Origin of the sequence: Bradyrhizobium sp. WYCCWR 12699, assembly GCF_032144035.1 — a bacterium.
GTDB lineage: Bacteria > Pseudomonadota > Alphaproteobacteria > Rhizobiales > Xanthobacteraceae > Bradyrhizobium.
In genome coordinates this window covers 610,844-701,183 of the sequence record NZ_JAVTJN010000033.1, presented here as the reverse complement: position 1 = coordinate 701,183, position 90,340 = coordinate 610,844, and the positions used below count along the sequence as shown (strand labels likewise).

Genomic DNA, 90,340 nt, shown 5'->3' with positions numbered 1-90,340 from the left:
TGTGAACTGTGCCCCACTCTTCCATGCCACCTCGTAACCACCCGTGATCGCCTCGACTCCCATGAGCGTCCAGGCGATTTGACCTTGCGTAACAGGTGAGCCTTGGTAGCTGAATTCAGGACCAGTACCCCCACCAACTGGATTGAAGAAATAATTGCTTCCAACCTGAACAAGACTCGTCGCGCCAAACGACTCGATCACGGTAGGGACCAATTGACTAATCAGCGCCGCACTCGTCACCGTGCCATCGGCGAACTGGAAGTTTTCCACCCCCGTGATCGTGTCGGTGCCGTCAGGTGACCCCGTGCGTCGATCAGCCAGCGTAAACGTCTGCGTCGTCGAATTATAGGAAACGGCGTAGGTCGCCCGGCTGCCCGAATACACCGCGGTGTCGATGCCCGAGCCGCCGATGATGGTGTCGTTGCCCGCCCCGCCGGTGATCGTGTCGTTGCCGCCGCCGCCGTTCAGCGTGTTGGCGATGGCGTTGCCGACGATGGTGTCGTTGCCGGATCCGCCGATCGCGTTGTCGATGTAGGAGCGCGCGTCTCCGTTGTAGAGATAGGCGTTGTAGACGTTGCCCGAGGCGTAATGGCCGTCGCCGAGATACGCCAATTGCGTCGCCGAGAACACCGACGAGGCACCGGGATTGAGATTGATGCTCAGGTTCGTCGTGTAGTTCGACAGGTCGTAGGTATCGACGCCGCCGCCATCCCATACCGTCTCGTAGATGCGGTTAGCCGAACCGCCGACGCCGCCGCCCGGCGCGAGCTGCCCGACACCGTTGATGAACTCCTGCCCGGTGGTCGGATTCCAGGTGTAGACGGTGCTGCCGCTCTGGGTCGTGTAGTCCGCGCCGTACATCGTCTGCAGCGCGAGGATATCGTTGGCCATGTAGGTCTGCGAATATCCGTACGCCTCGTTGGTGTAGCCGGACGTGGTCGAACCACCGACATAGCTGCGATAGCTCATGACGGTGTATTCGCTGTCGTCATGCGCGCTCGGCACTGCGACGTTGGCGGGGCCGCCGGCCTCCTGGCTGTGCTTGAGGCCGAAGGCATGGCCGAGCTCGTGCAGCGCCGTGGTGAAGTAGTAATTGCCGAGCTTGGCCAGCGAGAAATTGTACTGAGTGCCGAACCAGACGTCGCCGCCGGACGCATAATTGCCGGGATAGTAGGCGTAGGCGGTCGGATTGGCCGCCGGCGACTGCGCGACCATGATGTCGGCGCCGTTCGTGCCCGCGTATTGGATGTCGGCGTTGGTGTAGCTGAGGATCAATCCGACCGCGTAATTGATCGCCGCCTGAACCTGGCTGGGCACCGGGGCAAAGCCCGACGTGGTCGGCTCGCTGCTGCCGCCGCTATAGGGATTGGCGTAGTCGCTCGTCGCATCGGGAAAGCTGTAGGTGATCGTGCCAGACCATTTGGCGCCCGACAGCAGGCCGTCGATCTCGGCGTTGTTGGTGGCACTGACATTAACGGCGGTAGCCAATGGTCTCTCCAGAGCAACGCATCGCGAGCGATTCGGGGCGAAGGCATATGATTCTAGCTTGAGAGTTAAACGTTTGGTTTAAATTGGGCACCGGCGTCCGCGCCCCTTCCATAAGGCTGTGTTAGCCATCAAATCCCGTAGTCATACGGGACGCGCGGGCAAAAGCCTGGTTCCCGGAACACCAGGAATATACAGGGTTTCATGAAACGACGCTCACTGCTGGCCAGCCTGTCTGGCGCCCTGATCGCGCTTTCCGGACTGCCCCATCAACCCTTCGGAGAACTGCCTGTCATGGTGGAGAAGGCCAAGGCGGACGACAGCGGCAAAGCGGCGCGCGCGCCCTCCATGCCGATGGCCCGCGATCCTGCCGTCGCGGTAGCAGAGGAATACGAAGCCGCCCGCCGGAACGGAACGCGGGAGGCCCTCGAACTCTTCATTGCACGCCACAGTGACGATCCCCTGGCCGAGCAGGCGCGAGCCGAATTGAAGCGCCTGTCGCGCTGATCGGGCAGGCACCGCATCAGGCATGGCATTTCGGCAGGCGGGATCGGCGTCGGGCCGGCTTGCCGCGTGACCTTTCGGCACTATGGTAGGCCCCGCAATCTGTCCCGGAGCCTTTCACGATGCCCTTTCCGCATGCCTCGGAAGCCCTGTCGCGCTTCACCGTGCTCGATCTGACCCGCGTCCGCTCCGGGCCGACCTGCGTGCGGCAACTGGCGGACTGGGGGGCGAATGTCGTCAAGATCGACGCGCTGACCGAGGACGCCGGTGGCGAGCAGCCGGGCGGCCCCCGGCGAGGCTCCGACTTTCAGAATTTGCATCGCAACAAGCGGGCCATGACGCTGAACCTGAAGGACGAGCGCGGGCTCGCCGTGTTCAAGCGCCTCGCCGCCAAGGCCGATGTCGTGGTCGAGAATTTCCGGCCCGACGTGAAGAAGAAGCTCGGCATCGATTACGAGAGTCTCGCCGCAATCAACCCACGCATCGTCTATGGCAGCATCTCCGGCTTCGGCCAGGATGGCCCCTATCACAAGCGGCCGGGCTTCGATCAGATCGCGCAAGGCATGGGCGGGTTGATGTCGATCACGGGCGCGCCGGGCCAGGGCCCGATGCGGGTCGGCATTCCCGTCGCCGACCTCACGGCCGGCCTGTTCTGCGCCATGGGCATCCTCACCGCGCTGCTCGAGCGCGAGGTCTCGGGCAAGGGCCAGTGGGTGCAGACGTCACTGCTTCAGGCACAGATCTTCATGCTCGACTTCCAGGCGGCGCGCTGGCTGATGGAGAAGGAGGTCGCCAAGCAGGCCGGCAACAACCACCCGACCAGCATTCCGACCGGCGTCTTCAGGACGTCCGACGGCTATATTAACATCGCCACCACGGGCGGGCGGATCTGGGAGCGTTGCGCGCAGGCGATCGGCGCAGCGGAGCTCTATGCCCATCCCGACTATGCGACCGCGCCTGCCCGCTCCAAGAACCGCGACGCGCTCAACGCCGAGATCGAGAAGCGCACCGTGACGAAGTCGACCGACACCTGGGTCCGCGAGCTCAACGAGGCCGGCGTGCCCTGCGGGCCGATCTATGCCATCGACCAGATGTTCGAGGACGCCCAGGTCAAGCATCTCGGCATCGCCCAGGACGTGCCCAACGAGGAAAACCGTCCTATCCGGCTGGTCGGCCAGCCCGTGACTCTGTCACGCACGCCGAGCAGGATGGTGGCGCGGCCGCCGGAATTCGGCGAGCAGACCGACGAGGTCTTGAAGGAGTTCGGGCTCAGTGCGGACGAGATCGCAGGGCTCAGAGACGCCAAGGTGGTATAGCCCCAGAAAAAGCATTTCTCAGCGGCCCGTTCGCCTTGACGGCTCAAGCTCTCGCTGCTCTTAAAGGGCGAGGTCGAGGAGGACACTTTCGAAGGTAATTTGTGTCGGGTGCTACTTACCGCTACTTGCGTCGATAATATTAACTTTAGAACAAGGGGGACGACGATCTCGCTTTGCTGACGGCGCTGCCGCACCTTCGGAACTCCAACAGCCGTTCGTTGAAACAGGGCGGTTTTGATTCGAAGGCTGTTTTTCACCTCTAAGTCCCCCTTTGCCTCGCGGTCGTTCGAGAACGATTCTCCGGGAACGGATCACAGCCACCTCAAAGGACAATGATGTGATCGAATTATCAAGGCCAGTGTTCCCCGTGCCAAACAACTCCCGGAACCTGCAGATAACCAGATGATTTTGAGTACGCATGCAATCGTCGGTGGCGCGATCGCCAGCCTAATTCCTTTGCACCCGACAGCCGCGGCGATCGCAGGGTTCGCAAGCCATTTCACAATTGATGCAATTCCGCACTGGGACTATCCACTTCGCTCAATTACTCTCGGCAAAGGTGCTAACAATCGCCGCCTGCCCTTCAGCGGCGCGACCCTGATGGATTTTGCAATCATCGGAATTGACGCGTGCGCTGGACTCGGCCTGGCACTTTGGATGTTTGCAATGGAAGGATCGATTTGGACGATAGCGATCGGCGCCTTCACCGCGATGTTGCCAGACGCCTTGCAATTCGCTCACACCCTTTACCCGCGTGGCTTACTTCATGTCCTCCAACGGTTTCATTGGTGGATACACTCTAAGCGCGCGTTGACTGGAATATTTGGCGTCGGTTCACAGCTAGCATTCGCCGGAATGATCGCTGTACTCGCGAGAAGCCTCCATTGAACCCGCAGGCATATAGGGTCGTCTCCAATGAATGCGCAGCCCCAAAATTAGCTTGACCCTTGTCCTGATCACAACCCTTCCGTAGTCTGCCGATCAGATTCAAGGCACGACATACCTAACGAAGTGACCTCATGGGGCTACTGCGAATACTTCTAGCGTTGGCGGTTATTGGTGATCACGCGAGGCCCCCGTTTGATTGGCTTCACTTCACGGCTGGAACCATCGCAGTCGAAATGTTCTTTGTCGTTTCCGGCTTCTATATGCAGATGGTGCTGTCTCAGCGATACACCTCTGCAACCGCCTTCTATGTCAGTCGAGCAATTCGCATATATCCCACCTACTGGATCATTGCAGGTGTCACTTATTTTTCGTTTTGGCCGATCAACGGATTCCGACACATTTCAAATCTCGGATGGCAACCAGCCACCCTGGTATTTGCATCGAACCTCCTGATATTTTTTCAAGACACGTTGCTGTTCCTTGGCGTAGATCATGAGCGACTTTTCTTCACCGCCAATTTTCAATCAGCCTCCAACCTGCCCTCATCGTATCTGATCGTGCGTCCATCGTGGACCTTGGCGCTCGAGCTCTATTTCTACTTGTTCGCACCCTATTTGGCTCGAGTCCGCAATTCTTTCTTGATTACTCTAGCTCTGACCCTCACTGCAGGCAGACTCGCCGCATATCACGCCGGATTGGATCATGATCCATGGTTCTATCGCTTCTTTCCTTTCGAACTTCCACTATTTCTGCTCGGAATGCTAGGCTACCGTCTGTTCGACAGAAATGAGCACCTTCATTTTTTGAGGTCCAAGGTCCTAGCTCTAAGCGCCATCGTTGCGATGATCGTGCTCGGTCGGTACTTTACATTGAGTGTGCCCGCCCAATACAGCTTTATCGCGGCTGCGACATCCGTCCTAGTGGTGCCGATGGCATTTGCGGCCTTCAAGGACGTCAGCATCGATCGATTTGTGGGAGATCTTTCTTATCCAATCTACCTCATTCATTTCCCTATCATCCAATTCGTTAGTAGCACGTATGCAAACGTAGTGGGATTGAGCTTCGCCTTATCGTGCCTCATCGTCATTTGCCTCGATAGACCGTTAGATCGAATTCGCCATCGTCTGACGACGGTATTTCACAAATCGGAATATCGTTAGCGGGCGAGTCCAGAAGATGAGCAACGAAACTCCGCCCGCCGTTTGGCCGATTTCATAAGATGGCATCTGACTAGTCCGGTGCGGCGTAAGCTGTCCTAGAAATCGGATCGTGATCCTCATCAAGACGCGTGAAGCGTTGCGAGACACGTCCTAAAGAGGTGGAAAAATCGAAGCCCGGCACGAGGCCGGGCTTTGCGTCTTCTTTGAGCTTTACTGATTTGGTGCTTGCTTAGTACCTTGCAACCACCGGGCCGCCGAACTGATAGTTGATGCCGGCGCGCAGGATGTGATCGGTGAAGCGCGAGGAAGCACTGGCTGCAATCGTGGGGGACGGCGCCAGCGAGAACGGACCTGACGAGAAGCGGCCGAGATCCATGTAGAGATATTCGAGCTTGGCGCTCCAGTTCTGGTTGATCTTGCCTTCCACACCCGCGCCAACGGTCCAGCCGACGCGCGTATCGGATGTCGAGCTGGTCGAGGCGACCGCGACACCGGCGGGCGTGAAGCCGGCGATGGTGCCGGTGGTCTTGATCTCGCCGAAGGCCACACCACCGGTGCCGTAGAACAGCACCTTCGGCGTCGCCAGGATGCCGACGCGGCCGCGGACCGTGCCGAACCACTGCAGCTTCTGGTCGATCGCCAGCGTGGTGCCGGCAGCAGCGCCGGCAGGCAGGAAGGTCAGGCCGGGAACGCAGGCACCCCCTGCAAGTCCGGCGGGGGCGCAGTTGAAGCCGGCGCGGCCCTTTTCGTCCGACCAGTTCAGGTCGCCCTCGATGCCGAACACCCAGTTGGAGCTCTGCCAGTTGTAGCCTGCCTGGCCACCGGCAACGGCACCGTTCATGTCGAACGAGGCGGAGGTGATGGATCCGGCCGGAGGCACGATCACCGCACCGGTCGCCGTGTTGTTATAGGTGACGTCGGTGCGCGAACGGCCCCAGCTATAGCCGGCATTGCCCCCGATGTAGAACCCGGTCCAGCTCCAGACCGGATCGACCATGACCGGAGCCTTCACATAGGGCTTCGCCGCCAGATCAGCAGCCAGCGCGCCTGTCGCAAACAGCGACATCGCCGCTGCCATTCCAATCACAATCCGCTTCATCGCAAATCCCCTTGGCCACAATCTCGTGACCAAGAAATACGCCACCCCCAGCCCCATGGCTGTGCCGCGCCGGCAACATTCCGAAATAATCAGCTTGGGGTGGTGCCGGGCTGGATCGCCACCACTTCCCGCAAGCTATTGATTTGCAACAACGTTGCGCCGCAGTACTAACGCAATGTCGCCCTGGTCCGCTGCGTCCATCGGACACGGCCGAGCAAGCCGTCGATCACGGGCCAGAACAGCAGCACGATCGCCAACGTCGTGATCGAACCGACCAGGGCGTTCGACCAGAACACCTTCAGCGTCCCGCCGGAGCCGATCATCGACAGGCGGAAGGCATCCTCGGCGCGGTTGCCGAGCACCAGGGCCAGGGTGAACGGTGCCAGCGGAATGCCGATCTTCTTGAAGACGTAGCCGACGACACCGAAGCCGAGCATCAGCCAGATGTCGAACATCGCGTTCTGGATCGCGTAGGCGCCGATCGCGCAGGACACCACGATCATCGGCGCCACGGCGGCGAACGGCACGCGCAGGATCGAGGCGAAGATCGGCACCGTCGTCAGCACCAGCACGAGACCGACGACATTGCCAAGATACATCGAGGCGATCAGGCCCCAGACGAAGTCCTTGTGCTCGACGAACAGCAGCGGCCCCGGGTTGAGCCCCCACACCATCAGCCCGCCGAGCAGGATCGCCGCGGTGCCCGAGCCCGGAATGCCAAGCGCCAGCATCGGCAACAGCGCGGAGGTCCCGGAGGCATGCGCCGCCGTCTCCGGCGCGAACACGCCCTCGATGCGGCCCTTGCCAAAGCTCTCGGGATCCTTGGCGAAACGCTTGGCAAGGTTGTAGCCCATGAAGGAGGCCGCGATCGCGCCGCCCGGCGTAATGCCGAGCCAGCAGCCGATGAAGGAGGAGCGCAGCAGCGTCACCCAGTATTTCGGCAGGTCCTTCCAGACGCTGAGCACGACGCGCAGCGAAATGCTCGCCGCATGTCCGCGCAGCGCCAGCCGCTCCTCCATCGTCAGCAGGATCTCGCTGATTCCGAACAGGCCGATGACGGCGACCAGGAAGTTGATGCCGCGAAGCAGCTCCGGCGAGCCGAAGGTCATGCGCAGATTGCCCGATACCGTATCCATGCCGATGCCGGCGAGCAGCAGCCCCAGCGACATCGAGATGACCGTCTTGTGCTTGGCCTCGCGTCCCAATCCGACAAAGGAGCAGAAGGTAAGCAGATACACCGCGAAGAACTCAGGCGGGCCGAATTTCAACGCGAATGACGAGATCATCGGCGCAAGGAAGGTGATCAGCAGCACCGCGACCAGCGAGCCGATGAAGGAGGAGGTGAACGCCGCGGTCAGCGCCTCCGCCGCCCTGCCCTGCTGCGCCATCGGATAGCCGTCGAACGTGGTCGCGACGGACCAGGCTTCGCCGGGAATGTTGAACAGGATCGAGGTGATCGCACCGCCGAACAGCGCGCCCCAATAGATGCAGGACAGCATCACGATCGCCGAGGTCGGATCCATGGTGAAGGTGAGCGGCAACAGGATCGCGACGCCGTTGGGGCCGCCGAGGCCCGGCAGCACGCCGACGAAGATGCCGAGCACCAGCCCGACCATCATCAACAGGACCGTCTTCCACGTCAGCAGGACGGCAAAACCGTGTAGCAGGAGACCAAAAGCTTCCATCGCGAATTCCGCTAGCGGCCGAAGGCCGCTTCGAGCGGCCCTTTCGGCATGATGACGTCGAAGGCGATGTCGAAGGTGACGAACATGATCGCCGTGAACAGGAAGGCCGTGAGCAGCGACTTCCACAGCGCGATCTTGCCGACGAAGCGCATGAAGCCCGCGATCAGGAGGAAGCTCGCGACATAGAGGCCGAGGAACTGCGTCAGCAGGCAGAACAGCAGCGTCGGCACTAACACCGCCAGCACGCGGCGGCCTTGCGCGCGCGTGACGAAACTTCCGGACGAGGCACGCCGCGCCAGCAGCGCGACGACGAGGCCATAGAGGCTGCCGCCTCCGAGGATGACCGAGAGATAGAACGGGAAATAGCCGGGCTCGGGCCCGGTCGCATCCCAGGACGCGCCGGTGCGCCAATTGTCGGTGCCGAGCGTGACGGCCAGCGCGAGCAGCAGGAGACAGACGACGATCTCGGCCGTGCCGGAGGACACGACGGAGGGCGAGTCGTCTTCAGGCGCGGTCGGATCGTCGACGACGATTTCTAGATCGGTTTGGGACATGAGCTCGGGTGCACGTCTGGGAATTGTTAACCTCTCCCCGTTCTTAGGGGGAGAGGTCGGCGCGAAGCGTCGGGTGAGGGGCTCTCTCCACGGCTAGACTCGTGGAGAACCCTCACCCCCCCTGCCCTCTCCCCTTAAGCACAGGGAGAGGGAGAAGAGAGAGCCAGCTACTTCGCGACGAACCCGGCTTCGGTCATCAGCGATCTGTTCTGCGCGTCATCCTCCTCGAGGAACTGCACCATGTCCTTGCCGGTGAGGAAGATCGGCTTCAGCGCCTGCTTCTCCATGTATTCCTTGTACTCCGCGGTCTGCGTCACCTTGTGGAAGAGATCGACGTAGAACGCCTGCTGCTCGGCCGTGACCTTGCCGGGCAGGAACATCGCCCTCAGCATCAGATATTGCACGTCGACGCCCTCCTCCTTGCAGGTCGGGATGTCGGCCCAGGACTGGGTCTCGGTCACCTTGGTGGTGTAGGAGATGCGCTCCTTGTCGAATACGCAGAGCGGACGCACCTGGCCCGCGCGCCAGACTTCGAGATTTTCGGATGGGTTGTTGACGTTGGCCTCGGTGTGGTTGCCGACCAGCTGGGTCGCGGCCTCGCCGCCGGACTTGTAGGGCAGATAGGAGAACTTCGCGCCGGTCTTCTGCTCGAGGAAGACGGTCAGCACGTGGTCCTCGCGCTTGGAGCCGGTGCCGCCCATCTTGAACGGCGCGCTCGCGGCCTTCGCCGCCGCGACGAACTCCTTCACCGTCTTGGGGCCCGCGCTGTTGTCCCACAGCACGAACTGGTCGAGCGCGACCACCGAAACCGGGGTCAGCTCACGCCAGTTGAACGGGATCTTCGCCGACAGCGGCAGCATATAGATCAGCGAATAGGCGATCAGCACCTTGTTCGGATCGCCCTCGCTGGACTTCATGTACATCAGCGCTTCCGCACCCGAGGCGCCGCCCTTGAGCGAGACGACGACCGGCTGCTTCATCAGATTGTTCTTCTGGATCGCGGCTTGCATCATCCGCGCCATCTGGTCCGAAGCGCCGCCCGCGCCGGCCGCCACCACGATCTCGACCGGCTTTGCCGGCTCCCAGCCGGCAAAGCCCGGCGTACCGCACAGCGCGGCCGTCAGTGCCAGCGCGGCCTTCATTCCATGTCCCACGAGCGTGCTCCCCAAGTTCTTGCCTATGTTCTTGTTCGGATTGGAAATTTTGAAGATGAATTCAGAGCCATTGTGCGGGCGAATGCGACTGAGTTCAAGCCGTCCGACGCCATCCCCGGTATGACTTTGGAATGAGACCAGGCCGCGGAACGAGACAAAGTTGCATAGTCAGGTTAGAAGCCACGGGCCTGGTGAGCCCGGAGAGCAAGACCAGGGGCCTTGATCGGATTCACAATGACCCAGTCTCAGGCCACTTCGGTAAGTCGACTTCTTGATGAGTTGGAGAAGTTGAGAGTTGCGAATTGATGCCGCGCCTACTCTACATCAACGAAAAATTTGGCCATGACGCGACGATCATCCTCGACAGTGGCGACGCCTGTTGGGTCTCCGTTGGCAAGAGGGGCGTCTTGGTGCGTTCGCACGGGCACAGCTTTTGGGGCGGCCTACTGGGAAGCCTGTTCGGCCCGAAGCTTTATCAGGAACGGAATATCTACCAGGCGCTGAACGTTGCCCAAGCTCTCGCGGCGAAGTTTCGGCCGGTTCCACAAATTAAGTGCAAGGACATGATGCTGAGAGCATTCTGCACGGCGGTCTGGCAGTGCTCTTCACCCGAGCTGGTTAAAGCTGTATTGAATGATCCGGCGTTGCTTGCGGCCTAACTTGCTGCGCTTTGCCGGACTCATTTTGCTTCAAGTTCGTCTTGCTATTTTCTGAGTCAACCATATTCCTAAAATATGAATACGCGTAGAAAAGTCATTTTGGACCACGTCCACGAGCGGCGGAGAACGCGGTGGAAGGTGCAGTGGGGAGTTCCTGCCCGAGCTGCTGGGGGAACTGCAAGGGCAGCCGCGCTATCAGGTGACCAGCGACGGGAGATTGCGCGGAAGGCCGCCGAGGCCCGTTGGGCAAGACATTTGCCACAGGCAACACATCAAGGCGTCCTTCGATTTGGGGACATCGAAATCGAAGTTGCTATCCTTGAAGACGGACAGCGTGTGATTACTCAAAGCGGCTTCATGGTGGATCTTGGTCGCATTCGTCCGCCTAAAGGACGTCAATATTACAAGAGCGGCGCCAGTCTTCCTGCTTTTCTAACAGTGCAGAATCTAGTCCCCTTTATTGGCGAAGATCTTGTTACGGCAGCCCATCAGATCGAGTTCCGCACAAAATCGGGCGTCAAGGCGTTCGGGTACACGCCACAATTCCTCTCAGAGGTCTGTAGTATTTTTGCGCGCGCCCAACATGCTGGAGTCCTGAAGGCCGATCAGCAGAAGATTGCCAACCGCGCCCAAATTATCGCCGAGCAGCTGGAACACTCATCCACTATGCGTCTGATAGATGAAGCGACACGTTACCAAGAATGTCGCGAGACACAGACGCGGTGGAATCCTTATCGGTGTGAGGAATGAATATTGGGCTCCTCCACGTGTTCGTTTATGCGGTATCAATCTAGGAGCCGGCTTATCAGCGCCGAGCCAGAGGGTGATTGGGCGAGCTGGAAAGGCGAGGTATTCGCTGCGGTTTAGGGACTACGCATGAGCCTCCTTCAGGGTGCCCTGGTTGTCTTAATGCTGGTCGGCGCTGGTCCAACCGTGTTCGCCAAGGGCGTGCCGCAGGATCCAAGACCTCAATCGCAATGCCTTGTGAATGCCTCTGAATTGCCCCCGGGGACGCCAAAAGTCACGTGCCCAACTCGCAGCTCGCCGGGAAGCTTTTGCGCCTGCCCCAGATTCACGAAGGACGGCGAGGCCGAAGGATACTTCGTTGGGACGGCAAGATAGCCACCCGTCCGCTCGGGCTACTTGCCCTTCCAGACGGGTGCGCGCTTGTTGAGGAAGGCGTCCATGCCCTCGCGGAAATCGTCGCTCATATAGGCCTTGAGGATCAGGTCCTCGCCCTCTTCGCGCGACAGCGTGCGGCGGATGCGGCGCACGGCTTCCTTGGTCGCCTCCAGCGTGAGCGGGGCGTGGCTCGCCACGAGCTTTGCGGTCTCGTCGGCGCGGCGCTGCAAGGTCTCGACATCAGGGACGATCTCGTTGAGCAGGCCGAGCGACAGGGCCTCCTGCGCCTCGACCAGGCGCGCCTTGAATATCAGATCCTTGGTGCGGGCAGGCCCGACCAGCGCGACGACACGGCTGATGTTCGACATCGACAGGCAGTTGCCGAGCGTGCGCGCGATCGGAAAGCCCATCCGCGTCGTCTCGGTGCCGATGCGCAAGTCGCAGCAGGCTGCGATCCCGGCGCCGCCGCCGGTGCAGGCCCCGGCGATAGCCGCGATCACGGGCACGCGGCACTGCTCGAGCGTGCCAAGCACGCGGTCGATGCGCGCCTCGTAGTCGAGTGCGTCCTGTGCGGTCTTGAACGCACGGAACTGGGAAATGTCGGTGCCGGAGGCGAACGCCTTGTCGCCGGCCCCGGTCAGGATCAGCGCCTTGATCGAACGGTCGGCGTTGATCTCAAGGCAGATCTCCGCCATGCGGTCATACATGGCGAAGGTCATGGCGTTGCGCGCCTGGGGGCGGTTGAAGGTGATCCGCGCGATGCCGTCCGTGACAGAGTAGAGCAGGTCTTCGTTCGTCGTCGTCGGTGCGTTCATCGCGCGCTCACTTTCAAGGTTAGTTCAGGCCACCTGAGCCTTGGTCATCGGGACCACGTCGCGTCCCTTCAGGACGTCCATGGCCGCCAGCACGCCGCCGCTCCGGTGCGGAATCTTTGCAAGATCGAGGCCCATCTCGACACCGGCGAGCGTCCCCATCAGCATCAGATCGTTGAAATGGCCGATATGGCCGATGCGGAACACCTTGCCCTTGACCTTGTTCAGGCCGGTCCCGAGCGACATGTCGAAGGCTTCCAGCACGACCTTGCGGAACGCGTCGGCGTCGTGTCCATCTGGCACGCGCACGCCGGTCAGCGCCGGCGAGTGCGCAGCGGGGTCGGAGCACTGCGTCTCCAGGCCCCAGACTTTGACCGCGGCGCGCGTGGCGGCGCTGTGGCGCTTGTGGCGGGACCAGACATTTTCCAGCCCCTCCTCTTCCAGCATCTCGACCGCTTCGCGCAGGCCGTAGAGCAGGTTGGTGGCGGGCGTGTAGGGGAAGGTGCCGAGCTTGTTGAAGGTGATGACTTCCTGCCAGTCCCAGTAGGAGCGCATGCCGGGATTGGCCTTGGCGACAGCGAGCGCCTTTTCCGAGACGGCGTTGAAACCGAGGCCCGGCGGCAGCATCAGGCCCTTCTGCGAGCCGGCGACCGAGACGTCGATACCCCAGGCATCATGTTCGTATTCCATCGATCCGAGGCCGGAGATGGTGTCGACCATCAGCAGCGCCGGATGCTTGACGCGGTCGAGCAGCTTGCGCACCTCCAGCGGCGGCGTCACGCAGCCGGTCGAGGTCTCGTTGTGGACGACGCAGACCGCCTTGATCGCGTGCTGCTTGTCGGCGGTCAGGCGCTTTTCGATCTCGGCGAGGTCGGCGCCATGGCGCCAGTCACTCGGGATGAAATCGACGTCGAGCTTGAACTTGTCGGCAATGCCGCGCCACAGCACGGCGAACTGGCCGGTCTCGCACATCAAAAGCTTGTCGCCGGGCGAGAACACATTGACCATCGCCGCTTCCCAGGCGCCGGTGCCGGACGAGGGGAAGATGATCACGGGCTGCTTGGTCCGGAACACGCGCTGCATCGCGGCAAGGACGGCGAAACCGAGCTCAGCGAACTCCGGACCGCGATGGTCCAGCGTCGGCATGTCCATCGCCCGCAGCACCCGGTCGGGCACATTGGTCGGTCCTGGAATCTGTAGGAAATGCCTTCCAGTATGCACGGTCATCGGCGTCCTTCCCGGTTGTGCCTTGATCTTGATGGCCGCCGAATAGCACCATTTGACCGGCTTGTCCCCTCTCCTAAAGACACCTTCCATGCATAAGCGATGGATCTCCGCCGCCCCCGTCGCCAGGGCGTATGACATCACGGATTTTGGACACCGAAGCCTGCTACTCCCGTCGTGGCCAGGCTTGTCCCGGCCATTTGCCCGGGACAAGCCCGGACATGACTGAAAGTCGTAAAGCGCCCTACTCCGCGGCCACCATCTTTTCGGATGGCCCCCTCCCCGCCGCCTCCGTGAACGGCCGCTCCGGATGCATCAGGAAAGCGGAGAAGCCCCCGAGCAGCAGCAAGCCCATGGACATCGGGAACGGCAGATACCAGTTGCCGGTCACGTCGATCACGAACTCGGCGACCAACGGGGACACGATGGCGGCGAAGGCCGAGCCGGTGTTCATGATTCCCGAGGCGGTCCCGGAATATTTCGGGGCGATGTCCATCGGGATCGACCACATCGGGCCGATCACCAGCTCGGCGCAGAAGAAGCCGGCTGACAGGCACAGCGCCACCACGGTGATGTCGTGGACGAACAGGATCGGCAGCAGCGACCAGAGCGCGCCCGTAAATCCCGCGACCGTGACGCTCAATCGTGCCAAGCGGACATTACCGGTGCGCTCGAGGATTTTGTCCGAGAGCACACCGCCGGCGCTGTCGCCGACCACGCCGGCGAAGAACACGCCCGAGGCGAACAGCGCCGAGTTCTTGATGTCGAGATTGTAGTTGTTCTTGAAGAACAGCGGCAGCCAGTTCAGGTACAGCCACAGGCACCAGCCGTAGCAGAAATAGGTCAGCGTCACCGGCCACATGCGGCCAAAGAGCGGTCCCCAGGGCACGCGCGGCCGTTCGCCGGTCAGGCGCGGCGGCAGCGCCGCGAGCTCCGCCTCGGTGATGGAGGCATGGTCCTTCGGCTCGTTGCGGAAGTACCAGACCCAGATGACGCCCCAGACGAGGCTGACGAGGCCGAGCACCACGAAGGCGCCGCGCCAGGTCAGCCACACGATCAGCAGCGCCACCACCGGCGGCGTCACCGCATTGCCGAGCCGGGCGAAGGAATGCGTGAGCCCTTGCGCAAATCCGCGGCGGCTCGCCGGCGTCCAGTATTGCATCGCGCGCGTCGCGGTCGGGAACGTCGCACCTCGCCGAAGCCGAGCGCGAAGCGGGCAATGAACAGCGCGACGAGGCCGTGCACGAAGCCGGTCATGATAGTGGCGACCGCCCAGATCATGCCGCACCAGAACAATGTCTTGCGCGGCCCGAAACGGTCGCCGACCCAGCCGCCGATCACCTGAAACAGCAGATAGGGATAGGCAAAGGCGGAGAAGACGAGGCCGAGCTGGGTGTTCGAGAGGCCAAGCTCCTTCTGAATTTCGCTCGCCGCCGTGCCGATGTTGACCCGGTCGACATAGGTGATGAAGTACATCGCGCAGAGCATCGCCAGCACGACATGCGTGGCCTTGAACCGAACTCCCATCTCGCCCTCCCTGATCGCTTTTTTTGTGATTTCCAGCCGCGCGTCCGGCGCGGCCTAAGTGCCCACCACTTTCAGATGAGGCGATGCATTGCCCTGCGGGCGCTGCTCCAGAAGCTTCATCGCGACATCGACACCGCCGGAGCGATGCGGCACGCCCGCGACCGACAGGCCCATCTCGACGCCGGTGAGCGCGCCGAGCAGCGTCAGCGCGTTGCATTCGCCGAGATGGCCGATACGGAAGACTTTTCCGGCTACCTTCGACAGGCCGGAGCCGAGCGACATGTTGTAATTGTCGAGCACCACCTTCCGGAACTGGTCGGCGTCGTGGCCGGGCGGCATCAGCACGGCGGTGAGCACCGGCGAGAACTCCGACGGCTCCTGGCAGAGCACCTCGAGACCCCAATGATTGACGGCAGCGCGGGTCGCGGCGGCAAGCCGCTGATGCCGCGCAAACACGTTGTCGAGACCCTCCTCGAGCAGCATCGCGATCGCCTCGCGCAGGCCGTAGAGCAGATTGGTTGCGGGCGTGTAGGGGAAGAAGCCTTTTGCGTTGGGCTTGAGCATCTCCTCCCAGTCGAAATAGGAGCGCGGCATCTTGTTGCTCTTCGTCGCAGCAAGCGCCTTCTGCGAGATCGCATTGAAGCCGAGGCCGGGCGGCAGCATGAAACCCTTCTGCGAGCAGCTGACGCTGACATCGACCTTCCACTCGTCGTGGCGGTAGTCGACCGAGCCGAGCGAGGAAATGGTGTCGACCATCAAGAGCGCCGGATGGCCTGTGCGGTCGATCGCGGCACGGATCTCGGTGATGCGGCTGGTCGCGCCGGTCGAGGTCTCGTTGTGCACGACCATGACGGCCTTGATCGCCCGCGCAGTGTCCTCGGTGAGCCTTGCCTCGATCAATGCGGGATCGGCGCCGCGGCGCCAGTCGCCGGGGACGAAGTCGACCTCGATGCCGAAGCGACCCGCCATCTGGCGCCATAGCGTCGCGAAATGGCCGGTCTCGACCATCAGCACCTTGTCGCCCGGCGACAGCGTGTTGACGATCGCGGCCTCCCAGGCGCCGGTGCCCGAAGAGGGGAAGATCACGACCGGCCCTTTGGTCTGGAAGATCTTCTGGCTGCCTTCGAGCACGATGCGGCCGAGCTCACCGAACTCCGCGCTGCGGTGGTCTATGACCGGCATGTCCATGGCGCGCAGGACGCGCTCGGGGACCGGGCTCGGGCCCGGAATCTGAAGGAAATGGCGTCCCTGATGCATGAAAACCTCCCTGGCGGCGGATCTTCGCCGGCTCTTGAGACTATTTTGCATTCATTTTTTGTCCTTTCAATCGAAGTTTGGTATTCGATTGTGGACGTCGACGCGACCAGACGGGCAAACTATTGTGCTGCAAATGAAATCCACGATTCCCGACACCGGGGTTCCGATCGCGCCGCCCGGCGCAGATGGCGGCGACCGCCGGGAAAACCGTCCCGAGGCCTCGCTCCATGGCGAGATCCTGCTGCGGCTGCGCGACTACGTGGTCGAGGGCAATATCCCGGAAGGAGCCCGCGTTCCCGAGCGGCAACTCTGCGAGATGCTCGGCATCTCCCGCACGCCGCTGCGCGAGGCGCTGAAAGTGCTCGCGGCCGAGGGCCTGATCGAGCTCTTGCCGAACCGCGGCGCACGGGTGCGCCAGCTCAGCCAGCGCGACATCGAGGAGCTATTCGACGTCATGGCAGGACTGGAGAGCCTTGCCGGACGGCTCGCCTGCGAGGCCATTACGGATGCGGAAATCGTCGCGGTCGAGCAATTGCATTACGAGATGTACGGCCACTACCTGCACCGCGACATGCACGGCTATTTCCAGACCAACCAGCGCATCCACGAGAGCATCGTCGCAGCCGCGCGCAACGAGACGCTGAAGACCGCCTACGCCAATTTCGCGGGGAGAATTCGCCGCGTCCGCTACTCCGCCAATTTTGCCCGCAAGCGGCAGCGCTGGGCGGAGGCGATGCGCGAGCACGAGGCCATCCTCGATGCGCTGCGCCGCCGCGCCGCCAGCGAGCTCAGCGACATCCTGTTCCAGCACCTGCGCAACAAGCGGACGGCCGCGATCGAGCATCTGACCGAGCCCCAAGAGGATGCGCCGATGGCGCTTTAAGGGCGGCCGGCTTCCTCATTTTGAATTCATAATATAATCGATCAGGGACGATAATGAATAACTCAGCAAGGCTGAGCATTACTGGATCAGTCCGGGATCAGGGATGACAAACGCCTCCTCACTCGAACGGCGCCTGCGGTCGGAATTGACCGGCGACGTCCTATTCGACCCCTTCAGCCGCGGCCGCTACGCCACCGACGCTTCGTTCTACCAGATCGTGCCTTCGGGGGTGGTGGTGCCCAGGACCATGGAGGAGGCCCTGCGGGCGCTGGCGATTGCCCGCGACGCGGGGCTGAAGGTCACCCCGCGCGGCGGCGGCACCTCGCAATGCGGCCAGACCGTCAATGACGGGCTCGTGGTCGATCTCTCGAAACACCTCACCCGCATCCTGTCGCTCGACGTCGAGGGCCGTACCTGCGTGGTGGAGCCCGGCATCGTGCTCGACGACCTCAACCGGCAACTGAAAAAGCACGGCCTGTGGTTTCCGGTCGACGTTTCCACGGCTTCCCGCGCCACGATCGGCGGCATGGCCGGCAACAATTCCTGCGGCGGCCGCTCGCTTCGCTACGGCACCATGCGCGACAACACGCTGTCGATGGAAGCCTCGCTCGCCGACGGCACGCTGAGCCGTTTTGGCGAGGTCTCGCGCGACCTCTCCGATCTCGATGCGAGCGACAGCGCACGCGCCCTGTTCCGCGACATGCTCGATCTCGGGTCCCGCGAGGCCGAGGAGATCGCGGCGCGCTTTCCGAAGGTGCAGCGCCGGGTCGGCGGCTACAATCTCGATGCGCTCACGCCGCGCAACGCGCGCAACAACATGGCGCATCTTCTGGTCGGCTCCGAGGGCACCCTCGCCTTCACCACCAAGGTCGAGCTGAAGCTGTGGCCTGTGATCCGCAACAAGGCGCTCGGCGTCTGTCATTTCGGCAGTTTCTACGAGGCGATGGACGCGGCTCAGCATCTGGTCAAGCTGAAACCGATCGCGGTCGAGCTGGTCGACCGCACCATGATCGCGCTCGGCCGCGATATCGCGATGTTCAAGCCGATCATCAATGCCGCGATCAAGGGCGATCCGGACGCGGTGCTCGTCGTGGAATTCGCCGAGGAGAACCAGGCCGACAATCTGGCGGGCCTGAAGCAGCTCGGCGAATTGATGGGCGATCTCGGCTTCGGCTGGACCAACGACACGCGCAAATGGGGCGGCGTGGTCGAGATCACCGAGCCCGCGCTGCAGAGCGGCATCGCCGATTTCCGCGCTGCCGGCCTCAACGTCATGATGTCGATGAAGCAGGAGGGCAAGCCGGTCTCCTTCGTCGAGGACTGCGCGGTGCCGCTGCCGCATCTGGCCGACTACACGCAGCGCCTGAACGAGGTGTTTGCCAAGCACGGCACCAGCGGCACCATGTATGCGCACGCCTCCGAGGGCTGCCTGCATGTGCGGCCCGTGCTGAATTTGAAGCTGGAGAAGGACGTCAAGGCGATGCGCGCCATCGCCGAGGAGGCCTTCGCGCTGGTGCGCGAATACAAGGGCTCGCATTCCGGCGAGCATGGCGACGGCCTGGTGCGCTCCGAATTCCACGAGACGATGTTCGGCGAGCGCCTCGTCGCGGACTTCAAGGAAGTGAAGCTGCGCTTCGATCCCGAGGGCGTGCTCAATCCCGGCAAGATCGTCGATGCGCCCAAAATGGACGACCGCTCGCTGTTCCGCTTCAAGCCGGACTATCGCGTCGGTGAGCTCAAGACAAAACTCGACTGGTCGGCGTATCCCGGCGCCGGCGGCGGTTTCCAGGGCGCGGTCGAGATGTGCAACAACAATGGCGCCTGTCGCAAGCTCGAGGGCGGCGTGATGTGCCCGTCCTATCGCGCCACGCGCAACGAGAAGGACGTCACGCGAGGTCGCGCCAACACGCTGCGCCTTGCGATCTCCGGCCAGCTCGGCCCCGATGCGCTGTCTTCCGACGAGATGATGGAGACGCTGAAGCTCTGCGTCTCCTGCAAGGCCTGCCGCCATGAATGCCCTGTTGGCGTCGACATGGCCAAGATGAAGATCGAAGTGCTCGCCGCGCGCGCGGCCTCTCACGGACTGACGCTGCGCGACCGCCTGGTCGGCTATCTCCCGCGCTATGCCGGCCTCGCCGCGCGCTTCGCGCCGCTGGCGAATTTGCGCAACCGCAGCCCGCTGCTACGAAAGCTGTTCGAACGCTTTGCCGGCATCAGCGCGCGCCGGGCACTCCCCGCCTTCCGCAGCGACGTGTTCGTGCCGCCGGCGGACGCGGTCGGGCCGGAGAACGGACGCGAGGTCGTGCTGTTCGCCGACACGTTCAATCGCATCTACGAGCCCGAGAACCTCGACGCGGCGCTGCGCGTGCTCGCAGCCGGCGGCTATCGCGTTCACATGCCGAAGCCGGCCAAGGGCAGCCGCCCGCTGTGCTGCGGCCGCACCTTCCTGTCCGCCGGACTCGTCGATGAAGCCAGGTCCGAGCTCGACCGGCTCGTCGCCGCTTTCGCGCCCTTTGCCGCCCGCGGCGTCGCGATCGTCGGTCTCGAGCCAAGCTGCCTCTTGACGCTGCGTGACGAGCTCGCCTCGCTGCGTAGGGATGATGACGCCAAGGCGGTCGGCGCGCATGCGCTGACCTTCGAGGAATTTTTGGTGCGCGAGGCCGGGGCCGGTCGGGTGCAACTGCCGCTCGGCAGCGTCGCTGACAAGGCCGTGGTGCACGGCCATTGCCATCAAAAATCCTTCGGCGCCTTCAGGCCGGTCGAGCAGGTGCTGCGCCTCGTCCCCGGCCTGGAGGTCGAGACCATCGAGTCGAGCTGCTGCGGCATGGCCGGCGCTTTCGGTTATGGCGCCGACACCTATGATGCCTCGATCGAGATGGCCGAGCTGTCGCTGCTGCCCGCCGTGCGGCGCGCAGGCGAGACGACGCTGGTCGTCGCCGACGGCACCTCCTGCCGCCACCAGATCCACGACGGCACGGGGCGCGAGGCGCTCCACGTCGCGCGCGTGCTGGCGATGAGCCTCGAGCGCGCCGAGCCCAATTCCACTTCCACCACTGCAAAGGAACCCAGCCATGGCTGACCTCACGCTCGAAGTTGCCCGCAAGATCCTCGACGCCGCCCTCGCGAAGGCCGGCGAACTCAAGCTGAAGCCGCTGGTCGTCACCATCCTCGACGCCCGCGGCGTGCTCAAGCTCGCCGCCGCGCAGGACGGCACCAGCCTGATGCGCGCCGAAATCGCCCACGGCAAGGCCTATGGCGCGCTGGCCATGGGCATGGGCTCGCGCGCGCTGTTCCAACGCGCCCAGGAGCAGGCCTATTTCATCGGTGCCGTGAACACGATTGCCAAGGGCGCGCTGGTGCCGGTGCCCGGCGGCGTGCTGATCATGGACGGCGCGACCTTGCTCGGCGCGGTCGGCGTCTCCGGTGACACGTCCGACAATGACGAGGCCTGTGCGCTGGCAGGCATCCAGGCGGCGGGGTTGAAGGCGAACGCGGGTTAGCCCAAACCGATCTTGCTGAATAAGTTTTCTATTTGGTGGGGCACAGCAGTCCTCCGGCAACCAAGTCAGGCACTTTGTGGCCGAGAAGCAGAATCGGGCTTAATCAAGCTTGCGGCCTCAGTAATGGGTTCCACGTCGGCGGAAACGCCGGCTGGGATCGCGGGAGCCCTCACCCGAAGGACCGCTCAGAGAGGGGATCAGCACGCGCGCCAACGCATGTCGCGAGCTCGGGTGTAAGGCATCCGGCCATGCGCGCCATGATTGGCATCTACGAGAAGTCTGGTTGGCATAGGTCGCCGGTAGCACCGCGCAATGCGTGTCCTACCGGCGCTAGTTGATCGGCTAGTGGTCCTGGGGCAACATCAGGGTAGTTGCGGTGGTCGAGCGACGATGTTCGAGACCCTGCTGCAAGCGCTGCCGAAACGCGGCGATCGTCGACCGGGTCGCAGTGCCAAGCAGAAGCACGAGATCTCCGATGTCGTGCACGTCGAGTGCGTTGAGCAGCCGGTCCGCGAGGTAAGCGATATCCGGAGCCGTCGACGAACGCTCCGCGTGCTTTGCAGTCTCGAGACGGTTCTTCACCTCGCTGATGGTCAAGAGCTTGCCGCTGGACACCTCGCTCATGATCTCCGCAACGGTGTCGGCGGGGGCAGACTTTTCAGCGAGCGTATAGCCAGCACGTGCGGGCAGCCGCGCTACCAGAGCCGGCGGATAGGTTTTGGCGAACTCGGCGAGCGACATATAATTCTCCACCGAGCGGAGCTCGAGACCCAACTCGACGTTGCAAAACTCGGTGAATTGCCCGTGGGGCATCCGCTTCTTGATCTCGGCAAGAGTGTCCCCGATTTCGATGAGCTGATGGGTGGTGCGGCGGATCAGGGCACGCACACGCCTGGCGGACGCTTGCAAAAAGGCGGACTCAGACGGCAAAAACGCCGAGTAGTCGAAAGTGTTGCTCATGGCACACACCCCTCGTTGCGCCTACCCGCATCGCGGCAAGCCGCGACAACGCTGCGATGTAGACTGTTGAGATGAGGTACGACGCGCCAGAACAGGTCGGCAGCATCACCGCTTGGCTCGAGCGGGAGCTCAAGGAAATCATGTAGGCGGAATTCTCATTTTGCAAGTATCAAAGGAGACGCGGTGCTTTCAAATCCGAAACTGTTTCGTATCTCCAGACCGCGGGCCGTTGATTTCGCCGGCCTTTTGCCTCCTCGAAAGCGTCGAGTTCTACTCACCGCCTGCCGAATGCAGACTGACCCGGCAACGCCGGAAGTAGCTATTGTCTATCCAGCCTCGCCGACCTTCCCTGCTCGTGACAACCGCAAGGCGACGCCGCACGCCTAGTGTCAGCCGACCGCATTCGAGATGAACGCCTCAGGATAGGGGCGTTTGTAGGTTCAGTCAGAACCGAGCTGCGGAAACGTGATTACCGTGCCCCCTGCTCGCCCGACGATGACGCTATTCGCCCCGAACTTCTTCTAGGTTTACTGCCGCGAAACGCTCGGCCTCAAGCAACGCGGCAATGTCGGCACCGACAAGGCTCCCTCGCTCCATGAGCCGGCGCGCGGCCGCTATGAACCGCAGCTCGAATAATTCTTGGCTTGCTCGACCCCGCGATGCTAGGCGTGGTCCGGCACGTTGTGACGTGTTGGGTCGTGTCCCCGCGAGGGCAGGGCAGGGTAGCCTAGGACCCTCCCTCGCCCAACCTTTTCGAATTCCGCATTTCAACATCACGCGCGGCCTGCCGCGCGAACGACGAAGCAGCAGTGATGTGTCGCAGCGCTGTGCAGCAGCGCGCCAGCTAGGCCGGTTTCGTCAGCAATTTCAGGGGAAGCGGAGCCGCGGTCTGGGGCGGGAGGGTACTCAGCCAGCCAACGCCTCACCGCAAACCACTGAAAGATCAGACAAAATCGGACGACATCGAGCGGTGTGTAGCATCCACGTGCGACATCATCAAGGGCGCCAAATGATCCGCGCCATGAACTACGCAGCCACGATGAAAATCCCGTCAACACACCGAAATCGGCAACACGACGCGGCGTCGGATAGCTGCGCTTGTTGGCGCTCACAATGATCAGGAAGACGCCGTCAGGCCGATAGCGCTGATGATTGGCGCGGCAGCAGGCTCCCGCCCTCGGCGATGGCCTTGACGTCGGCGGAAATGGGGGCAGGAAGCGCGGGGCCCTCGACCCGAAGGACCCCCCTCAGAGAGCGGGACTAGCATGCAAGTGAACGTACACCACGCCGTTGGCTGAAGGGTGTCCGGTCAAGCGACTTGCGAGGCGCGCTACGGCTCGAAGACGGTGCCGCGGAAAGCGGCGGCCTGCGCCGGGGTCAGATGGCCGCGCAGTTCGGCGCGGATCAGCTCAATCACCGCATCAGCCAACCGGCCCTGGCTGGCCAGATGCCACATCGCCCGCCCCACTTCGCCATCGCGAATGCCCTGCTCCCGCACCGAAGCGTCGCGCAGGCGGCGCTTGCCAACGGCGAGCTGACGGCGAGTAGCCGCAAGGCGTTCTTCCGCAATCTCGACCCGGCTGCGCGGCCGCTCAGGCGGCTTGGGATCTGTGTTGACCGCGGCATGGCTGAGCGGGCGGCGGGGGAAGGCAGACATGGAGAGCTCCTTGGCGGGTTACCGGAGCAGCTCATTATCCAGCTGAACCGGTAAATGGGAAGCGCCCGCGTGAGGGATCACTTTGAAGATAATGCCGGCGGCATTTCCCGAACGTGTCGAAGGGAAGGCAGAGCCCGATTGCAGGCCGTGACGACGATGGTGACGATCCTTGGCCGCGGACAGGCCCCTGCCCCCAGGCCGCTCCCGGCGGGCTTCGACGCAAAGGACCAAGCCCCCTTGAAGGGGCTCGACCCTAAGTCCGACGACCCGAGCCGGCGCCCTCCCTCCTGTCGCGTGGTGCGGCCGCTTGGAGCTTGCTGCCGGTGGGCGTAGTTTGCTCGGCATCCAGAAACACGCTTCATCTATACATCGGGTTCGCACATGATCGGTAGCCTCGGCTTCGATATGAGTTTGGTTCAACGGTCGCGAGGCGGCGACGCGCTGTGGCATTCCGCCTACGTGTGTGGCGGCGCGGCGCGCCTGGCCGACGGCTCGGTCGTGGACTTTTCAAAACGAAATGACGTTATCGCCAGTTTCATCGTGAAGCCGGAAGGCACGCCGGCCTGGGCTGCCGACTGTGCGCAACTGTGGAGGCGTGCTGTCGCAACGGAGAAGCGGGCCGATGCGCAGGAAGCTCGACTCTTCGAGCTGACGATCCCGCGCGCCCTGCCACGGAAGCACTGGGTGAAACTCGGTCGACACGTAGCCCGCACTCTTGCCGATCACGGCATGGTGGTACAGGTTGGTATCCACTGTCCGCTTGCATCCGACGACGACATCAATCCGCACATCCACTTCATGGCCACCATGCGCGAGATCGTAGACGGCGAGTTTTCGCGCAAGAAGGCGCGCCAGTGGAACAAGATTTTCCACGGCAATGCCAAAGCTGTCCGTCGCCAGATAGCGGCGATTGTAAACGAATTTTGCCGCAACGCAGGCGTAGACTATCAAGTTGATCCTCGCTCGAATGCAGAGCGCGGTCTGCCGCCGGCTGAAGTCCGGCTGCCGCACTGGCATATCCTCCACTACAAGCGTACAGGGCAAAAGACGCGCGCGATGGAGCAGCGCGATGAGGAACGCGCCGCCCGCGCGGATGTCGCTCGCCTGGAAGCCGAGTGCCGCCAACTGGAGCGCGAACTCGAGGCCGCCCGGGCCGATGCCTCTGCCCAAGAAATTGCCTCGACCGCTCGGCCTCAGGTCGCCCGCGCTCTTCCCCATCTGCGCCCAGCCCGCCAAGATCTGGGCGCGGCATTCAACCGGGAGCCGCTCACGCTGCTCGAATTTCCCGTAGATCGACCGAAAATCCAAGTTGTTCCTGAACTCTCCGACCTCCAAAAGGACCTCCGTGGCCGCCTGGCGCACAATTCCGAACGACTTCGCGCATGTGCGTTGCTGCGCGCGTTCGTCGCAGCCGACAATCCGGACCAGATGCGAAATGTCGATCGTGCGCTCCGGTATTGCCACGGTGCGGTGACCAAGGCGCTCGTGCGACGATTTGCAGTCGCCCCACCCCGCCTTCAGGCAGCAGATGAACTCGACGCGCTCGACTTGATGGAGGCACTGACCGAACTCGATCCCGCCGCATGGTCCGACGTCGAGCTTTCACGGTTCGAGGGCGACCTCGACACCTTAACCATGCCGCTTGGTCTCTTGTGGCAACCCGCGGCAAGCAAGCGATTGCCGGTCCTTGATCGCGGTGCTCACGAGGATCCGACCCTTAGATGAAGAAGATGATTTCAGCTAGGGTAGATTGCGACCGCCCTGCGACCCCTACGAGCGATCTGTTGATCTCGCGACCGTTTCCGACGCATCGATCTCTTTCCCGAGCAAATTCAACTTACCTCGTACCAGCTTCAATGCATCGTTGCCGAGGAGGAAGATGCGTCGGAGGATCGTCGGCTTGCACGATCTTTAGTATTGCGGGCAGCTTTTGCAGGATCGCCTGTAAATCGGCACCGAAGCGTGACTCCTCCAATGTGATGTGAATCAGTGGCTTATCCTGCCGATCGGCGTCGGGACCCCACGCCGATTCACACCGCATCAACGTAGGTGTTTCGAGGCAGGTCAAACCTGCGCCAAGCCTCGGCCTACTCGGTTTGCGAAGCAGCAATGGGTATTCTCCTGATGCTGCAGGTCGGGCCAATCCTTTGAGCTGCATCAATTCGGCTTGCGACGGCGGTGACAACTTTAGAGTAACGGGTTTGACGCGCCGATTTGCCATCAATCCATTTTTATGGCTCTGGTTTGCAAAAAGGCCGGACGAGAGCGGAACAGTTTCGATGGATCCTTGGATGACGCGAAGCGCGCTGATGTTATCGACAGTGGGGCTCTGGCTGAGCTCATGCGCCTATGCGCGCGACGAAGAGCTGCAACATGGCAGGGAGCTTCTGCAAAGAATGTGCGCTCGGTGTCACTCCGTTGGGAGGACCGGCGCAAGTCCTATGGCGCAAGCGCCGCCCTTCCGCAGTTTCAGCGAAACAAAACTTTATGACAGCGACTTTGTGGAACGATTGGAGGAAGGCTACAGCAGCATTCATCCTGCGATGCCGACCTTTCGCTTCAAAAGGGACGACGCAGAAGCTGTACTGAACTACATGAAGTCAATCCAGGAACTACCGAAGTCATACCCGAAGCGATGAGCTGGCAGTCTCCAGACAGGCTTTGGGAGTTACGCCGTAGATCATCAGTGCACCTGCGCCGGTCGCACGCAATGTCAGGATCTGAGAATCGACAGGATCCAAAACCTCGAACGAAACAGCGCCCGCGACCACTTTGTCTGCGGCAGCGCCAAGTGCCTCTCTCGTTGCTTTCAAATATTCTTTCCCGGCGTCGTCATTCTGGTAAAGGATGGCGATCCGTGCGTCGGGCTTTCTCGACCTCAGATAATCAAGATAGATCTTGGCCTCATCTCCGTATGGCGGTTGCCAGGGCAAGGCCATCGTCCACGGGAAATGCTCCGGGTCGTTCCATTTCGACGCAGAGCTGACGACGAAGAGGGTTGGCACCTTCTTGATCGTCAAATGCTTCTGCGTTGCGGAGATATTTGCTGTCGCGGTGTTGGCGAGCATGAAGGACACTTCATCGCTTTCGACGAGCCTGCGAGTCTGCTCGACCGCCTTCGCCGGCGAATAGGCGTCATCAAGACTGATGAATTCGATCTTCCGGCCGTTCACGCCTCCATTGTCGTTGACCATGGCGAAGTAGCCATCGAGAGCCTTGCCGATAGCCCCAACGGCGATGCGGGGCCGCTATAGGGCACAGTATTGCCGATACGGATTTCTGTAGCCGAAGTCCCCGGCCCGTATTTGGCATGGCCCCATGCGGTTGAAAAAAGCGCAGTGCAGGTCAGAACCCCAGCGATCAAACTGATCTTTGTCAAAGTGTGTCCTCCCCGGACCTGTGGTGCCTTGCGGCCCATCGAAAAGGCCCGATCTCGTGGCACTCGACGGGCTCGCTCGATCGGCACTCCGGGAGATGGTCAAAGCAGGATGCCGACTGGCAAACGAGTTTTTTGAAGGGCGCGTTGAGTGAGACTCAAGCCATCAACATGGATGCTCATGCAGTAGATTTAAGGCCGCGAGCAGGCGCGTTGACTGCGCCAATTCACGCTCGCAATATCAAGCATCTTGCCTCATGCAGCGTCGCCACAAGGATCGTTAGAAATGACCATTGTCGTGTCCGTCAAATATGTCCTCAAGCCCGGGAAACGGGACGAGCTCTTGTCCTTTGTGATGGACAATGTTGAAAACACGAGGAAGGAGAACGGAAATCTAGCCTATTCCCACTATCCTTCGCTGGAGAACCCGGACGAGATGTTCGTTTTCGAGATGTGGCAGACGCTGAAGGATCTGGAAAACCACATCAACATGCCGGTCCAAATCTGAGCGCCGCTTCGTTGCCTAAAATGCTGGCCGGCATTGAGATGATCGCAAAGAAAGCTCACTACGACTGGTGACAGCCAGGCTGGCGCGCCTTGATGAGAGCTGACGAACGTCCAGAAACCAACTAGCCAGGTGCGGATTCCGTATAGCTCGAAGCAGTGCGCCCCGTACGCAAGGATGTAACCAAGGGCCTCGCGATCGAGAGGACCGGCCTGAAGTTCAAGAGACGCCCGGCCTTTGGTTCCAGCTTGCGCACTTCCATCAGAAGGCAAGCGATCACCATCGCGACCGGGCCGACAGCGGTGATCACGAATGCGGCTGGCCAACCCCATCTGTCCGCAATCACCTGGGCGACGAGAAGGACAGTCCTACGCCGAGCGAGAAACTCGACGTGTAAAGTGTCACGGCTCGAGACGTATCGCCGGGAGGCAAACTATCCGTCAGCGCCTTCAACCAGGGGCATCGCGTCAACGCCCGGCATCGTCATTGACGGAAAGGTGGTGCACGCGGGCGGTCTACCCAAGCCCGACGAGCTTGCGCACTGGCTGGCACCTTAGGACCGCCCAAACAGTATCTGCTGAACGCACAAAGATCGGACGCAACAAGGCACAAGGGGGCTTCTCAATCGATGAATACGCTCGAAAACTTCGCGACATAGATCGCGCGGGCGCCGTGCAGCGCAGCGCGACCGCAAGGAGTGAGAGATGCCCGCCTCGACGGCTGCGCGAAGCGCGGATCGCGCGAGCCGCCATTCGTTAACGCGAAGTAACCATCTTGCGCGGCGGAGCGGCGGCGAAACTTGCAATTCGGAAAAAGACCACGCCATATAGATCGTGCCGATCGCAATCCCTGCGAAGGCGGCCGTTGCCGGTGCGCTAACACCAAACAACGGCCTAACCACAACCGACTTTGAAGGAGTCGATCATGGCTAAGAGCCACTATAGTCGATTCGCCGTCCCCGTCCCCGTTCTCTGCGTACCCCGGCATTTCGGGCAGCCCAGAGACCATTCCCGTCAAGCCCGCGTACTTCCCGGCCATGCCGGCGATCGCGGCGTCGTCCATGCCCCGCCCTACGTCCTGAAGGATGGCGCGGTCATGTACATCGGCGAGAGCATGGATTGCTCGCGCCGGCTGCGGGATCACGGCGCCACCAACGCGACGCTGCGCAAGAGCGAACTCTTCCCCACCACCACCTCCATCGACTAGCTGGATCGCGAGGCCCTAGGCCGGCGATACCTTGGTGTCCCACGGACCGTCTGTTTCGCATCTGACATCCAAGGCAAGGCCGCGACCGCGTTTGTTACAGGCGGCATCGACCTTCGCCGAGGAACAGAATTCGTGATGGACGGTAGCGCCTCCGCCCCTCTTGCGGGTGGGGCTGCCGTGCGCGTCCAGGTCCGGCACCAGGCTTCTCGATCTCTCAACCGCAACAAGTGAGAGAACCAACATGACGCTTTTTTCTACCAACAGCTCGGTGCAGGCGGCCTGCACCAACGTCCATCGTCCGATGGGCGGCATCGACGGCTTGCGTGAGGTCCACGACGACGTCGGTCGCCTCACCGTGTCCGCCTTCCCGGTCGCGATGGTGAAGGACATGTCGATGGCGCGCGCCGCCGTGCCGGCCTGCTACATCCTGGCCGACCACTGCACGGCCTATATCGGCGAGACCGGCAACGTCGGCCGCCGGCTCACCGACCACTCCCGCGACCAGAGCAAGTCCTTCACGCGGGAGGTCTACGTGGTCTCGGGCTACGAGGCCGCCTGGTTCGACACCACGGCTGCCCTGTATCTGCAGTACCGCTTCACGAAGATCGCCGAGCAGGCGGGCCTGGTCGACATCATGAAGGGCGTCAACCCGCAGGTCCTGGAGTTGCCGTCCCATCGCCGGGCCTCGCTCGACATCTTCGTCGAGCACGCCGAGCGTCTGCTGTTCGACGCCGGCTGCCGTGTTCTGCGCTCGCCCTTCGCCAGCCAGCGCCGCCCGGTCGTCGAGGCCGACGCGGTCGGCGTCGACGACACCGGCCCGATGCAGATCGGCGTGGTGGCGACCCCGCCCGTCGGCAGCGAGCTCGAGCTCGCCTATGGCGATCTCTGGGCGCGCGGCTATCCGACGCCCGACGGCTTCGTGGTGATGGCGGGCTCCGAGGTCCGCAGCACGGTCAACCCGAGCGCGCCGCAGATCGTCGAGACGCGGCGCGACGAATTGATGGATGCGGAGGCGTTGGTGGCGATCCCCAGTGTGCAAGACCGTCGGCGCCTGTGCGTCGCCGTCTGCTTCCCCTCGCCTGCCATCGCGGCGAAGGTCGTGACCGGCGCGCACGTCGACTCCAGCAAGTGGCAGCCGCCGCGCTATCCGCGCCCGATCTTGATCACGGTGTAGGAGTTCACCGTGACTGAGGACACGAAGAAGGTGCCGGAGCGCGAGCTCCGGCACAGCTATCCCGACTATGCCGCCGCCTTCCCGCGCGCGAACGCTCAGAAGCCGATCGCCGCCACCAACATCGACAAAACGGCCTGCGGCATCAAGCGCCCGTCGCATCAGCACTGGCCGCTGAAGGCCGAGGATACGTCGCCCCTGCAGTGGTGGCGGACGTTGCCGTCGGATGCGTTTCGCGACGCCGAGCAACTGCTCCTGCTCGCAACGCTGGAGCGGGTCCGCGTGCTCCGCGGCGGCGACGATCTCACGGCGGCGCTGGGTGGCGACCCAGCCGCAGCCATCGATATGGCATTCTCCCTGATGCCGATCGAGACGTTCACGCTGGAGGTCGATATCGCGATGACAGCACTCGCGCGCTGTGCGATCGAGCGCAAATCGGCCGCTGCCCTCGTCATGGCCCAGATCATCGGGCTGACAAAATTCGACCACGGGCTCGCCATGGATCTGGCCGCCTCCTGGTACGCCCATGGCCGGCGCTATTCGACCGACCCTGGCAAGTTCAGCGAGGCCGGGACGCTACTGCTCGCGGCCATCCTGGAACGGCGGCACGGCGGAGGGGACGCATGAAGACCCGAGTGGTTTCGGGCCTGCACGCCGACGGGTCGCCGATCAACTCGGTCGCTGGCGGTGTCGACGTCGCGCAGGGCGAGCGGCGCTTTCACCTCAATGACCTGACCAGGGATGTCTGCGCGTGAGCAAGAATAAGCCCAGCAAGACCGGCGTCGGCACCGAGCCCGAGCCGGACGCCAAGAACGAGACGGAGGTGAACAGTTCCGCTGGCGATCGCGTGGACGACGTCTTCGACCTGCCCGTCGTCGATGAGGACACCGTCCTGACTGGCGCCGCCGCCGACGCCACCGATCTCGAGGAGAAACTCAAGGACCTGCCCAGGATCTTGCGGATCGCGCTTCTTATCGATCGAAGAAGCGGATATATCCACGATCGCCTCATCGCGGACATCGAAACGTTGTCCCCCGGCTTGGCGCTGACGGCGGCGTTCGCGACCACAGACGATCCGGCCACGGCGCTGGCCCTGGCCAAGGAACTTGATCGGCTTGCGGTCGCCGACGATATGCCGGAGCTCCGCCATATCGCAGACTGTGTCCGCCTGGTCAGCCTCCCGATTCAGAATGATCTGGCGGGTTCTGAAGACTATCGCCGCATCACTCAATCTCTCATGAATGCGCTCGCGAGGCTGCCGACTGACATCGATCCATCGCTCGGCGCCGAGATCGAGAGTTTCTGCATCGGCTGGGCCATGCTTCCCGCGCTGAAGCATCGTCTGCCTCGTTACCGGCACCGTGACCAGACGGCCGCGAACCATGCCAGCTTTCTTGGCGATCAGGCAGCGACCCGTCGCGTCGAGGCCGCCGAGGCGACCATCTGGACCAAGATCGAGGCGAGAGCCGCGAGCCAAAGTGACAAGGCTGAAGACGCCGGTGACCAGCCCGCAGTTCGGGCCCATCAGTCGTCGGCGACGGGACCGAACCAATGCGTGGTCGCGAGCCTGTCCGAGAGGGAGATGAAGGCGCCGCGAGTCAAAGAAGTGCTGGCGCAGTACGATGGCGTAATCAATAAGGCGCTCCCGCTGATCGTGCCGCCGCCGCTCGAGGAGGTCCGCAAGGCACTCCAGTTCGAATTTCCCTACGCGCAAAACGTCATCGACACCGTGCTTGGCGATCTCATCGGTAGGCCAACCGTCCGGCTCGTTCCAACCCTGATCGTCGCCGAACCCGGCGCCGGCAAGACCCTCATCGCCCGCCGCATAGCCGAGCTTCTGCAAGTATTTTGCTGGCGCACCGATTCTGCGCGAACTGACAGTACTGTTTTCGGGGGCACCGACCGCCGCTGGAACTCTGCCGAGCCGTGCCATCCCTTCCTCGCCATCGTACGAGCTGGCCATGCCAATCCGATGATCCTTTTGGACGAGTTGGATAAGGCGGGCGGCCCAGGTTCAGGCACGAGTGTCCCCTCCAACGGAGGAGGGCGGCTCTGGGACTGCTTGTTGGGCCTCGTAGAATCTGAGTCCAGCCAACGCTACCCCGACCCCCTTCTTCAAACGAACGTCAACTGCGCCCACATCAGCTACTTGGCCACCGTCAACAGCGTGGCCGGTCTGCCCAGCCCCTTGCTTGACCGCTTCCGGATCATCCACATGGAGCGGCCCTCGCGCGATCATTTGGAGGCCTTGTTGCCGGCCATTGTCGCCGATCTCGCCCGCGAGCGCGGTCTCGACGCCAAGTGGATTCCCATGCTCGATGGCGTTGAGCATGCCGCCGTTGCCTCGGCGTGGCCAGGCGGCTCCGTCCGGACCTTGCGGCGGCTGGTCGAGGTCATCCTGCGCGATCGCGATGCTCGCGCGACCCGAAATTGATCGAGCGGCCCACCATGTACAAAGCATCAAACACCTCATTCGGTCTCACTTGGAAGCGACCGCAGAATCCTCCAGTCAAGGTTGCGCCCGAGATGCCGATCCCGCATGAGATTGATGTCGAAACCGTGATGGCATGCACGCTTGGGGCCACCGGCAACTACAAGATCCTGCGCCGTCTCGTTGCGCGGCGTGCTCGGCCCAGTGCTCTGGCGACCATGTTGGGTTGATCATCGACTGGGAAACGACGGGCCTCGACACCTCGCGCAACGAAGTGCTGAAGATCGCCGCCGTCAAGTTCGGCTGTACCGACGACCGCGTCCCGACCGTCATCATACCTTCCAGGCATCCAGCAGCCGTCTACACGATCGAGCCCGCCATCACGGACTCAATGGTCGACAGCCACCAACTTGGCCAAATCCCCCGCTTGATCAGTTCCACGATTAACGACGCATCCACGCCTGATGCGATGAGAGGTTGGGCGGTTTCGAGCAAAACCTCGCTCGAAACGATGGGCAGGATGGGCGAACGCAGCTTCTTGCTGTCCTTCTGGTCGGCGACGATGCCTGCGCCACCCCGTAGACGGCGCTCTTCGCGTCCTCATCGATGGGGACTTCGACTACATATTGCTCCAATCGCCATGTCGCATTCGCGCGGAATGGCAGCATCTCAAGATACGGCGCCTTTCGCAGCAGGAGATGCACATCCGCTTCGCCTGAGCGATCAGGGAGAATTCGATCAAGTAGGTGCCGACGAGCCTCCCGAGAACTCGGAGCGCGAAGACGAATTGCTGGCCTTGTCGACGCCGAAGCTGCCAAGTTCGATGACGATCCCCATGGAGCCTTCGCGTCGGATGATGAAGCGGCTTCGTACGCGGCCTAGCGCGCGCGTCGCGCGGCTCCGAACTTCATTGCGACATTGTCGACGCGCTTGGCTCGGCGGCCGCCGACGCGCCGTTCAGGCCGCCGGCCGGTTCGTGTTGCGACGCGAACGGGCACGCGGGCGGCGGACCGGATATCCGCACTCGGGATCCTGCGCGATGAGGAGGGGGTCGACCGCCGACCGCCACTTCGAGATCGCCTTCATGGCGCTCCCGTTGGCGCGCTTTCCACGCCCCTGCCGCACGACTTCGTCTCGCACCCACTTGAAGAAACGCTGCGCTGTCTCGCAGTTTTCCGCGTAGGCGCCGCCCACCACTCCCGCGAAAGTCTCCAACATGATGTATTCGACAACCGCAGGGTCGAAGCTCAGGGCCACCTCGGTCAGCCGCCGCAGAGCGGAGGGACTCATGCGGTCGGCGGACGCGATCAACTTGTCGATGAACGCGCGATGATCGCGACGCCAATCGCGCCACAAGCCATCGTCGTAAGCCTTCGAAAACCGCTTTCTCGGCAACGAGTCCACGTAGATCTGGTCGAGCTCGATGCTGTGGGACAGCCCCTCGAGAAACGTCTTGATATCTGCCGTCGAAAGCGTTTTGGTAGACATATACTCTCTCCTGTTGTATATTCATAAGGCTCCGACACAGACGCCGAAGACCAGGCATCAAGGATAAGGCTTGGGGAGCAAGCAGCTCAAATGCGGTCGGGAAGCTAAGGAACGTTAGCTTCCCAGAGACGAGCTTTTCCACACGTTAATTTTTGGTCTTGATGATCATGCTGTCGGTCCTCGGAAGGACTGTCAATCGGCGGTCAAACGACGTGGCGCATCGTGCGCTTGAGCGTGCGGGTCATGCATTCTGGCAAAAATGCGACCTAATAATTGGAATGACAGCTCGCATGGAAAGCTGCATGACGATCAGCGCGCCGCGCACGCGGAGATCGCGTTGATCGTTTCGCGCGCCTTGCCGAAGGGCCCCGAGACGTTCGATCTCGTCGACAACGTCTAGGCCGCAGAGCGCCATTTGCTATCCTCTGACCTTTGTCTTTGCGCCAGTCGCTCATTGACCTCGACGGCAGGCGACAACCGCGAGAAGGTCAGCGGGCGAAGAATGGAAATAGAGATGGTGTATGCTTACCTGACCGCCCCACGCTTCCGGCACGGCACGACGCGATCGTCGACGATTCTGTTCCGGGATAGGTATTCAACGCGCCCGGATAGCCGGAGCATTCGTTCAATCGAGATCCATCACACGAGATTACGCGAGGGATCGGGCCTTGATGCATTGAGAACGCTTGCCCACAGGAGGAACCTATATGACGACGACAGCTTTGGACAGGATCGATATCAAGATCCTGAACGAACGCAGCAGAACACCAGCTTGACCAACGTAGAGCTCGCATCCTGCTTCAATCTCTCTCCACCCCCTCCCTCTCTCGAGTGCGCACGAGAAGAAATTGGGGGTCATTGACTCTACAATTGCGGCGCTGGACCCGGCAGTTCTCGGTATCGGCGTCTCACTGCCTTTCGACAGGTTAAGCTTGAAAAGCAGGCCCAACCATCCATCGACAGCTTTACGCGCACGATAGATCTCCTGAGTGAGGTGATGGAGTGCTACTTGGGGGATAGCGATTATCTCTTTCGAGTCATGCTCATCGTGAACAAGCTCTCACGTCCCTTCGGTGTTTCCAGCACTCGATCAAGCCTCACGTTGGAGCGACTTCCCACAAGACGGTGCTCCTACCGACGCAAACGGTCCCGTTCAGACCAAGTCGGGCAACTTGGCTTCCAGGCGCACCGAAGACCCGCCAAACCCGATACGCGGGGTCAGAAATGACGGTCTAGATCGTCTGCGGTCACGGTGGCAATCCGCCAACCAACGTACGCCAAGCGCACCGGGAAGCAGCTGATCACGGCTAAAGAGCGTCGCGGGATCGGACAAATCACTCGCTATTCGACTAAATGCCCGTCATTCCGCGGCATAGCGGTGCATTGAACGCCAAGGCGTCCAACTGAAATGATCACCTATTTTCCTGTCCAGACCGGCTTCCGCTTCTCGCTGAACGCCTTCAGTCCTTCCTTGGCGTCCTCGGTCATCGCGAGCAGCGCGATCTGGCTTTCGGTGTAGGCGATGCTCTCGTCGAACGACATCGAGGCGATGGCCCGCATGGCGTACTTTCCGCGGCGGATCGCGGTCGGGGACTTGTCGACGATGCGGCCAATCAGCCAGTCGACCTTGGCGTCGAGCTCGGCCGCGGGCACCACGTAGTTGAGCAGGCCCGCAGCCTGCGCAGCCTTGGCGTCGAACGGCTCGCCCGTCAGCGCCCATTCGTTGACGAGGCGCGGCGGCGCGATGCGCTGGAGCAGGCTCAGCACCTGCATCGGGAACACGCCGACCTTCACCTCCGGCAGACCGAACACGACGTGGTCGGCCGCGACCGCCATGTCGGTCATGCAGAGCAGGCCCATGCCGCCGGCCATGCAGAAGCCGCCGACCCGCGCGATCGCGGGCTTGGTGGCGTTCTGTGACAAACGTAACAGATCGGCATACTCGACATTTGGTTTGGAATGGTCCATCGCGAAAGCGGCGCCGGAATTCTGCAGATCGGCGCCCGCGCAGAACGCCCTGTCGCCCGCGCCCGTCAGCACGATGACGCGGACGTCCTTGTCGTCATGCGCGTCGCGATAGCCCTTGGTGATGCCGGCGATGACCTCGCCATTCAATGCGTTGCGTTTTTCCGGCCGGTTGATGGTAATCCAGAACGCCGGCCCGCGCTTCTCGGTGACGATTGCCGTGGTGTCGGTCATGGTCCGCTCGCTTCCTTGCCTTCTGTTTTGCAGCCATTTGCGGCAGGACGGGCGGCGCGCGCAAGGGCAATCTGCAACGCTGTGTCACCATAGCGTGTTGGCGCAAATTCGCTTGGCGATTGAATTACGGGTGACGGCCGCTATCCTGACCGGAGATTTTGATCACCAATGAGCCATTTCATGCGCGCCGCGATGATGTTGTTGCTGGCAGGACTGCTCGCATCGGGCGCGGGCTCCGCAAGCCGCGCCGCTGATGCCGCGAAACTCGCGCTGGTGATCGGCAATGCGAAATATCCCGACAACGAGTTCGTGCTGAACGACGTCGCCAACGACGCCCAGGACGTCGCTGAAGAATTGAAGCGCGAGGGCTTCGTCGTCGACCGGCAGAGCAATCTCACCGGCGACACCATGCGGCAGGTGCTGGATCGCTTCTATGCCCGCATCGAACGCGGCGCGGTGGCGCTGGTCTTCTTCGACGGCTTTGCCATCCAATCCAACCGGCAGACCTATTTGCTTCCCGTCGACGCGCAGATCTGGACCGAGCCGGACGTGGCGCGCGACGGCTTCAGCCTCGACGCCATGCTCGCCGAGATGAACACGCGCGGCGCCGCGATCAAGATCGCGCTGATCGACGCCTCGCGCCGCAACCCGTTCGAGCGACGCTTCCGCCGCTATTCGGCGGGCCTTGCGCCGGCCATCGCGCCGAGCAATTCGCTCGTGCTCTACTCCGCGGCGCTCGGCGCAGTCGCGGCCGGCGGTAAGACCGATCACGGCCTGTTCGTCGCCGAGCTGCTTCGCGAGATGCGCGCGCCGAACATCAGCGCCGAGCAGGCCCTGACCAACACCAAGAACGGCGTGGTCGCCGCGACCAAGCGGGAACAGGTGCCCTGGCTGTCGTCCTCGCTGACCACGGAATTCTCGTTCGCAGGTTCGGTGCCCCAGCCGTCCGACAACAAGGCCGATCCGACCGCGACGAAGCCCGAGCCTCAGAAACCTGAGCCGCAGAAGCCGGTCTGCGAAGCGCCCCAGGCAGAGCCTCCCCCGAGCGCCGACGATCTCGCCAGGGATCCGGTCATCGCCGATCTCAGTCGCAAGATCGCGGCGAACGCAAATGACATCGTCTCGCGCTACAAGCGCGGCCAGGTCTATGCGATCAAGCGCGCCTACGGGCTCGCCACGCAGGATTTCGACCTCGTGATCCGCAGGAATCCCGGGGATGCCGAGGCGCTCAACAACCGCTGCTGGACGCGCGCCGCAACCGGCGACCTGCAGGGCGCGCTCGGCGACTGCAATCTGGCGCTGCAGATCAATCCCGGATTGAGCGATGCGCTCGACAGCCGCGGGCTCGTCAACCTCAAGCTCGGCCGGACCAACGAGGCGATCAAGGACTACACCGACGCGATCCAGCGCAACCCGCGCTCGTCATCGTCGCTGTTCGGCCGGGGCATCGCCGCCCGCAAGAGCGGCGGTGACGGCGCCACCGATATCGCGCAGGCGAAGTCCATGAACCCGAACATCGCGAAGGAGTTCGCAGGCTACGGCGTCACGGAGTGCGTGCCCTAAACCGTCCCGGCCTTCCTGATCCAGACCTTGTTGTCGTGGAATGCGGCCCCGCCGATCGGCGCGACGGTTTCGGCGCCCGTCAGCATGTTGATGCCGCGGCCGCCGATATGGTTCTTGTTGGGATGAACGGACTCCGCGATCAGCACGCCGCGCCGCACGCCGTCGAACAGCGTCGCGATCAGCGTGGTTTCGCCGCGGGTGTTGCCCAGCGTCACCGCATCGCCGTCGGCAATGTCGAGCGCGGCGGCATCCAGGGGATGGATCATCACGCTCGCCTTGCCTTCGCGTGCCTGCGAGGACGGCGTCTCGTTGAAGGTGGTGTTGAGGAAGCTGCGCGAGGGGCTGGTCGCGAGCCGGAACGGATGAGCCTGATCAATTTGCTCGATCACCGCCCAATGGTCCGGCAAGGACGGCATCTTGTCGACATCGCCCATCGTCACGCCGAACGGCGGATGCGCCCAATCGGCCCTGAAGTGGAATTTCCCGTCGGCATGGGCGAAGCCGTCGAGATAGTGGGATGTGCGGAAGTCCGGTTGCAGGTCGCGCCAGATGTCGGCTTCGAGGCCGCCGATGTCGCCGTGATTGCTCAACTTCAGCGTCGCATCGATCAATTCGCGCGGCGTCATCTCGAAACCCGGGTGCTTTGCGCCAAGCCGCGGCGCGAGCCCCTGCAGGACCTCGTGGTTGGAACGGCATTCGCCGGGCGCATCGATCAGCTTCGGCCCGACCGAGATGTGCTGGTGTCCACCGCCGTAATAGAGGTCGTCATGCTCCATGAACATGGTCGCGGGCAGCACGATGTCGGCCATCTCGGCCGTCTCGGTCATGAACTGCTCGTGCACGGCGACGAACAGATCCTCGCGCGCAAAGCCCTGCCGCACCAGCGCCTGCTCCGGCGCCACCGTCATCGGATTGGTGTTCTGGATCAGCATCGCCTTGACCGGCCCCTTGCCGTGCAAGGCCTCGGCATCGCCGGTGAGGATACGGCCGATCTTCGACTGGTCGAGCGCGCGAATGCCCGGGTCGATGGCGTCGTGGCCCTCGATGATGGATTCGTTGAAATGCCACAGCGCGTAATTGTTGAAGAAGGCGCCGCCGCCTTCATATTGCCAGGCGCCCGTCACCGCGGGAATGCAATTGGCCGCGTGCATCTGGGTGGCACCATTGCGGCTGCGCGTAAAACCGTAGCCAAAGCGGAAGAAGGTGCGCTTGGTCTCGCCCACCGCTTTCGCGAAGGCTTCGATCTCCGCCACCGGCACGCCGCAAATCGCGGACGCCCATTCTGGTGTGCGCGTCTTCAGATGCGCCTCGAGCTCGGCAGGGCAGTCGGTGTATTTGTCCATATAGGCGCGGTCGGCATGGCCGTCGCGGAACAGGACATGCATGACGCCGCAGGCAAACGCGCCGTCGGTGCCGGGCCGCAGGATGATCTTGATGTCAGCCTGCTTCATGGTGTCGTTGTCGTAGATGTCGACCGCCGCGATTCTGGCGCCGCGCTCCTTGCGCGCACGGGAGGCGTGCGTCATCACGTTGACCTGGGTGTTGACGGGATTGGTGCCCCAGATCACGACGAGATCGGACTGCGCCATCTCGCGCGGATCGGCGCCGGCGATCTTGCCGGTGCCAATGGCGAAGCCGATGCGCGCAACGTTGGCACAGATGGTCTGATAGAAGCGCGAATATCTCTTTACGTGCGTGAGGCGGTTGAGCCCGTCGCGCATCACAAGACCCATCGTGCCGGCGTAGTAATAGGGCCAGATCGATTCCGCGCCGAACTCGTGCTCGGCCGCGTTGAAGCGATGCCCGATCTCGTCCAGTGCCTCGTCCCAGGAAATCCGCGCGAACTGGCCGGAGCCTTTCGGACCCGTGCGGCGCATCGGGTACGTCACCCGCTCGGGGTGATGAATGCGCTCGGCGTAGCGGGCGACCTTGGCGCAGACGACGCCGGCCGTGTAGGTCTGCTTTTTCGAACCGCGGACACGGCCGATGCTGCGGCCCTCGACCACCTCGACATCGAGGGCACAGGCCGACGGGCAATCGTGCGGACAGGTCGAATGGCGAATTTCGATTTTGGCGTGCTGGTTCATGACCCAGTTGGTAACACCAAAATACCGGCCAGCCGAGGGCATTTATCCGGCAGCGCCCATGCGATTTGCTCAAGCCGCACGCGCCGGCAGTTCCTGCTGCGACCGCGAAAAGCGGCGCAGCCACACCGAAAACCGCCGGATATTCCCCTCCCGATTGGCCCTGTAAGGCGTCGACAGTTCGCATTCCCCGCCGCTACAGTACCAGGCAACAAGAACGACATCAGGGAGGTGGGCATGGCTGCCCGAAGCTTCATGCTGGCGCTGGCTGCCGGCCTGCTCGCCGTCGTCCCGACTGCCCCCTCATTCGCCCAGGATTATCCCACCCGGGCGGTCCGGATCGTCGTGCCATTCGGCGCCGGCGGGCCGGCTGACGTCGCGGCTCGGCTGATCGGCAATGTGCTGCAGGAAAGCTTCGGCCAGCCCTTCGTGGTCGAGAACCGCACGGGCGCCGGCGGCGTCATCGGCACGATCGAGGCGGCGAAGTCGCCGGCCGACGGCTACACGCTGCTGATGATGTCCAACACCCAGACCGCCAATGAATCGCTGCTGACGCCGGACAAGCGCAAATACGAATTGATGCGCGACCTCGCGCCGATCGCGCCGGTGAACTATTCCGATCTCGTCATCGTGGTGAACCCGCAAGTTCCGGCAAAGACGCTGGCCGAGTTCATCGCACTCGCCAAGGCGCAGCCGGGCAAGCTGAACTACGCCTCCTCCGGGCAGGGCACGCCCTACCATATGGCCGGCGAGCTGTTCAAAGCCATGGCCGGCATCGACGTCGTCCATGTGCCCTATCGCAACAGCGGTGAGGCCCGCAGCGGCGTGATCGGGGGACAGGTTCAGATGATGATCGACGCGGTGCCGGCGATGGCGCCGAACGTCGCCGAGAACCAGGTGCGCGCGCTCGCCACCACGGGCAAGCAACGCTCGGCCGTGCTGCCGAATGTGCCGACCGCGATCGAAGCGGGCGTTCCCGGCTATGAGGCGACGATCTGGCTCGGCCTGATGGCACCGGCGGGCACGCCGAAGCCCATCATCGACAAGCTCAATGCAGCCGTTGCCGCGATGGTGAAGCGGCCGGACATCGTAAAACTCTGGACGGAACAAGGCGCCGTGCCCATGTCGATGACACCCGAGCAGTTCGACAAATTCCTGCGCGGCGACATCGAGAAATGGGCCGACGTGGTCAAGAAATTCGACAAGTCCTGAGGCCGCAGAGCGATCATGCCGACCATTCAATTCCGCCTCAACGGTGCGGCAACGGCCGTCGATGCCGACCCCGACCAGACTCTGCTCGATGTGCTGCGCAGCCGGCTCGGCCTCACCAGTGCGCATTTCGGCTGCGGCGCTGGCGAGTGCGGCGCCTGCGACGTGATGGTAGGAGATCGCGCGATGGCCTCCTGCGACATGCCGTTGTGGTCGGTCGTGGACAAGGATGTCGTCACGGTAGAGGGCCTCGGCACGGCAGAGCAACCGCATCCGCTGCAGCGCGCCTTCATCTCGGAACAGGCGATGCAGTGCGGCTATTGCGTCTCCGGGATCCTCGTCAGCGCAGCGGCGTTGCTGAAGCGAAATCCGTCACCGACGGAGGCCGAGGTCAGAGAAGCACTGGATCGCAATCTGTGCCGGTGCGGATCGCACAACCGCATGGTCCGCGCCGTGCTGCGTGCGGCGGCGGAGATGGCGGCGTCATGAGCATGCCATCCCCTGCCCCGAAACTGCCGGTCAGCCTTGCGGCCAATCCAAAATTATCGTCATGGGTGCGGTTCACCGATGACGGCCGCGTGGCGATCTCGCCCGGCAAGGTCGAGATCGGTCAAGGCATCGTCACGGCGCTGGCGCAGATCGCGGCGGACGAACTCGATGTCGATATCGGCAGGATCGAGATGATCCGCGCCTCGACAGCGAGCAGCCCGAATGAAGGCGTCACCTCGGGCAGTCTGTCGATCCAGCAATCCGGCCGCGCGCTCCGCCATATCTGCGCCGAGGTGCGCCAGCGCTTCCTTCGCGCGGCATCGGAACGTCTCGGTGTGGACGCGTCGCAGCTCGATGTCGATGACGGCACCATCTTGGGACCCGGCAACGTCAGAACGAGCTATTGGGAGCTGGCCGGCGATGTCTCGCTCGACCACAACGCCACCGCCGAGTCGACCGCGAAGAGCATTGCCAAACGCGTTGTCGCCGGACAGTCGGTCCAGCGCATCGACATTCCCGACAAGGTGTTCGCGCGGCCGCGCTTCATCCACGACCTCGCACTGCCGGGACTGGCGCACGGTCGCGTGCTGCGGCCGGAGATGTCGGGCGCCAAATTGGTCGCCCTCGACGAGACCGCCGTGCGCGCGATCCCCGGCCGCGTTGCGATCGTCCGCGACGGCGGCTTTGCCGGCGTGGTCGCCGACACCGAGGCGGCGGCGGAAACGGCGCTCAAGGCCTTGCGCAAGAGCGCGAAATGGTCCGCGGGCGAGCCGCTGCCCGATGAAGACGATCTCGCGGGCTTCCTGAGGAGCCAGCCGGTCGAGACCACCGTCATCGACAGCAGGACGGCGGAACCGGCCCGCAAGCCCCTCCAGACCCTCCGCCGGCAATATACCCGCCCATACATCGCACATGCTTCGATCGCGCCCTCCTGTGCCGTGGCGCAATGGGACGGTGACCGCGTCCACGTCTGGACGCACAGCCAGGGTGTCTACCTGCTCCGCGCCGACCTCGCGATCGTGCTCAAGCTGCCGGCCGAGAGCATCATCGTCGAACACATGGAGGGCGCCGGTTGCTACGGACACAACGCCGCCGATGACGTCGCGCTCGATGCCGTGCTGCTGGCGAAAGCGGCCGGTGGCCGCCCGGTGCGGGTGCAGTGGTCGCGCCACGACGAGATGTCCCACGCGCCGTTTGGTGCGGCCATGGCCATCGACATCGAGGCCGATCTCGACGCCGACAACGAGGTCATCGGCTGGCGCCATGATATCTGGAGCAACGGTCATGCGGCGCGGCCGGGACGCGCGGCGCAGCCGGCACTGCTTGCGGCGAGCGAGATCACAAATCCCTACCCGCGCATGATCTCGACCAACCCGCCGGCGGCCAATGGCGGCGGCGCCGACCGCAACTCCGTTCCGCTCTATGATTTTCCCGGCTGGACGATCACCAGCCACCGGCTGCTGACCATGCCGGTGCGGACCTCGGCGCTGCGGACGCTGGGCGGACAAGGCAACGTCTTCGCCATCGAGTCCCTGCTCGACGAGATCGCCGCCTTGCGTGGCGAAGATCAGATCGCATTTCGCTTGCGGCATCTGCGCGACGAACGGGCGCGCGATGTCGTCAGCGCCGCGGCGCGCCGTGCCGGTTGGAAACCGCAAAAACGGCCCGGCATTGGTCACGGCGTCGGCTTTGCCCGCTACAAGAACATGGGTGCCTATTGCGCGGCGATTGCCGAGATCGAGGGCGCCGACGACATCCGCGTGAAGCGGCTGACGCTTGCCGTCGATGTCGGCGAGGCCGTCAATCCGGACGGCGTCATCAACCAGATCGAGGGTGGCGCAATCCAGGCCACCAGCTGGGTTTTGAAGGAGCGCGTCCGGTTCGACCGGACCCGCATCACCTCGACCTCCTGGACGGACTATCCGATCCTGACCTTCAGCGAGGTCCCGGCGGTGGACGTCGAGGTGATTCAGCGGCCGGAAATCGAGCCGGTCGGCGCCGGCGAAGCCGCGCACGGCCCGGTGACGGCGGCAATCGCCAATGCAGTTTACGATTGTCTCGGCGTGCGCGTGCGCGACCTGCCGATCACGCGCGACAGGATCATTGCAGCCATGGAGCGTGCATCTTGACGACACTGAACATCCTGAGCGGCGGCGCGGCGCAAGGCCTGGTGCGCGGCCTCGCCGAGGCCTTCAAGGCGCAGACCGGGTTCGGCATCGACGGCGAGTTCGGTGCGGTCGGCATCATGGCGGACAAGCTGCGCGCGGGAACGGCTGCCGATCTCGTGATCCTGACACAGGCTCTCCTCGCGAAACTTGCCGAGGAGAAGCTCGTTGTCCCGTCCTCGATCACGGATGTCGGCCGGGTCGAGACCGCCCTGGCAGTCCGCAGCCGCGATCCCAAGGTGACGGTGAGGACCGAAGCCGATTTGCGAGACGTGTTGCGCAGTGCCGACGCGATCTACGTCCCCGACACCAAGGCCTCGACCGCAGGGCAGCACGTTGCAAAAGTGCTGGACCGTTTGGGCATCGCCTATGAGGTCGCCTCGCGCCTCAAGATCTTTCCGAACGGCGCGACGGCGATGCGGGAGCTGGCGAATTCGACTGCGTCGCGGCCGATTGGCTGCACACAGGCGACCGAGATCATCGCGACCGACGGCCTCGTGCTCTCGGGATCGCTGCCGCCGGGATCCGAACTCGTGACGATGTACACCGCCGGCGTGGCCACGCGGGCCGGACATCCGACGGAGGCCGCCGCGCTGATCGCGCTGCTGACTGGCGCAGATCACAGAGAGCTGCGCCAGAGTGCGGGCTTCGTCGGCTAGACGGCCGCCTATTTGTGCAGCTGGGTGAGACCGGTCGGCGGACCGTCGACGGCGGTCCAGCCGCCGTCCACGAACAGCGTGCTGCCGCTGACATAGCTTGCGGCGTCCGAAGCGAGATAGGCGACCGCGGTCGCGACCTCGTCGGCGCTGCTCCAACGGTTGAACACGGTGTGGCCGGCATAGAGATTGTAGATGTCGGGCCGCTGCTTGAACGGACCGGTCAGCGCGGTCTCGGCGATGCTCGGCGCGATGGCGTTGACGCGGACGCCGGCATGGCCGACCTCGGAGGCGAAGCCCTTCACCAGGAGGCCGATCGCCGCCTTGGTCGAGCCGTAGACGCCGAGGCCCGGCTCGATGGTCACGGCGCGCACCGAGGAGCAGGCAATGATGCTGCCGCCCTTCTGCGCCACCATGATGCGGCCGAAGGCCTGGAAGAAAAAGACGGTGCCCTTGACGTTGAGACTCAGGACGCGATCGAGATCCTCCTCGGTGTAGTCGAGGATGGTCTTGCGGATGTTGAGGCCGGGCGTCGTCACGGCGATGTCGAGCCGTGAAAACTTCTGCATCACCGTCTTGGCGAGCGCGTTGACGTCCGCGGCGCTCGCGGCGTCGCAGCTCGCGGCTTCGGCCCAGCCGCCCTTGTCGCGAATGCCGGCGGCGGTTGCCTCTGCGGCGTCAAGCGCGCGATCGGCGCAGACGACACGGGCCCCGAGCCCGGCCAGCGCCTCGGCCGACGATTTGCCGATGCCTGATGCGGCGCCGAGCACCACGGCCGTCTTGCCGGTGAGATCGAAGAGCTTGCGATAGTCCGTCACTGATAGCTTCTCCCTGTAGCTGCTAGCCCTTGTAGCCCATCAGCAGGCGCGGCAGCCACAGCGAGAATGCGGGGACATAGGTCACAAACATCAGAGCTGCGATCAGCGCAGCGTAGAACGGCAGGATGGTGCGCATCACCGCGCCCACCGAGATGCCGCCGATGGCGCAGCCCACGAACTGCGTGGTTCCGACCGGGGGCGTGTTCAGCCCGAGGGCGCAGTTGATCAGCATCAGCATGCCGAACTGCACCGGATCCATGCCCGCCTTCATCGCGATCGGCAGGAAGATCGGCGTGCAGATCAGAATGGTCGCGGCCATGTCCATGAAGGTGCCGAGCACGAACAGGATGACGTTGATCAGCAGGAAGATGATCCAGGGCTGCGAGGACACCTTGCTCATCAGGTCGCCGGCGAAGTCGGCAACTTCATAGAGCCCCATCAGATACTGGAACATGGTGGAGACGCCGATCAGCAACAGCACCACGCCGGTCGTCTTCACAGCCTTCGCCGCGGCCCGCAGAAAGTTCGGCAGCGTCATGGTGCGATAGATGAAGAACGTCAGCAGGATGGTGTAGGTCACCGCCACGGCTGCGGATTCCGTTGCCGTGAAGACGCCCGACAGGATGCCCGCCAGGATGATGCCGACGATCAGCAGGCCCGGCAGCGCGGCCGCGAAGGAGCGGAACACTTCGGCCCAGCCGGGGAATTTGCCGGCGGGATAACCGCGCTTCACCGCGACCGCATAGGCGGCGGTCAGCATGCAAACCATCAGCACGAGCGCCGGCAGGAGGCCTGCGGCGATCAGCGCGCCGATCGAGACCTTGCCGCCGGCGGCGAGAGCATAAATGATCATGTTGTGGCTGGTCGGCATCAAGGCCCCGACCAGCGAGGCATGGGTGGTGACGTTGACGGCGTAGTCGGTGTCGAACCCTTCCTTCTTCATCATGGGGATCATCACCGCGCCCATCGCCGACACGTCCGCCACGGGCGAGCCGGAGACGCCGCCGAACAGCGTGCAGGCGACGACGTTCGACATGCCGAGCCCGCCGCGGATGTGCCCGACGAGATTCTTGGCGAGCTGCACGATCTTGTCGGCGACGCCGCCATGCAGCATCAGCTCACCGCTGAAGACGAAGAACGGGATGGCCAGGAACGAGAAGATGTTCATCCCCGACATCATCTGCTGGAAGATGACGGCGACCGGCAGGCCCTCGTAGAGGATGGTGCAGATCGCCGAGAGGCCGATCGCGAAGGCGACGGGGACGCCGAGGATCAGGAAGCCGAAGAAGGTGGCGCCGAGGATGATCAGTTCCATGAGGGGACGACCTCTTCGCCGCGCAGGAGAGCAATGATGTGTTCGATGGAGAAGGAGACGATCAGGACGCCGGAGGCGATCAGCGGCACGTAGCGGATCACCTCAGGCAGTCCAAGATTGGGGATTTTTACGGTGCCGACCGACGCGCCGAGGATCCAGCCATTATAGGCCATCGCAATACCGAACATGGCGACCAGCACGTGGATCACGATCTCGATCTTCTCGCGCGCATGATCCGGGAGCATCACCAGCAGACTGTCCATGCCGATATGTCCGGCATCGCGCACGCCGACGGCGGCGCCGATCAACGTGACATAGAGGATCAGCACCAGCGCAAGGTTCTCGGTCCAGGTCGGGCTGGAATTGAGCACATAACGCCCGAACACCTGATAGAAAACGATGGTGACGATGACGAGCAGCCCCGTCACGGACAGATACATGCCGAGGCGCGCGACAGGTGCATTGATCCGTGACAGCAAGCCGGTCGACGGGCGTGCGGTGACCGCATCATGCTCGTGATCTGCGACGTGTGGGTCCGTCATCCCGCGTCTCCCCTTGCGAGGGTCCGGCGTCACCCCACGGCGACGCCGGACCCGCCCCGATCTTCTTACTTGGTGTCCTGGATACGCTTGACGAGGCCCTGCAGCTTCTCGTCGCCGGCGAACTTCTGGTACACCGGCTTCATCGCGTCGACGAACTCCTGCTTGTTGGCGATCGTCACGACCTGAACGCCGGCCGCTTCGACGGTCTTGCGGGAGGCCTGCTCACGCTCGTCCCAGAGCTTGCGCATCACGGGCACGGATTCCTTGGCCGCCTTGCGGACCATGGCCTGGTCCTCCTTGCTCAGCGTGTCCCAGACCTTCTTCGACATCACGAGAACCTCGGGCGCGAGGGAGTGCTCGGTGATGTTGTAGAACTTGGCCGCCTCGAAATGGCGGGAAGACTCGTAGGACGGCCAGTTGTTCTCGGCCGCATCGACGAGGCCGGTCTTCAGCGCGGTATAGACCTCGCCATACGGCATCGGCGTCGGGTTGGCCCCCAAGCTCTGGATCATGCCGACCCACAAATCGGATTGCTGGACGCGAATCTTCAGGCCCTTGAGGTCGGCGAGCGATTTGACGGGTGCCTTGACGGTGTAGATGGATCGGGCGCCGCTGTCGTAATAGGCGAGCCCGACCAGGCCCGCAGGCTCCATGGCGGCCAGGATCTCATCGCCGATCGGCCCATCGAGCACGGCGCGCATGTGCTGGGTGTCGCGGAACACGAAGGGCAGACACAGGGCGATGGTCTCGGGCACGAAATTGTTGAGCGGCGATGCGTTGATCCGCATCATGTCGAGCGCGCCGATCTTGAGCTGCTCGATGGTGTCCTTCTCGGAGCCGAGGGCGCCGTTGGGAAACACCTTCACGCCGAGCTTGCCGCCGCTCGCCGTCGCGAGCTGCTTGCCCATGAACTTGACGGCTTCGACCGTCGGATAATCGGCGGGGTGGATGTCGGCGGAGCGGAAATCACGCGCGGTCGCCAGGGGCGCTGAGACCGCCAGTGCAACGGCTGTGATGATACCGGTGAGTGTCTTCATCTGGGCTTCCTCCGGGGTTGATTATGTCGTTGTCGGCAAGTGCTGCGAGCCGCCTTGGGTCGCTCCACCTCAGACGTGAAGTCAAGCGCCAATGTCGTCCCTAGGGCGGGCGGCATTCTCTGTCCAAGCCAAATCCGGCATCGATCGATGCAACACTTGCATCGATCAATTTCCGACGCAATTCGCATTATGGCGGGATGGCTGGCCGGCCGGCGTCGCCGGCACGTGACTTGACGGGTGCAATCGAGGCCCTGCAAGATGGCCGAAACAGCGGTCCATCGCGAAGGAATGTCCATGCCGCGGAAGCTGATCGATATCTCGGTGCCGCTCAGAAACGACGTGACGGCCGATCCGCCGGGCAACAATCCGACCATCCAGTATATCGATCACCAGCAGGGCCTGCCCCGCATGCTGCAGTTCTTCGACGGATTGAAAGCCCAGGATCTGCCGGACGGCCAGGGCTGGGCCGTCGAGCAGGTCTCGCTGTCGACCCACAACGGCACGCATCTCGATGCGCCCTGGCACTTCCACCCGACCATGAACCGCGGCGAACGGTCATGGACGATCGACGAGGTCCCACTGGAATGGTGCTTCCAGCCGGGCGTGAAGCTCGACTTCCGGCATCTGCCCGACGGCTATGTGGCGAGCGCCGACGACGTCGAGAAGGAGCTGAAGCGGATCGGGCACAAACTGTCGCCGCTCGAGATCGTCGTCGTCAACACCAACGCCGGCGCGAAATTCGGCAAGGCAGAATACGTCAATTCCGGCTGCGGCATGGGCTATGAAGCCACCATGTACCTGCTCGAACGCGGCGTGCGGCTGACCGGCACCGACGGCTGGAGCTGGGACGCGCCGTTCGTGTACACCGCGAAGAGATATGCCGAGACGAAGGATGCCGGCCTGATCTGGGAAGGCCACAAGGCGGGACGGCACATCGGCTATTGCCATCTCGAGAAGCTGCACAATCTCGACCAACTGCCCTCGACCGGGTTCAAGGTCTCATGCTTTCCGGTGAAGATCGAACGCGCCTCGGCGGGCTGGACCCGCGCGGTCGCCATCGTCGACGATCAGCTCTGAGGCATCACTCGCCGACGAGGCCGCTCTCGGCGAGTTCACGCAGCGCATCGGTGTCCAGCACGACGATGGCGCCGTGCTCGAGACGAACCCAGTTGCGGCCGGCCCAGGCGCGCAATTGCTTGTTGATGCTCTCCCGCGTCATCCCCACCATCTCGCTGATCTCCTGCTGCGTGATGGCGAGCGTGCCGCTGCCGGAATCGAACTTGCGCTCCTCGGTGAGACCGAGCAGCGCGCTCGCCAGCCGGCCCGGCAGATTCTGGAGGATCACCTGCTCGACCTGTTGGCTGGTCCAGCGCAGACGCGCGCAGAGCAGTTCGATGAACTTCATCGCCAGCGCCGGCTGGCTCTTCACGAACGGCAGAAAGTCCCGGCGATCGATGATGTAGAGCTCGCAATTGGTGTTGGCGGTGGCGTCGGCCGACCTGGGAGCGCCGTCGAGCACCGCGATCTCGCCAAAGATCTCTCCGGGACCGATCAGATTGAGAATGGCGTTCCGGCCATCCGGCGACGAGGAGGAGATCTTCACGGTCCCCGAGATCACCGCGAACAGATTGTTGCCGGGATCGCCCTTGGCGGCGATCGTCGCACCGCGCCTCACGCTGGTGTGCTTGGCGTAGCGGCAGAGTTGATCGAGCGCCTCCGGCTCCAGATCCGCGAAGATCGGATGCTTGCGCAGGACCGATAGTTTGTTGCCCGCCGACTGTCGGGGGTCGCCGGTCTTGTCCTGAGGCACGCCACTGGGCTCCTAAGACTGCGAGGCACTGAGGTTCCTGCGTAGTCAACGTTATCAGGCTTTTCAACCGGAAAGCACGCGCGCGTTTTAGGGCAAATGCCGCGAAAAAGCCGCGGTCTAGCTGGGGCCCGCATCCGAAGGATGCGCCGATGCGTTTTGATCGCTGCAGAGTTGCAGGCAGCGCAGCCGCGCTTGCGTTAACACGCTGGCGAGCAGCCGGGCCGGCCGGACGCGCCTCGGCCTGTTGGCAGGTCTGAGCGGACTACGAGCTCGGGAGCTTCAGCGCTTGGAATTCGGGTCGAGCCGGCCAGAGCTGGTTTGCCGGTCTGCCCAAGCCAGAGCTGCGGCGAATGCGACGAAGATCGCGACGACGACAATGGTCACCAGCAACGCATCAGCGGGCATCATGCTCCTCCCAGAGTGTTCGGGGCATTATTTGCTGCAGCCGGCCGACGTCATTGATCGAGATCAAAAATGGCAGGACGTCCCGGACGGACCGTCAAGCTGCGGCCAGCGCCTCGGCGCGCGCGGGATCGAGCAGGCTGATGCCGCCATGAATGATCTCGATCACGCCGTGACGTTCCAGCTTGGTGAAGGTGCGACTGACGGTTTCGATGGTCAGGCCGAGATAGTCGGCGATGTCCTGACGGCTCATCGGAAGCGGAACCGTGTCGGACAGGCCCCTGCGCGCGACCAGCCGGTCGCGCCAGCCGAGCAGGAAGGTTGCGACCTTCTCGTCGGCCGAGCGGCGGCCGAGCAACACCATATGGTCGCGTGCCTGGCTCAGCTCGCGAATGGCCAGCTCGTTGATTCGCCTGAGCAGGAGCGGCCGGTCTTCGATGAAACGGCCGAAAGGCGCTTTGGCGAACTGGCACACGGTCACCACGCCGATCGCATCGGCGGAAAAATTGTGCCGGCCGGATATGTTCATCCCCAGGAAATCGCCGGGCAAGGCGAAGCCGACGATCTGCCGCCGGCCGTCGGGCAGCAGCTTGTACAGCCGCATGACGCCCTCGAGGACGTTGTAGAACGAGGTCGTGATGTCCTCCTCGGAGAACACGGTCTCGCCCGCGTCAAAATGAACGCGGCGTCCGAGATGCTCGAACTCCCTGAGCTCGGCTGCATCCAGCGACGAACAAACCGCCGCTCCGCGCACGGCGCAATCGGCGCAGAAATGCCCGTTCGGCTCAATCGTGACCACGGAAGGCTTCATCCACCGCTCCTAGCGTCGGTCCAGCTCCGCCCCCCGGCAGAGTCCACCACGCGGCGGCATTTTACTGCACTGCGCCAAAGCCAATTGACTCAGATCAAATTTGGGTGGCATCCCCGTCTTATTCTGCTTCCAGAGTTCGACGGGATTTCTTCCATGCTGCAAGGCGCTTTGCGTCACGGCCTGATTGGGCTGCTTCTGATGACACCTGCGCTGGCGGCCCCGACCGCCGAACAGCGCGGCAAGGCCTTTGCAAGGGCCAATTGCGCGCGCTGCCACGCCATCGACCGCGCCTCGCGCAGCCCGCTCGAGGGCGCGCCCCCGTTGCGCACCCTGCATCGGCGTTACCCGATCGAGAGCCTTGGCGAGGCGCTGGCCGAAGGGATCTACACCGGTCACGCCGACATGCCGGCCTTCGAGCTCAGCCCGGACCAGATCCACGACCTTCTGTCCTACCTGAAGACGCTGGAATAGACGGCGTCACACCGCCTGCACGGTCCAGCCGATCAGCTCCTTGGCGATGCGGGCAAAGGCCGCATCGAAGGCGGCGACCGCAGCGGCCGGCTCGACCTTGTCGAGCTTCTCGCTGGTCTCGACCAGGCGCGAAGCAACCACCTTGCCGTTCTTGTCGACGATCCGCGCCGACAGTCCGATCTCGACCTTCGCCTCGCCCTCCGTGACGATGCGAAAGCGCCGGATGTCGATCAGGAGCTGGTAATCCGCCTGACCGAGGTCGGTGGTGCGTAGCGGGGCGTGGTCGATGTCGTAATTCTCAAAACTGTCGATCAGCCGCGCCTGCACCAATTTCGGAATGCTGTCGGCCCAGAGGAAGTCCGCAAAGCCCGGCCTGTCCCCGACGGGCGCGAACAGCATGCGCTGGGTCTGCAGCATTGCGACCGCGCTCGGCTCGGGGATGGCCAGCGACGCGGAGAGCGTCTTGCCGGCCGGCCCGAGGCTTTGCGGCGTGTGGAGGTCGTAGGTGACTTTCTGCGCGGGAGCGCCGCCCCCGGTCATCTTCTCGAGGCCCGCCAGAATGCCGTCGATCTTGCCGGTGTTGCGCGCGAGCCCGTCGGAGAACATCTTGAGATTGGCAATGGTGTCCTTCAGCGGGCCGGAATTATCCTCGAGCACCGTATCGACCCGCCGCAGCGCATCCCGCGCCGCCTGCGTCATGCTCTGGCCGGCGCCGGCCTCCGCGATCAGGGTCAGCGGCTCGCCGGATTTGGCGACGATCACGCCGCCCTCCAACGTCACCACCGGCACGCCGGTCAGGCCCTGGAATTCGAGGCCGACCTTGGTGTCGGAACGGACCGGCGTGGTGGTCGCAACCGAGATCGTCGCATTGACGAAGCGCGGGTTATCGGTCGCGAGCCCGAGCTGGGTCACCTCACCGACGCGGATGCCGTTGAACAGCACGCCGGCACCGACCAGGAGGCCTGGGACTGGCCCCTGGAATTGCACATGGTAGTTCGTGCGCGGGCCGATGCCGCCGGTGTTGTTCAGCCAGTAGACGAAGCCGAACACCGCAAGGATCGCGGCCAGCACGAAGCTGCCGATCAGCACGTAGGGAGCGCGGGTTTCCATGTCTCATCTCATCTCGTGTTGCAGCATCTGCGAGCGCTTGCCGTGGAAATAAGCGCGCACCCAGGGATGCTCGGATTGCAGCAATTCGCGCATCGGGCCGATCGCCACGATCTTGCCGTCGGCCAGCGCGGCGACGCGGTCGCAGACCGTGGTCAGGCTAGCCAGATCGTGCGTCACCATGAACACGGTCAGCCCCAGGGTCTTTTGCAGCGTCTTGATCAGCGCGTCGAAATCGCCTGCGGCGATCGGATCGAGGCCCGAGGTCGGCTCGTCCAGGAACAGGATCGGCGGATCGAGCGCGAGCGCACGCGCCAGCGCCACGCGCTTGGTCATGCCGCCGGACAGCTCCGCCGGATATTTGTCCGCGTCCTGGGCGCGCAAGCCGACCATTTCAAGCTTGGCGATCGCGATCTCGTCCATCAGCTCCTGCGACAGGACGAGGTTTTCGCGCAAGGGAAACTGGACGTTCTGGCGGACCGTCAGCGAGGAGAACAGCGCGCCCTGCTGGAACAGGATGCCCCAAATCGTGGCTGCGCCTCGACCGTGACCGCCGGTGGGTTGTCCCATGACTTCGATAGTCCCGCCCCGGCGCGGAATCAGGCCAATGATGGTTCGCATCAGGACCGACTTGCCGCCACCGGACGCCCCCACCAGCCCGAGGATCTCGCCGCGGCGGACGTCGAGCGACAGATGGTCGAGCACGGTCTGGCGGCCGAAGCCGACCACGAGGTCGCGGACGCGGATCGCGAACTGGTCTTGCGATGCGTCCATCATCACATTCCGATCGAGGCGAAGAAGATCGCGAACAGGCCGTCGAGCACGATCACCAGGAAGATCGACTTTACCACCGACGTCGTGGTCTGCCGCCCGAGCGACTCCGCGCTGCCCTTGACGCGCAATCCCTCGCTGCAGGCCACGATCCCGATCACCAGCGCCATGAACGGCGCCTTCAGGATGCCCACCTCGAAATGGGTGACGGAGATGGCCTCGTGCAGCCGCGCGATGTAGATCGCCGGGCCCATGTCGCCATAGAACTGCGCGACGAGGCCGCCGCCATAGAGCGCGGCGATCGATCCGATGAAGGTGAGGATGGGCAGCGCGATGACCAGGGCCGCGACGCGCGGCAGGATCAGGACCTCGACGGGATCGAGCCCCATGGTCGAGAGCGCATCGATCTCCTCGCGCATCTTCATCGAGCCGAGCTCGGCGGTATACGCGCTTCCCGACCGGCCGGCGACCATGATGGCGACGATCAGCACGCCGAGCTCACGCAGCACCAGGATGCCGACCATGTCGACAGTGTAGGACTCGGCGCCGAATCTGCGGAAATGGAAGAAGCCCTGCTGCGCGATGATGGCGCCGATCAGGAAGGTGATCAACGCCACGATGGGGATCGCCTGCCACCCGATGCGGTAGAGCTGATAGACCAGCGACGTCAGCCGCAGCGAACCCGGCCGACGCAGCACGCCGATGACGGCCATGAACAACGCGCCGAGCATCTGGAGGAAGATCGTGACGTCTTCACGCGCACTGAGCGTGGACTTGCCGAGATCCCCGAGCCTCGCCACGACCGGATTGGGCACAGCCGTCGGGGCCGGCGGGTGGCGGTTGACCTGCCGCACCTCGTCCATCAGCCCGCTGAACTGATCGGCGACGCCGACGAATTCGGCCGATCGTCCTGACGATGCGGCCCTGCGCGACAATTTCTCCAAGACCCAGGCGCCGAGCGTATCGAGCGCACTGACGCCCGACATGTCCAGGGTGACGACGCGCGATCGATCGACGTCCACTCCGACCGAGTGGGACAAGGTCTCGAGCGTCACCACATTCGCGGCGGTCCAGGGCCCTTCGGGGCGCAAGTTCAGCACGTCGCCGGACGGCGTCGCGAGCAACAGCGGTTCGTGGTTCACACTTCCACCTCATCGGGACAATTGGTCCGCAATTCAGACCGCATTTCTAGGCCAGCATATGGCGGCCGGCTTGACCTGTCTCAAGAGCAGAACAGCACTGCCGATTGACGCAAATCAAGCGCGAAGGCGCGGGCAGGTCCTAGGCTCGCTTTCGTTCAATGGGGATATCAGGTCCATGTTCGACAGTGACAGGATGAGTGAAGAACTGCACGCATTGAAGGTCGACGTCACGCGCTTGCTGAGCACCGCCGGCGAGGAGATGTTCGAGAGCTCGAAAGATCGCGCCGAGGCACTCGCCGATCAGATCAAGGCCGCGCTGACCGAGCTTGGAGAGACCGTCGACGAAGAGCAGGAGCAGCTCCAGGGCCTCATTGCGGACCGTCCGATCACGTCGCTCGCCTCGGCCTTCGCGCTCGGCGTGGTCGTCGGCTTCATGCTGAGGAGACACTAGGTGAATACCGAGAATGTGGTCAAACATTTGCGCGCGCTGTGGCGCACGGACAGGATCATCGCGGACATCAGGCTTCGCCATCTGCTGGTCGGCCTCGGCCTGCGCGCCTTTGCGGCCCTGATCGCGGCATTCGGGCTCCTGATGCTGGAGCTGTCGGCCTATTTCGCGCTGGTCCAGATCTGGAGTGCGATTGCCGCGGCGGCCATCCTCGGCGCCGTCAACTTTGCCATCGCGGCCGCTCTCTTCCTGATCGCCGGCCGCGCTCCGTCAGGCCGTGACATCGAGCTCGCCAGCGAGATCCACGACGCCTCTATCGAAGCCCTTCAGCTCGAGGCGCGCGCGCTCCAGGCCCAGGTGTCCGGCGCGGTGCATCATCCGCTCAGCACGATCGTGCCGGTGCTGGTGCCGCTGATCGCGATCATCGTGAAGAATTTGCGGTCGACGGCCAAGACGGCCGCCAAGTCCTCCGCCGCGGCAAGCTCGGCCGAAGCGCGCTCCTGAAGGGAGCCTCAGAGCTTCAGCTTGACGTCGCAGATGTCAGGCTCAGCCGGATCCGGCTTGACCTCGAAGCCGAGATTTCGGCACATTTCGAGCATCACGGTGTTCTCCTGGAGCACGTCGCCCGATATGACTTTCAGCCCTTCCGACTTGGCGTAGGTGATGATGAGCTGCATCAGCGCCCAGCCGAGCCCCCTGCCCTTGAGATCGGACCGCAGCAGGATCGCATACTCACCGCTCTCGTAGATCGAATCCGAGTGCAGCCGGACCACGCCGACCATCTCGCCGGTGGCCTCGTCGAATGCAATGAAGGCCATCGCGCGCGCATAGTCGAGCTGGGTTAGGCGCGCGATGAACTCGTGGGTGAACTCCTTCATCGGCGCGAAGAACCGCAGGCGAAGGTCGTGTGGCGTGACGTGACGCAGGAATTTATGGATGGTCGGCTCGTCCTCGGGACGCATGGGCCGCACGAAGATGCGCCAATCGTCCTTGAGCTTGAGGCGGCGCTCCCATTGCGAGGGATAGGCACGAACCGCGAAATTGGCCGGGCCGGAGCCGACAAACTTCCGTTGCGGCGAGCCGACCGCGACGCGGGCATCGACCGCGGTCACGCCGGTCTCGTCCGCCAGCAGCGGATTGATGTCGAACTCGTGGATTTCGGGAATGTCGGCGGCCATCTGCGCCAGCTTGACCAGCACCAGGGCCACAGCGTCCTCCTTGACCGCCGGCACGTCACGATAGGCCTTCAGCAACCGCGACACGCGCGTGCGGTCGATCAAATCGCGGGCGAGCTGCAAATCCAGCGGCGGCAGCGCAAGCGCCTTGTCGTTGATGATCTCCACCGCCGTGCCGCCACGGCCGAACACCACGACGGTGCCGAAAGTGGGATCGTCGGCGAGACCCAGGATCAGCTCGCGCGCCTTCGCCTTGACGACCATCGCCTGGACGATGACGCCGCCGATGCGGGCCTCGGGCCGCAGCTTTCTCGCCCGGGCGAGAATATCGGAGGTGGCCGCACGCACGGCCTCCGGCGTCGTCAGATTGAGCACGACGCCGCCGACGTCGGACTTGTGGACGATGTCCCGCGACATGATCTTCAAGACGACGGTCCCGCCCTGTGCGAAGATGTCCTTCGCATAGGTCACCGCCTGCTCGACATCGGCTGCCGCATAGGTCGGCACCATCGCAATGTCATAGGCTTCGAGCAGATGCTTGATCTCGACCGGCTCGAGCCATTGGCGGCCATCCGCGATCGCAGCAGTGACGATCTGCCTCGCCCCTCGCGCGTCCGGAACGAATGTGTCGGGCATCGCGGGGGGAACCTGACTCAGCTCCTCGACCACCTCGCGGTGCCGGACCAGATGCATGAAGCCGCGCACCGCGTCGTCCTCGGTCGGATAATTCGGCATACCGGCACCGGAAAGCGCCTGAATGATGCCCTGATCGGCCCCGACCCAGGAGGCCAGCACCGGCTTCGCCCATCGGCGGTGCTGTTCGCGATATTTGGCGACGAGCTCCGTCACGGTGGCGGCGATCTCGGCTGCCGAGGCGATCGCCGTTTGCACGTTGAGGACCAGGACCGCGTCATTGTCGCGATCAGCCAGCAATACCTCCAGCGCCGCCGCGTAGCGCGCGGCGTCGGCGTCGCCGACGATGTCGACGGGATTCGCACGGGACCAGGTCGGCGGCAGAGCCGCATCGAGCTTCTTGCGCGCCTCCGCCGAGATGGTCGCCGGAATCCCGCCGAGCTCGACCAGTCGGTCGACGGCGAGCACGCCGATGCCGCCACCATTGGTCAGGATGGCGAGGCGCTTTCCGGTTGGCGATTCGACGCGGCCGAGTGTCTCGGCGCAATCGAACAGCTCCCGCAAATCGGAGACCCGCAGCACGCCGGCGCGGCGGAACGCCGCGTCATAGACGGCGTCGGCTCCGGCAAGCGCGCCGGTATGCGTGGCAGCCGCCTTCGCACCCTGCGCCATGCGGCCGGACTTCACCACGACGACGGGCTTCACGCGCGCGGCGGCGCGTGCCGCCGACATGAACTTGCGCGCGTCCTTGATGGACTCGATGTAGAGCAGGATCGCGCGTGTCTTGTGATCCATCGCGAAATAGTCGAGCAGATCGGCAATATCGACGTCCATCTGATCGCCGATCGAGACGATGCCGGAGAAGCCGACGCCGCGCTGCGCCGCCCAGTCGACCATGCCGGCAGCGATCGCGCCCGACTGCGAGATCAGCGCGAGGCTACCCCCTCCCGGCATATGCGCTGCAAAGCTGGCATTCAGGCTGACGCCGGGCATCATGATGCCAAGACAATTCGGTCCAATCAGCCGCATGCCGTATTTGTGGGCCGCCGTGACGGCAGCCTCGTGCAGAGATCCCGGTCCGTGGCCGAGCCCGGCCGAAACGATCAAGGCGCCCGCCGAGCCGCGACGCCCGGCCTGGTCGATGATGCCGGGAATCTCACGCGCCGGCGCGGTGACGACCACGAGCTCGGGCACGAAGTCCAACCCGTCCAGACTTTTCACGGCCGCGATGCCGCCGATTTCGGCATGACGCGGATTGACGAGGCCGAACCGCCCCTTGAATTGGGCCTTGTGGATATTCTCCAGAACGGCGCGTCCCACGGAGACCGGACGGGCGCTCGCGCCGACGAGTGCGACTGAACGCGGCGCCAGCAGATTGCTCAGACGATAGGTTGACATGAAAGCAAATGCGCCCGGTCAGCGACGGTTTCGATGGTTGACGATCAGGACGGAAAAATAGTGAGCCTAGTGCGAGATCATAACCCAGCACGGTGGCTCGCCAATGACGGTCTTTGTCACACCGCCCCAGACGACCTCGTTCAGGCGCGAATGATGATAGGCGCCCATCACGATCGCATCCATCCCGTGGGAATTCACCCAGTTTCCCAGGACCTTGCCGATCGAGCTGCCGCGGCCTTTCGCCGTTTCGAACGAGGCGTGAACGCCGTGTTCCCTCAGATGATCGACCAGAGCCGTTCCGGATTGCACGATCGCGTCGGTCTTGTCATCCGCCACGGTCACCACGCGGACAGAGGCCGCCGCCTGCAGAACCGGCAGCGCGTCGCCGACCGCTCGCGCTGCACGCGCGGAGTGATCCCAGGCGATCATGACGTTCTCGAATTTGGACCGAAGGTTGCCTGCGAGATGTTCCGGACAGAGCAGAAGCGGCCGGCCGGATCCGAACAAGAAGGCTTCGACAATGCTCTCCGTTCGACTGTCGTGCGGCTTCACGGGAAGCAGCGTGAGATCGTGGAAACGGGCATACTCGGCGAAGACCGCCGCGATCTGATCGGCCGGCACCTTGCCCGCTCGGCTCTGGGCGCGAACATTGGCGCTGGATGTCGCATTGGTGAATGCGTTGAGGAGCTGCTGCATGTCGCTCGGCTCGCGCGAGCTGGCGGCCTCCGCGGCCTCGTGATCGCTGAGCAGCATCACCTTCGGCCGCTCGTACACCTCTTCCTCGAGCGCGAGCGCGGTGATCCTGGCGCCGAGATCGGCGGCAACAGTCACGCATTTCTCGATCGCAACCAGGGCCGGCCCACGCGGCTGACCGATAAGCGGCAGAAAGACGTCCTTGATGGGCATCGGGATTCTCCTTGGCCGCCACAATAGGCCGGCTTTGGTCGAGACGCTTGATCCTCGTCAAGCCAAGGGAACCCGGTTCGGTCGGTCGGGAACAGGCGTTGACCGACGTCAAGGACTGGCCACTCGACTATTCTATGGATAGTTCGATGGGAGCGCGGTTCGCCCTGGAGAGACCGATGCGTGCGATGGTGTTGCCGGCCCCACAAACGCGCCTCCAGATGGAGGAGCGGCCTGACCCGATCCCCGGCGAGGGGCAGCTCCGCGTGAAGATCAGCGCCTGCGGGGTATGCCGCACCGATCTTCACCTCGTCGACGCCGAGCTGCCCGACATTCGCTATCCGATCGTGCCCGGTCACGAGATTGTCGGTCGGGTCGATCTCGTGGGCCCGAATGTCACAACGCATACGCCCGGTGACCGCGTCGGCATCCCCTGGCTCGGCTTCACCTGCGGACATTGTCGCTTCTGCAAGGAGGGCAAGGAAAACCTGTGTAACGCACCAGAGTTCACCGGCTACACGCGCGACGGCGGCTACGCGACCCACACCATCGCCGACGCACGCTACGCCTTCCCGCTCGGTGAAGACGGCAACGACGGGGAGATTGCGCCTCTGCTCTGCGCGGGGCTGATCGGCTGGCGCTCACTGGTGCTGGCCGGCTCAGCCGAACGGCTCGGCCTCTATGGTTTCGGCGCGGCCGGCCACATCATTGCGCAAGTCGCGCGCTGGCAGGGACGATCCGTCCATGCGTTCACGCGACGCGGTGACGTCGCTGCGCAAGATCATGCGCGCCGTCTCGGCGCCGTTTGGGCAGGGGCATCAGACGAAGTGCCTGACGAGCCGCTTGACGCCGCCATCATCTTCGCACCATCAGGCGAGCTCGTTCCGGCTGCGCTGCGCGCCGTGCGCAAAGGCGGTCGCGTCGTATGCGCCGGTATCCACATGACCGACATTCCAAGCTTTCCGTACGATCTGCTCTGGCAGGAGCGGCAACTGGTCTCGGTCGCCAATCTCACCCGGCAGGACGGCCTCGATTTTCTCAAGATCGCTCCGCAAGCCGGCGTGCGCACCGAGACGACGGCATTTCCGCTTCATCAGGCCAATGAGGTTCTGACCATGCTGAGAGCCGGTCAGATTCTCGGCGCGGCCGTGCTGACGCCCTGACGGTGCTTTCGGATGCCTGACTCCATGACAGACGAAATGGCGGCCCAGGAGCGGATCTTCCGGACGCTGACCGGCCATCCCGGCGTGACGCGGATCGACACGCACGCAGCCTCGGTGTTCCTCGACGGGACGCGCGCGTTGAAGATCAAGCGCGCCGTCCGGTTTCCCTTCCTCGATTACTCGACGCTCGAGAAGCGCAAGGCGGCATGCGAGGAGGAGATCAGGATCAACCGGCCACTGGCGCCCCAGATCTATCATCGCGTCGTGGCGATCACGGAGGAGCCGGGCGGATCGGTGCAGGTCGGCGGCCCCGGCCGGCCGATCGAGTATGCGGTGGAGATGTCGCGCTTCGACGAGAGCCGGACTCTGGATCATCTGGCGACGGCCGGCCCGCTGGATGCCAAGCTCGCCTCGGCTGCTGCCGACGCGATCGTGGCTTCCCATGGCGCGGCGACTTGCGCCGACGGCGAAGCATGGATCTCGTCCATTCCCGCCTTGATCGACGGCAACAGCCACGGCCTGCAGGCCGGCGGCCATTTCAATGCGGGAGACATCGACAAGCTCAGCCAGGCTTCGCACGAGGCCTTTTTGCGCCTCCGTCCCCTGCTCAAAGAGCGCGGCCGCCAGGGTTTCGTGCGGCGCTGTCATGGCGACCTGCATCTGGCGAACATCGTGCTGATCGACGAGCTGCCCGTGCTGTTCGACGCCATCGAGTTCGACGCGCGGATGGCGACCGTGGACGTGCTCTACGATCTCGCATTCACGCTGATGGACCTGTTGCACCACGATCAGCCACGGGCGGCCAACATCGTCCTGAACCGCTATCTCGCCGCGACGTCCGCCGACAATCTCGACGCGCTCGCGGCGCTGCCGCTGTTCATGTCCATCCGCGCAGCGATCCGCGCCCAGGTCGCCCTGGCGCGGCTAAGGCCACCGCATTCCGATGACGCCGGCATTCTCGACCAGGCACGGCGCTATTTTGATCTTGCCAGGATGCTGATACATCCTGCTGCGCCGCGCCTGATTGCCGTGGCCGGATTGTCAGGCACCGGCAAGACGGTCTTGGCGCAAGCGCTTGCGCCCCTCGTCGCGCCGCCGCCAGGAGCCGTCGTGCTGCGCAGCGACCTCGTCCGAAAGCAGATGTTCGGGGTCGAGGACACCCACCGCCTGCCGCCGTCGGCCTACACGCCGGAGCATGCGGCGCACGTCTATGACACGCTGGTGCAGCTCGCCCGGCGGGTGCTGGCGCAAGGCCATTCGGCTGTTATCGACGGCGTGTTTGCCCGCGAGGACGAACGGGACGCGATCGCCGCACTGGCGCGCGAGCGCAACGTGCCGCTGCACGGCCTGTTTCTGGTCGCAGACCTCGCGACCCGGCAAAAGCGGATCGGAAGCCGGCGGGGCGACGCTTCCGATGCCACTCAAGAGGTTGCCGCGCAGCAGGAGCACTATAATATCGGCCATATCGGTTGGGCGACCATCGATGCATCCGGGACACCAGAGCAGACGCTCCAGACCTGCCGGAACGCGATCGCTGAAGGCAAACAGGGCAATCTGATTGGCGCGGGCAAAGATGGCGCGACCTAGCACGACCTCGACGACCGCTCGCATCACGCCGGCGGCGCGGCGCAATGCCCTGCCCGGCCGCCTCAGCCCCGGCATGGCCTGCGATACGGCGTTCCGAATCATCGCGCGCCGCCACCTCGCTTCCGTCCTCGCCCAGCATGACGGCACTTGCCGCGGCGATCCCGACGCGCTGCATCAGATCCGGATCGCGCTGACGCATCTGCGCACCGCCATCCGCTTCTTCTCGCCGATGGTCGACGACGCCCTGCGGCCACATGTCTGGGCCGAGCTGAAATGGCTGAACGGCCAGCTCGGCATGGTCCGGGACCTCGATGTGGCGATCGAGCGGGTCATCGCCGAAAGCGACGGCGAGCTTTCAGAGGTCGCCGAGCTGCAGCACTGGGACGAAAAGCGCGCCGAGAGCCACCGCCAGCTGGCGCGCGCATTGCAATCCGCGCGCTATCGCCGCCTTGTCGAGCAGACCTCCGCCTGGATCGAGAGCGGGCCCTGGTCGACCCGGCGCAGCAAGGAAGCCATCCGATTACGCCGCTGCACGCTCGCCGAACATGCGACGGAGCGGCTGACCGCGTGGGAGACGACGCTGCTCAAGAAAGCGCGCAAGCTCCGCAAGCTCGACGTCGAGAAACGCCACAAGCTGCGGCTCCTGAACAAGCGGATGACCTATTCGGTCGAGTCGCTGCAGGACCTGTTCGCCGATGAGGCGGCGGCCAAGCAAAAGTCCATCCTCAAGCAATTGCGCAAGGCACAGCGCTCCCTCGGACAATTGAACGACGATGCACGTGGACAAGCGCTGGCGGCATCGCTGAACGGCGCCGGCCTCGAGGCCGGCCGTCGTTTCCTCGACCGCAAGCGGGAGAAGAAATTGTTGCGGAAGGCCTCGACGGCCTACCGCAAACTCGACAAGACCAAGCCATTCCGCTCCTCGGACCTCGGGCCGAATTCCGAGCCGGAGACTTAGGTGTGGACGTAGTCCCCCGGCGCATCGGGCAATCCCGCGGCGTCTCCAATTCCGATCTGCGGCGGATCGCAGGGCGCGCCGGAGCGCGCCGCCAGCCATTCGGCCCATTCCGGCCACCACGATCCTTCAACGCGTGGAGCCAGCTTCAGCCACTCGTCCGCACCGACATAAGGCGCATCGGCAGCCTTGGTCAGCACCTGATAGAAGTGGCCGGGCTCATCGGGAGGCGCGACGACACCGGCATTGTGACCGCCGCTGGTCAACAGGAACGTCACGTCGGCATCGACCTGATAGTGGATCTTGTAGACGGATCGCCACGGCGCCACGTGATCGGCGAGCGTGCCGACTACGAACATCGGCGCGTGAATATCGGACAGCGAAACGCTCCGGCCGCCGACGTGATAACGCCCCTCGGCCAGATCATTGCCGAGGAACAGCTTTCGCAGATATTCCGAATGCATGCGATACGGTAATCGCGTGGCGTCCGCGTTCCAGGCCATCAAATCGTTCAATGGCGCGCCATCGCCCATCAGATAATCGTGCGACAGCCGCGACCAGATCAATTCGTTGGAGCGCAGCAGCTGGAAGGCCCCGGCCATCTGCGTCGTGTCGAGATAGCCGCGCTGCCACATCATGTCTTCGAGAAAGGCGACCTGGCTCTCATTGATGAACAGCGTCAGCTCTCCGGCCTCGGTGAAGTCGGTCTGGGCCGCAAGAAGAGTGACCGTGCCGAGGCGATGATCACCATCGCGCGCCATCGCGGCGGCGGCGATCGACAGTAACGTACCGCCCAGACAATAGCCGAGCGCATGGGTCTTCCGACCCGGCATGATCTTACCCATCACGTCCAGCGCCGCCATGACGCCCAGCCTGCGATAATCGTCGAAGGCGAGATTCCGATCCCTCGCATCCGGATTGCGCCAGGAGATCGCGAATACAGTGAAGCCTTGGCTGGTCAGATATTTGACCAGCGAGTTCTGCGGCGAGAGATCGAGAATGTAGTATTTCATGATCCAGGCCGGCACGATCAGGATCGGTTCGGGCCGGACCTGCGCGGTGGTTGGAGAGTACTGAATCAGCTCGATCAGCTCATTGCGATAGACCACCTTGCCGGGTGAAGCCGCCACCGTCTTGCCGACTATGAACTGCCCGTCATCCGCCAATCTCGAGCTGGTGAGCAGGCGCATCAGATCGCTGCACCAGTTCTGCCAGCCGAAGACGAAATTCTCCCCGCCGCTCTGGAACGCCTTCTCCAGCACCTTCGGATTGGTCGCCGCGAAATTCGAGGGCGCCAGCATATCGAGCATCTGACGCATCGAAAACTCGACGATGGCTTCATTGGCATGCGACACGCCGCGCACGCCAGTCGTGGCATCGTGCCACCACCGCTCGGTGAGCAAGAACCCCTGCGCGAGCAGATTGAACGGCGCGGTCTCCCATTGCGGTCCGCTGAAGCGGCGATCCCGTCCCTGCGGCTGGATCACCGACCAAGGCTTCTGCTCCGGCGATGCCGCATGCGCGGCGGCTTCTGCCAGCCGGCCGGCATCGCGCAGCATGTTGCGGGAAATCTCCATCTGGCGCTGCGGCGCAGCAGCGAGGTGCGTGCTCCAGTCGAGCCAAGCGAGCGACAGGGCCAGCGGCGAAATGCCGCCCGTGAACCGCGCCAGCATCGCGTGAAACGCGCGGTCGAGCGGATATGGCTCCGACGCAGGCAAAGGATCGGCGGCAGCCGGCATTTCCCCATGCTTTTCCGAACTCGCCGTCGAGGCTTCGGGACCAGCAGCGGGATTGACGGGAAGAGCCTGCACAACCGGCTCTTCGGTCCGTGGAAATATCTGCACGACGCTCATGGCTCAATGTTCCCGAAGGGTTCTGTTCGACGTCGGCGGCAGGATATGGCGAGGCCTCCCATACGCGTTGAGCTGCATCAAATCCCGGCGGGGATCACAATTGCTTCATCGGAGCGGGCGGGCTCCTCCCATTGACCTGAGTCAAGCCGCAGCCCGACGCCGGAGCTAGTTTTTGTCCATCGAAATTCGACAAGCCAGCGGAGTTGTCCATGCGCGCCCACCAGATCATGACCCGGTCGGTCATCTCGGTTACCCCTGACACCAGCATCGTCGAGGCGGCGAATATCATGCTGAAGCGGCATGTCAGCGGCCTCACGGTGGTCGACGAGACCGGCAAGCTGGTCGGTGTCGTCTCTGAAGGCGATTTCATCCGCCGCAGTGAGATCGGCACCGGGCGCAAGCGCGGACGCTGGCTGCGATTCATCCTGGGTCCGGGCAAATCCGCCAGCGATTTCGTCCATGAGCACGGCCGCAAGGTCTCGGAAGTGATGACCGACACGCCCGTCACCATCACGGAGGATACGGCGCTTGCGGAGATCGTCGACCTCATGGAGCGGAACAACGTCAAGCGGCTGCCGGTGGTGCGCGGCGACAAGGTCGTCGGCATCGTCTCGCGCGCCAATCTGCTGCAGGCGGTGGCGGGGCTGGCCCGCGAGGTGCCGGATCCGACGGCAGACGACGACCACATCCGTAGCCGCATCATCGAGACCATGGAGAAGAACGAGTGGTGCCCGTTCGGGCTGAACGTGATCGTCCGCGACGGTATCGTTCACCTCAGCGGGGTCATCACCGAAGAGCGCACGCGGCAGGCCGCGATGGTCGCCGCGGAGAACGTCGACGGCGTGAAGAAGGTGCACGACCATCTGTGCTGGGTCGACACCATGTCGGGCATCTATCTGAACTCGCCCGAGGATGACGAGCTCGCCAAGGCAAGCTGACAAGGCAAGCCGAGCCAGCGCGCCTCAGCCCGGAATGACGGCGGTGGCCTCGATCTCGACGCGCGCTGCCTTCTCCACGAGGCGCACCACCTGGACCAGCGCCATCGCTGGGTAATGTGCGCCGAGGATGGCACGGTAGATCTTGCCGAGTTCCTTCAGGTTGGACAGGTACTCGTCCATGTCGACGACGTACCAGGTCAGCCGCACGAGGTGCTCGGGCCGGGCACCAGCCTCATTCAGGATCGCGGCGATGTTGCTCAAGGTCTGATGAACCTGCGCGACAAAGCCGTCGGCGAGACACTCTTCAGCATCCCAGCCGATTACCCCGCCGGTGACGACGATGCGCCCTTCGGCGGCCATGCCATTGGCATAGCCCTTCGGCATCGGCCAGCCCGACGGCTGGAGCACCTGGACCCGCGCAGGGGTTTCATCCTCAGCCGCTGTCGGCAGTACCGCGAGTTGCGGGCCTTTCGGCGTCGTCACAGACAATTCTCCATCCTTCTCATTCCGCCGCGACGCCCGAGGACGTGGCGGCGGCCTGCGCCAGTTGCCGCAGGGCAAAGCGCTTCAGTTTTCCGGTCTCGGTCTTCGGCAGTTGCGCGACGAACTCGATGGCGCGCGGATATTTATACGGCGCGATCTCGCGTTTGACATGCTCCTGCAGCTCGGCCACGAGCTGTGCATCTGGTGTCACGCCGGACGCCGCGACGACATAGGCCTTCACGATCATGCCGCGCGCCTCGTCCGGGGCGCCGACCACGCCGCATTCGGCGACCGCCGGATGCGTGAGCAAGGCCGCCTCGACGTCTGTGCCCGCGATATTGTAGCCGGCCGACACGATCATGTCGTCGGAACGCGACTGGTACCAGAAATAGCCGTCGCTATCCATCAGATAGGTATCGCCGGTGATGTTCCAGCCGTTCTGGACATATTTGCGCTGGCGCTCGTCAGCGAGATAGCGGCAGCCGGTCGGCCCGCGCACCGCGAGCTTGCCCATCGTGCCCGGCGGCACGTCGCGGCCGTCGTCGTCCACGATCTTGGCCTCATAGCCCGGAACGGGCTTGCCCGTCGCACCCGGACGAATTTCATCTTCCGTCGCGCTGATGAAGATGTGCAGCAGCTCGGTCGAGCCGATGCCGTCCATCAACTTGATGCCGGTGGCCTTGAGCCAGGCGTCGAAGGTCGGCTTTGGCAACGTCTCGCCGGCGGAGACGCATTTGCGCAGCGAAGAGATGTCGCGGCCGGCGAGCTTGCCGATCATCGCGCGATACGCCGTGGGCGCGGTGAAACAGACGGTGGTCTTGTATTGCTCGATCGCCGTCAAAATGTCGTCCGGCGTCGTCTTCTCGAGCACGACAAAAGAGGCGCCGATATGCATCGGAAACAGCACGCCGCCGAAGCCGAAGGTGAAGGCGAGCGGCGCCGAACCGACGAAGCGGTCTTTCTGCCCGGCCCGCAAGATGTTGCGCGCATAGCCGTCGCAGACCGCGAGCATGTCGCGATGGAAATGCATGGTGCCCTTGGGATCGCCCGTCGTGCCGGACGTGAAGGCGATCAGGCAGACGTCATCAGAGGCGGTATCGACAGCCTTGAACTCCGCGCTCGCATCGGCAATGAGCGCTTCGAGCGAGTCCGCCGCGCCGTTGCCCCAATAGACAACCCGCTTCAGCTTAGGCGCCGCAGCTTTCGCTCTCTCCATCTCCTCGGCAAGCTTGCCGTCGCATAGTGCGAGCGCGATCTCCGCTTTCTGGATCGGGTACGACAGCTCCTTGGCGCGGAGCAGCGGCATGGTCGCCACCACGATGCCTCCGGCCTTGATGACTGCGAGATAGGTCGCAACCATCATCGGATTGTTGGCGGAGCGCAGCAGCACGCGGCCGCCGGCGACGAGACCAAGCTTGCCGACGAGCACATTGGCGATGCGGTTCACCAGGGCTTGCAGCTCGCGATAGGTATAGCTGACGGAGGGGCTGATGACGCAGGGCGCATCGCCATGGCCCTGCTCGACCCAGCGGTCGAGGAAGTAGCTCACGCAATTCAATCGTGGCGGATAGTTCAGCTCCGGCCGCGTGAAGATGAATTCGGGCCACAGCTCGCGCGGCGGCAGATGCTGCTGCGCAAACTTATCGACATGGGCCGTCGCGGCGTTGCCGTCATGGGAGCCCGTCACTTGAACCTTGGCGGCGTTGGCCATCGCACGCTCCTTTCAGCATGGATTGCACCCGGCAGCACGATCTGGAAAACATTTTAGGCTTAAAACAATTTGGCGCAATAGCGGATTTTGGGCATCCGGTGCTTTTTCCTGCGGCAAAAGGGATTGGGCGGCCAGCCGGCCCCGCCCTTACGGCCGGCGGCGCGCGGCCGATTTTTGCGCCGACGCCTTGGTTTTGGCGAGCAGCCGCATCAATTCGCGCACGTCCTTTGGCGTGAGGTCGGCGAACAGATCGGCGATCCAGGTCTCGTGCTCCGCAGCCATGCGGCGGAACTCGGCGCGACCGAGTTTCGTGAGGCGGATCACCTGGACACGGCGGTCGGTTTCCGAGGTACGACGATCGAGATGCCCGGATTCCACAAGGCGCTCGACGAGCCCGGTGACGTTACCGTTCGACACCATCATGCGCTTGGAGACATCGGACAGGGTCATGCCGTCGGGCGCCTTGTCGAGCTGTGCCATCAGATCGAAACGCGGCAGCGTGACGTCGAACCGCTGCCGCAGACGGCCGCGAACCTCGCCTTCGATCAATGTCGTGCAGGTCAGAAGGCGCAACCACAGCCGAAGCTCGTCGGCGTGGTCTTCCGGCGTTTCGACGGCCTTGGTCTCGGAATCGAGCATCTCGGTGCAGTCACTCTCGGCGGGCATTGGCGCCGGCACGGATTCCCAACGTTTTGAGCTTCAAATAAATCGGAGCCGGCCGCAAGTCCAAAGCTGCAACAATCGACCGCATACGAATTTCTTTAGGCTTCAAGTAATTGGCGCGCTGCTTGCATGCGGCAGTTGGCGTGGCGCACCACGCAAGGTGCGCCGCTTCGGTTTGCTTGCCGCGGACGCCGTCATCAGACTAAGCTTGGATAAGACCAAGCTACAGCATTGGGCGTAAGCGTATTGGGGGAGAGACCATGAAGACGCAATTGACCTTGGCAGGACTGGCGCTGCTGCTCGGACTCGATCCCGCTCTCGCCCAGGAGAAGATCAAGCTGGGTGTGGTGGTGACCCTGTCGGGACCTGCCGCCGCACTGGGTCAGCAAGTTCGCGACGGCTTTGCACTTGCGGTGAAGGATCTCGGCAGCAAGATGGGCGGCCGCGATGTCGAGGTTGTCGTGGTCGACGATGAGCTCAAGCCGGATGCGGCCGTAACGAAGATCAAGGGGCTTCTGGAGCGCGACAAGGTCGACTTCGTGGTCGGCCCGATCTTCTCCAACATCCTGCAGGCGATCCACCGGCCCATCACGGAATCGAAGACCTTTCTGATCAGCCCCAACGCGGGCCCGTCGACCTTTGCCGGCAAGGACTGTAACCCGTTCTTCTATGTGACCTCGTACCAGAACGATCAGGTGCACGAGATCCTCGGCAAGGTCGCGCAGGATCGCGGCTACAAGCGGATGTACCTGATGGTGCCGAACTATCAGGCCGGCAAGGATTCGGTAGCGGGCTTCAAGCTCGACTACAAGGGCGAGATCGTCGAAGAATCCTACATGCCGCTGAACACGCTGGACTTCCAGCCGGAGTTGTCCAAGATCTCCTCGCAGAAGCCCGATGCGTTGTTCACCTTCATGCCGGGCGGCCTCGGCGTCAATCTCGTCAAGCAATACCGGCAGGCCGGCCTCGCCGACAGCATTCCGGTGCTCTCGGCCTTCACGGTGGATGAATCGACCCTGCCGGCGCAGCAGGATGCGGCCGTCGGCATGTTCGGTGGCGCAAACTGGGCGCCCAACCTCGACAATCCCCAGAACAAGAAGTTCGTCGCCGCCTACGAGGCCGCTTACAACATCGTGCCCGGCACCTACGCCTTCCAGGCCTACGATGCTGCGATGCTGATCGACAGTGCGGTCAAGGCCGTGAAGGGCGACCTCTCGAACAAGGATGCCGTGGGAGCCGCACTGAAGAAGGCGGATTTCACCTCGCTGCGCGGTGCCTTCAAGTTCAACACCAACGGCTATCCGATCCAGGACTTTTACCTGACCAAGGTCGCCAAGCGTCCGGACGGCAAGTTCCAGACGGAGATCGTGCAGAAGGTCTTCGAGAATTACGGCGACCGTTACGCCAAGGACTGCAAGGCTGCGAACTGAGCCGAGCGTCGCGTTAAGGGAGGACTTCAATGAGCAGCGAAATCACCGGCATCACGCGGGCCAATGAGGGCATTCAGGGGATTTCCTGGAACATCCTCGGCCAGACCTACGTGCCGAAGAGCAAGACCGAGCATAGTTTCTCATGGCATGCGACCTTGCCGCCCGGCACGTTCGTGCCGCCGCACATCCATCCCGACCAGGATGAGTATCTCTATATGCTGGAGGGCAAGCTCGATTTCGTGCTGGGCAATTCGGAGGCGCAGGCGACCGCCGGCGACCTGATCCGCCTCGGCATGGGCGTGCCGCACGGCATCTTCAACAAGTCGGAGCAGACCGCAAAAGTGCTGTTCTGGGTCTCACCGACCAAAAAACTGTTCGACCTGTTCTGGGGCCTTCACAACATGAAGGAGCAGAAGCCGGAGGACGTGGTGGCAATGGCGGCCGAGTTCAACATCCACTTCCTGCCGCCGCCGCCCGGCGCCGGCTAGCGGCGCGCCTCAGGCGCGCACCGCCGCAAGCCCCGGCACGGCGGCGAAGCCTGCCTTGGTGGCATAGCCGCGCACGATGGCCTCGCGCTGGGAGTAGCTCAGCACGTTGTCGACATTGTCGAAGCCATCAGGCGCGAGCTGCTCGACGGCGTCGATGACGCCTTCGGGGCCGCCGCGCCGGTTGGAACGCACGATATCGGCCGTCATCGGCAGGCGTTTCTTCTCGTATTCGAGCAACGCCTGGCGCGGATGCTCGGCGCGCACCAGCGCGTCGGCAAGGCAGCGCGCGTCGAGGATCGCCTGCGAGGCGCCATTGGAGCCGACCGGATACATGGGATGCGCGGCGTCCCCCAGCAGCGTCACGCGTCCGGACGACCAGTAGGGCAAGGGATCGCGGTCGCAGGTCGGATATTCGTAGAATTCAGGCGTCGCCGAGATCAGGCTCTTCACGTCGATGTAAGGCACCGAGAAGCGCGCGACGTGCGGCATCAGCTCTTCGCGTCGGCCAGGACGCGACCAGTCCTCTTTCCGAGGTGGCGGCACATTGCCCTCGCCTACCTTCACCAGCACGGCCCAATTGGTGAGGCGGCTCGCCGAGCTCGATCCTTCTGCAATCGGATAAATCACCACCTTGGCGTTGAGGCCGCCGGCCACGATCATCGATTTGCCGGTGAGGAATAGCGGCCAGTCGCGCGCGCCGCGCCACAGCATCAGGCCGTTCCAGCACGGCGGGCCTTCGTTCGGGAACAACGTGTCGCGGACGCGGGAATGGATGCCGTCGGCGCCGATCAGGATGTCGCCGCGGGCGGTGTGGACGTGCGCGCCGGCACGATCGAAGAAGTAAGCGGTGACGCCGCCCTCGTCCTGCGTGAAGGCGCCGAGCCGGCAGCCGGTGTGAATGGCGTCCGCTCCAAGCCGCTCCTCGACGGCACGATGGATGACGCTCTGGAGACGGCCACGATGGATCGAGAATTGCGGCACGTCGTGGCCGGCGTCGATGCCGCGGGCTTCGCGCCAGACCTCCTGGCCGTGGCGATTGAGATAATAGAGCTGATCCGTACGGATCGCGACGTCGTCGAGCTTCTGAAGCAAGCCCAATCCGGCGAGCTCCCGCATGGCATGCGGCAGCGTGTTGATGCCGACCCCGAGCTCCCGAATGGAGTCGGCCTGCTCGAAGATCTCACAGTCGAGGCCGCGCGAGCGCAGCATCAATGCCGTGGTGAGACCACCAATGCCGCCACCGACGATAATCGCCTTCATCGCCCTTACTCCACTCGAAACACAGGCAATGGGTTAACGTCGCACGGGCAGTCACTCCGCCGCAAGCGGCTTTGTCGCCTCCGCCTTGAGCTCGGCCCGGGTCTTGGGCTTAGCCTTAATTCGCAGCTCGTCCAGGTCCTGCCGGTCGCGCACGCTGTTGCGGAAAACCTGATCCTTTCCGGGCATATATTGCGGCGGGCAGAACGCGTTCTCTGCCCCGTACCAGGCCGCAGCTTTCATGGTGAAGAACGGATCGACCAGATGCGGCCGGCCGAGCGCCACGAGGTCGGCTCGGCCTGCGGCCAGGATGGTGTTGGCCTGGTCCGCTGTCGTGATGTTGCCGACGCACATCGTGGCCACGCGCGCCTCGTTGCGGACCTGATCCGAGAACGGCGTCTGGAACATACGGCCGTAGACCGGCTGCGCATCCCGCACGGTCTGGCCGGTCGAGACGTCGACGAGATCGACACCCGCCTCGGCAAAGGCGCGCGCGATGGCAACGGCGTCGTCGCCATTGATGCCACCTTCCGCCCAATCGGTCGCGGAGATACGCACCGACATCGGCTTGTGCGATGGCCAGACCGCGCGGAGCGCTTCGAATATCTCAAGCGGGAACCGCAGACGGTTTTCGAGCGAGCCGCCGTACGCGTCGGTCCGGGTGTTGGTCAGCGGCGAAATGAAGCTCGCGAGCAGATAGCCGTGGGCGCAGTGCAGCTCCAGCATGTCGAAGCCGCAGCGCTCGCCGCGCTCGGCCGCCGCAACGAAAGCGTCCCTCACCTCGTTCATGCCGGCGCGGTCGAGCTCGCGCGGCACTTGGCTGTCGGGGAAATAGGGCAGCGGGGAAGCCGACACCACGTCCCAACCGCCTTCGTCCAACGGACGATCCATGCCGTCCCACATCAGCTTGGTCGCACCCTTGCGGCCGGCGTGGCCGAGTTGCAGGCAGATCTTGGCAGCCGAATTGCCGTGGACGAAATCCACGATGCGCCGCCAGGCGGTCTCCTGCTCGTCGTTCCACAGGCCGGCGCAGCCGGGCGTGATGCGGGCCTCGCGGCTGACACAGGTCATCTCCGTGAAGATCAGGCCGGCACCGCCGATCGCACGCGAGCCGTAGTGCACGAGGTGAAAATCGGTCGGCACACCCTCCTTGGCCGAATACATGCACATCGGCGACATCACGGCGCGATTGGCGATCTCCATCTCACGCAGCCGGAACGGCTGGAACAGCGGCACCGTCGGCTTTTGGGTATCGACTTCGAAGCCGCTGTCGCGGACCTGCTTTGCAAAGGACTTTTCGACTTCGGCCACGAAATCCGGCGCGCGAAGCTTGAGATTATCGTAGGTGATCGCCTTCGAGCGCGTCATCACGCCGAAGGCAAACTGCACGGGATCGAAATCCCAGAAGCGGTCGACATGCTCGAACCAGACCAGGGAGACGTCGGCGGCGTGCTGGGTCTTCTCGACCTCCTCGCGGCGGCCGTGCTCGTAGACATCGAGCGCCGCCTTGATGCTGGGAGCCTTCTCCATCGCTTCCGCCAAGGCGATGGCGTCTTCCATCGCGAGCTTGGTGCCGGAGCCGATCGAAAAATGCGCGCTCGCCTTGGCATCGCCGAGCAGCACCATGTTGTCCTTGACCCAGCGCTTGCTGCGGATCATCGGGAAATTGCGCCACATCGAGCGATTGGTGAGCAGCTTGTGCCCATCGAGGAACCAGCCGAAAATCTCGGCCATGCGCGCGGCGGACTGGGTCTCGTCCAGCCCGGTCAGGCCGGCCCGCTCGAAGGTCTCAGGATCGGTCTCAAAAATCCAGGTCGAGTGTCCGACCTCATATTGATAGGCGTGGGCGATGAACGGGCCCCACTCGGTCTCCTGGAAGATGAAGGTGAAGGCGTCGAGCGGTCTGGTCGAGCCCATCCAGGCAAACTTGTTGGAGCGGACGTCGACCTCCGGCTGGAAATGATCGAGGTATTTCTCGCGAAACCGGCTGTTGATGCCGTCGGCGATCAGGACGAGATCGGCATCGGCGAAGCGGGCATCGTCGTCGACGTCCGCCTCGAAATGCAGGGCGACGCCGAGCTCGCGGGCTCGGTCCTGCAAGATCAGAAGCAGCTTACGCCGCGAGCAGCCGCAAAAGCCGTTGCCGCCGACCCGGTGCACGGTGCCGCGGAAATGCACGGCGATATCGTCCCAGTACGCGAACTCCTGGGTGATGCGGCGATAGCTCGGCAGATCGTGCTTTTCGAAATTGTCCAGCGTGGCATCGGAGAACACCACGCCGAAGCCGAACGTGTCGTCGGCCCGGTTGCGCTCATACACGGTGATGTCGGCGCCCGGGCGCTGCTTTTTGAGCAGGATCGCAGCGTAGAGACCCGCAGGTCCACCACCGATGATCGCGACTTTCATGGGAGCCTCGCCAATTCAACCGGCCACGAAAACTATTTTAAGCCTAAAATAATTTCGCGCAAGTCCCCGTTGCAGGCGAGGCCAGACGAAAAGCCGGCTTAATCGCCCCTGAAGACCGGCTTGACCTTGTTGGCGAAGGCCTCGAAGGCGCGCTCGAAATCAGCCGTGGTCATGCACAGGGCCTGGGCAACAGCCTCCGCTTCGATCGCCTCCTCCACCGACATCGCCCATTCCATGGCCAGCATCCGCTTGGTCATGGTGTTGGCGAAGGTCGGCCCTTCCGCGATCTGCTTGGCCAGCAGCTGCGCCTGGGGCAGCACCTGCTCGGGGGTGACGATACGGCTGAAAAAGCCCCAGCGCTCGCCCTCCTCCGCGGTCATGAAGCGGCCGGTGTAGAGCAGCTCGGAGGCGCGGGACTGTCCGATGATCCGCGGCAGGATCGCACAAGCGCCCATGTCGCAACCGGCCAAGCCGACCTTGTTGAACAGGAACGCGACCTTGGCGCCGCTCGCCACGAGGCGCATGTCGGAGGCCATGGCCACGATCGCCCCGGCGCCGGCACAGATGCCCTCGACGGCGGCCACGATCGGCTGCGGGCAGGCCCGCATCGCCTTGACGAGGTCGCCGGTCATGCGGGTGAAAGCGGTCAGCCCCTTGGTATCCATCTTCACCAGCGGGCCGATGATCTCGAATACATCCCCGCCGGACGAGAAATTACCACCGGCGCCGGTGACGACGATGGACTTGACCTCGTCGTCAAACGCGCAGGCGCGGAAGAAATCGGTCAATTCCCGATAGCTCTCGAATGTCAGCGGATTCTTCCGTTCGGGCCGATTGAGCGTGACCGTCGCAACGCCGTCGACTACGGCCAAAAGGAAGTGCTGCGGCGAGTAATCCGCGAGCGGCACGGTGACGGGATTGGCTGGTCTGCTCATGCGATCTCCTCAGGTGTTTGTTCGCGCGCTAGATTTCGCCGCCTGCAACTGCGATCGCCTGCCCGGTGATCGCGCCCGCGCCCTTGCCGCACAGCCAAAGCACGGCGTCCGCCACCTCTTGAGGCGCGATCAGCCGTCCTTGCGGATTGTGCTTGGCAAGCTCGGCGATCGCCTGCTCGCGGCTCCGTCCCGTCTTCTTCATGATGTTGTCGATGCTGCCGGCGACGAGATCCGTGTCGGTGAACCCTGGGCACACCGCATTCACGGTCACGTTGCTGCCCGCCAGCTCGAGGGCAAGTGAACGAACCAGACCAACGGCTGCGTGCTTAGCCGCCGTATACGCGCTGACATAGGCATAGCCTTTGAGCCCCGCCGTCGACGCAATCACGACGATGCGGCCATAGGGACGATCCTTCATCCCCGGCAGCACGCCGTGGATCGCACGGACCACGCCCATGAAATTGATGTCCATCATGCGTGCGAATAGGGCGCTGTCCGATTTCACGAATGGCGCGGATTCGGCGCTGCCAGCATTGGCGATCAGGATATCGATCGGCTTGCGCGCGTGCGCCTCGGCGATGGCGGCTTGCAGGGTGGTCTCGTCCGCGACGTCGGCGACAGCCGCAAAATGTGCAGCGCCTGCATTGACGGCGTCGTCGAGGACCGCGGCGTTCCGGCCGACGATCGTCACGGTGGCGCCGGCGCCGACGAGAGCCGCCGCGATGGCGCGGCCGATGCCGCGACCGCCACCGGTCACCAGCGCGTGCGGCGAGTGCGGCAATCCGGACATGCGCGGGCTCCCTCGGATCCTGGTAATCGTTCCTCCGATATATTTTAACCTTCAAATTTTTGCAATGAATGCCGCCTTCCGCTCGCGAATGCCACGACACGAAGGCGGCCCGAAAATTGCTTTAAGTATAAAATTATCGCTTCCCATCCCCGAAAGGCCTGTTAGCATCGAAGCCTAAGCAAAAGGATGTCGCGTGTCGCAGCCTGTGCCGATGATGACAAAGGACGGACGTTTCGCCTATGAAGCCGCCGGCGACCCGGGCGCCATCCCTCTGATCTTCCTGCATGGCATCGGCGGCGCGGCACGCGCCTGGCGGTGGCAGCTTGCCACCTTCGGCAGCCGCTTCCGCGCAATCGCATGGGACATGCCGGGCTATGGCGGATCGGCGCCGCTGGCCAGCGTCAGCATCACTGCCCTGGCGGAGGCGCTCCAACAATTCATCGAGCAACTCGGTGCAACCAGACCCATTCTCGTCGGTCACTCCATCGGCGGCATGATCGTCCAGAAATGGCTGACACAATCCCCGAAATTGGCACGCGCGGTTGTGCTGGCGCAGACCAGCCCCGCTTTCGGTAAGGCCGATGGCGACTGGCAAAAATCGTTCATCGCAGCGCGGCTCGGCCCGCTCGACCGCGGCGAGACGATGACCTCGCTGGCGCCTTCGCTGGTCAAGGAACTCGTCGGCGATGATCCGGATCCCCGAGGGATGGAGCTCGCGCGCGAGTGCATGGCAAGCGTGCCGGAGGCAAGCTATCGCGCCATGATGCTCGCTCTTATAGGCTTTGACGAGCGCGGCGCGCTGAAGGATATCTCGGTTCCGACATTGTTGCTGTCAGGATCCAGAGACAACAACGCGCCCGCGCCGATGATGACAAAGACGGCGACCTACATCCCGGGGGCCGAATATGTCGAGCTCGCCGGCGTCGGCCATCTCGCCAATCTCGAGCGTCCTGATGCCTTCGACGAGGCGCTCGGCCGCTTCCTGAATTCCGTCACGACCAAAGCGTAAGGTGACTGCGCGATGACCATGCAAGTCAGCAAGACGATCGGCACGACCGGCAAGGTCGCGCTGGACGCCCCGATCTTCGATCCCGTGGCTTTCCGCCTCAGCGACGAGCAGGCCGGCATCATTGCCCGTGCAAGAGAGATCGGGCAGACCGTGTTCGCCGATCGCGCTGCCACCTACGATCGCGAGGCAATCTTTCCGTCAGAGAACTATCGCGATTTGCACCGCGTCGGCCTGCTCGGCATTGCCGTTCCCAAGAAGCATGGCGGACTCGGCGCAAACTACCAGACTTACGCGCTCGCAGCCGCCGAGATCGGCCGCTATTGCGGCGCGACTGCACTGACCTGGAACATGCACGTCTGCTCGACCCTCTGGTCGGGCCCACTCGCCGACGATCTCGACATGGATGCGGACACCCGCGCCGAGCACGAAAGACGGCGCGCGATCCATTACAAGCGCATCGTCGAGGATGGAGCGATCTATTCGCAGCCTTTCTCGGAAGGCGGCGCGGCGGCCGCGGGCGGCGTCGCGTTCGGCACCGAGGCGAAGCCAGTCGCGGGCGGCTGGATCGTCAACGGCAAGAAGATTTTTGCGTCTCTCTCGGGCCACGCCGACTATTACGGCGTGCTCTGCACCGAGATTGAGGAAGGTGAGAAGGCGTCTCGCCGCAACACGCTTTACCTCGCGATATCGGCCAAATCGGAAGGCGTCTCGGTCGTCGGCGACTGGGATCCGCTCGGCATGCGCGGGACGGTTTCTCGCACGCTGCTGTTCAAGGATGTGTTCGTCCCGGAGGATTCCGCGCTGATGCCGCGCGGCGTCTACTTCCAGGCCGCGATGCGCTGGCCGCACATGTTTCTGACTCTGTCGCCAACCTATATGGGCTTGGCGCAAGCCGCCTATGATTTCACCGTGCGTTATCTGCGCGGCGAGGTGCCCGGCATGCCGCCGGTCAAGCGCCGGATGTATCCGACCAAGCAGATCGCGGTCGCGCAGATGCAGATCAAGCTCGAGCAGATCAAGGCGATCTGGTTCCAGGCCGTCACCGAGGCCTGCGCCAATCCGAGCAAGGAACAGGTGTTACGGGCCTATGCCGCGCAATATTCGGTGATGGAGGGCGCCAATGAGCTCGCCGCGCTCGCGATCCGAACCTGCGGCGGCCAGGCCATGCTCCGCTCGCTGCCGCTCGAGCGGATCTATCGCGACAGCCGCTGCGGCTCGCTGATGCTGCCTTGGACCGCCGAGCTCTGCCTCGACCGGATCGGGCGCGAGGCGCTGTACGAGGCCGGCGAGACGGACGACTGACGGTGGATCTCTGCAGTCTGATCGATCGCAACGCGGCGTTCTCGCCAGACAAGACGGCCATTGTCTTCGAGGGCGAACGGCTGAGCTATGCGGCGTTCGCCGCGCGCATCGAGCGGACCGCAACGGCGTTGAAGCAGGAACTCGGCGTCGGCCGCGGCGACCGCGTGGGGATCCTCAGCCAGAACCGGCCGGATTATCTGGTTCTGCTCTACGCCTGCGCGCGGATGGGGGCGATGCTGGTGCCGCTGAACTGGCGGCTCGCCGTCGCGGAGCAAGTCTTCATTCTCACCGACGCCGGCGCCAAGGTGCTGGTGCTCGAACGCGCCTTCGAGGGCGTGCTCTCCGAGCTTGCGCCGGGGACAGCCGTCGTCGGCCTCGACTTTGCGCCGCCTCGCGGCACGACGTTTGAAGGACTGCTGACGCGCAGTGACGGCACCAGCCGAAACCCGCACACGGATCTCTCATGTCCTCTGCTGATCGTCTACACATCGGGGACGACTGGACGGCCGAAGGGCGCGGTGCTCCGCCAGGAGGCGCTGTTCTGGAACGGCGTCATGAGCCAACACATGCACAACATGACGTCGGACGATCATGTGCTGACCGTGCTGCCCTTCTTCCACGTCGGCGGTCTCAACATCCAGACCACGCCCGCGCTGCAGCTGGGCGCGACCGTTACGGTGCACGCGCGCTTCACGCCGGATACCGCGCTTGCGACCATCGAACAAGAGCGGCCGACGCTCACCGTAATGGTGCCCGCGATCATCCAGGCCGTCAGCGAGCATCCGGCCTGGGCAGCCACTGATCTTTCATCACTCAAAGCCGTCGCCACCGGATCGACCATCGTGCCGCCGCACCTGATCGAGCGTTTCGTCGCACGAGATGTCCCAGTGCTCCAGGTCTACGGCTCGACGGAGACCTGCCCGATCGCCATCTACACGCGGCTCGGGGGCGATCTGTCGCGTCCGGGATCGACCGGCCTTGCCGGCCTGTGCTGCGAAGCCAGGGTGGTCGATCATTCCGGCAGCGAAGTACCCGCGGGCACACCGGGCGAGATCGCGGTGCGTGGCCCCAACGTGTTCTTCGAATATTGGGGCAACGAGACCGCCACGCGTGACGCATTGCACGACGGCTGGTATCGCACCGGCGATATCGGCCTGTGCGATGCCGACGGCCATTTCTGGGTGCGCGACCGCAAGAAGAACATGATCATTTCGGGCGGAGAAAACGTCTACCCGGCCGAGGTCGAGCGCGTCCTGCTCGAACACCCCGATGTCAGCGAATGCGCCGTGATCGGACGGCCCGATCCGCGCTGGGACGAGGTCCCCGTTGCTTATGTGATCCGCAAATCCGGCTGCCGGCTCGACGCGGATGAGCTCAGAACGCACGTCCAGGCGCAGCTCGCCCGTTACAAGGTGCCGCGCGACATCGTTTTCGTCACCGACATGCCGCGCACGGCGCTGGGCAAGGTCCAGCATTTCCTGCTGAAGCAACTCGATGCGCAGTCACGCGCGCAAGGAGAAGCATCTTGAAGATCGCAGTTCTGGGTGGGGGAAACGGCTCCTTCGCGGCCGCGGGCGATTTTGCGCTGTCCGGGCATGAGGTGCGGCTTTGGCGCCGCGATGCCGCACAGGTCGCGGCACATCGTGCGGCCGGCTCGGGCATCTTGGTGAAGGATCACAACGGCCGCCACGACGTGAAGCTCGCGCTGGTCACGAACGATATGGCCGAGGCCGTCGACGGTACTGAGCTGATCGTGTGTCCGGCTCCCGCCTTCGCGCAAGCAGATATCGCTCGCCTGCTCGCCCCGCATCTGCGGGATGGTCAGGTCGTCTTCTTGCCGCCGGCGACATTCGGCTCGATGATCTTCGCCCAGGCGGCGCGGGATGCGGGCAACCATGCAAAGGCAAGCTTTGCCGAAACCGGTACCCTGCCCTGGCTGACCCGCAAGCACGGACCGTTCGAGGTCGCCATCACCATCCGCGCCAAGCGGCTGCCGGTCGGCGTGTTCCCGCTCGACCAGGCGCCGCAGGCGCTCGAAGTGATCGGGCGGGCTTTCCCCGATGCGATCGAGCCGTGCGGAGACGCGTTGTCCGGCGCACTGATGAATGCCGGCCCGATCATCCATCCGCCGCTGATCGTGATGAACGCCGGCCCGATCGAGCATTTCGAGCGCTGGGACATCCACAAGGAAGGCACGCAAGCGGCGATCCGGCGGGTCACGGACGCGCTCGACGCCGAGCGGATCGCCGTGCGCGAAGCGCTCGGCTATGGCGCGCCGCATTTTCCGCTCGCTCATCATTACGCCAGGGAGGGCGAGATCTGGATGTACGGCCGCGGCTCGCATGACCGTCTGACCGATTCCGGCGACTGGCGCGAAAGAATCGTGCTGACCGAGCACCGCTACATGCAGGAGGATTTGCGTCTTGGGTTGTCGCTGTTGGTGTCCGTCGCCGGCCTGGCTGCCGTGGCCACCCCATTGGCCAAGGCGTTTTTATCGATCGGCGGCGCAGTCTGCGGCGAGGATTTTTCGCAGGGCGGCCGGACCCTCAAGACGCTGGGGCTCGACAATCTCGGCAAAGCTGAATTGCAGACGCTGCTTCGCAATGGATTCTGACCGATGACCCATCGCGCCAATATCGCTTGTCTCGGCGCTGGCCGCATGGGCCGCGGCATCGCCGTCGCGTTCGCCTATGCCGGTCACAGGATCACGATGATCGACGTCAAGGCTCGCTCCACGGAGGACTTTGCCAAGTTGGAAGCGGACGCGCTCGGCGAGGTCAGGAAGACATTCGCCAGCCTGTCGAAGCTGGGGCTGCTGACCGACGCAGATGTCGATCCGCTGATCGCGCGCGTGACGGTGGTGTCAGCGAGCGAGAGCGGTGCAGCATTGGCAGAAGCCGGCATGGTCTTCGAAGGGGTTCCCGAAGTCGTCGAGCTCAAGCGCGAGGTGCTGGGGGCGGCTTCGAAGCAGGTCAGCCCTGACGCCATCATCGCATCGACGACGTCGACCATCCTCGTCGACGATCTCTCCGGCGCGATCGTGAACCCCCGCCGCTTCCTCAACGTGCACTGGCTCAATCCGGCCTATCTGATCCCGCTTGTCGAGGTTTCGCCCGGGAAAGCCACCGATCCCGCCATCGTCGACGAGGTCAAGGCTCTGCTCGAAGGCATCGGCAAGGTGCCGGTGGTCTGCGCCGCAACGCCCGGCTTCATCGTTCCGCGCATCCAGGCGCTGGCGATGAACGAGGCCGCACGCATGGTCGAGGAAGGTGTCGCCAGCGCGGAGGAGATCGACAAGGCGATCCGCTACGGCTTCGGCTTCCGCTACGCCGTGCTCGGCCTGCTCGAATTCATCGACTGGGGCGGCGGCGACATCCTCTATTACGCAAGCCGCTATCTCGAAGGCGCACTCGGCAGCGACCGCTATCGCGCGCCGGACGTCATTTCACGCAACATGCATGAGGGACGGATCGGCCTGCGCACGGGCGCAGGCTTTCTCGATTATTCCGGGATGGACGTCGATGCCTACCGCGTCAAGCGGCTCCAGGCCATGGTCGACCTGCTCCGCCACTTCGAGCTGGCCCGCCCGCCGGTGCTTGACCGCAACTAGCCGAAAATATCCTGGAGCACGCCCTCCCGGACCGCGGCAACGCCATCGAGCTCGATCGTCGTTCCCATCATCGGCAGATCGAAATGCCCCGCCGTGTAGCGGCCGGCGAATTCGTTCGCGCCGGTCGAGAACAGGAAATTGCCGGAGACTGCACGGATCTCCGTCCCGTTGGTGTCGCGCTGGTCGTACATCGACAGCGCTTCGTAGCGCGCGCCAGGATTCATGCCGAAGCCGACATGCGAGACCGCATAGGCCTCGCGGTCGCCCCAGGCGGCAAGGTAGGCGCGCATCATCGCGGCATCCGTCCCCTCGCCTTCCAGCTCGACGACATAGTCGTCCTTCAACGTCATCTTCACTGCCGACGCCAGATAGCGCTTGAACGTGAGATTGATGTCGCCTGGCGCCATCACCAGCGTGCCGTTGATGGTCCCACTCTTGGGAAAGCTGACGACAATGCCGCCGGGCCAATGTGCCAGCGTACCGGGCTTGTCGGTCCAGCCCCATACGCCGACGGTGGAGGCACCGACCATATCGACGTCGAGCGCCGTGCCGGCCTTCGAGGTCACCCGCATCCGCTTGGTCCCACGCAGCATCTTCGCCGCGGCCCGAACGCGCTTCTCTAGCGCGGAATCCGGCACCATCCGTTCCAGCGCCTCGGGATGCTCGTTGGAGATCACCAGGATGCGCGCGCCGGCCTTGAGGATCTCCGGCGTCTCTACCGCATGCATCAGTCCTTCGATGGTGCAATCCACCACAAAGCCCGCCTGTTGCAGCGCACTGATGACCGGACCGAGCTTCTGGATCGCCTCGCTGGCGCCGGTGGAACGAACCGGGACGATATTCCGGTTACGCGGCGTCGGCATCACCACGTGGAACGGCCGCGCGCCCATGCGCAGCAGTGCGAGTTCCGCCAGGTGCACATTCAGCGCACGCGACTGGGTCTCTGAGAGAATTGCAGCGGTATCGCCAGCCCTAACGGCGCATCGTTCGAAAATCTCGCAAAATGCGTCGATCCATTTTGCCTCGATGCGATCTGCCAACATGGCTCACTCCCGGTCTTGTTTCTTTTTCGGTCGGATCACGCTTCTGGGAAGCCGCGCAAGAGGTACGACCGCAGCGCGCCCAGCAGGGCGTTCAGGATCAATCCCAACAGCGAGATCGTGATCAGCGGCACGAACATGTCGACGGCCTGAAAGGTTCGGGCCGCAGTCACGAGCGCGTGTCCCAATCCGTCCGTCGACGTGATCATCTCGGCCAAGAACACCACGATGCACGAAATGACAAGTCCGATCCGGCATCCAGTCAGGATCGATGGCATCGCCGCCGGCAGTACGACCTTGAACAGGATTTCGGTACGCCGCGTCCCCGCCGCCATGGCCGACCAGATCAATTTCTGCTCGACGGTCGACGCACCGTAATAGGTCGAAAGCAGAATGGGAAAGAGCGCGTCTGCGGTCACCAAGCTGATCTTCGACCCATGGCCAAATCCAAGCAAGAGCAGGAGTGCCGGATACAGCGCGACCTTGGGCAATGGGGCCAGGACGCGTACGATCGGCCGGACCACGGCATTGATCGCGGGACTGGCGGCGGCCGCAATGCCGACACTGACGCCGAGTACGACTGCGATCGCAAAGCCGGCAAACAGCCGAATGAGGGTTGCCACAATCTCCTGCTGGAACGTCCACGTCGCGAGCTGCTGGAGCAACCGGCCGAAGACGAAGCCCGGCGGCGGCAACAAGACCGCCGGCGCAAAGCCGAATGACACCAACCCTTGCCAAAGGGCGACGATCAGGACGATCGGGGCGATTCCAAGGAGGATGTTCGGGGACAAAAAGCGTGCCATCACGAGAAGCTCAGCGGCAAATCGAACTGAGGCTCGGACCAACGCACAAGCCGGGCCCGAACCTTCTCGAAAATCGCATCGAAACAAATGCCCATTGCGCCCACGATGATGATCATCGCGAACACGGTGTCGTATTGACCCATGTCGAGTGCATTGAACAGGATGTTGCCGGCGCCGGACTGACGGGCGATCATCTCGCTGGTGATCATCGTGATCAGCGCCAGCACAAGTCCCGTACGGCAGCCGGTGAGGATTTCCGGCAGCGCCGCGGGCAGCACGATCCGCACCAGGCGCTGCGCCGGTGACAGCCCCATCGCGGCACCTGACCACAGCATCTTCTCTTCGACCGCCTTGGCGCCCTCAAAACTGTGATAGATCACGGGAAGGCTGACGCCGAGAAAGATCACCAATGTCTTGGTGATGTCACCGACGCCCAGCCACAGCATGATGATCGGCATCAAGGCGGCCTTCGGCACGGGGTAAATCACCATCAGGAGCGGATTGAAGAAGGCCGCAACGCTTCGGCTGCGTCCCATCAGCAGGCCCAGCGGAATCGAAACCAGCACGGCCACGCCAAATCCGAACGCCATGCGGCGAAGCGAAGCCAGGATGTTGATCAGGGATTCCCTGTCACCGAGAATATCCGGAATGGCCCAGATCGCCTCGATGGCCGTCGGAAAACTGTCGTTCTTTAGCGCGAGCGAGGCCACCTGCCACACCGCGAGCAGCCCGATGCAGGCCAGCACCGGAGCGGCGCGTCTGGTGAAAGCGGCCGGCGAAATCATGACGCAGGCCCGATTTCATCGCTTTCATCGAACATGCGCTCGATATCGACGACATATTTCTGATAGCGCGGGTCGAGCAACAGCTCGCTGCGGCGGCGCGGCCGCGGCAGATCGATGTCGATGACCTCGCGGATGCGCCCGGGAGATTTCGACATCATCACGACCTTGTCGGACAGGAAGACCGCTTCGTCGACCGAATGGGTAACGAACAGCACCGTCTTGCGGTCGCGTTCCCAGATGTTGAGAAGGTCGTTCTGCAGGCGCGTCCTCGTGTGCGCGTCAAGCGCTCCGAACGGCTCATCCATCAGCAGGACTTCGGGATGATAGGCAAGCGTCCGCGCCAGCGCCACGCGCTGCTTCATGCCGCCCGACAACTCCTTAGGATAGAAGTTTTCGTAACCCTTGAGGCCGACCATCTCGATCAACGCCCGGCTCTGTGCCTCAGCCTCGGTGGCGCGAACGCCCTGCTGGCGCGGGCCATACATGACATTGCCAAGCACGGTCTTCCAGGGAAACAGCGCAAACTCCTGGAACACCGGGCCACGATCCGGACCGGGGCTTGTGATAGCCCGTCCCTTCATCTTCGCCGCGCCGCGGGTCGGGCTGACAAAGCCGCCGACGATATAAAGCAGGGTCGACTTGCCGCAGCCCGACGGACCAAGGATGGAGACGAAAGCGCCCTCCTCAATCGTCAGCGAGATATCCGAAAGCGCAACGTGGTCTTTGCGCGCCGAGGTCTGAAAGACCTGCGAGACGCAGTCGATCTCGATGATTGCAGATGCCGGCCTTTCCGATGTCACCGGGCTCACCCGTTCGCTTGATCTCGCCAGCACTGCCGTCATTCCGTCGCTCGCCTTACTCTGAGACACGAGCTTAGCAAGAAACCTGCCAGAGCGGCGGCCGTTTTCGCACCCGTGCGGCGCGTCATTCGAACCACGGCCATTCTGCGGGACCTTCGTGCGTCACGGCTCCGCCTGGCGCCTGCCCAACCAGCCGCGCATATTTTGCAAGAGCGCCCGCGCGGTGACGCGGCGGACGCGGCTTCCAGTCGCGTCGCCGTGCGGCGAGTTCCTGCTCATCGAGCAGGACATCCATCCGCCGGTTTGCGGCATCGATCCGGATCCTGTCCCCATCGCGAACGAGCGCCAGCGGCCCGCCGACAAAGGCTTCGGGAGCCACGTAGCCGATGCACATGCCACGGGTGGCGCCGGAGAACCGGCCATCGGTGATCAGCGCCACCTTTTCGCCCATGCCCTGCCCGTAGATCAGCGCGGTGACGCCGAGCATCTCACGCATGCCGGGACCGCCGACCGGCCCCTCATTGCGGATCACGAGAACCTCACCCGCCGCGTAACTGCGATCGCGAACCGCTTTGACGCAGGCTTCCTCATCCTCGAACACGCGCGCCACGCCTTCGAAGAACTGGCTCTTCAGGCCCGCAACCTTGATCACCGCGCCGTCCGGGCAGAGATTACCCTTCAGCACTGCCACGCCGCCATCGGGCATGATCGGGGCACGGGACGCGTAAACCACCTCGCCGTCCGGCGCGTTCGCCGCGCCGTATTCTTCGGCAAGCGTACGCCCTGTGATGGTGATGCAGCTACCATCGATGTGTCCGCTCTGGATCAGTTCGAGGATCACCACGGCGGCGCCGCCGATGTCATAGACATCCTTTGCCGTGTATTTGCCCCCGGGGCGCAGGTTTCCGATCAGCGGCGTCCTGGCAAAGACCTCACCGACGTCATCGATGGTGAAGGCAATACCGGCCTCGTTCGCGATCGCCGGCAGATGCAGCGCGGCGTTGGTCGAGCCGCCCGTCGCCGCGACGATCGCCGCGCCATTCTCGAGCGACTTCCGCGTCACGATGTCACGCGGCAAAGGCCCGCCGCGCTCCAGCATCTGCATGATGAGGCGCCCCGCCCGCCGCGAGATCTGCGCACGCTCGGCATAGACGCCCGGTACCATCGAGACGTTGGGAATGGTCAGCCCCATCGCTTCCGAGACCATGCCCATGGTGTTCGCGGTGAACTGGCCGGCGCACGCGCCGATCGTGGGCAGGCAGGCCCGCTCGATCCGCTCGAGCGTGGCGCCGTCGATCTCGCCGGTCATGAAGCTGCCGACAGCTTCATAGGAGTCGAGCACCGTCAGCGTACGCCCCTCTATGCGCCCCGGCAGCGAGCTGCCGCCGTAGATGAAGATGGACGGCACGTTGCAGCGAACCATGCCCATCATGACGCCGGGAAGCGTCTTGTCGCATCCGCCGTATCCGATCAAGGCATCATAGGCCAGACCATGGACGACAGCCTCGATGGAGTCGGCGATCAGTTCGCGCGAAAACAGCGAGAACTTCATCCCCTCGTGGTTCATGCTGATGCCGTCAGAGACCGACACGGTCGAGAACTCGCGCGGCGTGCCACCGGCTTCCTCGATGCCGATTTTCGCCGCCGCAACCTGGAAGTCGTGGGTCATGTTGCAGGGCGTCTCCTCGCCCTTCATGCTGACGACGCCCACCATCGGCTTGGCAATCGCAGCGTCGTCGAGACCCATGGCGCGCATGAAGGCCCGATGCGGCGCCCGGTCGAGGCCGTCCGTCGTCACCCGTGATCGCAACTTCTTCATGCGCGCAACTTCTTAGTGCCTCACGACCTTCTTATTCGGATGGTTCGCCCGCCTACTCCAGCGGAGCGACGATCGTCGGATGCTTGAACTGCGCGACATCCAGTTTCGGCAGCATTCCGGTCTCCGCGTAGATATCCAGCATCTTCTGGATCGCTGGGAAATTCGGCGCCGCGCCTGGATCACGGCCGAAATCATTGTCCTTGAGCAGGTACGTCTCGAGCACGGGAATAGGCGCCTTCAGCACTTCATTGACGACCTTGAGGGTCTCTTCGCGGTTCGCCAGTGCCTTCTTCATGCCCGAGGTGATATCGCGGACATAGGCCTTGACCACTTCAGGGTTCTTGTCGACGAAATCGGCCCGGCAGGCTTCCAGGATGTGCACGATGTTCGGCATGGCCTCCGACAGTGAGAACAGCTTTCTCGTGCCACCCTTCGCTTCCGCGCGTGCGGCAAACGGCTGGTTCATGTTGACTGCATCGACGCGGCCCTGTCGCAGCGCATCCTCGGAGACCGCGAAACCGACCTCGACCAGCTTGATGTCCTTGGCGGGATCGACGCCATTCTGCTTCAGGAGCAGATTGAACGGACCTTGCGTGCCGCCGCCGATCACGGAAATGCCGACCGTCTTGCCCTTGAGGTCGGCGATTGTCTTGATGGGCGAGTCATCCTTGACGGCCCAATAGACCGAGAAACCACCGGGCTTCTCGAACACGTGCTGCGCGACGATGTAGGCTTTGAGATTGCCGCCCACCACACCGTTGGAGAGCGACAGTGGCGCCTGCGTCGCGCAGTCCAGCGCGCCGGCGGCCAGAGCCTGCGTCATCGGCGCGGTGCCCTGGAATTGGGTCCATTCGATGTTGTAGGCCTTGCCGAGATTGGGAAATTCGGCCGGGCGGCGCATCATCCAGTACTTGGATTCCTCGGCCGGAATCGTCCAGCCGACGCGGATCGTCTGCTGCGCCCATAATGGGCTTGCCCCCGCACTCACGGCGGCCGCTGTCCCCAAAGCCAGGATCCACTTCGAAACGGTTCGCATCGTGCCCACTCCGCTGCTCCGGCGCCGACGGGCGCCACCCAACCCGATCGCCTCAAATGTTTCATGGTTCAAACATTCAGGCAAGCCATGCGAACCAAGCGGTTTTGCCGCCCGATGCGCCATGTATGGTAAAGCGGCGTCGCACTGCGACAGAGGGAGGCAACCTATGGCTGATGCGAGCAAGGCAAACCCGCAAGGCGCCGAGAGACTCGGCTATCTCGGCCTGGGGCTGATGGGAACGCCGATGGCCCGGCGCCTGCTCGGGGCCGGTTATCAGGTGACCGTCTGGAACCGCTCGGAGGGCAAGGTGGCGCCGCTCCTCGAAGCCGGCGCCAAGCGCGCAGTCACACCTCGCGATCTCCTGGTGAACTCCGATATCGTCTTCATGTGCGTGACGGACGCAGCAGCGGTTGAAGAGGTGATCTTCGGACTGGAAGGGCTGGCAGCGGCGCCCGGCGCCGGCAAGCTCGTCGTTGACTTTTCATCGATACACCCCGATGCCGCCCGCGATCTCGCCAAGCGCCTGAAAGACGCCAATGGCGCCGGCTGGATCGATGCACCGGTGTCCGGCGGGACGAAGGGTGCCGAGGAAGGCTCGCTTGCGATCATGGCCGGCGGACAGGCGGACGATATCGAGCGGGTACGCCCTTACGTGCTCGCCATGGCGCGCAGGCTCACCCACATGGGCCCGACCGGCGCCGGCCAAACCACCAAGCTGTGCAATCAGGTGATCGTTGGTTGCGCGATGGCCGTGCTGGCGGAGGCCACGCGCTTCGCCGTCAACGCCGGGATTGATGCCAATCGCCTGCCCGAAGCGCTTGCCGGCGGCTTTGCGGACTCCATTCCGCTGAAGCTCTTCGTGCCGCGGATGGTTCAAGGCATTCACTCGCCACCGCTGGGGCACATTGCCACGATGCTCAAGGATCTCGATACGGTCGCCGACGTGGCACAGGCGACGTCGACGCCGGTGCCGATGGCTTCGCTTGCGGGACAGCTTTTCCGGCTGGCCAAGGCCGCGCGCGGCGCGGAAGCGGACGCGCTGGAGATTTACAAGCTTTCAGCAACAGACCGCTAAGCAGTCGAGCGCGACCCGACGCATGCTAGGATGACTTCTTGCGCTCGTCGTCCGCGAGAAATCTTCCGAACGCCCCCCGCGCGAAGAGCAGCGGCTCCGTCGTGTTGTAGGTATAGGCCTCGACCGCGCCGAGAAAGATCACGTGGTCGCCGCCATAATAGCGGTTCACGGAGCGGCATTGAAAGTTGGCGACGCTCTCGGCAAGCACCGGCGCGTTGCCGAGCCCCGGCGTCCAGTCTACACCGGTAAACTTGTCGTCCGAGGATTTGGCGAACTTGCTCGCGAGAGCCTGCTGCGAAGCGCCAAGCACGTTGACGGTGAAATGGCTGGCGTTCTGGAAAATGGTGAGGCTCGATGAATAGACGACGAGGCTCCACAGCACCAGCGGAGGATTGAGCGAAACGGAAGCGAACGAATTGCAGGTCAGGCCGTAGGGCTTGCCGTCAGGCGCCGCGGCGGTGATGATCGTTACGCCCGTTGCATAGGTTCCCAGCGCGTTGCGAAAGTCGCGCGGATCGATCGACGAGCTGTCGCTCGCGAACTCATTGGCGGGATCGGGGCTGGCCGGCTGCTTCGGCAGATCATTCATCAGCCGGCCTCACAGCGTGAGATTCTCGGACGGCAGGCCCAGCGCCACGCGTCCATAATTGGTCCCGGCCGCATCGAAATTGAAGGCGAGATGCGAGTTGATCGCGTGAGCATCGCGGAATTGCCGCTGCAACACGCCGGTCGTGAACAGGCCGCGCGCGCCGCTCGCGGCAAACAGCATCGAGACCGCGTCCGTGCAAAGGTTCACCGAAAAAGATCCATCACGCCGATATCGGGTCTTCGTCGCCATGTCGGGCGTGTGCCCGCGCCGCGCGTTCTCCATGGCATCGAGGCACGCCGACCGCATGATCAGGCGTGCGGCGTCGATCTTCGCCGAGGCCTCCGCGATCTTGATCTGGGTGCTTTGAAAGTCACTCAATTTGGCACGGTTATAGGTTGAAATACGATGACGTGCGACCTCGGTATAATCGTCGAGGCATGCCTGCGCGTTTCCCAGCGCGACACCGGAGAGGACGTACGGGAACAGCGAGAAGACGGGGAGCGCATAGAGCGGATTTGGATTGATCTTGCTTCCCGGTGTCGGGCCACCGGCGAGATCGCCGACAGCGACCGTCATATGGTCCGCCACGAAGGCGTCCCTTACCTCCACGTCGCAAGACCCCGTCCCCCGCAGTCCCGCGACATTCCAGGTGTCCAACACGGTGTAGTCGCCTTTGGGCAACAGGAAGATGCGATACTCGATGCCATCCGCCTCGTCGTCAGAGTAGACCACGCTTGCAAGCATATTCCATTCACACGAGGCAACGCCGGAGGAGAAGGGCCAGCTGCCGCGCAGCTGGTATCCGCCCTCGACTTTCGTCGCGCGTCCGGCGGGAAAAATGAACGAGGATGCGATCAGCACGTCCGGATCACGGCTCCAGACCAGCTCCTGCGCCTTCTGCTCGAACATGCCGAGCATCCAGTGATGGCTCGCCAGATTGGCAAGATTCCAGGCGACCGACGCATCCGCTTGTCCGAGCAACTCGGCACAGTCGACGAGTGCGACATAATCGAGCTCGGCCCCCCCGATCCGTGCCGGTTGG

General features: G+C 63.5%; 82 protein-coding genes and 3 pseudogenes (1 of these 85 only partly in view). 41 read left to right on the top strand and 44 right to left on the bottom strand.

The genetic code is table 11. From position 1 onward, the window contains the following. Positions 1-1,488, bottom strand: a 1,488-nt coding sequence (locus RPS27_RS23550) for a M10 family metallopeptidase C-terminal domain-containing protein (RefSeq protein WP_313754561.1), incomplete at its 3' end; no start/stop codon positions are given. A 201-nt stretch (positions 1,489-1,689) separates the two neighbouring features. Between RPS27_RS23550 and RPS27_RS23545 the strand changes: the two genes are divergently transcribed. The 4 genes from RPS27_RS23545 to RPS27_RS23530 all read left to right on the top strand — a co-directional run bounded on the left by RPS27_RS23545 (position 1,690) and on the right by RPS27_RS23530 (position 5,353). Beyond that, on the top strand, positions 1,690-1,992 hold the full coding sequence (locus RPS27_RS23545; protein WP_313754560.1) for a hypothetical protein: 303 nt from the start codon (positions 1,690-1,692) through the stop codon (positions 1,990-1,992). Positions 1,993-2,111: 119 nt separating this feature from the next. Continuing rightward, positions 2,112-3,305 (top strand): CoA transferase, encoded by a 1,194-nt coding sequence (locus RPS27_RS23540; RefSeq protein ID WP_313754559.1) that lies wholly within the window; start codon positions 2,112-2,114, stop codon positions 3,303-3,305. Between the two features lie 402 nt (positions 3,306-3,707). Further along, positions 3,708-4,193 (top strand): hypothetical protein, encoded by a 486-nt coding sequence (locus RPS27_RS23535; RefSeq protein ID WP_313754558.1) that lies wholly within the window; start codon positions 3,708-3,710, stop codon positions 4,191-4,193. 131 nt (positions 4,194-4,324) lie between these two features. Then, positions 4,325-5,353, top strand: coding sequence for an acyltransferase (locus RPS27_RS23530; protein WP_313754557.1), 1,029 nt, complete (start codon positions 4,325-4,327; stop codon positions 5,351-5,353). A 229-nt stretch (positions 5,354-5,582) separates the two neighbouring features. Here RPS27_RS23530 and RPS27_RS23525 read toward each other — a convergent pair whose 3' ends face one another. The 4 genes from RPS27_RS23525 to RPS27_RS23510 form a co-directional block, all read right to left on the bottom strand. Beyond that, a complete protein-coding gene (locus RPS27_RS23525) occupies positions 5,583-6,452 on the bottom strand; it encodes a porin family protein (protein ID WP_313754556.1) in 870 nt (289 codons plus the stop codon). Between the two features lie 167 nt (positions 6,453-6,619). Beyond that, positions 6,620-8,137 (bottom strand): tripartite tricarboxylate transporter permease, encoded by a 1,518-nt coding sequence (locus RPS27_RS23520; protein WP_313754555.1) that lies wholly within the window; start codon positions 8,135-8,137, stop codon positions 6,620-6,622. A gap of 11 nt (positions 8,138-8,148) precedes the next feature. Next, complete coding sequence (locus RPS27_RS23515) at positions 8,149-8,691, bottom strand: tripartite tricarboxylate transporter TctB family protein (protein WP_313754554.1); 543 nt, start codon at positions 8,689-8,691, stop codon at positions 8,149-8,151. A gap of 167 nt (positions 8,692-8,858) precedes the next feature. Further along, entirely contained in the window at positions 8,859-9,833 is a 975-nt protein-coding gene (locus tag RPS27_RS23510) for a tripartite tricarboxylate transporter substrate-binding protein (RefSeq protein ID WP_313754577.1), read from the bottom strand. 317 nt (positions 9,834-10,150) lie between these two features. On the opposite strand from RPS27_RS23510, the gene RPS27_RS23505 reads away from it, so the two are divergent. Both RPS27_RS23505 and RPS27_RS23500 read left to right on the top strand, forming a co-directional pair. Beyond that, entirely contained in the window at positions 10,151-10,504 is a 354-nt protein-coding gene (locus RPS27_RS23505) for a hypothetical protein (RefSeq protein ID WP_211419853.1), read from the top strand. 255 nt (positions 10,505-10,759) lie between these two features. Further along, positions 10,760-11,254 carry a hypothetical protein gene (locus tag RPS27_RS23500; RefSeq protein ID WP_313754553.1) on the top strand — a complete coding sequence of 165 codons (495 nt, stop codon included), beginning with the start codon at positions 10,760-10,762 and terminating at the stop codon, positions 11,252-11,254. A gap of 389 nt (positions 11,255-11,643) precedes the next feature. Here the strand turns inward: RPS27_RS23500 and RPS27_RS23495 are convergent, their stop codons facing one another. The 4 genes and pseudogenes from RPS27_RS23495 to RPS27_RS23480 form a co-directional block, all read right to left on the bottom strand. After that, positions 11,644-12,441, bottom strand: coding sequence for an enoyl-CoA hydratase/isomerase family protein (locus tag RPS27_RS23495; RefSeq protein WP_194403423.1), 798 nt, complete (start codon positions 12,439-12,441; stop codon positions 11,644-11,646). 24 nt (positions 12,442-12,465) lie between these two features. Next, complete coding sequence (locus RPS27_RS23490; RefSeq protein WP_313754552.1) at positions 12,466-13,665, bottom strand: pyridoxal-phosphate-dependent aminotransferase family protein; 1,200 nt, start codon at positions 13,663-13,665, stop codon at positions 12,466-12,468. 241 nt (positions 13,666-13,906) lie between these two features. After that, positions 13,907-15,189, bottom strand: a pseudogene (locus tag RPS27_RS23485) (MFS transporter). A 54-nt stretch (positions 15,190-15,243) separates the two neighbouring features. Then, positions 15,244-16,446: a pyridoxal-phosphate-dependent aminotransferase family protein gene (locus tag RPS27_RS23480; protein ID WP_409517560.1), complete on the bottom strand. Its 1,203-nt coding sequence runs from the start codon at positions 16,444-16,446 to the stop codon at positions 15,244-15,246. Positions 16,447-16,579: 133 nt separating this feature from the next. On the opposite strand from RPS27_RS23480, the gene RPS27_RS23475 reads away from it, so the two are divergent. The 3 genes from RPS27_RS23475 to RPS27_RS23465 all read left to right on the top strand — a co-directional run bounded on the left by RPS27_RS23475 (position 16,580) and on the right by RPS27_RS23465 (position 20,829). Further along, a complete protein-coding gene (locus tag RPS27_RS23475; protein ID WP_313754550.1) occupies positions 16,580-17,329 on the top strand; it encodes a GntR family transcriptional regulator in 750 nt (249 codons plus the stop codon). 103 nt (positions 17,330-17,432) lie between these two features. Then, on the top strand, positions 17,433-20,408 hold the full coding sequence (locus RPS27_RS23470; protein WP_313754549.1) for an FAD-linked oxidase C-terminal domain-containing protein: 2,976 nt from the start codon (positions 17,433-17,435) through the stop codon (positions 20,406-20,408). Next, positions 20,401-20,829 (top strand): heme-binding protein, encoded by a 429-nt coding sequence (locus RPS27_RS23465; protein WP_313754548.1) that lies wholly within the window; start codon positions 20,401-20,403, stop codon positions 20,827-20,829. The genes RPS27_RS23470 and RPS27_RS23465 overlap by 8 nt, the downstream gene beginning before the upstream one ends. A 342-nt stretch (positions 20,830-21,171) precedes the next feature. Here the strand turns inward: RPS27_RS23465 and RPS27_RS23460 are convergent, their stop codons facing one another. Then, positions 21,172-21,789, bottom strand: a complete 618-nt coding sequence (locus RPS27_RS23460) for a hypothetical protein (protein ID WP_313754547.1) — start codon at positions 21,787-21,789, stop codon at positions 21,172-21,174. Between the two features lie 1,330 nt (positions 21,790-23,119). Continuing rightward, complete coding sequence (locus tag RPS27_RS23455) at positions 23,120-23,446, bottom strand: hypothetical protein (protein WP_259214606.1); 327 nt, start codon at positions 23,444-23,446, stop codon at positions 23,120-23,122. Positions 23,447-23,827: 381 nt separating this feature from the next. Here RPS27_RS23455 and RPS27_RS23450 point away from each other — a divergent pair, with 381 nt between their 5' ends. After that, complete coding sequence (locus RPS27_RS23450; RefSeq protein ID WP_313754546.1) at positions 23,828-25,171, top strand: MobA/MobL family protein; 1,344 nt, start codon at positions 23,828-23,830, stop codon at positions 25,169-25,171. Between the two features lie 476 nt (positions 25,172-25,647). Continuing rightward, positions 25,648-26,085 (top strand): cytochrome c, encoded by a 438-nt coding sequence (locus RPS27_RS23445; RefSeq protein WP_313754545.1) that lies wholly within the window; start codon positions 25,648-25,650, stop codon positions 26,083-26,085. On the opposite strand, the gene RPS27_RS23440 is transcribed toward RPS27_RS23445, so the two are convergent. Beyond that, positions 26,068-26,670 carry an ABC transporter substrate-binding protein gene (locus tag RPS27_RS23440; RefSeq protein ID WP_409517566.1) on the bottom strand — a complete coding sequence of 201 codons (603 nt, stop codon included), beginning with the start codon at positions 26,668-26,670 and terminating at the stop codon, positions 26,068-26,070. The two genes, RPS27_RS23445 and RPS27_RS23440, sit on opposite strands and share 18 nt — an antisense overlap. A gap of 438 nt (positions 26,671-27,108) precedes the next feature. Here RPS27_RS23440 and RPS27_RS23435 point away from each other — a divergent pair, with 438 nt between their 5' ends. Continuing rightward, the gene (locus RPS27_RS23435) at positions 27,109-27,330 is read left to right on the top strand and encodes a putative quinol monooxygenase (protein ID WP_313754543.1); all 222 of its coding nucleotides are present in this window, start codon (positions 27,109-27,111) and stop codon (positions 27,328-27,330) included. On the opposite strand, the pseudogene RPS27_RS23430 reads toward RPS27_RS23435, so the two are convergent. After that, positions 27,320-27,786 (bottom strand): annotated as a pseudogene (locus RPS27_RS23430) (MFS transporter); the annotation flags it as partial. The gene RPS27_RS23435 and the pseudogene RPS27_RS23430 sit on opposite strands and share 11 nt — an antisense overlap. Between RPS27_RS23430 and RPS27_RS39760 the strand changes: the two are divergent. The 7 genes and pseudogenes from RPS27_RS39760 to RPS27_RS23395 all read left to right on the top strand — a co-directional run. Further along, positions 27,786-27,884: pseudogene (locus RPS27_RS39760) on the top strand (thioredoxin family protein); the annotation flags it as partial. The pseudogenes RPS27_RS23430 and RPS27_RS39760 sit on opposite strands and share 1 nt — an antisense overlap. Before the next feature lie 367 nt (positions 27,885-28,251). Next, on the top strand, positions 28,252-28,533 hold the full coding sequence (locus RPS27_RS23420) for a hypothetical protein (RefSeq protein WP_313754541.1): 282 nt from the start codon (positions 28,252-28,254) through the stop codon (positions 28,531-28,533). A 241-nt stretch (positions 28,534-28,774) separates the two neighbouring features. Beyond that, on the top strand, positions 28,775-29,707 hold the full coding sequence (locus RPS27_RS23415) for a hypothetical protein (protein ID WP_313754540.1): 933 nt from the start codon (positions 28,775-28,777) through the stop codon (positions 29,705-29,707). 9 nt (positions 29,708-29,716) lie between these two features. Further along, positions 29,717-30,331: a hypothetical protein gene (locus RPS27_RS23410; RefSeq protein ID WP_313754539.1), complete on the top strand. Its 615-nt coding sequence runs from the start codon at positions 29,717-29,719 to the stop codon at positions 30,329-30,331. Beyond that, complete coding sequence (locus tag RPS27_RS23405; RefSeq protein ID WP_313754538.1) at positions 30,328-30,459, top strand: hypothetical protein; 132 nt, start codon at positions 30,328-30,330, stop codon at positions 30,457-30,459. The genes RPS27_RS23410 and RPS27_RS23405 overlap by 4 nt, the downstream gene beginning before the upstream one ends. Next, positions 30,456-32,138 (top strand): AAA family ATPase, encoded by a 1,683-nt coding sequence (locus tag RPS27_RS23400; RefSeq protein WP_313754537.1) that lies wholly within the window; start codon positions 30,456-30,458, stop codon positions 32,136-32,138. The genes RPS27_RS23405 and RPS27_RS23400 overlap by 4 nt, the downstream gene beginning before the upstream one ends. 14 nt (positions 32,139-32,152) lie before the next feature. Then, positions 32,153-32,365, top strand: a complete 213-nt coding sequence (locus RPS27_RS23395; protein WP_313754536.1) for a hypothetical protein — start codon at positions 32,153-32,155, stop codon at positions 32,363-32,365. A gap of 727 nt (positions 32,366-33,092) precedes the next feature. On the opposite strand, the gene RPS27_RS23390 is transcribed toward RPS27_RS23395, so the two are convergent. Then, a complete protein-coding gene (locus tag RPS27_RS23390; RefSeq protein WP_259214634.1) occupies positions 33,093-33,623 on the bottom strand; it encodes a hypothetical protein in 531 nt (176 codons plus the stop codon). 259 nt (positions 33,624-33,882) lie between these two features. On the opposite strand from RPS27_RS23390, the gene RPS27_RS23385 reads away from it, so the two are divergent. Continuing rightward, entirely contained in the window at positions 33,883-34,023 is a 141-nt protein-coding gene (locus tag RPS27_RS23385; RefSeq protein ID WP_259214635.1) for a DUF2130 domain-containing protein, read from the top strand. A gap of 1,016 nt (positions 34,024-35,039) precedes the next feature. On the opposite strand, the gene RPS27_RS23380 is transcribed toward RPS27_RS23385, so the two are convergent. Beyond that, entirely contained in the window at positions 35,040-35,822 is a 783-nt protein-coding gene (locus RPS27_RS23380) for an enoyl-CoA hydratase/isomerase family protein (protein WP_313754535.1), read from the bottom strand. Between the two features lie 168 nt (positions 35,823-35,990). On the opposite strand from RPS27_RS23380, the gene RPS27_RS23375 reads away from it, so the two are divergent. After that, the gene (locus tag RPS27_RS23375; protein ID WP_313754534.1) at positions 35,991-37,385 is read left to right on the top strand and encodes a caspase family protein; all 1,395 of its coding nucleotides are present in this window, start codon (positions 35,991-35,993) and stop codon (positions 37,383-37,385) included. Here RPS27_RS23375 and RPS27_RS23370 read toward each other — a convergent pair. Beyond that, the gene (locus tag RPS27_RS23370; RefSeq protein WP_313754533.1) at positions 37,382-39,472 is read right to left on the bottom strand and encodes a molybdopterin oxidoreductase family protein; all 2,091 of its coding nucleotides are present in this window, start codon (positions 39,470-39,472) and stop codon (positions 37,382-37,384) included. The two genes, RPS27_RS23375 and RPS27_RS23370, sit on opposite strands and share 4 nt — an antisense overlap. A 234-nt stretch (positions 39,473-39,706) precedes the next feature. On the opposite strand from RPS27_RS23370, the gene RPS27_RS23365 reads away from it, so the two are divergent. From RPS27_RS23365 to RPS27_RS23350, 4 genes are read left to right on the top strand one after another with little or no spacing between them, the layout of a single operon-like run. After that, positions 39,707-40,681 carry a tripartite tricarboxylate transporter substrate binding protein gene (locus tag RPS27_RS23365; RefSeq protein ID WP_313754532.1) on the top strand — a complete coding sequence of 325 codons (975 nt, stop codon included), beginning with the start codon at positions 39,707-39,709 and terminating at the stop codon, positions 40,679-40,681. Between the two features lie 15 nt (positions 40,682-40,696). Continuing rightward, positions 40,697-41,167, top strand: a complete 471-nt coding sequence (locus RPS27_RS23360) for a 2Fe-2S iron-sulfur cluster-binding protein (RefSeq protein ID WP_313754531.1) — start codon at positions 40,697-40,699, stop codon at positions 41,165-41,167. Between the two features lie 2 nt (positions 41,168-41,169). Beyond that, a complete protein-coding gene (locus RPS27_RS23355; protein WP_313754576.1) occupies positions 41,170-43,296 on the top strand; it encodes a molybdopterin cofactor-binding domain-containing protein in 2,127 nt (708 codons plus the stop codon). Continuing rightward, positions 43,293-43,991, top strand: coding sequence for a substrate-binding domain-containing protein (locus RPS27_RS23350; protein WP_313754530.1), 699 nt, complete (start codon positions 43,293-43,295; stop codon positions 43,989-43,991). The genes RPS27_RS23355 and RPS27_RS23350 overlap by 4 nt, the downstream gene beginning before the upstream one ends. Positions 43,992-43,999: 8 nt before the next feature. On the opposite strand, the gene RPS27_RS23345 is transcribed toward RPS27_RS23350, so the two are convergent. The 4 genes from RPS27_RS23345 to RPS27_RS23330 form a co-directional block, all read right to left on the bottom strand. Next, a complete protein-coding gene (locus RPS27_RS23345) occupies positions 44,000-44,806 on the bottom strand; it encodes an SDR family NAD(P)-dependent oxidoreductase (RefSeq protein ID WP_211419867.1) in 807 nt (268 codons plus the stop codon). Positions 44,807-44,828: 22 nt separating this feature from the next. Next, a complete protein-coding gene (locus RPS27_RS23340) occupies positions 44,829-46,121 on the bottom strand; it encodes a TRAP transporter large permease (protein ID WP_313754529.1) in 1,293 nt (430 codons plus the stop codon). Then, positions 46,112-46,663, bottom strand: coding sequence for a TRAP transporter small permease (locus tag RPS27_RS23335; RefSeq protein ID WP_194403437.1), 552 nt, complete (start codon positions 46,661-46,663; stop codon positions 46,112-46,114). The genes RPS27_RS23340 and RPS27_RS23335 overlap by 10 nt, the downstream gene beginning before the upstream one ends. 65 nt (positions 46,664-46,728) lie before the next feature. Further along, entirely contained in the window at positions 46,729-47,700 is a 972-nt protein-coding gene (locus RPS27_RS23330; RefSeq protein ID WP_313754528.1) for a TRAP transporter substrate-binding protein, read from the bottom strand. Positions 47,701-47,994: 294 nt separating this feature from the next. On the opposite strand from RPS27_RS23330, the gene RPS27_RS23325 reads away from it, so the two are divergent. Next, on the top strand, positions 47,995-48,777 hold the full coding sequence (locus RPS27_RS23325; protein ID WP_313754527.1) for a cyclase family protein: 783 nt from the start codon (positions 47,995-47,997) through the stop codon (positions 48,775-48,777). Positions 48,778-48,781: 4 nt separating this feature from the next. Here RPS27_RS23325 and RPS27_RS23320 read toward each other — a convergent pair whose 3' ends face one another. From RPS27_RS23320 to RPS27_RS23310, 3 genes are all read right to left on the bottom strand, one after another. Next, positions 48,782-49,510, bottom strand: a complete 729-nt coding sequence (locus tag RPS27_RS23320; protein WP_211419869.1) for a Crp/Fnr family transcriptional regulator — start codon at positions 49,508-49,510, stop codon at positions 48,782-48,784. Between the two features lie 279 nt (positions 49,511-49,789). Beyond that, positions 49,790-49,915 carry a hypothetical protein gene (locus RPS27_RS23315; protein ID WP_313754526.1) on the bottom strand — a complete coding sequence of 42 codons (126 nt, stop codon included), beginning with the start codon at positions 49,913-49,915 and terminating at the stop codon, positions 49,790-49,792. 94 nt (positions 49,916-50,009) lie between these two features. Next, on the bottom strand, positions 50,010-50,723 hold the full coding sequence (locus RPS27_RS23310; protein ID WP_194403441.1) for a helix-turn-helix domain-containing protein: 714 nt from the start codon (positions 50,721-50,723) through the stop codon (positions 50,010-50,012). A 153-nt stretch (positions 50,724-50,876) separates the two neighbouring features. On the opposite strand from RPS27_RS23310, the gene RPS27_RS23305 reads away from it, so the two are divergent. Further along, the gene (locus RPS27_RS23305) at positions 50,877-51,194 is read left to right on the top strand and encodes a c-type cytochrome (RefSeq protein WP_194403442.1); all 318 of its coding nucleotides are present in this window, start codon (positions 50,877-50,879) and stop codon (positions 51,192-51,194) included. A 6-nt stretch (positions 51,195-51,200) separates the two neighbouring features. On the opposite strand, the gene RPS27_RS23300 is transcribed toward RPS27_RS23305, so the two are convergent. From RPS27_RS23300 to RPS27_RS23290, 3 genes are read right to left on the bottom strand one after another with little or no spacing between them, the layout of a single operon-like run. Further along, a complete protein-coding gene (locus RPS27_RS23300; protein ID WP_313754525.1) occupies positions 51,201-52,304 on the bottom strand; it encodes an ABC-type transport auxiliary lipoprotein family protein in 1,104 nt (367 codons plus the stop codon). A 3-nt stretch (positions 52,305-52,307) separates the two neighbouring features. Then, on the bottom strand, positions 52,308-53,075 hold the full coding sequence (locus tag RPS27_RS23295; protein WP_194403444.1) for an ABC transporter ATP-binding protein: 768 nt from the start codon (positions 53,073-53,075) through the stop codon (positions 52,308-52,310). A gap of 2 nt (positions 53,076-53,077) precedes the next feature. Continuing rightward, complete coding sequence (locus RPS27_RS23290) at positions 53,078-54,214, bottom strand: ABC transporter permease (RefSeq protein ID WP_313754524.1); 1,137 nt, start codon at positions 54,212-54,214, stop codon at positions 53,078-53,080. 175 nt (positions 54,215-54,389) lie between these two features. Here RPS27_RS23290 and RPS27_RS23285 point away from each other — a divergent pair, with 175 nt between their 5' ends. Together RPS27_RS23285 and RPS27_RS23280 are read left to right on the top strand one after the other, a co-directional pair. Continuing rightward, positions 54,390-54,665 (top strand): hypothetical protein, encoded by a 276-nt coding sequence (locus RPS27_RS23285; protein WP_313754523.1) that lies wholly within the window; start codon positions 54,390-54,392, stop codon positions 54,663-54,665. Further along, entirely contained in the window at positions 54,666-55,166 is a 501-nt protein-coding gene (locus tag RPS27_RS23280; RefSeq protein ID WP_211419873.1) for a phage holin family protein, read from the top strand. It begins immediately after the preceding gene. Between the two features lie 8 nt (positions 55,167-55,174). Here RPS27_RS23280 and RPS27_RS23275 read toward each other — a convergent pair whose 3' ends face one another. Both RPS27_RS23275 and RPS27_RS23270 read right to left on the bottom strand, forming a co-directional pair. Beyond that, on the bottom strand, positions 55,175-57,868 hold the full coding sequence (locus RPS27_RS23275) for a bifunctional acetate--CoA ligase family protein/GNAT family N-acetyltransferase (RefSeq protein WP_313754522.1): 2,694 nt from the start codon (positions 57,866-57,868) through the stop codon (positions 55,175-55,177). 66 nt (positions 57,869-57,934) lie between these two features. Continuing rightward, positions 57,935-58,774, bottom strand: coding sequence for a universal stress protein (locus tag RPS27_RS23270; RefSeq protein WP_285807341.1), 840 nt, complete (start codon positions 58,772-58,774; stop codon positions 57,935-57,937). Positions 58,775-58,950: 176 nt separating this feature from the next. Between RPS27_RS23270 and RPS27_RS23265 the strand changes: the two genes are divergently transcribed. From RPS27_RS23265 to RPS27_RS23255, 3 genes are read left to right on the top strand one after another with little or no spacing between them, the layout of a single operon-like run. Continuing rightward, entirely contained in the window at positions 58,951-59,934 is a 984-nt protein-coding gene (locus RPS27_RS23265; protein ID WP_313754521.1) for a zinc-dependent alcohol dehydrogenase family protein, read from the top strand. 24 nt (positions 59,935-59,958) lie between these two features. Then, positions 59,959-61,521, top strand: coding sequence for an AAA family ATPase (locus RPS27_RS23260; protein ID WP_313754520.1), 1,563 nt, complete (start codon positions 59,959-59,961; stop codon positions 61,519-61,521). Continuing rightward, on the top strand, positions 61,508-62,479 hold the full coding sequence (locus RPS27_RS23255; protein WP_313754519.1) for a CHAD domain-containing protein: 972 nt from the start codon (positions 61,508-61,510) through the stop codon (positions 62,477-62,479). Before RPS27_RS23260 ends, RPS27_RS23255 begins: the two co-directional genes overlap by 14 nt. Here the strand turns inward: RPS27_RS23255 and RPS27_RS23250 are convergent. Next, positions 62,476-64,329, bottom strand: a complete 1,854-nt coding sequence (locus tag RPS27_RS23250; protein WP_313754518.1) for a PHA/PHB synthase family protein — start codon at positions 64,327-64,329, stop codon at positions 62,476-62,478. The genes RPS27_RS23255 and RPS27_RS23250 overlap by 4 nt on opposite strands. 209 nt (positions 64,330-64,538) lie before the next feature. On the opposite strand from RPS27_RS23250, the gene RPS27_RS23245 reads away from it, so the two are divergent. Next, positions 64,539-65,267 carry a CBS domain-containing protein gene (locus RPS27_RS23245; protein ID WP_194403454.1) on the top strand — a complete coding sequence of 243 codons (729 nt, stop codon included), beginning with the start codon at positions 64,539-64,541 and terminating at the stop codon, positions 65,265-65,267. Positions 65,268-65,291: 24 nt separating this feature from the next. On the opposite strand, the gene RPS27_RS23240 is transcribed toward RPS27_RS23245, so the two are convergent. The 3 genes from RPS27_RS23240 to RPS27_RS23230 all read right to left on the bottom strand — a co-directional run bounded on the left by RPS27_RS23240 (position 65,292) and on the right by RPS27_RS23230 (position 68,127). Continuing rightward, positions 65,292-65,750: a RidA family protein gene (locus RPS27_RS23240; protein WP_376717306.1), complete on the bottom strand. Its 459-nt coding sequence runs from the start codon at positions 65,748-65,750 to the stop codon at positions 65,292-65,294. A gap of 19 nt (positions 65,751-65,769) precedes the next feature. Further along, positions 65,770-67,461, bottom strand: coding sequence for a benzoate-CoA ligase family protein (locus RPS27_RS23235; protein WP_313754517.1), 1,692 nt, complete (start codon positions 67,459-67,461; stop codon positions 65,770-65,772). A 147-nt stretch (positions 67,462-67,608) separates the two neighbouring features. Then, positions 67,609-68,127: a MarR family winged helix-turn-helix transcriptional regulator gene (locus RPS27_RS23230; RefSeq protein WP_194403457.1), complete on the bottom strand. Its 519-nt coding sequence runs from the start codon at positions 68,125-68,127 to the stop codon at positions 67,609-67,611. A gap of 257 nt (positions 68,128-68,384) precedes the next feature. Here RPS27_RS23230 and RPS27_RS23225 point away from each other — a divergent pair, with 257 nt between their 5' ends. Together RPS27_RS23225 and RPS27_RS23220 are read left to right on the top strand one after the other, a co-directional pair. Continuing rightward, positions 68,385-69,554 (top strand): ABC transporter substrate-binding protein, encoded by a 1,170-nt coding sequence (locus tag RPS27_RS23225; RefSeq protein ID WP_194403458.1) that lies wholly within the window; start codon positions 68,385-68,387, stop codon positions 69,552-69,554. A 29-nt stretch (positions 69,555-69,583) separates the two neighbouring features. Next, on the top strand, positions 69,584-70,042 hold the full coding sequence (locus tag RPS27_RS23220) for a cupin domain-containing protein (RefSeq protein WP_194403459.1): 459 nt from the start codon (positions 69,584-69,586) through the stop codon (positions 70,040-70,042). A 9-nt stretch (positions 70,043-70,051) separates the two neighbouring features. Here RPS27_RS23220 and RPS27_RS23215 read toward each other — a convergent pair whose 3' ends face one another. From RPS27_RS23215 to RPS27_RS23200, 4 genes are all read right to left on the bottom strand, one after another. Further along, the gene (locus tag RPS27_RS23215) at positions 70,052-71,302 is read right to left on the bottom strand and encodes a flavin-dependent oxidoreductase (RefSeq protein ID WP_313754516.1); all 1,251 of its coding nucleotides are present in this window, start codon (positions 71,300-71,302) and stop codon (positions 70,052-70,054) included. 51 nt (positions 71,303-71,353) lie between these two features. Next, positions 71,354-73,705 carry a bifunctional salicylyl-CoA 5-hydroxylase/oxidoreductase gene (locus RPS27_RS23210; protein ID WP_313754515.1) on the bottom strand — a complete coding sequence of 784 codons (2,352 nt, stop codon included), beginning with the start codon at positions 73,703-73,705 and terminating at the stop codon, positions 71,354-71,356. 98 nt (positions 73,706-73,803) lie between these two features. Then, entirely contained in the window at positions 73,804-74,640 is an 837-nt protein-coding gene (locus tag RPS27_RS23205; RefSeq protein WP_194403462.1) for an enoyl-CoA hydratase family protein, read from the bottom strand. A 28-nt stretch (positions 74,641-74,668) separates the two neighbouring features. Beyond that, a complete protein-coding gene (locus RPS27_RS23200) occupies positions 74,669-75,430 on the bottom strand; it encodes an SDR family oxidoreductase (RefSeq protein WP_313754514.1) in 762 nt (253 codons plus the stop codon). 193 nt (positions 75,431-75,623) lie between these two features. Between RPS27_RS23200 and RPS27_RS23195 the strand changes: the two genes are divergently transcribed. From RPS27_RS23195 to RPS27_RS23175, 5 genes are read left to right on the top strand one after another with little or no spacing between them, the layout of a single operon-like run. Next, complete coding sequence (locus tag RPS27_RS23195; protein ID WP_313754513.1) at positions 75,624-76,439, top strand: alpha/beta fold hydrolase; 816 nt, start codon at positions 75,624-75,626, stop codon at positions 76,437-76,439. Between the two features lie 12 nt (positions 76,440-76,451). Continuing rightward, the gene (locus tag RPS27_RS23190) at positions 76,452-77,741 is read left to right on the top strand and encodes an acyl-CoA dehydrogenase family protein (RefSeq protein ID WP_313754512.1); all 1,290 of its coding nucleotides are present in this window, start codon (positions 76,452-76,454) and stop codon (positions 77,739-77,741) included. 2 nt (positions 77,742-77,743) lie between these two features. After that, positions 77,744-79,270, top strand: a complete 1,527-nt coding sequence (locus RPS27_RS23185; protein ID WP_313754511.1) for a long-chain fatty acid--CoA ligase — start codon at positions 77,744-77,746, stop codon at positions 79,268-79,270. Next, the gene (locus RPS27_RS23180) at positions 79,267-80,355 is read left to right on the top strand and encodes an NAD/NADP octopine/nopaline dehydrogenase family protein (protein ID WP_313754510.1); all 1,089 of its coding nucleotides are present in this window, start codon (positions 79,267-79,269) and stop codon (positions 80,353-80,355) included. Before RPS27_RS23185 ends, RPS27_RS23180 begins: the two co-directional genes overlap by 4 nt. A gap of 3 nt (positions 80,356-80,358) precedes the next feature. Beyond that, on the top strand, positions 80,359-81,351 hold the full coding sequence (locus RPS27_RS23175; RefSeq protein ID WP_313754509.1) for a 3-hydroxybutyryl-CoA dehydrogenase: 993 nt from the start codon (positions 80,359-80,361) through the stop codon (positions 81,349-81,351). Here the strand turns inward: RPS27_RS23175 and RPS27_RS23170 are convergent. The 6 genes from RPS27_RS23170 to RPS27_RS23145 form a co-directional block, all read right to left on the bottom strand. Continuing rightward, positions 81,348-82,394 (bottom strand): peptidase M29, encoded by a 1,047-nt coding sequence (locus tag RPS27_RS23170; protein ID WP_313754508.1) that lies wholly within the window; start codon positions 82,392-82,394, stop codon positions 81,348-81,350. The genes RPS27_RS23175 and RPS27_RS23170 overlap by 4 nt on opposite strands. Before the next feature lie 35 nt (positions 82,395-82,429). Continuing rightward, positions 82,430-83,194 (bottom strand): ABC transporter permease subunit, encoded by a 765-nt coding sequence (locus RPS27_RS23165; protein ID WP_313754507.1) that lies wholly within the window; start codon positions 83,192-83,194, stop codon positions 82,430-82,432. After that, entirely contained in the window at positions 83,194-83,979 is a 786-nt protein-coding gene (locus tag RPS27_RS23160; RefSeq protein ID WP_313754506.1) for an ABC transporter permease, read from the bottom strand. The genes RPS27_RS23165 and RPS27_RS23160 overlap by 1 nt, the downstream gene beginning before the upstream one ends. Then, on the bottom strand, positions 83,976-84,821 hold the full coding sequence (locus tag RPS27_RS23155) for an ABC transporter ATP-binding protein (protein ID WP_313754505.1): 846 nt from the start codon (positions 84,819-84,821) through the stop codon (positions 83,976-83,978). The genes RPS27_RS23160 and RPS27_RS23155 overlap by 4 nt, the downstream gene beginning before the upstream one ends. Positions 84,822-84,903: 82 nt before the next feature. Next, complete coding sequence (ilvD, locus tag RPS27_RS23150) at positions 84,904-86,598, bottom strand: dihydroxy-acid dehydratase (protein WP_313754504.1); 1,695 nt, start codon at positions 86,596-86,598, stop codon at positions 84,904-84,906. 52 nt (positions 86,599-86,650) lie between these two features. Then, positions 86,651-87,634 carry an ABC transporter substrate-binding protein gene (locus RPS27_RS23145; RefSeq protein WP_211419894.1) on the bottom strand — a complete coding sequence of 328 codons (984 nt, stop codon included), beginning with the start codon at positions 87,632-87,634 and terminating at the stop codon, positions 86,651-86,653. Positions 87,635-87,800: 166 nt separating this feature from the next. Here RPS27_RS23145 and RPS27_RS23140 point away from each other — a divergent pair, with 166 nt between their 5' ends. Further along, a complete protein-coding gene (locus RPS27_RS23140; RefSeq protein WP_313754503.1) occupies positions 87,801-88,709 on the top strand; it encodes an NAD(P)-dependent oxidoreductase in 909 nt (302 codons plus the stop codon). A gap of 25 nt (positions 88,710-88,734) precedes the next feature. On the opposite strand, the gene RPS27_RS23135 is transcribed toward RPS27_RS23140, so the two are convergent. Together RPS27_RS23135 and RPS27_RS23130 are read right to left on the bottom strand one after the other, a co-directional pair. Further along, positions 88,735-89,298 (bottom strand): flavin reductase family protein, encoded by a 564-nt coding sequence (locus tag RPS27_RS23135; RefSeq protein ID WP_313754502.1) that lies wholly within the window; start codon positions 89,296-89,298, stop codon positions 88,735-88,737. Between the two features lie 9 nt (positions 89,299-89,307). After that, positions 89,308-90,340: the 3' portion of an acyl-CoA dehydrogenase family protein gene (locus RPS27_RS23130; protein WP_409517559.1), read on the bottom strand. Its footprint extends 173 nt past the window's final position; the window shows 1,033 of its 1,206 coding nt (coding positions 174-1,206); its start codon lies off the right edge, out of view — the gene reads right to left on this strand; the stop codon is at positions 89,308-89,310.

Bases quoted from the DNA above. Each gene is read 5' to 3' on its own strand.
- RPS27_RS23545 (WP_313754560.1), top strand. From the start codon at position 1,690: ATGAAACGACGCTCACTGCTGGCCAGCCTGTCTGGCGCCCTGATCGCG.
- RPS27_RS23540 (WP_313754559.1), top strand. From the start codon at position 2,112: ATGCCCTTTCCGCATGCCTCGGAAGCCCTGTCGCGCTTCACCGTGCTC.
- RPS27_RS23535 (WP_313754558.1), top strand. From the start codon at position 3,708: ATGATTTTGAGTACGCATGCAATCGTCGGTGGCGCGATCGCCAGCCTA.
- RPS27_RS23530 (WP_313754557.1), top strand. From the start codon at position 4,325: ATGGGGCTACTGCGAATACTTCTAGCGTTGGCGGTTATTGGTGATCAC.
- RPS27_RS23525 (WP_313754556.1), bottom strand. From the start codon at position 6,452: ATGAAGCGGATTGTGATTGGAATGGCAGCGGCGATGTCGCTGTTTGCG.
- RPS27_RS23520 (WP_313754555.1), bottom strand. From the start codon at position 8,137: ATGGAAGCTTTTGGTCTCCTGCTACACGGTTTTGCCGTCCTGCTGACG.
- RPS27_RS23515 (WP_313754554.1), bottom strand. From the start codon at position 8,691: ATGTCCCAAACCGATCTAGAAATCGTCGTCGACGATCCGACCGCGCCT.
- RPS27_RS23510 (WP_313754577.1), bottom strand. From the start codon at position 9,833: ATGAAGGCCGCGCTGGCACTGACGGCCGCGCTGTGCGGTACGCCGGGC.
- RPS27_RS23505 (WP_211419853.1), top strand. From the start codon at position 10,151: ATGCCGCGCCTACTCTACATCAACGAAAAATTTGGCCATGACGCGACG.
- RPS27_RS23495 (WP_194403423.1), bottom strand. From the start codon at position 12,441: ATGAACGCACCGACGACGACGAACGAAGACCTGCTCTACTCTGTCACG.
- RPS27_RS23490 (WP_313754552.1), bottom strand. From the start codon at position 13,665: ATGACCGTGCATACTGGAAGGCATTTCCTACAGATTCCAGGACCGACC.
- RPS27_RS23480 (WP_409517560.1), bottom strand. From the start codon at position 16,446: ATGCATCAGGGACGCCATTTCCTTCAGATTCCGGGCCCGAGCCCGGTC.
- RPS27_RS23475 (WP_313754550.1), top strand. From the start codon at position 16,580: ATGAAATCCACGATTCCCGACACCGGGGTTCCGATCGCGCCGCCCGGC.
- RPS27_RS23470 (WP_313754549.1), top strand. From the start codon at position 17,433: ATGACAAACGCCTCCTCACTCGAACGGCGCCTGCGGTCGGAATTGACC.
- RPS27_RS23465 (WP_313754548.1), top strand. From the start codon at position 20,401: ATGGCTGACCTCACGCTCGAAGTTGCCCGCAAGATCCTCGACGCCGCC.
- RPS27_RS23460 (WP_313754547.1), bottom strand. From the start codon at position 21,789: ATGAGCAACACTTTCGACTACTCGGCGTTTTTGCCGTCTGAGTCCGCC.
- RPS27_RS23455 (WP_259214606.1), bottom strand. From the start codon at position 23,446: ATGTCTGCCTTCCCCCGCCGCCCGCTCAGCCATGCCGCGGTCAACACA.
- RPS27_RS23450 (WP_313754546.1), top strand. From the start codon at position 23,828: ATGATCGGTAGCCTCGGCTTCGATATGAGTTTGGTTCAACGGTCGCGA.
- RPS27_RS23435 (WP_313754543.1), top strand. From the start codon at position 27,109: ATGACCATTGTCGTGTCCGTCAAATATGTCCTCAAGCCCGGGAAACGG.
- RPS27_RS23420 (WP_313754541.1), top strand. From the start codon at position 28,252: ATGGCTAAGAGCCACTATAGTCGATTCGCCGTCCCCGTCCCCGTTCTC.
- RPS27_RS23415 (WP_313754540.1), top strand. From the start codon at position 28,775: ATGACGCTTTTTTCTACCAACAGCTCGGTGCAGGCGGCCTGCACCAAC.
- RPS27_RS23405 (WP_313754538.1), top strand. From the start codon at position 30,328: ATGAAGACCCGAGTGGTTTCGGGCCTGCACGCCGACGGGTCGCCGATC.
- RPS27_RS23395 (WP_313754536.1), top strand. From the start codon at position 32,153: ATGTACAAAGCATCAAACACCTCATTCGGTCTCACTTGGAAGCGACCG.
- RPS27_RS23390 (WP_259214634.1), bottom strand. From the start codon at position 33,623: ATGTCTACCAAAACGCTTTCGACGGCAGATATCAAGACGTTTCTCGAG.
- RPS27_RS23385 (WP_259214635.1), top strand. From the start codon at position 33,883: ATGCGACCTAATAATTGGAATGACAGCTCGCATGGAAAGCTGCATGAC.
- RPS27_RS23380 (WP_313754535.1), bottom strand. From the start codon at position 35,822: ATGACCGACACCACGGCAATCGTCACCGAGAAGCGCGGGCCGGCGTTC.
- RPS27_RS23375 (WP_313754534.1), top strand. From the start codon at position 35,991: ATGAGCCATTTCATGCGCGCCGCGATGATGTTGTTGCTGGCAGGACTG.
- RPS27_RS23370 (WP_313754533.1), bottom strand. From the start codon at position 39,472: ATGAACCAGCACGCCAAAATCGAAATTCGCCATTCGACCTGTCCGCAC.
- RPS27_RS23365 (WP_313754532.1), top strand. From the start codon at position 39,707: ATGGCTGCCCGAAGCTTCATGCTGGCGCTGGCTGCCGGCCTGCTCGCC.
- RPS27_RS23360 (WP_313754531.1), top strand. From the start codon at position 40,697: ATGCCGACCATTCAATTCCGCCTCAACGGTGCGGCAACGGCCGTCGAT.
- RPS27_RS23355 (WP_313754576.1), top strand. From the start codon at position 41,170: ATGCCATCCCCTGCCCCGAAACTGCCGGTCAGCCTTGCGGCCAATCCA.
- RPS27_RS23340 (WP_313754529.1), bottom strand. From the start codon at position 46,121: ATGGAACTGATCATCCTCGGCGCCACCTTCTTCGGCTTCCTGATCCTC.
- RPS27_RS23335 (WP_194403437.1), bottom strand. From the start codon at position 46,663: ATGACGGACCCACACGTCGCAGATCACGAGCATGATGCGGTCACCGCA.
- RPS27_RS23330 (WP_313754528.1), bottom strand. From the start codon at position 47,700: ATGAAGACACTCACCGGTATCATCACAGCCGTTGCACTGGCGGTCTCA.
- RPS27_RS23325 (WP_313754527.1), top strand. From the start codon at position 47,995: ATGCCGCGGAAGCTGATCGATATCTCGGTGCCGCTCAGAAACGACGTG.
- RPS27_RS23315 (WP_313754526.1), bottom strand. From the start codon at position 49,915: ATGCCCGCTGATGCGTTGCTGGTGACCATTGTCGTCGTCGCGATCTTC.
- RPS27_RS23310 (WP_194403441.1), bottom strand. From the start codon at position 50,723: ATGAAGCCTTCCGTGGTCACGATTGAGCCGAACGGGCATTTCTGCGCC.
- RPS27_RS23305 (WP_194403442.1), top strand. From the start codon at position 50,877: ATGCTGCAAGGCGCTTTGCGTCACGGCCTGATTGGGCTGCTTCTGATG.
- RPS27_RS23300 (WP_313754525.1), bottom strand. From the start codon at position 52,304: ATGGAAACCCGCGCTCCCTACGTGCTGATCGGCAGCTTCGTGCTGGCC.
- RPS27_RS23295 (WP_194403444.1), bottom strand. From the start codon at position 53,075: ATGGACGCATCGCAAGACCAGTTCGCGATCCGCGTCCGCGACCTCGTG.
- RPS27_RS23285 (WP_313754523.1), top strand. From the start codon at position 54,390: ATGTTCGACAGTGACAGGATGAGTGAAGAACTGCACGCATTGAAGGTC.
- RPS27_RS23275 (WP_313754522.1), bottom strand. From the start codon at position 57,868: ATGTCAACCTATCGTCTGAGCAATCTGCTGGCGCCGCGTTCAGTCGCA.
- RPS27_RS23270 (WP_285807341.1), bottom strand. From the start codon at position 58,774: ATGCCCATCAAGGACGTCTTTCTGCCGCTTATCGGTCAGCCGCGTGGG.
- RPS27_RS23265 (WP_313754521.1), top strand. From the start codon at position 58,951: ATGCGTGCGATGGTGTTGCCGGCCCCACAAACGCGCCTCCAGATGGAG.
- RPS27_RS23260 (WP_313754520.1), top strand. From the start codon at position 59,959: ATGACAGACGAAATGGCGGCCCAGGAGCGGATCTTCCGGACGCTGACC.
- RPS27_RS23255 (WP_313754519.1), top strand. From the start codon at position 61,508: ATGGCGCGACCTAGCACGACCTCGACGACCGCTCGCATCACGCCGGCG.
- RPS27_RS23250 (WP_313754518.1), bottom strand. From the start codon at position 64,329: ATGAGCGTCGTGCAGATATTTCCACGGACCGAAGAGCCGGTTGTGCAG.
- RPS27_RS23245 (WP_194403454.1), top strand. From the start codon at position 64,539: ATGCGCGCCCACCAGATCATGACCCGGTCGGTCATCTCGGTTACCCCT.
- RPS27_RS23235 (WP_313754517.1), bottom strand. From the start codon at position 67,461: ATGGCCAACGCCGCCAAGGTTCAAGTGACGGGCTCCCATGACGGCAAC.
- RPS27_RS23230 (WP_194403457.1), bottom strand. From the start codon at position 68,127: ATGCCCGCCGAGAGTGACTGCACCGAGATGCTCGATTCCGAGACCAAG.
- RPS27_RS23225 (WP_194403458.1), top strand. From the start codon at position 68,385: ATGAAGACGCAATTGACCTTGGCAGGACTGGCGCTGCTGCTCGGACTC.
- RPS27_RS23220 (WP_194403459.1), top strand. From the start codon at position 69,584: ATGAGCAGCGAAATCACCGGCATCACGCGGGCCAATGAGGGCATTCAG.
- RPS27_RS23215 (WP_313754516.1), bottom strand. From the start codon at position 71,302: ATGAAGGCGATTATCGTCGGTGGCGGCATTGGTGGTCTCACCACGGCA.
- RPS27_RS23210 (WP_313754515.1), bottom strand. From the start codon at position 73,705: ATGAAAGTCGCGATCATCGGTGGTGGACCTGCGGGTCTCTACGCTGCG.
- RPS27_RS23205 (WP_194403462.1), bottom strand. From the start codon at position 74,640: ATGAGCAGACCAGCCAATCCCGTCACCGTGCCGCTCGCGGATTACTCG.
- RPS27_RS23200 (WP_313754514.1), bottom strand. From the start codon at position 75,430: ATGTCCGGATTGCCGCACTCGCCGCACGCGCTGGTGACCGGTGGCGGT.
- RPS27_RS23190 (WP_313754512.1), top strand. From the start codon at position 76,452: ATGACCATGCAAGTCAGCAAGACGATCGGCACGACCGGCAAGGTCGCG.
- RPS27_RS23175 (WP_313754509.1), top strand. From the start codon at position 80,359: ATGACCCATCGCGCCAATATCGCTTGTCTCGGCGCTGGCCGCATGGGC.
- RPS27_RS23170 (WP_313754508.1), bottom strand. From the start codon at position 82,394: ATGTTGGCAGATCGCATCGAGGCAAAATGGATCGACGCATTTTGCGAG.
- RPS27_RS23165 (WP_313754507.1), bottom strand. From the start codon at position 83,194: ATGGCACGCTTTTTGTCCCCGAACATCCTCCTTGGAATCGCCCCGATC.
- RPS27_RS23160 (WP_313754506.1), bottom strand. From the start codon at position 83,979: ATGATTTCGCCGGCCGCTTTCACCAGACGCGCCGCTCCGGTGCTGGCC.
- RPS27_RS23155 (WP_313754505.1), bottom strand. From the start codon at position 84,821: ATGACGGCAGTGCTGGCGAGATCAAGCGAACGGGTGAGCCCGGTGACA.
- ilvD (WP_313754504.1), bottom strand. From the start codon at position 86,598: ATGAAGAAGTTGCGATCACGGGTGACGACGGACGGCCTCGACCGGGCG.
- RPS27_RS23145 (WP_211419894.1), bottom strand. From the start codon at position 87,634: ATGCGAACCGTTTCGAAGTGGATCCTGGCTTTGGGGACAGCGGCCGCC.
- RPS27_RS23140 (WP_313754503.1), top strand. From the start codon at position 87,801: ATGGCTGATGCGAGCAAGGCAAACCCGCAAGGCGCCGAGAGACTCGGC.
- RPS27_RS23135 (WP_313754502.1), bottom strand. From the start codon at position 89,298: ATGAATGATCTGCCGAAGCAGCCGGCCAGCCCCGATCCCGCCAATGAG.